Annotated in this window: 108 protein-coding genes, 1 tRNA gene and 3 pseudogenes (2 of these 112 cut by a window edge); 64 read left to right on the top strand and 48 right to left on the bottom strand. The window is 58.8% G+C overall.

Features of this window, described 5'->3' with window-relative positions; translation table 11 throughout:
* Window positions 1-444, top strand: the 3' portion of a protein-coding gene (locus BVL55_RS01470) for an SDR family NAD(P)-dependent oxidoreductase (RefSeq protein WP_075995416.1). 225 nt of this gene lie to the left of the window's left edge; 444 of the gene's 669 nt are visible here — the last part of the coding sequence; the start codon falls outside the window, past its left edge; its stop codon occupies window positions 442-444.
* On the opposite strand, the gene BVL55_RS01465 is transcribed toward BVL55_RS01470, so the two are convergent.
* Together BVL55_RS01465 and BVL55_RS01460 are read right to left on the bottom strand one after the other, a co-directional pair.
* Complete coding sequence (locus BVL55_RS01465) at window positions 445-1293, bottom strand: prephenate dehydratase (protein ID WP_075995415.1); 849 nt, start codon at window positions 1291-1293, stop codon at window positions 445-447.
* 106 nt (window positions 1294-1399) lie between these two features.
* Window positions 1400-2128, bottom strand: a complete 729-nt coding sequence (locus BVL55_RS01460; protein WP_075995414.1) for a 3-deoxy-manno-octulosonate cytidylyltransferase — start codon at window positions 2126-2128, stop codon at window positions 1400-1402.
* Window positions 2129-2317: 189 nt separating this feature from the next.
* Here BVL55_RS01460 and BVL55_RS01455 point away from each other — a divergent pair, with 189 nt between their 5' ends.
* From BVL55_RS01455 to BVL55_RS01425, 7 genes are all read left to right on the top strand, one after another.
* Complete coding sequence (locus BVL55_RS01455) at window positions 2318-2866, top strand: c-type cytochrome (protein ID WP_075997809.1); 549 nt, start codon at window positions 2318-2320, stop codon at window positions 2864-2866.
* Between the two features lie 167 nt (window positions 2867-3033).
* Window positions 3034-4911: an extracellular solute-binding protein gene (locus tag BVL55_RS01450; protein ID WP_075995413.1), complete on the top strand. Its 1878-nt coding sequence runs from the start codon at window positions 3034-3036 to the stop codon at window positions 4909-4911.
* A complete protein-coding gene (locus BVL55_RS01445; RefSeq protein ID WP_075995412.1) occupies window positions 4908-6806 on the top strand; it encodes an extracellular solute-binding protein in 1899 nt (632 codons plus the stop codon). Before BVL55_RS01450 ends, BVL55_RS01445 begins: the two co-directional genes overlap by 4 nt.
* 72 nt (window positions 6807-6878) lie before the next feature.
* On the top strand, window positions 6879-7982 hold the full coding sequence (locus BVL55_RS01440; RefSeq protein ID WP_075995411.1) for a microcin C ABC transporter permease YejB: 1104 nt from the start codon (window positions 6879-6881) through the stop codon (window positions 7980-7982).
* The gene (locus BVL55_RS01435) at window positions 7979-9130 is read left to right on the top strand and encodes an ABC transporter permease (protein WP_075995410.1); all 1152 of its coding nucleotides are present in this window, start codon (window positions 7979-7981) and stop codon (window positions 9128-9130) included. The genes BVL55_RS01440 and BVL55_RS01435 overlap by 4 nt, the downstream gene beginning before the upstream one ends.
* The gene (locus tag BVL55_RS01430) at window positions 9130-10761 is read left to right on the top strand and encodes an ABC transporter ATP-binding protein (protein WP_075995409.1); all 1632 of its coding nucleotides are present in this window, start codon (window positions 9130-9132) and stop codon (window positions 10759-10761) included. The genes BVL55_RS01435 and BVL55_RS01430 overlap by 1 nt, the downstream gene beginning before the upstream one ends.
* Before the next feature lie 23 nt (window positions 10762-10784).
* Entirely contained in the window at window positions 10785-11738 is a 954-nt protein-coding gene (locus BVL55_RS01425; RefSeq protein ID WP_075995408.1) for a 2-hydroxyacid dehydrogenase, read from the top strand.
* A gap of 12 nt (window positions 11739-11750) precedes the next feature.
* Here the strand turns inward: BVL55_RS01425 and BVL55_RS01420 are convergent, their stop codons facing one another.
* From BVL55_RS01420 to BVL55_RS01410, 3 genes are all read right to left on the bottom strand, one after another.
* Window positions 11751-12644: a C40 family peptidase gene (locus BVL55_RS01420; protein WP_075995407.1), complete on the bottom strand. Its 894-nt coding sequence runs from the start codon at window positions 12642-12644 to the stop codon at window positions 11751-11753.
* The gene (locus BVL55_RS01415; RefSeq protein WP_075995406.1) at window positions 12644-12985 is read right to left on the bottom strand and encodes a MarR family transcriptional regulator; all 342 of its coding nucleotides are present in this window, start codon (window positions 12983-12985) and stop codon (window positions 12644-12646) included. The genes BVL55_RS01420 and BVL55_RS01415 overlap by 1 nt, the downstream gene beginning before the upstream one ends.
* Before the next feature lie 75 nt (window positions 12986-13060).
* Window positions 13061-14452, bottom strand: coding sequence for a leucyl aminopeptidase family protein (locus BVL55_RS01410; protein ID WP_075995405.1), 1392 nt, complete (start codon window positions 14450-14452; stop codon window positions 13061-13063).
* A 128-nt stretch (window positions 14453-14580) separates the two neighbouring features.
* Here BVL55_RS01410 and BVL55_RS01405 point away from each other — a divergent pair, with 128 nt between their 5' ends.
* A complete protein-coding gene (locus BVL55_RS01405) occupies window positions 14581-15372 on the top strand; it encodes a tetratricopeptide repeat protein (protein WP_075995404.1) in 792 nt (263 codons plus the stop codon).
* A 299-nt stretch (window positions 15373-15671) separates the two neighbouring features.
* Window positions 15672-16304 (top strand): hypothetical protein, encoded by a 633-nt coding sequence (locus BVL55_RS01400; RefSeq protein WP_075995403.1) that lies wholly within the window; start codon window positions 15672-15674, stop codon window positions 16302-16304.
* Window positions 16305-16713: 409 nt separating this feature from the next.
* On the opposite strand, the gene BVL55_RS01395 is transcribed toward BVL55_RS01400, so the two are convergent.
* From BVL55_RS01395 to BVL55_RS01355, 9 genes are all read right to left on the bottom strand, one after another.
* A complete protein-coding gene (locus BVL55_RS01395) occupies window positions 16714-17694 on the bottom strand; it encodes a type II secretion system F family protein (protein ID WP_075995402.1) in 981 nt (326 codons plus the stop codon).
* A gap of 14 nt (window positions 17695-17708) precedes the next feature.
* Window positions 17709-18710, bottom strand: coding sequence for a type II secretion system F family protein (locus BVL55_RS01390; protein WP_075997808.1), 1002 nt, complete (start codon window positions 18708-18710; stop codon window positions 17709-17711).
* Between the two features lie 4 nt (window positions 18711-18714).
* Window positions 18715-20214, bottom strand: a complete 1500-nt coding sequence (locus BVL55_RS01385; RefSeq protein ID WP_075995401.1) for a TadA family conjugal transfer-associated ATPase — start codon at window positions 20212-20214, stop codon at window positions 18715-18717.
* Between the two features lie 39 nt (window positions 20215-20253).
* A complete protein-coding gene (locus BVL55_RS01380; RefSeq protein WP_075995400.1) occupies window positions 20254-21546 on the bottom strand; it encodes a CpaE/TadZ family protein in 1293 nt (430 codons plus the stop codon).
* 46 nt (window positions 21547-21592) lie between these two features.
* Window positions 21593-22336 carry a CpaD family pilus assembly protein gene (locus BVL55_RS01375; protein WP_075997807.1) on the bottom strand — a complete coding sequence of 248 codons (744 nt, stop codon included), beginning with the start codon at window positions 22334-22336 and terminating at the stop codon, window positions 21593-21595.
* 26 nt (window positions 22337-22362) lie between these two features.
* Complete coding sequence (locus tag BVL55_RS01370; RefSeq protein WP_075995399.1) at window positions 22363-23892, bottom strand: type II and III secretion system protein family protein; 1530 nt, start codon at window positions 23890-23892, stop codon at window positions 22363-22365.
* 51 nt (window positions 23893-23943) lie between these two features.
* Window positions 23944-24762, bottom strand: a complete 819-nt coding sequence (gene cpaB, locus BVL55_RS01365) for a Flp pilus assembly protein CpaB (RefSeq protein ID WP_075995398.1) — start codon at window positions 24760-24762, stop codon at window positions 23944-23946.
* A gap of 205 nt (window positions 24763-24967) precedes the next feature.
* Complete coding sequence (locus tag BVL55_RS01360; protein ID WP_075995397.1) at window positions 24968-25489, bottom strand: A24 family peptidase; 522 nt, start codon at window positions 25487-25489, stop codon at window positions 24968-24970.
* Window positions 25490-25674: 185 nt separating this feature from the next.
* Window positions 25675-25833 carry a Flp family type IVb pilin gene (locus BVL55_RS01355; protein ID WP_075995396.1) on the bottom strand — a complete coding sequence of 53 codons (159 nt, stop codon included), beginning with the start codon at window positions 25831-25833 and terminating at the stop codon, window positions 25675-25677.
* Window positions 25834-26421: 588 nt separating this feature from the next.
* Here BVL55_RS01355 and BVL55_RS01350 point away from each other — a divergent pair.
* The 4 genes from BVL55_RS01350 (at window position 26422) to BVL55_RS01335 (ending at window position 28316) form a co-directional block, all read left to right on the top strand.
* Window positions 26422-26895: a pilus assembly protein N-terminal domain-containing protein gene (locus BVL55_RS01350; protein ID WP_075997806.1), complete on the top strand. Its 474-nt coding sequence runs from the start codon at window positions 26422-26424 to the stop codon at window positions 26893-26895.
* Window positions 26896-27081: 186 nt separating this feature from the next.
* On the top strand, window positions 27082-27660 hold the full coding sequence (locus tag BVL55_RS01345) for a TadE/TadG family type IV pilus assembly protein (protein ID WP_075995395.1): 579 nt from the start codon (window positions 27082-27084) through the stop codon (window positions 27658-27660).
* Between the two features lie 45 nt (window positions 27661-27705).
* On the top strand, window positions 27706-28152 hold the full coding sequence (locus BVL55_RS01340; protein ID WP_075995394.1) for a TadE/TadG family type IV pilus assembly protein: 447 nt from the start codon (window positions 27706-27708) through the stop codon (window positions 28150-28152).
* Complete coding sequence (locus BVL55_RS01335) at window positions 28083-28316, top strand: hypothetical protein (protein ID WP_075995393.1); 234 nt, start codon at window positions 28083-28085, stop codon at window positions 28314-28316. Before BVL55_RS01340 ends, BVL55_RS01335 begins: the two co-directional genes overlap by 70 nt.
* A 67-nt stretch (window positions 28317-28383) precedes the next feature.
* On the opposite strand, the gene BVL55_RS01330 is transcribed toward BVL55_RS01335, so the two are convergent.
* On the bottom strand, window positions 28384-29412 hold the full coding sequence (locus tag BVL55_RS01330; RefSeq protein WP_162841424.1) for a PhnD/SsuA/transferrin family substrate-binding protein: 1029 nt from the start codon (window positions 29410-29412) through the stop codon (window positions 28384-28386).
* 180 nt (window positions 29413-29592) lie between these two features.
* On the opposite strand from BVL55_RS01330, the gene BVL55_RS01325 reads away from it, so the two are divergent.
* From BVL55_RS01325 to BVL55_RS01305, 5 genes are all read left to right on the top strand, one after another.
* Complete coding sequence (locus BVL55_RS01325; protein ID WP_075995391.1) at window positions 29593-30858, top strand: phosphopentomutase; 1266 nt, start codon at window positions 29593-29595, stop codon at window positions 30856-30858.
* A 19-nt stretch (window positions 30859-30877) separates the two neighbouring features.
* The gene (locus tag BVL55_RS01320) at window positions 30878-31855 is read left to right on the top strand and encodes an adenosine deaminase (RefSeq protein ID WP_075997805.1); all 978 of its coding nucleotides are present in this window, start codon (window positions 30878-30880) and stop codon (window positions 31853-31855) included.
* Window positions 31856-31899: 44 nt separating this feature from the next.
* Window positions 31900-32529: a uracil phosphoribosyltransferase gene (gene upp / locus BVL55_RS01315; RefSeq protein ID WP_075995390.1), complete on the top strand. Its 630-nt coding sequence runs from the start codon at window positions 31900-31902 to the stop codon at window positions 32527-32529.
* Window positions 32530-32664: 135 nt separating this feature from the next.
* Entirely contained in the window at window positions 32665-33210 is a 546-nt protein-coding gene (locus tag BVL55_RS01310; protein WP_075995389.1) for a retropepsin-like aspartic protease family protein, read from the top strand.
* A 72-nt stretch (window positions 33211-33282) separates the two neighbouring features.
* Window positions 33283-34797, top strand: a complete 1515-nt coding sequence (locus BVL55_RS01305; RefSeq protein ID WP_075995388.1) for a phosphomannomutase/phosphoglucomutase — start codon at window positions 33283-33285, stop codon at window positions 34795-34797.
* Between the two features lie 15 nt (window positions 34798-34812).
* Here BVL55_RS01305 and BVL55_RS01300 read toward each other — a convergent pair whose 3' ends face one another.
* Window positions 34813-35193: a hypothetical protein gene (locus tag BVL55_RS01300; RefSeq protein ID WP_075995387.1), complete on the bottom strand. Its 381-nt coding sequence runs from the start codon at window positions 35191-35193 to the stop codon at window positions 34813-34815.
* A 93-nt stretch (window positions 35194-35286) separates the two neighbouring features.
* Here BVL55_RS01300 and BVL55_RS01295 point away from each other — a divergent pair, with 93 nt between their 5' ends.
* Window positions 35287-35916, top strand: a complete 630-nt coding sequence (locus tag BVL55_RS01295) for a TetR/AcrR family transcriptional regulator (protein WP_075995386.1) — start codon at window positions 35287-35289, stop codon at window positions 35914-35916.
* Window positions 35917-35939: 23 nt separating this feature from the next.
* Here the strand turns inward: BVL55_RS01295 and deoA are convergent, their stop codons facing one another.
* The 8 genes and pseudogenes from deoA to BVL55_RS01255 form a co-directional block, all read right to left on the bottom strand.
* Window positions 35940-37250, bottom strand: coding sequence for a thymidine phosphorylase (deoA, locus tag BVL55_RS01290; protein ID WP_075995385.1), 1311 nt, complete (start codon window positions 37248-37250; stop codon window positions 35940-35942).
* A 2-nt stretch (window positions 37251-37252) separates the two neighbouring features.
* Window positions 37253-38040: pseudogene (gene deoC, locus BVL55_RS01285) on the bottom strand (deoxyribose-phosphate aldolase).
* On the bottom strand, window positions 38037-38792 hold the full coding sequence (locus BVL55_RS01280) for a purine-nucleoside phosphorylase (RefSeq protein WP_244530665.1): 756 nt from the start codon (window positions 38790-38792) through the stop codon (window positions 38037-38039). The pseudogene deoC and the gene BVL55_RS01280 overlap by 4 nt, the downstream one beginning before the upstream one ends.
* Window positions 38793-38833: 41 nt before the next feature.
* Window positions 38834-39226 (bottom strand): cytidine deaminase, encoded by a 393-nt coding sequence (gene cdd, locus BVL55_RS01275; protein ID WP_075995383.1) that lies wholly within the window; start codon window positions 39224-39226, stop codon window positions 38834-38836.
* Window positions 39226-40194 carry an ABC transporter permease gene (locus BVL55_RS01270; RefSeq protein WP_075995382.1) on the bottom strand — a complete coding sequence of 323 codons (969 nt, stop codon included), beginning with the start codon at window positions 40192-40194 and terminating at the stop codon, window positions 39226-39228. The genes cdd and BVL55_RS01270 overlap by 1 nt, the downstream gene beginning before the upstream one ends.
* Complete coding sequence (locus tag BVL55_RS01265) at window positions 40194-41327, bottom strand: ABC transporter permease (RefSeq protein WP_075995381.1); 1134 nt, start codon at window positions 41325-41327, stop codon at window positions 40194-40196. The genes BVL55_RS01270 and BVL55_RS01265 overlap by 1 nt, the downstream gene beginning before the upstream one ends.
* Window positions 41327-41785, bottom strand: coding sequence for a VOC family protein (locus BVL55_RS01260; protein ID WP_075995380.1), 459 nt, complete (start codon window positions 41783-41785; stop codon window positions 41327-41329). Before BVL55_RS01260 ends, BVL55_RS01265 begins: the two co-directional genes overlap by 1 nt.
* Complete coding sequence (locus tag BVL55_RS01255) at window positions 41782-43317, bottom strand: ABC transporter ATP-binding protein (protein WP_075995379.1); 1536 nt, start codon at window positions 43315-43317, stop codon at window positions 41782-41784. Before BVL55_RS01255 ends, BVL55_RS01260 begins: the two co-directional genes overlap by 4 nt.
* Before the next feature lie 236 nt (window positions 43318-43553).
* Here BVL55_RS01255 and BVL55_RS01250 point away from each other — a divergent pair, with 236 nt between their 5' ends.
* On the top strand, window positions 43554-43988 hold the full coding sequence (locus BVL55_RS01250) for an acyl-CoA thioesterase (protein ID WP_075995378.1): 435 nt from the start codon (window positions 43554-43556) through the stop codon (window positions 43986-43988).
* 39 nt (window positions 43989-44027) lie between these two features.
* On the opposite strand, the gene BVL55_RS01245 is transcribed toward BVL55_RS01250, so the two are convergent.
* Window positions 44028-45155: a glycoside hydrolase family 25 protein gene (locus BVL55_RS01245; RefSeq protein ID WP_075995377.1), complete on the bottom strand. Its 1128-nt coding sequence runs from the start codon at window positions 45153-45155 to the stop codon at window positions 44028-44030.
* Between the two features lie 214 nt (window positions 45156-45369).
* On the opposite strand from BVL55_RS01245, the gene BVL55_RS01240 reads away from it, so the two are divergent.
* Both BVL55_RS01240 and BVL55_RS01235 read left to right on the top strand, forming a co-directional pair.
* Window positions 45370-45594: a SlyX family protein gene (locus BVL55_RS01240; protein WP_075995376.1), complete on the top strand. Its 225-nt coding sequence runs from the start codon at window positions 45370-45372 to the stop codon at window positions 45592-45594.
* A gap of 25 nt (window positions 45595-45619) precedes the next feature.
* Window positions 45620-46108 carry an MOSC domain-containing protein gene (locus BVL55_RS01235; protein ID WP_075997804.1) on the top strand — a complete coding sequence of 163 codons (489 nt, stop codon included), beginning with the start codon at window positions 45620-45622 and terminating at the stop codon, window positions 46106-46108.
* Window positions 46109-46170: 62 nt separating this feature from the next.
* Here BVL55_RS01235 and BVL55_RS01230 read toward each other — a convergent pair whose 3' ends face one another.
* Window positions 46171-47163, bottom strand: a complete 993-nt coding sequence (locus BVL55_RS01230) for a BMP family lipoprotein (protein ID WP_075995375.1) — start codon at window positions 47161-47163, stop codon at window positions 46171-46173.
* A gap of 499 nt (window positions 47164-47662) precedes the next feature.
* Between BVL55_RS01230 and BVL55_RS01225 the strand changes: the two genes are divergently transcribed.
* The 5 genes from BVL55_RS01225 to BVL55_RS01205 all read left to right on the top strand — a co-directional run bounded on the left by BVL55_RS01225 (window position 47663) and on the right by BVL55_RS01205 (window position 52042).
* Window positions 47663-49591, top strand: a complete 1929-nt coding sequence (locus BVL55_RS01225; protein ID WP_244530557.1) for an ABC transporter ATP-binding protein — start codon at window positions 47663-47665, stop codon at window positions 49589-49591.
* Window positions 49588-50394 carry a 4-hydroxy-tetrahydrodipicolinate reductase gene (dapB, locus tag BVL55_RS01220; protein WP_075995373.1) on the top strand — a complete coding sequence of 269 codons (807 nt, stop codon included), beginning with the start codon at window positions 49588-49590 and terminating at the stop codon, window positions 50392-50394. Before BVL55_RS01225 ends, dapB begins: the two co-directional genes overlap by 4 nt.
* A gap of 30 nt (window positions 50395-50424) precedes the next feature.
* On the top strand, window positions 50425-51066 hold the full coding sequence (locus BVL55_RS01215; protein WP_075995372.1) for a 2,3-bisphosphoglycerate-dependent phosphoglycerate mutase: 642 nt from the start codon (window positions 50425-50427) through the stop codon (window positions 51064-51066).
* A 140-nt stretch (window positions 51067-51206) separates the two neighbouring features.
* Window positions 51207-51662, top strand: coding sequence for a PaaI family thioesterase (locus tag BVL55_RS01210; RefSeq protein ID WP_075995371.1), 456 nt, complete (start codon window positions 51207-51209; stop codon window positions 51660-51662).
* The gene (locus BVL55_RS01205) at window positions 51659-52042 is read left to right on the top strand and encodes a PaaI family thioesterase (protein WP_075995370.1); all 384 of its coding nucleotides are present in this window, start codon (window positions 51659-51661) and stop codon (window positions 52040-52042) included. The genes BVL55_RS01210 and BVL55_RS01205 overlap by 4 nt, the downstream gene beginning before the upstream one ends.
* Before the next feature lie 12 nt (window positions 52043-52054).
* Here the strand turns inward: BVL55_RS01205 and BVL55_RS01200 are convergent, their stop codons facing one another.
* Together BVL55_RS01200 and BVL55_RS01195 are read right to left on the bottom strand one after the other, a co-directional pair.
* Complete coding sequence (locus tag BVL55_RS01200) at window positions 52055-52927, bottom strand: methylated-DNA--[protein]-cysteine S-methyltransferase (RefSeq protein WP_075995369.1); 873 nt, start codon at window positions 52925-52927, stop codon at window positions 52055-52057.
* A gap of 103 nt (window positions 52928-53030) precedes the next feature.
* Entirely contained in the window at window positions 53031-53540 is a 510-nt protein-coding gene (locus BVL55_RS01195) for a DUF2244 domain-containing protein (RefSeq protein ID WP_075995368.1), read from the bottom strand.
* Between the two features lie 102 nt (window positions 53541-53642).
* Between BVL55_RS01195 and nth the strand changes: the two genes are divergently transcribed.
* Window positions 53643-54434, top strand: a complete 792-nt coding sequence (gene nth, locus BVL55_RS01190; protein WP_083649599.1) for an endonuclease III — start codon at window positions 53643-53645, stop codon at window positions 54432-54434.
* Here the strand turns inward: nth and BVL55_RS01185 are convergent.
* Window positions 54431-55144, bottom strand: coding sequence for a sulfate transporter family protein (locus tag BVL55_RS01185; RefSeq protein WP_075995367.1), 714 nt, complete (start codon window positions 55142-55144; stop codon window positions 54431-54433). The genes nth and BVL55_RS01185 overlap by 4 nt on opposite strands.
* A 171-nt stretch (window positions 55145-55315) precedes the next feature.
* Between BVL55_RS01185 and BVL55_RS01180 the strand changes: the two are divergent.
* A pseudogene (locus tag BVL55_RS01180) lies at window positions 55316-56307 on the top strand (adenosine kinase).
* A 21-nt stretch (window positions 56308-56328) separates the two neighbouring features.
* Here BVL55_RS01180 and mutS read toward each other — a convergent pair.
* The 9 genes from mutS to rsmI form a co-directional block, all read right to left on the bottom strand.
* Entirely contained in the window at window positions 56329-59103 is a 2775-nt protein-coding gene (gene mutS, locus BVL55_RS01175) for a DNA mismatch repair protein MutS (RefSeq protein WP_428977267.1), read from the bottom strand.
* 132 nt (window positions 59104-59235) lie between these two features.
* Complete coding sequence (gene olsB / locus BVL55_RS01170; protein ID WP_075995366.1) at window positions 59236-60099, bottom strand: l-ornithine N(alpha)-acyltransferase; 864 nt, start codon at window positions 60097-60099, stop codon at window positions 59236-59238.
* Window positions 60100-60216: 117 nt separating this feature from the next.
* Window positions 60217-62580, bottom strand: coding sequence for a PAS domain-containing hybrid sensor histidine kinase/response regulator (locus BVL55_RS01165; RefSeq protein WP_075995365.1), 2364 nt, complete (start codon window positions 62578-62580; stop codon window positions 60217-60219).
* A 186-nt stretch (window positions 62581-62766) separates the two neighbouring features.
* A complete protein-coding gene (locus BVL55_RS01160) occupies window positions 62767-64353 on the bottom strand; it encodes a YifB family Mg chelatase-like AAA ATPase (protein WP_075995364.1) in 1587 nt (528 codons plus the stop codon).
* Between the two features lie 242 nt (window positions 64354-64595).
* The gene (locus BVL55_RS01155) at window positions 64596-64976 is read right to left on the bottom strand and encodes a hypothetical protein (protein WP_075995363.1); all 381 of its coding nucleotides are present in this window, start codon (window positions 64974-64976) and stop codon (window positions 64596-64598) included.
* A 127-nt stretch (window positions 64977-65103) separates the two neighbouring features.
* The gene (locus BVL55_RS01150) at window positions 65104-65484 is read right to left on the bottom strand and encodes a hypothetical protein (protein WP_075995362.1); all 381 of its coding nucleotides are present in this window, start codon (window positions 65482-65484) and stop codon (window positions 65104-65106) included.
* A complete protein-coding gene (gene gshB / locus BVL55_RS01145) occupies window positions 65481-66419 on the bottom strand; it encodes a glutathione synthase (RefSeq protein ID WP_075995361.1) in 939 nt (312 codons plus the stop codon). Before gshB ends, BVL55_RS01150 begins: the two co-directional genes overlap by 4 nt.
* 159 nt (window positions 66420-66578) lie before the next feature.
* Entirely contained in the window at window positions 66579-66971 is a 393-nt protein-coding gene (locus tag BVL55_RS01140) for a YraN family protein (protein WP_075995360.1), read from the bottom strand.
* Window positions 66961-67839 carry a 16S rRNA (cytidine(1402)-2'-O)-methyltransferase gene (rsmI, locus tag BVL55_RS01135; protein WP_075995359.1) on the bottom strand — a complete coding sequence of 293 codons (879 nt, stop codon included), beginning with the start codon at window positions 67837-67839 and terminating at the stop codon, window positions 66961-66963. The genes BVL55_RS01140 and rsmI overlap by 11 nt, the downstream gene beginning before the upstream one ends.
* 223 nt (window positions 67840-68062) lie before the next feature.
* Here rsmI and BVL55_RS01130 point away from each other — a divergent pair, with 223 nt between their 5' ends.
* Both BVL55_RS01130 and BVL55_RS01125 read left to right on the top strand, forming a co-directional pair.
* Entirely contained in the window at window positions 68063-68866 is an 804-nt protein-coding gene (locus BVL55_RS01130) for an ABC transporter substrate-binding protein (RefSeq protein WP_083649296.1), read from the top strand.
* A gap of 32 nt (window positions 68867-68898) precedes the next feature.
* Window positions 68899-69276 (top strand): type 1 periplasmic-binding domain-containing protein, encoded by a 378-nt coding sequence (locus BVL55_RS01125; protein ID WP_075995357.1) that lies wholly within the window; start codon window positions 68899-68901, stop codon window positions 69274-69276.
* Window positions 69277-69283: 7 nt separating this feature from the next.
* On the opposite strand, the gene hemW is transcribed toward BVL55_RS01125, so the two are convergent.
* Genes hemW through rph form a run of 4 tightly spaced genes read right to left on the bottom strand, consistent with a single transcriptional unit; the run spans window position 69284 to window position 72272 of the window.
* Window positions 69284-70450, bottom strand: coding sequence for a radical SAM family heme chaperone HemW (gene hemW, locus BVL55_RS01120; RefSeq protein WP_075995356.1), 1167 nt, complete (start codon window positions 70448-70450; stop codon window positions 69284-69286).
* Entirely contained in the window at window positions 70447-71157 is a 711-nt protein-coding gene (gene rdgB / locus BVL55_RS01115) for an RdgB/HAM1 family non-canonical purine NTP pyrophosphatase (RefSeq protein WP_083649295.1), read from the bottom strand. The genes hemW and rdgB overlap by 4 nt, the downstream gene beginning before the upstream one ends.
* Window positions 71154-71558 carry a VOC family protein gene (locus BVL55_RS01110; protein ID WP_075995355.1) on the bottom strand — a complete coding sequence of 135 codons (405 nt, stop codon included), beginning with the start codon at window positions 71556-71558 and terminating at the stop codon, window positions 71154-71156. Before BVL55_RS01110 ends, rdgB begins: the two co-directional genes overlap by 4 nt.
* A 9-nt stretch (window positions 71559-71567) precedes the next feature.
* The gene (gene rph / locus BVL55_RS01105) at window positions 71568-72272 is read right to left on the bottom strand and encodes a ribonuclease PH (RefSeq protein ID WP_075997801.1); all 705 of its coding nucleotides are present in this window, start codon (window positions 72270-72272) and stop codon (window positions 71568-71570) included.
* 149 nt (window positions 72273-72421) lie between these two features.
* Between rph and hrcA the strand changes: the two genes are divergently transcribed.
* The 29 genes from hrcA (at window position 72422) to BVL55_RS00960 (ending at window position 106198) form a co-directional block, all read left to right on the top strand.
* Window positions 72422-73522, top strand: a complete 1101-nt coding sequence (hrcA, locus tag BVL55_RS01100) for a heat-inducible transcriptional repressor HrcA (protein WP_075997800.1) — start codon at window positions 72422-72424, stop codon at window positions 73520-73522.
* Between the two features lie 169 nt (window positions 73523-73691).
* Window positions 73692-74429, top strand: a complete 738-nt coding sequence (gene grpE / locus BVL55_RS01095) for a nucleotide exchange factor GrpE (protein ID WP_083649294.1) — start codon at window positions 73692-73694, stop codon at window positions 74427-74429.
* Between the two features lie 78 nt (window positions 74430-74507).
* A complete protein-coding gene (locus BVL55_RS01090; RefSeq protein WP_075995354.1) occupies window positions 74508-77309 on the top strand; it encodes a [protein-PII] uridylyltransferase in 2802 nt (933 codons plus the stop codon).
* A gap of 14 nt (window positions 77310-77323) precedes the next feature.
* Window positions 77324-78886, top strand: coding sequence for a murein biosynthesis integral membrane protein MurJ (gene murJ, locus BVL55_RS01085; RefSeq protein ID WP_075995353.1), 1563 nt, complete (start codon window positions 77324-77326; stop codon window positions 78884-78886).
* Between the two features lie 110 nt (window positions 78887-78996).
* The gene (trpS, locus tag BVL55_RS01080) at window positions 78997-80043 is read left to right on the top strand and encodes a tryptophan--tRNA ligase (RefSeq protein WP_075997798.1); all 1047 of its coding nucleotides are present in this window, start codon (window positions 78997-78999) and stop codon (window positions 80041-80043) included.
* Between the two features lie 144 nt (window positions 80044-80187).
* Window positions 80188-80760: a NifU family protein gene (locus BVL55_RS01075; RefSeq protein WP_075995352.1), complete on the top strand. Its 573-nt coding sequence runs from the start codon at window positions 80188-80190 to the stop codon at window positions 80758-80760.
* Window positions 80761-80850: 90 nt separating this feature from the next.
* Entirely contained in the window at window positions 80851-81540 is a 690-nt protein-coding gene (gene tsaB, locus BVL55_RS01070; RefSeq protein ID WP_162841423.1) for a tRNA (adenosine(37)-N6)-threonylcarbamoyltransferase complex dimerization subunit type 1 TsaB, read from the top strand.
* A 103-nt stretch (window positions 81541-81643) separates the two neighbouring features.
* A complete protein-coding gene (locus BVL55_RS01065) occupies window positions 81644-82144 on the top strand; it encodes a GNAT family N-acetyltransferase (protein ID WP_075995350.1) in 501 nt (166 codons plus the stop codon).
* Between the two features lie 27 nt (window positions 82145-82171).
* Window positions 82172-82969: a lyso-ornithine lipid O-acyltransferase gene (gene olsA / locus BVL55_RS01060; RefSeq protein WP_075997797.1), complete on the top strand. Its 798-nt coding sequence runs from the start codon at window positions 82172-82174 to the stop codon at window positions 82967-82969.
* A 114-nt stretch (window positions 82970-83083) separates the two neighbouring features.
* Window positions 83084-84502 carry a tRNA (N6-isopentenyl adenosine(37)-C2)-methylthiotransferase MiaB gene (miaB, locus tag BVL55_RS01055; RefSeq protein WP_428977291.1) on the top strand — a complete coding sequence of 473 codons (1419 nt, stop codon included), beginning with the start codon at window positions 83084-83086 and terminating at the stop codon, window positions 84500-84502.
* A 72-nt stretch (window positions 84503-84574) separates the two neighbouring features.
* Window positions 84575-85687, top strand: a complete 1113-nt coding sequence (locus BVL55_RS01050) for a PhoH family protein (RefSeq protein WP_083649292.1) — start codon at window positions 84575-84577, stop codon at window positions 85685-85687.
* A complete protein-coding gene (ybeY, locus tag BVL55_RS01045; protein WP_244530556.1) occupies window positions 85662-86156 on the top strand; it encodes an rRNA maturation RNase YbeY in 495 nt (164 codons plus the stop codon). Before BVL55_RS01050 ends, ybeY begins: the two co-directional genes overlap by 26 nt.
* Before the next feature lie 218 nt (window positions 86157-86374).
* Entirely contained in the window at window positions 86375-87283 is a 909-nt protein-coding gene (locus BVL55_RS01040) for a hemolysin family protein (protein ID WP_075995348.1), read from the top strand.
* Window positions 87284-87394: 111 nt separating this feature from the next.
* Window positions 87395-89020, top strand: coding sequence for an apolipoprotein N-acyltransferase (lnt, locus tag BVL55_RS01035; protein WP_083649291.1), 1626 nt, complete (start codon window positions 87395-87397; stop codon window positions 89018-89020).
* 283 nt (window positions 89021-89303) lie between these two features.
* On the top strand, window positions 89304-89717 hold the full coding sequence (locus BVL55_RS01030; RefSeq protein ID WP_075997794.1) for a helix-turn-helix domain-containing protein: 414 nt from the start codon (window positions 89304-89306) through the stop codon (window positions 89715-89717).
* Window positions 89718-89877: 160 nt separating this feature from the next.
* Window positions 89878-91122, top strand: a complete 1245-nt coding sequence (gene metK / locus BVL55_RS01025; RefSeq protein ID WP_075995347.1) for a methionine adenosyltransferase — start codon at window positions 89878-89880, stop codon at window positions 91120-91122.
* A gap of 7 nt (window positions 91123-91129) precedes the next feature.
* A complete protein-coding gene (trmB, locus tag BVL55_RS01020) occupies window positions 91130-91864 on the top strand; it encodes a tRNA (guanosine(46)-N7)-methyltransferase TrmB (RefSeq protein ID WP_075995346.1) in 735 nt (244 codons plus the stop codon).
* 119 nt (window positions 91865-91983) lie between these two features.
* Window positions 91984-93399 (top strand): MATE family efflux transporter, encoded by a 1416-nt coding sequence (locus BVL55_RS01015; protein WP_075995345.1) that lies wholly within the window; start codon window positions 91984-91986, stop codon window positions 93397-93399.
* Window positions 93400-93554: 155 nt separating this feature from the next.
* A complete protein-coding gene (gene rimP, locus BVL55_RS01010) occupies window positions 93555-94142 on the top strand; it encodes a ribosome maturation factor RimP (protein ID WP_075995344.1) in 588 nt (195 codons plus the stop codon).
* A gap of 62 nt (window positions 94143-94204) precedes the next feature.
* Window positions 94205-95875, top strand: coding sequence for a transcription termination factor NusA (nusA, locus tag BVL55_RS01005; RefSeq protein WP_075995343.1), 1671 nt, complete (start codon window positions 94205-94207; stop codon window positions 95873-95875).
* A gap of 41 nt (window positions 95876-95916) precedes the next feature.
* Complete coding sequence (locus tag BVL55_RS01000; RefSeq protein WP_075995342.1) at window positions 95917-96516, top strand: RNA-binding protein; 600 nt, start codon at window positions 95917-95919, stop codon at window positions 96514-96516.
* Between the two features lie 143 nt (window positions 96517-96659).
* Window positions 96660-99167: a translation initiation factor IF-2 gene (gene infB, locus BVL55_RS00995; protein ID WP_075995341.1), complete on the top strand. Its 2508-nt coding sequence runs from the start codon at window positions 96660-96662 to the stop codon at window positions 99165-99167.
* A gap of 245 nt (window positions 99168-99412) precedes the next feature.
* Window positions 99413-99811, top strand: a complete 399-nt coding sequence (gene rbfA / locus BVL55_RS00990; protein WP_075995340.1) for a 30S ribosome-binding factor RbfA — start codon at window positions 99413-99415, stop codon at window positions 99809-99811.
* Window positions 99808-100734 (top strand): tRNA pseudouridine(55) synthase TruB, encoded by a 927-nt coding sequence (truB, locus tag BVL55_RS00985; RefSeq protein WP_075995339.1) that lies wholly within the window; start codon window positions 99808-99810, stop codon window positions 100732-100734. Before rbfA ends, truB begins: the two co-directional genes overlap by 4 nt.
* A gap of 393 nt (window positions 100735-101127) precedes the next feature.
* Window positions 101128-101469, top strand: a complete 342-nt coding sequence (locus tag BVL55_RS00980; protein ID WP_075995338.1) for an SPOR domain-containing protein — start codon at window positions 101128-101130, stop codon at window positions 101467-101469.
* Between the two features lie 213 nt (window positions 101470-101682).
* On the top strand, window positions 101683-101952 hold the full coding sequence (rpsO, locus tag BVL55_RS00975; RefSeq protein WP_075997793.1) for a 30S ribosomal protein S15: 270 nt from the start codon (window positions 101683-101685) through the stop codon (window positions 101950-101952).
* A 226-nt stretch (window positions 101953-102178) separates the two neighbouring features.
* Window positions 102179-104323: a polyribonucleotide nucleotidyltransferase gene (gene pnp / locus BVL55_RS00970; protein WP_075995337.1), complete on the top strand. Its 2145-nt coding sequence runs from the start codon at window positions 102179-102181 to the stop codon at window positions 104321-104323.
* A gap of 137 nt (window positions 104324-104460) precedes the next feature.
* On the top strand, window positions 104461-105078 hold the full coding sequence (locus tag BVL55_RS00965; RefSeq protein WP_075995336.1) for a DUF2799 domain-containing protein: 618 nt from the start codon (window positions 104461-104463) through the stop codon (window positions 105076-105078).
* Window positions 105079-105166: 88 nt separating this feature from the next.
* The gene (locus BVL55_RS00960) at window positions 105167-106198 is read left to right on the top strand and encodes a class I SAM-dependent methyltransferase (protein WP_083649290.1); all 1032 of its coding nucleotides are present in this window, start codon (window positions 105167-105169) and stop codon (window positions 106196-106198) included.
* A gap of 22 nt (window positions 106199-106220) precedes the next feature.
* Here BVL55_RS00960 and BVL55_RS17300 read toward each other — a convergent pair whose 3' ends face one another.
* The 4 genes from BVL55_RS17300 to fabA form a co-directional block, all read right to left on the bottom strand.
* The gene (locus BVL55_RS17300) at window positions 106221-106448 is read right to left on the bottom strand and encodes a DUF6455 family protein (RefSeq protein ID WP_428977290.1); all 228 of its coding nucleotides are present in this window, start codon (window positions 106446-106448) and stop codon (window positions 106221-106223) included.
* Window positions 106449-106615: 167 nt separating this feature from the next.
* Window positions 106616-107434, bottom strand: a complete 819-nt coding sequence (gene fabI, locus BVL55_RS00950; protein WP_075995334.1) for an enoyl-ACP reductase FabI — start codon at window positions 107432-107434, stop codon at window positions 106616-106618.
* 10 nt (window positions 107435-107444) lie between these two features.
* Complete coding sequence (fabB, locus tag BVL55_RS00945; RefSeq protein ID WP_075995333.1) at window positions 107445-108662, bottom strand: beta-ketoacyl-ACP synthase I; 1218 nt, start codon at window positions 108660-108662, stop codon at window positions 107445-107447.
* 95 nt (window positions 108663-108757) lie between these two features.
* On the bottom strand, window positions 108758-109273 hold the full coding sequence (fabA, locus tag BVL55_RS00940; RefSeq protein WP_075995332.1) for a 3-hydroxyacyl-[acyl-carrier-protein] dehydratase FabA: 516 nt from the start codon (window positions 109271-109273) through the stop codon (window positions 108758-108760).
* Between the two features lie 440 nt (window positions 109274-109713).
* Here fabA and irrA point away from each other — a divergent pair, with 440 nt between their 5' ends.
* Window positions 109714-110097, top strand: coding sequence for an iron response transcriptional regulator IrrA (gene irrA / locus BVL55_RS00935; protein ID WP_075997791.1), 384 nt, complete (start codon window positions 109714-109716; stop codon window positions 110095-110097).
* A gap of 24 nt (window positions 110098-110121) precedes the next feature.
* On the opposite strand, the pseudogene msrA reads toward irrA, so the two are convergent.
* Both msrA and BVL55_RS00925 read right to left on the bottom strand, forming a co-directional pair.
* Window positions 110122-110780, bottom strand: a pseudogene (gene msrA, locus BVL55_RS00930) (peptide-methionine (S)-S-oxide reductase MsrA).
* A gap of 291 nt (window positions 110781-111071) precedes the next feature.
* Entirely contained in the window at window positions 111072-111395 is a 324-nt protein-coding gene (locus tag BVL55_RS00925; RefSeq protein WP_075995331.1) for a hypothetical protein, read from the bottom strand.
* Between the two features lie 473 nt (window positions 111396-111868).
* Here BVL55_RS00925 and BVL55_RS00915 point away from each other — a divergent pair.
* Both BVL55_RS00915 and BVL55_RS00910 read left to right on the top strand, forming a co-directional pair.
* A tRNA-Ser gene (locus BVL55_RS00915) sits at window positions 111869-111958 on the top strand.
* Window positions 111959-112243: 285 nt separating this feature from the next.
* Window positions 112244-112269 carry the 5' end (the start) of a PRC-barrel domain-containing protein gene (locus BVL55_RS00910; protein ID WP_075995329.1) on the top strand. Its footprint extends 418 nt past the window's final position, so only the first 26 of its 444 coding nucleotides appear in the window; the start codon lies at window positions 112244-112246; the stop codon falls past the right edge of the window.

Genomic DNA, 112269 nt, shown 5'->3' with positions numbered 1-112269 from the left:
ATTCTGGTCAACAATGCCGGTGTACTGTTCAACCGGCCGATGATCGACCATCCAGAAGACTGGGCAACATCACTGGCGGTGATACTGGAAGCACCCTATCAGTTGTGCCGGCTGTGCGCACCGCACATGCGCAAGGCAGGCTGGGGAAGGATCGTCAATCTCTCCTCTGACTGGGGCGCCTTTAGTCAGGGGCTCGGCGGGCCCGGCGCCTATGGGGTGCACAAGGCCGCACTCAATGCGCTGACGCTGGCGCTTTCCCGTGAACTGCCTGAAACCATCAAGATCAACGCCATGTGCCCGGGTTGGGTGCATACGCGCATGGGCGGGAGCGCTGCGCCGCGTACGCCGCAAGAGGGCGCGGACACAGCGATCTGGCTGGCAACGCTCGGCAAAGACGGGCCAACGGGCGGGTTCTTTCGCGACCGCAAACTGCTTGCGTGGTGATCAGCGCTCGCCATCCTTGGGATAAATCCCGAGAATGCGGAATTTGTCGCAGAAGAACTGCAGTTCCTCCAGGGCGTTTTTTACCGGCACTTCATCGGGATGACCCTCAATATCGGCGTAAAACTGGGTCGCGGTAAAGGCGCCGCCGAGCTGATAGCTTTCCAGTTTGGTCATGTTGACACCGTTGGTGGCAAATCCGCCCATCGCCTTGTAAAGGGCAGCGGGAATATTGCGCACCTGAAACAGGAAAGTGGTGATCACCGGCTTCCGGCCTGACGGCGCCAGTTCCTTCTTCTTGGAAAGAATGAGAAACCGCGTTGTGTTGTGCGCCTCGTCCTCAACATCAGCTGCCAGTGTATCAAGGCCATAAATATCGGCCGCGAGCGCCGGAGCAAGGGCGGCAATGGTACGGTCGCCGCGTTCGGCAACGAGCTTTGCGGAGCCTGCCGTGTCCCCGCCCACTTCCGCCTTCCAGCGGTGCTTGCGTATGATCTTGCGGCATTGGCCCAATGCGTGGACGTGGCTGTAGACTGTCTTGATGTCGCGGATTTCCACGCCCGGCAGCGCCATCAAATTGAAGCGGATGGGCAGGAAGTGCTCGCCGATGATCCATGTTTCGTGCTGGGGCATCAAATGGTGGATGTCGGCCACCCTGCCGGCGAGCGAGTTTTCGATCGGGATCATGGCGAGGTTTATCTTGCCGGCGTCCAGCGCATTGAAAACGTCCTCGAACGTGTCGAAGGGCAACGGCTCCATCTTCGGAAATACCTGCCGGCTGGCGATTTCCGAATTGGCGCCCTGGGCGCCCTGAAAGCCGATCTTGCCGGTGCGCGTTTTGTCCGTTTTCATCGTTTCAGTCCGACATGTGTTTTTCCTGCCGACCGCATAGAGACAAACAGGCCGCGAGGCAATCTCCACGGAGCCAATGCAAGGTGAACCGGCTGCAAAACTTCAATCAGCCCAGGGCCAGCCTGGCCTTTTCAAGGTCTTCAGGCGTGTCAACGCCAAGCGGCGCTGTTGCGACAATCGCAATGTCGATGCGCATGCCGTTTTCCAAAGCCCGCAATTGCTCCAGCCGCTCACGGCGCTCCAGCGGCGAAGGCGACAAGGCAACGAATTTTTCAAGCGCCGCACGGCGGTAAGCGTACAGCCCGATATGGTGATAGAGCGGCCCGCCGCCCGATGGCGCCGTTGCCCGTGTGAAATAAAGTGCCCGCAACCGGTTTTCGCCGATTGGTGTTCCGACTGCCTTGACGACGTTCGGATTGGTTTTCTCGGCCTCATCGGCAATTTCGGTAGCCAGGGTTGCGATGTCGGCCTGCCCCTCCTTCAGCGGCGCCACGCTTTCACGGATCAGCGCCGGGTCGATGGTGGGCAAATCCCCCTGTACATTGATGACGAAACGCACCTTGCCGCCAGGATCAAGGGCTTTCAGAGCTTCATGGATACGGTCGGAGCCAGAGGGATGGTCGCTGCGGGTCATCACGGCCTCGCCGCCATCACCGGTCACTTCCGCGGCGATTTCCGCGCTGTCGGTGCAGATCACCGGGCGCCCTATGCCAGCCTCCCGCGCCCGGTCGAGAACGTGAAGGATCATTGCCCTGCCATTGATGTCGGCAAGTGGTTTTCCGGGCAGGCGGGTCGATGCCATGCGGGCGGGGATCAGAACGAGTGTGTCATCCATCGCGATGCGGCCTGACCGGCGGTATATTGCGGAAAACCCGCATTTCGGTGGCAAAAAGTCTCATTGGATGATCCAATACAGGCGTTGCAAGTCGTGCGCAAACCGATTAGTGGTTTGCGCGATTTATGTGCGTCGGCACCTTGATGCCGTAAACGGTGTGGTTTGCCGGAATAAATGAGGTTCATGAAGATGGATTCGTTTCGTTTCAACCAGGTGGCAATGGTCTTTCTCGGCACGGTTTTCGTGCTGTTTTCCCTGTCCATTCTCAGCGAAAGCCTGTTTCATGCGGAAGTGCCGGAACAGGCCGGTTATGAGATCGCGGCTGCGGAAGGGGAAACCGGCGGTGGCGAAACGGCTGATGCCGGACCTGCCTACGATCCCATCGAGCCGCTTCTGGCAAGTGCCGACCTGGGGGCTGGCGAAGCGGTTTTCAAAAAATGCGCCTCCTGCCACACATATGAGAGTGGCGGTGCCAACAAGGTCGGCCCCAACCTCTACAACACCGTCGGAGGGCCGATCGCCGCAAAGGATTTCAAATACTCTGCTGCGCTGAAAGAGTACGGTGCCGGAAAAACGTGGACCTACGAAGAGCTCAACGGTTTCCTATTCAAGCCCAAGTCGCATGTCAAAGGCACTGCGATGGGCTTTGCAGGTCTGAAGAAGACGGAAGACCGCGCCAATCTTGTTGGCTGGCTGCGCACCCATGCCGACAGCCCTGAGCCGCTGCCCGGTTCCTGACCGGCCCAATATCGATGCACTTAAAAGCCGGGTTTTTGCCCGGCTTTTTTGTTGACCGAAGGCACCGTCACCGGAAATTGACTCCTCCCTTTGTTGCCTCATGTCATCAACAAACCTAGAGTCATGCAAGGGTACCGCGCTGCATGAACGGAGGAATAAGAACACCTATGAAAAGAGCCGCAAGACTGCTCACCGTTAGTTTCGCCGCCCTTGTTGCGGTAGCCTTGGCAATGGCCTGCACAGCCCTTGCGCAGGACACAAGCGAAGAATCTGCATGGAAGCACGGTGATACGCTGTTTGGTGATCTGAAATATCCGGCCGGCTTTCCCCATTACGACCATGTGAACCCGAAGGCTGCAAAAGGCGGCCGGTTCAATCAGGCTTCCACCGGCGGCTTTGACTCTTTCAATCCGTTCGTCGTGCGGGGCCGCGCCGCACCCGGTCTCAGCTATACCGGCGGCATCCTTTGGGATTCGCTTTTCGAGCAATCGGTAGACCAGCCGAGCGCCTCCTACGGGCTGGTTGCCGAAGCCTTCCGGTTTCCGCCGGATTACTCCTCGGCTACCTACCGGCTCAACCCGAAAGCGCGATGGCATGACGGAGAGCCGATCACGCCGGAAGACGTCATCTGGTCGCTGGAGAAACTGAAAGCGGTCCAGCCGCTTTATGCGAACTATTACCGCAATGTGATTTCGGCGGAGAAAACCGGCGACCGGGAAGTGACCTTCCGCTTCGACATCAAAGGCAACCGCGAGCTCCCCCATATCATGGGCGATCTGCCGGTATTGCCCAAACACTGGTGGACGGCGAACGGGCCGGACGGCAAACCGCGCGACATCAGCCAGCCGCTTGATGAAATCCCTCTCGGCTCCGGCCCGTATCGCGTCAAGGAGATGAAGGTCGGTGAGTCGATCACCTGGGAACGGGTGAAGGATTACTGGGCGGCCGATCTTGGCGTACGCAAGGGGCGGTTTAACTTCGATGAAATCCGCTATGTCAATTTCAGCGACCAGACCGCAGCCTGGGAAGCCTTCAAGAAGGGCGGCATCGAAGACCTGTGGGCAGAAAACCGTTCCCAGCGCTGGGCGGAAGAATACATCTTCCCGGCCTTCAAGAAGGGCGATGTGTTGCGCAAGGCGTTTCCCACCGAAGGACCTGAAGCCCATCAGGCACTCTACTTCAACACACGGCGCGACCAATTCGCCGACAAGCGTGTGCGTGAAGCGCTGACGCTTCTCTACGATTTCGAGACCATGAACCGGACGCTGTTTTTCGATCTGTACACGAGAACCGACAGCTATTTCGAAGGCGGCGAATTGCAGTCGGAAGGCTTGCCTGAGGGCCGTGAATTGCAGATTCTTGAAGAATACCGCGGCCGCATCGAGGCGCGGATATTTGTCGAGCCGTTTACGCTTCCGGTGATCAAATCGCCTTCCGATACCCGCAAAATGCAGCGCGCGGCGCTGAAACTGTTCAGGCAAGCCGGCTACAATATTTCCGGAGGAACACTGGTCGACGGAAACGGCAATCCTTTCACCATCGAATTCCTCGGACGAAGTCCGGTGGATGAACGCATCGTTCTGCCCTATATCGAAAAGCTTCGCCCGCTGGGCATCACGGCTTCCCTCAGGATCGTTGATGCAGCACAGTACAAGAACCGGGTCGACAACTACGATTTCGACATGGTGACAAATGTTACCCTGCAATCGCTGTCACCCGGCAATGAGCAGCGCGAATACTGGACCAGCGGCATTGTCGACAAGCCCGGCGGGCGCAACCTTGCGGGCATTTCGGACCCGGTCATCGATGAATTGGTGGAACGCATTATCGTTGCCGAAAACCGTGAGGAACTGGTTGCCCTGACAAAGGCGCTCGACCGCCTGCTGAAATTCGGCTTTTACTCCATTCCGCAATGGCATAATCCGGACCAGTGGTATGCCTGGTGGCGCAAGCTGCAAATTCCCGAAAACCAGCCGCTTTATTCCGGTCTCGACATCTGGTCGGTGTGGATCGACACCGCCATAGAACGGGAACTCGAACAATGAAGGCAGGTGTGCCAATTGGCCATCTGCCGTTCACTCGCCGGAAGTTTCTCAAGACGGCGGCGGGCGGCGCGGCACTGTTTGCGGCGTCAAGTCTTCCCGGCATTTCCCTTGCGGGCAATCCAACCGGGGTAAAGCTGCACGGGCTTTCCTCTTTCGGAGAGCTGAAATATCCGCCGGACTATTCGCACTTCAGCTTCGCCGCGCCCGATGCGCCCAAGGGCGGGCGCTTCGCCTTTCAGCCCTCCTACTGGTACTACAACCAGAACACCCAGACCTTCAACACGCTAAACAGTTTCGTGCTCAGGGGCGAGGCCCCGCCGCGCATGGAATACTGTTTTGATTCCCTTATGGCCTGGGCCTGGGACGAGCCGGACGCAATCTATTGCGCTTTGGCCGGATCGGTGGAGATTTCGCCCGACCGCAATGCCTACCGTTTTGAACTAAGGCCTGAAGCGCGCTTTCACGATGGCAGCCGGGTGACGGCGCAGGATGTGGCTTTTTCCTACCGGACCATCAAGGAAAAGGGGCATCCGCAACTGTCCATCGATCTTGCGGACCTGAAGGATGCCGTTGCCCTGGATGAGGCCACTGTGGAACTGCGCTTTAACGGCGAACAATCCGACCGGGCCATTCTATCCGTCGCGCAGTCCGTCCCGGTCCTTTCCAAAGCCTTCTGCGAGAAAGTTCCGCTTGAAGACCAGGTAATGGAAATCCCCCTGGGATCTGGACCCTGGAAGGTGAGCCGCTTTTCAACGGGGCTGTTCATCGAATACGAGCGGGTGGCAAATTACTGGGCGAAGGACCTTCCCTTTGCCAAAGGTATCGATCATTTCGATACGCTGCGGATCGATTTTTTTCGTGAGCGGCAGCCTGCCTTCGAAGCATTCAAAAAGGGCGTCGTGCGCTGGCGGCAGGAGTTCACCTCGAAAACCTGGGCAACGGAGTATGATTTTCCGGCAGCGAGGGAAAAGAAAGTCGTCCGCATTGAACTGCCTGGCGAAAACCGGCCCAGCCTGCAAGGCTGGGCGATCAATGCGCGGCGCGGGAAATTTGCCGATCCCCGCACCCGGGAAGCCATTGCTGCTGCCTTTGATTTCGAATGGACCAACCGCAACCTGTTTTACGGTGCCTATGAGCGTTCCCACTCGATGTTCGAGCGATCGGAATTCGCCGCACGCGGTCTCCCCTCCGAAGCGGAGCTTGAACTGCTCAAGCCGTTTGACGGCAAGGTGCCGGAAAGCGTGTTCGGCAAGGCAGTACGGCAGGTGGAGACCGACGGCAGCGGCAACAACCGCGCTTCACTCCGAACCGCAACACGCCTGCTCCGGGAAGCCGGCTGGCAAAAGCAGAACGGAAGGCTGGTGGATGAGAGCGGAAACCCGCTGACCATCGAATTCCTGATCCGCGCGCAGGTCTTCGAAAGGGTGCTGGCGCCTTATGTTGAGAACCTGCGCACCATCGGGATTGCTGCTGAAATCCGCCTTGTCGATCCCTCGCAGTTTCAGGCCAGGCTGGAGCGTTTCGATTTCGACATTGTCGGCGTTGCAGCCTCCTTCGGGGCAACGCCAAGCGCCGAGGGGCTAAAACAGTTCTTTCACTCCGATAGTGCCGGCCGCCCGGGGGCACGCAATTATCCTGGAATACGCGACGGCGCCGTGGACCGGCTGATTGATGTCATCGAGCAGGCCGGCAGCCGGCAAGCCCTGATAACGGCCGTAAAAGCCCTGGACAGGGTCTTGCGTGCCCAGCATTTCTGGATTCCAAATTGGTATTCACCGAATCACCGCATCGCCATGTGGGATGAATTCGGCTGGAAGGAACCCAAGCCCGATTATTTCTTTCCGGTGGAAAGGCTGTGGTGGCTTGATCGCGAGAAGGCCGAGGCACTGCGCTGACCGAACGCAGTGCAGGCTCAAAATGCGGGGACAAGGGTTTCCCGGCAATGAAGACGGGGTATACCACCAGGCATGGGAGCCTATATCCTCAGGCGTTTGCTGTTGATGATCCCGACCATTATCGGGATTTTGACCATTACCTTTGCCGTGGTGCAGTTTGCGCCCGGCGGGCCGGTGGAGCAGGTGATTGCCCAGCTTTCCGGCCAGGGCGGGTCTGCTACCGACCGGTTGTCGGGCGGCGGCACTGACTTTTCCCAGGACCAGCAGTTCGAACAGGGTGGCGGCGGATCATCAAAATACCGCGGCGCGGCGGGGCTTGATCCCGAATTCATCGACAAGCTGGAAAAGCAGTTCGGTTTCGACAAGCCGCCGCTCGAACGCTATTTCCTGATGTTGTGGAACTATGCGCGGTTCGATTTCGGTGAAAGTTATTTCCGCAAGATTTCCGTTATCGAACTCATCAAGGAAAAGATGCCCGTGTCGATCTCGCTGGGGCTGTGGATCACGCTGGTTGCCTACGGGATTTCCATTCCGCTCGGCATTCGCAAGGCGATAAGCGACGGCAGCCGGTTCGATATCTGGACCAGCGGCGTCATTATCGTTGCCTATGCCATTCCGGGCTTTCTGGTGGGCGTGCTGCTGATCGTGTTGTTTGCCGGCGGATCCTATCTCGACTGGTTTCCGCTGCGCGGACTGACGTCCGAAAATTTCGATGAATTATCGCTGGCCGGCAAGATTGCCGACTATTTCTGGCATCTGACATTGCCGCTCATTTCCCTGGTGCTGGCGGCCTTTGCAACGACCACGCTCTTGACCAAGAACTCGTTTTTGGACGAGATCCGCAAGCAGTATGTTCAGACGGCGCGGGCCAAGGGACTTACCGAACGCCAGGTGCTATACGGGCATGTCTTCCGCAATGCGATGCTGATTGTCATCGCCGGATTTCCCGGTGCCTTTATCGCTGCATTCTTCTCCGGCTCGCTGCTGATCGAGACCATCTTCTCGCTGGATGGCCTCGGCCTGCTGGGCTACCGCTCGATCATCGAGCGCGACTATCCGGTGGTGTTTGCGACCTTGTTCATCTTCTCGCTGCTGGGGCTTTTCGTCAGCCTGATGTCGGACCTGCTGTATACCTGGATCGATCCACGCATCGACTTTGAATCGAGGAGCGTATGACGGCGGCGGCGCGTATCGATGCGGCACCGGTCCGGCGCCCGTGGATTGCCCTGTCGCCGCTCAATCAGCGGCGGTGGCAGAACTTCAAGGCGAACAAGCGGGGCTACTGGTCGCTGTGGATTTTTCTTGTTCTTTTCGTACTGTCGCTGTTTGCCGAATTTCTAGCCAATGACCGGCCGATTCTGGTCTGGTTCAAGGGCGGCATTTATTCGCCGGTCCTGACGGATTACCCCGAGGAGCACTGGCTGGGAGAAGACGGTTTTCTTGCCCAGACCGATTACAAGATCATCGAGATCGAGGAAGCGATCGCGGAAAACGGCTGGGCCATCTGGCCGCCGGTACGCTATTCCTACCGTACGGTGCACAACCAGGTTCCCGAACCGGCACCTTCCGCGCCTTCATGGCTTTATGACCAGGAGGCCCGCTGTCAGGCCTATGCACTGGGTGCGGAGGATCCGGCCTGCCATCTGGGCAACTGGAACTGGCTGGGCACGGATGATCAGGCCCGTGATGTGCTGGCGCGGGTCATTTACGGTTTTCGCATATCGGTTCTGTTCGGCCTCATCCTGACTGCCCTTTCTGCCGTGGTGGGTGTGACAGCCGGCGCAATCCAGGGCTATTTCGGCGGGTGGACCGATCTGCTGTTCCAGCGCTTTATCGAAATCTGGTCGTCGCTGCCGGTGCTTTACATCCTGCTGATCATCGCTGCGATCCTGCCGCCCGGCTTCTGGATTTTGCTCGGCATCATGCTTCTGTTTTCCTGGGTAGGTTTTGTCGGTGTGGTGCGGGCGGAATTCCTGCGGGCACGCAATTTTGAATATGTCAACGCGGCCCGGGCGCTTGGCGTGGGCAACCGCACGATCATCTTCAAACACCTGCTGCCCAATGCCATGGTGGCAACCCTGACATTTCTGCCCTTCATCCTCAACGGGTCGATCACCACGCTGACCTCACTCGATTTCCTCGGGCTTGGCCTGCCACCGGGCTCGGCTTCCCTGGGTGAACTGCTTGCCCAGGGCAAGAACAATCTGCAGGCACCATGGCTCGGTGTGACCGTCTTCGTCGTGGTCTCGCTGATGCTGTCGCTGCTGATCTTTGTCGGCGAAGCGGTCCGCGATGCCTTCGACCCGAGAAAGACGTTCGGCTGATGGCAGAAAACCCCCTCCTTTCCGTTCGGGACCTTTCCGTCGCCTTTACCCAGGGCGGCAAAACCAATCTGGCCGTCGACCGGATTGGCTTCGATATCCTGCCCGGCGAAACGGTTGCGCTGGTGGGCGAATCGGGATCGGGCAAATCCGTTTCCGCGCTTTCGATCCTGAAGCTGCTGCCCTACCCCGCCGCATCGCACCCGTCCGGCGAAGTCTGGTTTGATGGCGAAAACCTGCTCGACCATGATGAGCGCGACCTCAGGCGTGTCCGCGGCAACGACATCACCATGATCTTCCAGGAGCCGATGACCTCGCTCAATCCGCTCCATACGATCGAGCAGCAGGTCGCCGAGGTGTTGCTGCTGCACAAGGGCATGGATGGTGAAGCGGCCCGAAAACGAACGCTGGAACTGCTCAACCTTGTGGGTATCCGCGAACCGGAAAAGCGGCTTGGTGCCTATCCGCATCAGCTTTCAGGTGGCCAGAGGCAGCGTGTCATGATTGCCATGGCGCTTGCCAACGAGCCCAAACTGCTGATCGCCGACGAGCCGACCACAGCGCTCGACGTGACGGTGCAGGCGCAAATCCTGAAACTGCTGGGTGAACTGCAAAAGGCACAGGGATTGTCGATGCTGTTCATCACCCATGACCTCGGCATTGTCCGCAAGATCGCCCATCGCACCTGTGTCATGCAGGGCGGCAAGATCGTCGAAACGGGCGATACGGCCAAGCTGTTCGAGAAACCGCAGCATGCCTATACGAAGCACCTTCTTTCCGCAGAACCCCGGGGCGCACCTCCGGCAAGCAACCTGAAGGCGCCACTTGTCATGGAGGGAAAGGGCCTCAAGGTCTGGTTTCCGATCAAGCGCGGCTTCTTCCGAAAGACGGTTGATCACGTCAAAGCCGTGGACGGCATCGATGTCACCCTGCGCGAGGGACAGACGCTTGGGATTGTCGGCGAATCGGGCTCCGGCAAAACGACGCTCGGCATGGCGCTGGTGCGGCTAATCTCCAGCGAGGGGCGGATTGTCTTTCTGGGCGATGCCATCCACGAAAAGTCGTTCCGGGAAATGCGGCCCTACCGCAACCGCATGCAGGTTGTCTTTCAGGATCCTTACGGTTCGCTCAGCCCGCGCATGAGCATTGCCGAGATCGTTGCCGAAGGACTGAAAATTCACGCCCCGGACCTCACGGCAGGCGAGCGCGATGAACGCGTCTGCAAGGCGCTTTCCGAAACCGGGCTCGATCCGGAAACCCGGCACCGTTATCCGCATGAGTTTTCAGGCGGCCAGCGCCAACGTATCGCCATTGCCCGCGCCATTGTTCTGGAACCGAAATTCGTGCTGCTGGACGAACCCACCTCGGCGCTTGACATGAGCGTTCAGGCTCAGGTGGTCGAGCTGTTGCGCGAGTTGCAGAAAAAGCACGGGCTGACATACATGTTCATCAGCCACGACCTGAAGGTCGTGCGGGCGCTTGCCAATGAGGTAATCGTGATGCGCAACGGCAAGGTGGTGGAACAGGGCGAGGCAAAGCAGATTTTCGAAAAGCCGAAAACCGATTACACCAAGGCGCTGATGGCGGCGGCTTTTGATATTGAGGCGGCGCCTGAAGGCATTGTCGATCAATAGCGTTCCATTTTCCGCAGGATATCATGCCCTCACCGCTTCTCATCGACATCCAGTTTGAAAGCACCCGCAAGTTTGACCGCCTGCAGGCAGCTCTTGGCGGGCGTAATGTGGTCGACATCAACGATGGCAGCGCCCACCCGGAAACCTTTCCCGGTGTGCGCTATGCGCTGGTCTGGAAGCCGGATGGGAAACTGTTCAACCGCCTGCCCGATCTTGAAGTGCTGTTTTCCGTTGGCGCCGGCGTGGATCATATTTTCCAGGCGGATTTCCTGCCGGATGTGCCGATCGTGCGGTTTGTCGATCATACGCTGACGACCCGCATGAGCGAATGGGTGTGCCTGCAATGCCTGATGCATTTGCGCCAGCAGCGCGCCTATGACCGCCAACAGCGCGAAAGGCTGTGGCAGGAATTGCCGCAACCACAGGCAAGCGAAGTCACCGTTGGGATCATGGGGATGGGCCAGCTGGGACAGGATTCAGCACGCAAACTGAAGGCCCTCGGCTTTGACGTTGTTGGCTGGAGCAGGTCGGGAGGACCGGTGGAAGGCATCGACGTGTATGATGCAGCAGGACTTGATGCCTTTTTGGCCCTTACGCATGTGCTCGTCGGCCTGTTGCCGCTGACCCGTGAGACGCGGGGCATTTTCAATCGCGGCATTTTTTCAAGACTTCAGCGCCATGAAGAGATCGCAAGCCCGGTTTTCATCAATGGCGGGCGGGGCGGCAGCCAGGTCGAAGCGGATATTGCCGCCTGCCTTGAGGATGGAACCCTGGGCGGAGTCTCACTCGATGTGTTCGAGGAAGAACCGCTTTCTGCCGAAAGCCCCCTTTGGGGTTTTGAGCAGGCAATCCTTACACCTCATGCGGCCGCTGTTTCCGACATCGAAGCACTGGGCCGATATGTATCAAACCAGATCACCCGCTTTGAAGCCGGCCAGGAACTTGAAAACGTGGTCGACCGTTCACTTGGTTACTAGATCATGTCCTGTTTAGCTGGAAGCAACTTTGCCCAGACTGGCAGGGCGGCGCACGCCGATCGGTGTTTCGTACAAATGGGCAATGCGCCTGACGGCTTCGTCAGCCGGTTCGCTTGTAACATCCATGGTGTGGCCGTTTGCATGAAGCAGGTGCTGGAGGCCGCCAATCTCTCCTTGGGCAATCGCCACGTGGCCGCGCCAGAAAACAAGATCGCCGCGCCAGAGATTGCTCCAATCGGGATCAATGGCGACCGGCTCACCGATGGTGGCCGCCTGCATGTCGGAATCGCGCAGCACATCGATCCCTGCCATTTGCATGGCAAGCGAAACAAGGCCCGAGCAGTCTATGCCGAAGGCGGTGCTGCCGCCCCAAAGATAGGGCGTTCTCAGCAGGGTTTCGGCAACGCTGACGTAATCTTCGGCATGATTGCCGACGGCAACAAGGTGGTCTTCGATGATTGCTTCGCCACTGTCCAGAATGGCGTAGCGCGTGCCACGGGTTTCCGCCTTACCCACCACCACGGCGCCGGAGCCAAGGGAGCGGTAACCGCTGCGGGGAAGTTTCATGTCCGGCCCGGGATAAAGAAACGTGCGGGGGACGCTGACATGGTGGCTTGGGCTACGTTCGCCTTCGCCCAGCACATCTTCCAGAATCCAGCCAACGTAACCATTGCGCCGCGCCTGGATTTTCGCCCAGCCATTGCCGGTTTCAACTTTCAGCACGTTTTCGCCGTGCAGGAGTTGCGTGTCGAGACCGGCGTCCGCCTGCGGCTGACGTTTCACATCGGCGAAAAAGCCTGAAATCCAGGCAGGTTCCGCTGCCTGCTTTTCCGATTGGGACAAATACAGCCGGGGATCGTCGTCCCTTATTTCCGGCCAATTGAACTGAGGCTGATGCCGGTTCATCACAGCTCTTCCCCGGCGGCGAGGGTGATGGTGTCTGACAGTTTTTCCAAAAACAGGCTGCCTTCCACGGTTCGGCGAACCAGAACGTTGCGGCGGTCGCGTTCATCGCGGCGGCGCTCCACCAGGCCCATGGCGCCCATGGCATTAAGCGCCCGCGTGACAACCGGCTTGGTGACATTGAGACGGGCTGCCAGGCCACGCACCGTGTGGGGTGGCGGATCAAGATAGATGACCAGCAACAGCGTCAACTGGCGCAAGGTCAGATCCGGCCTGTCATCCAGCACCTGTTCAAGACACACCCGCTTCCACCAGCGCAAGGCCTGATCTGCCCGGATTTCCATTCGATTTCTGCCGTCAATCGTTTCGTAACCGTAACAGGTTACTGCGCGACCTCGGTCATCGCAAGAGGCAACCATTCAGGCCGTCGAAAAGCGTTCGGTAACCAGTTGATACAGGGCGCGGATACCCTGGGCTTCACCACCGACCGGGCACCAGGGTTTTGCAGCGGGTACCCAGCCGAAGATATCGAGATGAACCCATCGCGTTGCCGGCTCGACGAATTTCTGCAGAAACAGCGCCGCGGTCACCGAACCGGCAAACCCGCCGGATGTGATGTGATTGGTGTCGGCGACTTTGGAAGAAAGCATGGTGTTGTACGGCTTCCACAAAGGCATGCGCCAAAGTGGATCATGAAGGGCCGTGCTGGCAGCTGCAAGCGTGCCGGCCAGCTGCTCGTCATCGGTGTAGAAGGGGGGCATGTCCGGACCGAGGGCAACTCTGGCAGCGCCGGTAAGCGTTGCCATGTCGATCATCAGTTGCGGCTTTTCCTCATCGCCCAAGGTGAGCGCATCACCGAGCACCAGGCGGCCTTCGGCATCGGTATTGCCGATCTCGACGGTAATGCCCTTGCGGCTTGGCAGAACATCCCCGGGGCGGAAGGCATTGCCGGAAATCGAATTCTCAACCGCCGGGATCAGAACGCGGAGGCGGACCGGCAGTTTCGCCGCCATGATCATCATGGCAAGGCCCAGCACATTCGCCGCACCGCCCATGTCCTTTTTCATCAGCGCCATGGAGCCGCCCGGCTTGATGTTGAGGCCGCCGGTATCAAAACAAACCCCTTTGCCGACAAGCGTGACTTTGGGGTCCTTGGCCCTGCCCCATTTCATGTCGAGCAGCCGTGGCGCTGACGCGCTGGCTCTCCCGACGGCATGGATCATGGGAAAGTTCCTTTTCAGAAGATCATCCCCCTTGATCACACGCATCGTTGCCTTGAACCGGGTGGCCAATCCGCGCATCGCCGATTGAAGCTCATCCGGCCCCATGTCGCCAGCAGGCGTGTTGATCAGATCGCGAGCAAGATAGGCTGCCTCGGCTTCGCGGAAGAGCCGTTGTTTGTCGACGCCCTCCGGCAGGACAAATTCGACCTTGGAGCGTTTGTGTTCCTTGTAGCGGGTGAAGCGATACGCCCCCAGGGCAATGCCGAGTGCAGCGCCGTGCAGATCGCCCTGCATCTGGAGCCGGTAGCAGCCGTCAGGCAGTTTTGCGGCCAACGCCCCGGTATTGAGCGGCGTTGCAGCGTCATCAGTGCCAAACAGCACTGCCGATATCGCACCCTTCTCGTCCGGAACGACCAGGATTTTTCCCGAATCAGCGGTGTAGCCATTGGCCTTGATCCACTTCTTCTGGGGCGCAGGGAAGCTGCCAATTGCCTTTGACAGCGAAGCCTTGCTCACTGCAATGATTGGCGTTGCCTTTTTTGATCGGGCATTCGTAGCGCCGACAAACGGCAAACTGACAGGGTTCATTCTCATATTCCATTGCAGGCGGCAGACCGGCACTGGGCCGGGATCAGCCAAATTAACTTTCCATTAGGGTTAACAGATTATTGCTCGATGTATCAGCCCCTGGGCCATGGTGATTCGGGAATTGCGGTATGTTGTTCGAGATCAATCGAAAATCCTCCATTGTCATGATGCTGGCCGCCACGCTTGCGCTTTCGGCCTGTGCTACCGACAAAACCCGGACCGGCAGCATCAAGCGCAGCAGCGCCTCCATGTCGGAGCTATCCGTGCCGGAACTCAACCGGGCCATCGAAAGCTATGGCAAGCAATATGAGCGGCGGCCCAAAAGCAAACAGGCCGGGCTCAATTATGCCGATGCATTGCGGACGGCGGGCCGTACCGATCAGGCGCTTGCTGTCATGCAGCAAATGGTGATCCACCATCCCGACGACAACGATGTTCTGGCTGCCTATGGCAAGGCACTTGCTTCCAACGGCGAATTGAAAAAAGCGCTTGAAGTCATCGGCCGGGCCCAGCATGACGACCGGCCGGACTGGCGGCTGCTTTCTGCGCAGGGCGCCGTGCTCGATCAGCTTGACCGGCCCCAGGAAGCCCGCGTCTACTATCAAAAGGCACTGCAGATTGTACCGGACGAACCTTCGGTTCTTTCCAACCTGGGCATGTCCTACCTGCTGACCAATGAGCTGCCGAAAGCCGAACAATACCTGAAGATGGCTGTGGGTACCCGGAAAGCGGACAGCCGCGTGCGGCAGAACCTTGCCCTTGTAGTCGGTCTGCAGGGCCGGTTTGAAGAGGCCGAGCGCATCGCTGCAGCCGAAATGAGCCCAACGGACGCAAAGGCGAATGTGGATTATCTGCGCCAGATGCTCTCCCAGCAGAATGCCTGGAACATCCTGAAAGAGGATGACAAGGGTACAAATTAGGGCCAGTACCCAAAACCTCCCACACGCCACCGAATTCGTCTTTGTATCTGCGCCGCGATGCCTTGCAGCCGCAGTCTCCTCCCATGACAGTGCTGAAAAAGCAGCCGATGCTTGCTCCCGCAACGGGTGAAGCAGAACACTGACCATACCTCGACGGAACCATCCCGGTATCCGAACGTTCATCGAGTATCATTAACCGCATACTCGGGAGGTATCTTCATCATGCACGGCATTATCTATCTTATCGGCCTCGTGGTCGTTGTCCTGTTCATTCTATCTGCACTCGGGTTGCGGTAATCATGGCAGCCAAACAAACCACAAGAACTGCGGCAACCGCGGCCGTTACAAGAGCTGCGCCAACCGCCAACACCTCGTATTTGGAATGGGGCCCGGTATGGGCCGGCGCGCTGATGGCTGTCGCCATTTCCGTAATCCTGATTGAGTTCGGCAGCGCTGTTGGCCTTGCCATGGGTGAGCCTGTACGGGCCGACAACACCATTTCCTACAACTTCGTGGCTGCTGCTCTGTGGCTTCTGCTGGTCTCTGTGGGCAGCTCGGCTGCTGCCGGATACATTTCCGGCCGGATGCGGATGCCGATGGGCGATGCCGGTGAAGATGAGGTGGATTTCCGCGACGGCGTTCACGGTTTGACGGCGTGGGCGTTGGCGACTGTCTCGATGGCATTGGCTGGCGCCCTTGCAGGCATTGCGGGGTCGCTGGTTGCAACTTCACCGGCAGTTGATGCCCCTCAATTGTCTGAAAATCTGCAAGTCTGGGTGGCCAATCAGTCGGTCATTGTGGCTTTCGCCACGGCGGCAGGTGCTGCCCTGGGTGCGGCGGCAGCATGGGCTGCATCCGTTGCCGGCGGCAATCATCGCGACAATGGCATTGCCCTACATGTAGTCGTGCCGGCAGCTTTCAGAAAGAAGTAAGTATTTGAAGCGAAAACCAATTGCGCCGCCTCATTGGATGAGGCGGCGCAGATTTTGTGTGTGCAGCGCAATTACCAAACCCTGATGGCGTTCAGGGTTTTATAGCGTGTCCGGCTTAAATGGAATCGTTTGAACGCCGGGAGTTTGGTCTTCGGCAAGGAGGAAAAATGCGGCGCAGTGCAGGCACTGTCAGTATTTTCCGGCGCTGCCCGAAGGGCAAGGAACCAGGTTCAAACGATTGCAGAAAACCCGATACATTCATGATGTTAAGTGCCCGGCTGTGGTGTCTTTTGCGTTCTGGCTTCGTCGAAATCCTCGCGAGGTGGCAAGGCACCGCGCTGCGGTGTTCTGCTTGCCGGAGGCGAAAAATCCATCCATGCAAACTGCTTCCATTTAAACCGGACACGCTCTAGAAGATGTCTTTTTCGGTCAACCGGATAATCGCAGGACCGAGGATCACGGCAAAGAGAACCGGCAGGAAGAACACGATCATCGGCACGGTAAGCTTCGGCGGGAGGGAGGCCGCTTTCTTTTCCGCATCCGCCATGCGCTGATCACGGTTTTCCTGTGCCAGAACGCGCAGCGCATTGCCCAGTGGCGTGCCATAGCGCTCAGCCTGAATGAGGGCCATGGTAACCGATTTGACGCCCTCCAGCCCGGTGCGGGCGGCAAGGTTTTCATAGGCCTGGCGGCGCTCCTGAAGATAGGAAAGCTCGGCATTGGTCAGCACGAGTTCTTCAGCCAGCGGCGGCGAATTGGTGCCGATTTCAACCGCAACCTTGCGCAGGGCGGCTTCCATGGTCATGCCCGATTCTACGCAGATCAGCATCAGATCGAGCGAATCGGGCCAGGCACGGCGGATCGAAAGCTGCCGTTTGGAGACCTGGTTTCTGACGAAGACGATCGGTGCATAAAAGCCGGCATAGGCGATGCCCAGAACGATGGCCAGCTTCATCATGAATGTGTATTGCAGATCGGCGATGGCAAAGACGTAAATGCTTGCCACTGCCAGCATGATGGCAGGCAGGACGAGCCTGAAAAACAAAAACACATAAACATGTGATTGCTTGCGGTATCCCGCCATCTTCAGCGAGCTGAATGTGGATTCGTCCGCCAGTGCCTTTTTCAGATTAAAGCGGTCGACGAAATCCTTCATGAAGCCCGCGTCGGTCTGCTTCAGCGATCCCCTTTTTTTCTCTTCGGCCAGGCGCTCGCGCTCACGCTGGCGGATCTTGTCGCGCTCAACCACAACCGTGTTCATGCGGTCCGACAGTTCATCGCGCTGCAATACCGGCATGGCGATGGTCAAAATCGTGGCGAAGACCGCCAGCGATGCGAGAATCGCCAGAAGGTTCTGCGGCTCTAATACGATTGAAAGGAGATTGCCCAAACCCGTCGCTCCGGTCAGAAATCGAAGTTGATCATGTTTTTCATCACCAGAATGCCCATCGACATCCAGACCGCAGAGGCGGCAAGGATCATGTGCCCGGTCGAGTGTGTGAACAGCAATGTGATGTAATCCGGTGTCGTGATGTAGATCAGGATCGAAACGCACATGGGCAGCGAACCGATAATGCCCGCTGAAGCCTTGGCCTCCGATGAGACCGCCTTGATCTTGTTGTGCAGTTTTTTACGGTCGCGCAGCACGTTGGAGAGGTTGGAAAGCGCTTCGGAAAGATTGCCCCCTGCCGCTTCCTGGATCGAAACGACGATACCGAAGAAGTTGGCTTCGGCAACTGGCATGTTTTCGTAGAGCTTTCCAATGGCATCGCCGACCGTCAGGCCCATCTTCTGCGATTCCACGACGCGGTTGAATTCCGAGCGTACCGGCTCCTTTGCTTCGCGTGCGATGATGGCCAGGCAGTCATTGAGCGGCAGCCCGGCCTTTACCCCGCGCACAATGACGTCGATGGCATTGGGAAACTCATCCAGAAATGCCTTGAAGCGGCGCTTGCGCGTGAAGGAAACGAACCAGCGCGGAACGCCGAGTGCGCCGACAAAGACGGCGCCAATGACGACAATAAAGTTGAAGCCGGAAAACAGGGTTATAAAGCCGCAGAGAATTCCGAATACCAGGCTGAGAACATAGAATTGCTGCACGGTGATCGGCAGACCGGACTGCTCGATCATCTTTTTCAGGGTCACCTTGGTGCCGTGCTTTTCCTTCTGCTTTTCCTCAAGTTCTTTCAGGGAGTCCTGAACCGTCTTGCGCCGCTTGGCTGCATCCTGAATGCGTGCGGAGGCCTTTGATGCCTTGAACTGGTCACGATCCTTGATGCTGTTGAACCGGCGCGCCTGGTTGGCTTCCGAGGAAATGCGGTTGAACATGACGGCAAAGATGATGCCGCCGAACGCGAACGCGGCCAGCCCCATGATGGCAATAATGGTGAGGTCCAGTCCAAACATGAACTCAGATTCCCTGCTGGTTCTCGGTTTCAGCCGCATCCAGCGCGGCAGCCAGGCGGGATTCCTCATTGTAGTAGCGCGCGCGATCCCAGAAATGAGGCCGTCCGATGCCGGTCGACACGTGCTTGCCGATGATGTTGCCGTTGGCGTCTTCGCCGTCCATTTTGTAAATGAAGAGATCCTGCGTGGTGATGACCTCGCCTTCCAGACCGATCACCTCGGTGATGTGGGTAATCCGGCGCGAGCCGTCTCTCAGGCGCGAAGCCTGAATTATGATGTCGACAGAACCGACAATGATTTCGCGAACCGTTTTGGCCGGCAGGGAAAAGCCGCCCATGGCAATCATCGATTCCATGCGGTTCAGGCACTCGCGCGGCGAGTTGGCGTGGATCGTTCCCATGGAACCGTCATGGCCGGTGTTCATCGCCTGCAGAAGGTCAAAGACCTCGGGGCCGCGGACCTCACCGACGATGATGCGCTCCGGGCGCATGCGCAGGCAGTTCTTTACCAGATCCGTCATGGTGATCTGACCTTCGCCCTCCAGGTTTGGCGGGCGCGTCTCCAGGCGAACCACATGGGGCTGCTGGAGCTGCAATTCAGCCGAGTCCTCGCAGGTGATGATGCGCTCGTCCTGATCGATATAGCCAGTCAGGCAGTTGAGCAGCGTCGTTTTGCCCGAGCCGGTGCCGCCGGAGATGATGATATTGCAGCGCACCCTTCCGATGATCTGGAGGATTTGAGCCCCTTCGGGCGTGATCGACCCGAACTTGACCAACTGGTCGAGCGTGAGCTTGTCTTTCTTGAACTTACGAATTGTCAGTGCCGGGCCATCGATCGAAAGCGGCGGCGCGATAACGTTGACGCGGGAGCCATCGGGCAGGCGGGCGTCACATATCGGGCTCGATTCATCGACCCGGCGCCCGACCTGGCTGACGATGCGCTGACAGATGTTCATCAACTGGGAATTGTCGCGAAAGCGGATACCTGCCTGCAAGACCTTTCCGTCGACTTCGATGAAGGTCTGCTTTGCCCCGTTGATCATGATGTCGGCAATGTCATCCCTTGCGAGCAACGGCTCGAGCGGGCCATAGCCCAGAACGTCATTACAGATGTCCTCGAGCAGCTCCTCCTGTTCGGAGATGGACATCGCCAGATTTTTGATGGAAATGATATCGTTGACGATATCGCGAATTTCCTCGCGCGCAGCATCGGCTTCCATGCGCGAAAGCTGGCCGAGATCAATGGTGTCGATCAGTGCGGTAAAGACACTTGATTTGGTATCGTAATATTCTTCGGTCTTTTCCCGGATCACCGGTTTTGGGGGAGCCGGTTTTGCAATTGCCTTCTCAACGCGCTCAACAGCAGCAGCCGATGCCGTGGCCGTGTCCTTTTCAGGCACTGCCGGGGCTTCAGCCGGTACATCCTTTTTCTCCAGCTCGGGAGCTGTGGGCGGGGCTTTCAATTCGCCCGGATTGCCCTGATTTACGCCGCGTTTGCCGAACATTTCCTACCTCTGACTAACTCCTGACAAAGACCGTCAGTGTCACTTGTTCTTTCCGAGTTTGAGCTTCGACAAGATGCCGAGTGATCCCTTCTTCTCCACCTTCATTTCAGCTTTTCCGGTGACCAGCTGGGTCAGGTATTCTATGCTGCCGACAATAGCGCTCTTGGGATCGGCTTCCGAGATCATCTGACCGTTGTTGGAAGCCATGCCGAACAGGGCAGGCTCGAATGGAATAACCGCTGCCGGCTGTACATCGAGCGGCCGGATAAAATCGGCAACACTGATTTCAGGCCGCTTGGGAACGCCGACCTGGTTCATGACCAGTTTGGGCAACGTATCGTTGGGGCGCAATTCACCCAGCTTGTCGAGCAGGTTCTTGGTGTTGCGAAGATTGGCGAGTTCCGGGGAAGCGGTAATCACCACTTCATCGGCAATCGAGAGAATGTGTTTGGTCCACGCGCTCCACTGATGCGGCAGATCAAGTACGACCATTGGCGATGACCGCTGGGCGACCTCAAGCACACCATTGAAGGCATCCTGGGTAAAATCATAGGTGCGGTCGAGCGTGGAAGGCGCCGCCAGAAGATTGAGGTGATCGGCGCATTTGGCCAGCAACCGGTCGAGCAGGATATCGTCCATTCGATCAGGCGAGTAGACCGCCTCGGCAATCCCCTGCGGCGGGTCCTGATCAAGGTTGATGTTGGCGGTTCCGAAAGCCAGGTCGAGATCGGTCAGGATGACTTCACTGCTGTAACGGCTGGAAATGGTCCAGGCAACGTTGTGGCAGATGGTGGAAGACCCCACGCCACCCTTGGCGCCGAGGAAGGCTAGAACCTTGCCAAGCGGCCCGGCTTCGGGGTCGACAAAAATGTCCGAGATTGCCGACATCAGATCAGCCATTGAAAGCGGTGCAACCAGATAGTCGGAGACACCGTTGGCAATCAGTTCACGATAAACGCTGATGTCGTTGCGGTGACCGACGACAATGACCTTGGTGTCCATGTCGCACACCTCGGCAAGGCGGCTCAATCCCGTCATCAGCTCCACGCCGTCCAGCCTGGTTTCGATGATGATCAGATTGGGCGTCGGGGCGCTTTGGAAATACTCCACTGCCGAGGCGAGGCCGCCGTTGAGTACTTTTACCGTGGCCCGGGACATGCGCCTGTCACGCGCAGCCATGTCTATGGTTTGAGACACGATCTCCGTCTCGCAGAATGCCTGAACGGTGATGCGAGGCACCAACTGGATCTTGTTGAGATCGCCGGCCGCCGGGCTTTCAGAGCCCACTGCCGCTTCCTGCATTGTCAGATCTTCTTGCAACTGATTGGACATTTTATGTTCCCGGATAAACTTACTCTCGAACCCATCGCCTCAGGCGTTACTCACTAAGATCGGTCACCAGCTTGGTCGTGCCATCGCGCCAATCCTCGATCACCCTTGTGCGCTTGGTGGAATCAACCTCAGACATTGCCCTTGGCCCCAGAAGGTCTGCCGGGTTGGCCACCATCTGCGCCAAGTTGTTCTGTGTCGCGCAACCGAAGTTGTGGTAATTCTCGTTCTGGCCGGTGGCGATGATGTCTTCGGTCCACTGGCCACACTGGCTGGCAACACCGGCTGCAAGATCGGAATAGACGATCCGCAGGGTTGCCGATTCGCCATGCTGAGCGGCACTGTAGTGGCTGATTGCAATCTGGTGCGAACCGATGCCCAGTTCCTGCAACTCCTTGACGGCCTGGCTTGCTGCGCGGCGCGCTGCGTGCTCGTTCGACGAACCGGACGGGATGAGGATCATTATTGATCTGGCACCTGAGCGCCGGAAATCGCTGCCAATGCCCTTGACGATGTCACGGTCGCGCAAGGACAGCTGTTTGAGGTTGCGGGGAATGACAATGTCCCTTGCCGTTTCATTTTCCGATACAATGATCGGATGGCGCAGGCGGTAATCACTCGGCACCGAGCCCACCGTCGTCTGGTCCTGGTTGAAGCTCGCACAACCGGTCATGGTGACGGCACCGGCCGCCAGCAACCCGGCGAGCAGCAAGTTTCTGCTACTGGTTCGTTTGCTGCCGGTTTCAGGTTTGCGGCCGCCGGCATTTCTGCCCTGATGGTCTAACTTTTTCATCATCTCAACTCCGTACAAACCTTCCATCACTTGAAAATAAATCCCGGATTGCCGCGATAGCGCCCTGCCGGCATCTGGCCGTCAGTGGTTCCGTAGATGCGATTTACGCGGCCAAGGAACAATCCGTGGGTGTCCACCGCGGCCTGAAAATTGTCGTCCGGGCGGGCCAGGTTCTGGCGGGCAACCGGCCGCACCAGATAAGGCGTGACAATAATGACGAGTTCGGTTTCGTAGCGCTGGTAATCGCGGCTTCTGAACAAGGTTCCCAGGATTGGAATTCGGCTCAATCCGGGGAAACCGGAAATAACCTGACGCACGTCGTCCTTGATAAGGCCGGCAATCACCATTGAGCCACCGGAGGGGAGTTCGACCGTGGTTTCCGCTTCGCGCCGCCGGATACCGGGATAGGTCACCGATTCGACGCTTCCGCGCGGTGTTACAAAGCTGCCCTCGCTGGTCGGCTCCGAGACCTGGGTCTGGATATGCAGGCTGATCCGTCCTGGTGACAGTACAACCGGCCTGAAGCCGAGCGAGATGCCGTATTCCACGGTCTCGGAATTGTAGACAACTCCGTCATCAGTGTCGTCCTTGCCGGTAGGAATGCGATATTCCCCGCCGACATTGAAGGTGGCCGCCTCGCCGGAGATCGCCGTCAGCGTGGGCTCTGCCAGGGTACGCATGACCCCGGCCTGATCGAGCGCACGAAGCGTGGCTTCAAAGGAGCCGTCGTCATGGGAATAGGATGAAATCAGCCTGCTGGTGGATTTCACCTTTCCAAGGCCAAGCGGATTGTCGCCGATGATCCGCGTCGCCAGCCCGCCAACCGAAAGGCTCGACAACAAGTCGATGCCCAACTGCTTGACGATGTTGCGCTGGATTTCGGCAACGGTAACCTTCAGCGCGACCTGATCTTCACCATCGATCGTCATAAGGTTGACGATCGCCGATTCGCGGGTTTCCTCTTCACCGAAGCTGACGACCGTGCCGCCGCCTGCCGCGCCGGTGGAACCGCCCGCTGATGGCGTGGTCGCTTCACCGCCCTTGACGAATATCTGGGCGAGTTGGACAGCCTTCACCGATGCCTGGGGTGTTGGAACCGTTCCGGTCAGCACGATGTTGTCGTTGATGATCTCGACTTTCACATCAGCGCCGCGAACGTATTTTTCGATGTATTCTTCCAGACCGGCAACGTCGCGCTCGATGGCCAGATCAAGCGAAAGCAGCTGGTTGCCGGCATGGTCGAAGATAAAGATATTGGTCTCGCCGACCTGCTTGGCAAAAATATAGATGCGCCGTGATGTGCGGGTCACGGCATCGGCAACCTCGGGATTGGCGACCAGAATATCATGCGCATCGTCCGGCAGGTCGATAACCATCGACTTGTTGAGGCCGACCTTTACCGTGCGCGTTTGTCCGATCGCGTTCCGGGAAATTTTGATGTAGTTCTTGGTTGCCGCCTCCGCAGGAGCCGGCAATCCGCCTGTGATGAAGAAGGGCGCACACAACGCCGCCGACAACATCATGGTGCGGAAAATTTTTCCCCTGGTGTTACGCATTTTGTTACCCTCAGTCATCTTTCGATCCGTTTCATCGGCGTGTTGCGGGGATTAATCCTCACGGGATTTTCTCGGCGGTGCGTTTGCTTCCTTGATGGAGCCGTAGCGGATGATCCGCACGGTTCCCGATCCACCGCTGAGCAGGTGATCGCCGGTCTTTTTGACCTCTTCATTGGCGTCGGCAATCGAGCGCAGTGCCAGGGAAAGGCGATCAGCCGTCTGCTGGGCAACGGTAAGAATTTCCACTTCCTTCGGACTCAACTGAAGTGTCGCAGTTTCACCAACCACCACCTGCTCGCCGTCCTGTTCGCGGATGGACTGATCGATTGCCAGTACGCGTATGTTTTCAAGGATAACCTCGGTTGCAAATCCCTCTTCGCCCTCACCGGTGCGGCGGCGCGTCATCAGTACATCGACACGGTCGTTGGGAAGAATGAACCCGCCGGCCGAGGTCGCGGTTGAAATACTGGTCGCAACTGCCCGCTGGCCCTTCGGCAAAATGGCTGACATGAAGCCCTGGTCGGACTGGACCAGCTTGGAGTCGCGAAGCGGCTCACCGGCATAGATTGTTGCACGGGCAATCGAGCCGGTCATTTCGCTTGCAGCGTCCGGACGCCCGCTCATCGTAATGAAGCCATCGGCGACGCCGTTCTGCGGCCATTCACGCCACTCCAGCATGTCGGCCGATACCTTCGTTCCCATGGGAATGTCGGATGCTGCGATCAGCACCTCTTCCATCTGGATGGATGGTGCCTGCTGCTGAACCTGCTGCGGCTCGGGCTCGCGCTGCATGAGGTTCATCGCAAGGTACCCTGCGCCTCCTGCAGCCAGCACTGCTCCTGCCAAGACCACCAATTGTGCTTTTCTCATACCCGTACCCTCAAAACTGCTCCAAGCGCTGGAAACCCTCAAAGTCAGTTTTGTCAGGCAAAGGTGTAATTATGGTTAACGGATACCTAGCGATGATGGTTAACAGACTCGATACTTTGCGGAGCGAACCGGCTCTGGACCGCCCGAAACAAAAAACCCGGCCAAGCCGGGTTGTCTCAAGATGCAGGGATTTGCAGGATGACGGCTACATGCCGGGCAAAGCCAGATTGAAGACAGGTTCCATCCAGCGCGTTTGCGGATAGATTACAATGGCCGCCGCGCCAAGGGCGATGCCATAGGGGATTCCGGAATCTGCCCTGTAGAGCCTGGCAATCCATTCAACCTTCTCGACGCTACCGGGGATGATGTTTCCCCGCAGCCGCATCATGACAAGCGTGAGTGCCGCACCAATCAGTGACGCGATGAACAGGTAGGACAGCGCATGGTCCCAGCCGAGCCAGAGGACGGTGGCAGCGGCCAGCTTGGCGTCGCCGCCGCCGATATGGCCGAACGCAAACAGGGCAATGGAGGCAACCAGCACAGCGGCAAACAGAGCCCAATGCCAGACGAAGGTTTCCAGATCCATGCCTGTCCACCAGGCAAACAGAACAAATCCTGCGATCAGGGCAAGAGACACCTTGTTCGGGATCGTCATCGATACAAGATCGGAAAACGCCGAATAGATCATCAAGAACGGGAAGAAGGAAACAAGTGCTGCCTGAAGCATGGATGCCACCTGATAAGGTTACGTTCAAGCCGGATAGCCGGGTGCCGCAAGCCTATGGGTTTATGGTGAACAAGCGGTTAAGGGGCCGGCGCGCCGCTGCGGTTACAAAAAACAACAGGGCCGCCCAATGGGACGGCCCTGTGTCAAACCTTTACGCCAGGTCTTTGTGACCTGGTCTGGAAACCTTACAGGTTGCCAGCGATCGTGTTGAAGGTAGTGGAAACACCGCCACCAGTGGCGCTTACGCCGCCGATGATAGCAACAGAGATAAGAGCGGCGATCAGGCCGTACTCAATTGCAGTTGCACCGGACTCATCTTTCAGAAAACGAGATACGAATTTCATGGTTATGCTCCTTTTGATCCACGTGTTTTAGAACACTTGTGTCGACCGGGTTTTTCCCCGATCTGACGCCAATCTACGCCCGACAAATTGAGAACCCGTTAATTTCGGTCGTTAACAAAACCTTGCTCAGCCAGAAAGGAAAGCATGGTTAAACCACGCTGACGGCCATCAATAAAATTGCCTCAATCGGCAATGACCCGCAGACCCGATTGTAAGCATTCGGTATTCAAACAGGCCGCGCGGAAAGCAGCTCATATTTTGCCCGGGCTGCATGTCTGCAGAACCTGGTTTCCCGTCACTCATTATAATGTAAGGAAGTTGACCCTTTCGAGAGGCCAGGCTGTATCGACATTCAGGTTTCGCACGCGGCGCGAGACGGATTTCGTCTCTGGCAAGGCGAAAAATCCGCCGTGGTGTGGCCTCACCACAAGGGGTTTTCAACGATGCCAGGGGCAAAATCCGCCGCGTTCTGCTGAAATAGCGGCACGGAACCGGATCCAAGCGGTTGTGCTGATCGCGGCTCCGTTAGGGCTTCCTTTACCAAAAAAGCCGAATATGGCGAAAACCGTAACGCGTTCGGAGCCCACCATGTTCAAGCCTTCAAAGTCATGCCTGACTGCCGCTATCGCCGGTTGCCTGTTTGCGTTCGCCGCATTGCCCGGCCAGGCCGAGCCTGCTGTCGCAGAACCGGTGGTCGTAACCGTGGACCGGGCCAAGGTGTTCAGGATTTCCCGTCCCGCTGCCACGGTTATCATCGGCAATCCTGCGATTGCAGATGCAACGGTTGAGGATGACGTCACCCTTGTGCTGACCGGACGCTCTTTCGGCGTAACCAACCTGATTGTGCTCGACCATGATGGCGAGCCAGTTGTTGATGAAACGGTCGTGGTGCGCGGTCATGAAGCCAACACCGTGCGCATCTATCGGCGGGAAGAACGCGTGACGCTTGCCTGTGCACCGGTCTGCGAACCGACGCTTACCATTGGCGATTCTGCAGACCGTTTCGAATTTGCACAACAGCAGATAACGGCGCGCAACAGCCTGTCTGAAGGGGCGAAGTAAGCCTGCTGCCAGCGCAGAAAACCGATGAGCCGGGCCACAACCCGGCTTTTTCATTTTCCGTGATGGATGGCCGGATGGTTAACAGATCCTTTCGTCAATAGCCGAAATTTTCGAAATCCGGTGAAACACTATTTCAACGGATCGTTGATAGAGTGCAGCAACCTTGCGGAACCTACGGTGGTACAAATGCCAAAAACTGTAACAACCGATCACACTGAAAACAGGCCCAAGAGCTGCGGGTTTTTCAGTGCGCCCAAAATCGTTCGCCGGTTCTCGAAAGACCAGGATGGCGTTACGGCGATTGAATTCGCCATGCTTGCGATGCCGTTCTTTGCGCTCTTGATGGCTATTGTCGAAACTTCGCTGCTGTTCTTTGCCGGCCAGGTGCTGGAAAGCTCGGTCGACGATGTCGGCAGGAAGATCAGAACCGGCCAGCTCGATCAGACAATGACGGAAGATCAGCTTCGCAACGAAATCTGCGACAGTGCTGCTGTGCTGTTCGACTGCGACGGGCTTCTCATCGACATGCAGGTCGTGGCTACCTATGACGAATTGGGCGATTCACCCAAGCCGGAAGACGGTGAGCTTGATTCTTCCGATTTCAAGTTCGAGGCGGCCGGTCCCAAGCAGATCGTCATGCTGACCGTAGTGGCCGAATGGCCGGTCTTTACCAACTATCTGCAGCAATATCTGTCCGATCTGACCAATGGCAATGCGGTGCTGACCGGAATCGCTGCATTCAAAACCGAACCTTATTCCTCCTGACCCCGGTTCTTTGACCACGCCAGGCATGAATACGAGGACAAAACAATGAAAACTGCGACCGTGAAAGACAAAATGCATGCCAGACTTGAAGGCTTTCGCCTGGCAGCAGCGGCATTTCGCGACGACATCAAGGGCGTTGCCGCGATTGAGTTCGCTTTCATCGCACCGCTGATGCTGTTGCTTTATGTGGGCACAATCGAGATTTCCGGCGCGCTTTCGGCCAACCGGAAACTGTCCCGTGTCTCCAGCACGCTGGGCGATCTTCTTACCCAGGCGGAATGCTTCACCGATCCGGTGCTCAACGACATCATCAAGATCGCCGACGACATCATGTATCCCTACTCGAATTCTTTGAAAATTCGGCTGACGGGCATACTGATCGACAATGGAACCCGAAGGTACAATGGGGGCGCGGCTACGGCATGTCGCCTGCTGCAAAGGGATCGGTCTACAACGTACCCAACAAGATCAAGATCGATGGCAACTTTCTGATTGCTGCGGATATCCGGACCACCTACACACCTGCCGTTGGCTGGCTTGCCACCCACAAGGTTGGTGATCTGAGCAAGGATACCACCGCCATTCAGATGGAGGAGGAAATGTTCCTTCGCCCGCGTATCGGCAATAACATCGAGGTAAAGGGCAGTTGCTCCTAAACCGAGCCGGTTTCATGACGGTACAAAAACGGTCTCTTTCGAGGCCGTTTTTTATTGCTTTTTCCGATTACGATTCGTTGGCGTCTTCGGTTACCGTTGCCGAATTTTGCCGTCCGGTCCTGTTTTCACCGGCAAGGCCGTCATCTTCTGCGTCCGGTTCCCTTGGCACGGAGTTTTTTTCCTGCTCATCGAGGAACTCGATCAGATAGGAAAACTGCCCCTGCCGGGCAGGAAAAAACCCGCCCGAATAATCCGGCTCCAACTGGTCATAGGTAATCGGATCATTCTCATTGAGGCCGGTAAGCAATTCGCGCAGGAGACGTTTTGCCTCACCATCCAGGTTTTTTCGCACAGCGTGAACCCGGTTGGGAATTGGATCAGACTGCCACAGGATTAAATACGGCTGACCGTCGGAGGCCAGCTTCTTCAGACGGGCGAGTGTGCCGCGGGTTGCGACATCCGCATCCTGACCGGCTGGCGCCCAACCGGCCAGAACATCGCCCTCACCGGCAGCAAACCGGTGCAATGTTTCTTCTGCAGTGGCGGAGAACTGCCAGTTGATGCCCGCTGCCGCCCTGGCTGCCCTCCTGCGCGGGATCTCAAACCCCACCAATGAATGTTCCGACAGTCCAAATGCCGTCTTTCCGCCAAGTTGGGCGAGCGTTTTGATGGCGCTTCCCCGCCGAACGATCAGAACCGACCGCACCGCTTCCTCGCCGTCAGCCGTTCTTGCGATTACCAGTGGCTCGATACATTCACAACGCAGCCAGATGGCAGCATAGGCAGACGCCGGCAGAACGACATACTCAGCCGGCCTGTCCGACTGGTTGATGATCAACCGGCCGAGCTGACGATCCGTGCGCAATTCGGCCGGAAGGCCAAGCTTTTCCTGTACCGCCAGCCGGAAGGGTTCCAGGGCCGCGCGGCTGCCGGCTTCATCCTCACCGGAAATCAGTGCAATGCGGAAGACGCCAAGCTCTTCACGCCAATCGGCAGAAGCTGCTGTTGCAGCATAAAAAAGAAGGATGGCAAGCACAGATGCTGACAGCCAGACTGCCCTGGAAGAGAACCGTCGGAACGCAAGGGAAATGACCATGATGCTGCCGGATATCCTGTAGCTTGCGAAGCAGAACTGATATCCGTTACTACGGGATTGCGCCTGAATTGGGAATCCCCCGAACCACAGGTGATCCTCCCTGCCCGGCAAAGGGTGGAGAAGGGTCATCTCTCCGGCAGTGATCCATCGAAAAGACAAGTATGGGGAAAGAAGCAAATCATGAGCCGCGCCTTTTTGCTTGTATTGGATTCGGTCGGCATTGGTGGCGCACCGGATGCCGCGCAATTCGGGGATGAAGGCGCCAATACACTCGGGCACATCGCCGAGGCCTGTTTTTCCGGCAGAGGGGACCGGGAAGGATTGCGCTCCGGCCCCCTGAAGCTGCCGGTGATGGAGACCCTCGGCCTGGGACTTGCCGCCCGCAATGCCTGCGGAAAACTGCCTGCAGGCATGGACGCCAACCCCGGTTTGAAAGGTTGCTGGGCCAGCGCCATCGAGGTTTCAAAGGGCAAGGATACGCCCTCTGGCCATTGGGAGATTGCCGGTGTGCCGGTGATGGCCGAATGGGGTTATTTCCCAAAGACGGTTCCGGCCTTTCCCCCAGAGCTCACAGAACAGATCATCCTGGAAAATGACCTGCCGGGCATTCTCGGTAACCGGCATGCCTCCGGCACACAAATCATTGCGGAGCTTGGTGAAGAGCATCTGAGGACCGGCAAGCCGATTTGCTACACATCCTCGGACTCGGTTTTCCAGATTGCAGCCCATGAAACCCGTTTCGGGCTGGAAAAGCTCTATGCGCTTTGCGAATCGGTCTTTGGCCTGACAGCACCGATGAACATCGGCCGTGTCATTGCTCGTCCCTTTACCGGAGAGGATGCCGCTTCGTTTGTTCGCACCGGTAATCGGCGCGACTTTTCCATCAGGCCGCCAAAACCAACCTTGCTGGAGCGGGCAGAGGCCGCCGGGCGTGACGTCTTTGCGATTGGCAAGATTGCCGATATCTATGCCCATCAGGGGCCAACCCGCGTCTTCAAGGCAACCGGCAATGAAGCGCTTGGCGAGGCGACACTCACCGCCATGGACAACCTGCCCGATGGCGGAATGGTGATGACCAATTTTGTTGATTTCGACATGCTGTTCGGCCATCGGCGCGACGTTGCAGGCTATGCCGACGCTCTGGAACGTTTCGACCGCTGGCTTCCCTCCTGCCTGGGGAAACTGAAGCAGGACGATCTTCTGGTGATTACCGCCGACCACGGCTGTGACCCGACCTGGCAGGGCACCGACCATACCCGCGAACAGGTTCCGGTGCTGTTGTTCGGCAAGGGCTATGAGGCTGCAAGCGCTGGCACCCGCAAAACCTTCGCCGATATCGGCGAAACCGTCGCCCGTCATCTTGGTCTTGATCCAGGTGATGCAGGCGAACCGGTCCTGCCGGGGGAGTCAGCGGACTCTGGAGCACCAAGGGCGGCCGGGGGATAATCGACACGTGATCCGTCACATTCCCAAGGCTGAACTGCATTGCCATATCGAGGGGGCAGCGGCGCCCGATCTGGCATTGTCTCAGGCTGCTGCCTACAAGGTGGACGTTTCTGCCCATATCGACCGGGAAAAGGGCTATCTGTGGAAGGATTTTTCCTCCTTTCTGGAAACCTACGATCTTGTGGCAAGTCTTTTCAGAACGCCGGAAGACTATGCGTTGCTGGCTGAGACCCATTATCTCGGCCTTGCCCGACAGAACTGCCTTTATGCCGAGATTTTCGTTTCTCCCGGCCATGCGGGGCGCATAGGCTGTTCCTACCGGACGCTTATTGCCGCCATTGCCGAGGGCATGGACAATGCCCTCGCAAAGACAGGAATCGAAGGGCGCATGATCGTAACCGGCATCCGTCATGAAGGCGCCGAAGCGGTTGAAGACGCTGCAAGGCTGGCGGCAAAGCATCCGCACCGGCTGGTCACCGGCTTCGGAATGGCGGGTGACGAACGGGTGGGCCATGTATCCCAGTTCGCACGGGCTTTCGACATTGCGCGTGAAGGCGGGCTCCAAACCACCTGTCATGCCGGAGAGTTCGGTGGAGCCGGCAGCGTTGAAGCCACCCTTGAGCACATCGGGCCAAGCCGCATCGGCCACGGGGTGCGGGCCATCGAAAACCCGGCTGCGGTCGAGCGGCTGGCCGAAACCGGCACCGTTCTGGAAGTTTGTCCCGTTTCCAATCTTGTGCTCGGGGTCTTTCCATCAGCCAGGGCCCATCCGCTGCGCCAGCTTCAGGAGGCTGGCTGTCAGGTGACGCTCAATTCCGATGATCCGCCGCACTTCCACACCACACTGGAAAACGAATATCGGGTCGCTGCCGAAAGCTTCGGTTATGACGAAGATGCCCTCTTGGATTTGACCTGCACGGCCATTAATGCGGCATTTGTAGATGGGGATACACGAAAGCGGCTGCTTGAGAAGTGCGTGCCCGGCGCGATAGAGTAGAATTCCTGTTCGTCCCCGCACTCCGTTTTCCACAAAGGGTTGATATGAAAAACCTGACCGTCGTCGACCATCCGCTTGTCCAGCACAAGCTGACCCTCATGCGCCACAAGGAAACCTCCACCGGCAGTTTCCGGCGGCTGCTGCGGGAGATCTCCCTGCTGCTTTGCTATGAGGTGACCCGTGACCTGAAGCTGACGACGAAGGAAATCGAGACCCCGCTTTGCACCATGCAGGCCCCGGTCATTGCCGGCAAGAAACTGGTATTTGCCTCGATCCTGCGGGCCGGCAACGGTTTGCTGGAAGGCATGCTGGACCTGGTGCCATCTGCCCGGGTAGCCCATGTGGGCCTTTACCGTGACCATGAAACCCTTGAGGCAATCGAATACTATTTCAAGGCACCCGACGATCTGGACGACCGGCTTGTCATCGTGGTGGACCCGATGCTGGCGACTGCCAATTCCGCCACGGCAGCAATCGAAAAGCTGAAGGAACGCGGTGCGACAAATATCCGGTTTCTGTGTCTGCTGGCGGCCCCTGAAGGCATTGAGGCGTTTCAGAAAGCTCAGCCGGATGTGCCGATTTTTACCGCCGCGCTTGATAGCCATCTGAACGAAAAGGGCTACATCGTGCCCGGTCTGGGCGATGCCGGTGACCGCATGTACGGCACCAAATAGGCTGCCTCGTTAACCCCCGGTTTACCCTGCCTTCAAATGCAGGCCTACAATTGCACTGCAAGTCCGTCTCTTAAGGCCGGATTAGCGCCGATTACCTATATTTCCTGCCAAAACAACCTTTGCCGGGAAATTCCGATGGAAAAATACCTCGCCCTAGCAGGTCTCATGCTGGCCAGCGCCATAGCGGTACCGAAAATCCTCGATTCGCGGCTGGAAGAGGACCCGCAGGCCCAACGCCCGGCCGTACAGCAGCAACAGACCGCTCGAGCCGAGACGCCGAAGAATAAAGGCAGCTTTAATCCGCTGGATGGCCGGAAGGCGCGGATTGCCATGGATTCACGGGGCCACTTTCTAACCCAGGCCAAGATGAACGGGCGCAGCGAAGAAGTGCTGGTCGATACCGGCGCAACCTATGTGGCGATCAACCAATCCCTGGCCCGCAGGCTTGGCATCCGGTTGAAGGACAGCGATTTCAAATACAAGGTTCGCACCGCAAACGGCATTACCTATGCAGCAGCAGCCGTGATCGACGAAATCCGGATCGGCCGGGTTCGCGTACAAAACGTTCAGGCTTCGGTCTCCCGCGATGAATCGCTGAACACCGTGCTTTTGGGCATGTCCTTCTTGAAAAAACTCAAGAAGTTTGAAATCAGCGGTGATGAACTGATACTCATCCAGTAACCGGCAGCGCTCAGAAAGCCTACGCCGACCATCATACCCCCATCCGGCGAAGCCGGATGCGACGGAGTTTTCATGTCCTTTCCCAAGCCCGCCGCACAGCTGAGCCCCAACAGCCAGGCCTTTGAGATCACCCCGCTCGTGAAGCCGACGGGCTTCAGGGAATATGACGCACGCTGGTGGTTTGGTCATCCTTCGACCGATCGTGAACCCGAACTCAACCTGATGGGCGTCCAGGCGCTCGGCATGGGACTTGGAACGCTGATACGGGAACTGGGTGCCGGGCCGAGGATTGTCACCGGGCATGACTACCGGTCCTATTCGCTGTCGATCAAGCAGGCCCTTGTTACCGGCCTGATGGCCGCAGGGGCCGAGGTGATGGACGTCGGCCTGGCGCTTTCACCGGTGGCCTATTTTGCGCAGTTTGACCTTGATGCACCCTCGGTTGCCATGGTCACCGCTTCCCACAACGACAATGGCTGGACAGGGGTGAAGATGGGCGCGGCGCGGCCCCTGACCTTTGGCCCCGACGAAATGGGACGGCTGAAGGAGATCGTGCTCAATGGCGGGTGGAAGCTTGCCGGCGGAGGCAGCTACGAATTCGTTGAAGGGTTTGCCGAGCGCTACATCAGCGATCTGACGAACCGCAAACCTTTCAGCCGCGCCATTCGTGCGGTTGCCGCCTGCGGCAACGGAACGGCGGCCGCATTCGCCCCGGAAGTTCTCAAGCGCCTGGGCATCGATGTCGTCGAGATGGACTGCGAACTTGATCATTCCTTTCCCAATTACAATCCCAACCCCGAATCCATGAAAATGCTGCATGCCATGGCCGACCGGGTACGGGAAAGCGGTGCTGATCTGGCACTCGGTTTCGACGGCGACGGCGACCGCTGCGGCGTGGTGGACAATGAGGGGGAAGAGATATTTGCCGACAAGATCGGTGTCATGCTTGCCCGGGATATCTCTGCCATGCACGACAACCGGCAATTCGTGGTGGATGTAAAATCAACCGGGCTTTTCCTGACCGATCCGGTATTGAAGCAGCAGGGCGCTGAAACCGATTATTTCAAGACCGGCCACTCCTACATCAAGCGGCGGGTCAATGAGCTTGGTGCCATTGCCGGGTTTGAAAAATCCGGCCACTTCTTCTTCAACCAGCCGATTGGACGCGGCTATGACGACGGCATCGTGACGGCGCTTGCCATCTGCGACATGCTCGACCGCAACCCGGACAAGTCCATGGCCGATCTGCGCCGCACCCTGCCGGTTACCTACGATGCGCCGACCTATTCGCCCCACTGCGCTGATGAGACGAAATATGGCGTGGTTGATGCGATTATCGCTGGGTTTGAAGCCATGCGAAGCGATGGCAAGGCGTTCGCCGGAACACCGATCCGCGATCTTGTCACCGTCAACGGGGTGCGCGTGGTGGCCGACGATGGCACCTGGGGTCTGATCCGGGCCTCCTCCAACGAACCCAAACTGGTCGTGGTAGTGGAAAGCCCGGTCTCGGCAGAACGGCGCGATGCCATGCTGAGGGCCCTTGAGGGCGTACTCGCCCAACATGAGGAAGTCGGGCCGCTGAAATAGCGGCCACAACGCCTTTCACACCCGGCCTCGCTTTTCGCGGACTGCCCAAAACAGGCTGATACCCACCATTACAATGGCGAACTGCGCCAGGATCACGGCCGGCCAGATTTGGACAAAGGCGGCATCGAACCATTTGTGCGGTCCGAAGCTGATCAGCGCCGTGATACAGGCTGCAAGCGCAAGCCATCGGCCCGGCGCCATCAGGGCTGCAACGGTAAGCGCAACCGACGCCGACAAAAACGGCGCCAGGGCAAAAAACGGAATTGCAAGCGGTGGATGGGGCTGCGTTCTGGAATAGAGTGCCGCCAGCATCAGCACTTGCAAAATGGCGAGAATGACAAGCCCCTGCCTGCCCAGGGCGGCTGACTTCTCGATGCGTTCGTTCCCGGTGTTCATGTTCAAGTTCCCTAAATCCGTATACTATTATACGTTTGACAAAACCGTATGCATGTTTACGGTTGAAATGGCAAGGGCAAATTGGGACGGCATATGAAAAACAGGACCGATCGGGAGCGCAGGATATTCGAGGCTGCCTACAAGGTGCTCTCAAGAAAGGGCTTTAAAAGCGCTTCCATGCTCGCAATTGCCAAGGCTGCCGGCGCATCGAACGAGACGATGTACAACTGGTACGGCAACAAGCAGGGATTGCTTGCGGCCATGATCAAGGACAATGCAGACCAGGTGGCCGCCGACCTGGAGGACTTCGCCGCAAAAGTCCCGGACAAGGACACCGACTCCATTGCCAGGCTGGAGAAGTTCGGCTGCAAATTACTGGATCTTCTGACCGGCGAACGGTCCGTTCTGCTAAACCGGGCAGCGGCGGCCGATGTCGCCGATGGCGGACTGTTGGGCAGGCTGCTTTCCGAGCATGGCAGATCGCGCATGGTGGCGCTCATTTCCGGGACGGTTGAAGCGGCCCAGGCAGCAGGAAAACTGCGTGTTCACGACCGGCAGGAAATTACCGAAATCTATCTTGCCCTGTTGCTGGGCGATATTCAGATACGCCGGGTTATCGGCGTTACCCGCGCTCCACCACCGGAGGCAATTGCCGTTCATTCACAACGGGTGATCGAATTGTTGCTGGATCTGTTCGGCGCGGAAAAAGCTGCTGCAAACTAGAACGCGTCTAGAGCGTGTCTTGATTAGCTGGCGATTCGTTCGATAACGCTGTCCTTTTGTGCGCCGGATTCTTTCACAGCATCCAGAATGCGTTTTTCCGCGCGATCTGCCGCTGCTTCATCGCGCGCCCATATCTCGCACAAGGGGCTTTCCCCATCCCAGTCCCGGCGGGCAATCGCGCTCAACCCAACCGCATGATCCACCGGGTCCTGTGGACGGGTGCGCCCGCCGCCAAGTTCGACCACTGCCAGGCCAATCTGGCGGGTGTCAAAGCCAAGCTTACCGGCGAGCTTTGCATGACCCGGCGCGGCCATGACCGGGCGGTGTACCGGCGGTTTTTCAAGATAGATTTCCATGCGCTCAACAAAATCGGCCGGCCCGCCCAGGGCAGCGACCATGCGGGCGAAACGTTCAACCGCCGCGCCGCTATCGAGTGCTTCCTCCATGCGCTTTGCGCCTTCAGAGCCATTCGTGGCGATGCCGGTTGAAACCAGCATTTCGGCGCCAAGCGCGACGGTGACCTCGTAAAGGGCCAGATCCCTTGCCCTGCCGGTGAGAAAATCCACTGCATTTCGCATCTCCACCGCATTGCCGGCACAGGACGCCAGCGGGTGATCCATTGCGGTCAGCAATGCCGTGGTTTTCAGTCCCGCACCATTGGCTACCTGCACCAGGGAGGTTGCCAGTTCCCTGGCCTTTTCTAGATCATCCATGAATGCGCCGGAGCCGACCTTTACATCCAGCACCAGCCCATCAAGCCCGGCCGCCAGTTTCTTGGAGAGGATGGAGGCGGTAATCAGCGGCACACTCTCCACCGTCGCGGTGACATCGCGAATACCGTAAATCACCTTGTCTGCAGGGGCGAGATTGCCGGTCTGGCCGATTATCGCGCACCCCACTTCGCGCACCACCCTGCGAAACAGTGTGTTATCGGGCTGGGTCGTGTATCCGGGGATCGATTCAAATTTGTCGAGGGTTCCCCCCGTATGGCCAAGGCCCCGGCCGGAAATCATCGGGTCAAAGGCGCCACAGGCGGCAATGGCCGGCGCCAGCATCAGCGAGACGTTGTCTCCGACCCCGCCGGTCGAATGCTTGTCGACCACGGGGCCGGGAAGATCACTCCAGTCGAGCACTTCCCCGGAATCGCGCATGGCAAGCGTCAGTGCCACGGCTTCCTCCCGGCTCATGCCGTTCAAAAAGACGGCCATGGCGAGGGCGGCAATCTGGCCTTCGGAAACCTTGCCATCGCCAATTCCGGCAATGAACTTTGCTATCGCATCGGCTGGAAGCGCCTTTCCGTCGCGCTTGGTGCGGATGATTTCCTGGGGAAGCATGATCAGTAGCCTTCGCCTGCCGGTGCGCTTTGATCGCCATCGATGGTCGCCAGCAGGTCGGCCAGAACCCCGGAAGCGCCAAAGCGCATGGTGCGCGGCGTCGCCCAGCCCTTGCCCATGATTTTCCGGGCAAGATCGAGATAGAGGCCAGCATCCTGAGTGGTCTTGATGCCGCCAGCCGGCTTCAAGCCGACTTTTCCACCGTTCTTGCGCCCGTGTCTGCGAATTTCCTTCAACATGATGGCGGCGGCATCGGGCGTGGCGTTGACGGCCACTTTGCCGGTCGACGTCTTGATGAAATCAGCGCCTGCCTCCATGGCCAGCCGGCTTGCCTTGCGAATCAGTTTTTCGTCCTTCAACTCACCGGTTTCCAGGATTACCTTGAGTTTTGCCTTCCTGCCACACGTCTTTCGAACCGCCTTGACCATATGGGCGGCAACACCGTCGGCACCTGCCATGAGCGCCCGGTAGGGCAGAACCAGATCGATCTCGTCTGTGCCACTGACGATTGCCTGGCGTGTCTCGGCTACCACCGTATCCACATCCGTGCCGCCCCGGGGAAAATTCACCACGGTGGCAATGCGGATGCCGCTGCCCTTGAGCAGGGCTTTTGCCTGGGGAACATGTTCCTTCCAGATACAAATGGCGGCCACCTTGCCATGGGGGTGACGGCACGCCTGCAGAGATCTTCAATATCGCGCGCGGTGCAGCCCTCGTTGAGATTGGTCAGATCGAGCAGGCCAATCGCCTTTTTGGCAATTTTGCGAAGGCGTCTTTCCTCACGAGTCATGGATGTTGCTCCTGCAGCATGGCCGCAATCAGTCTGCCGAGGCGCTCCCCGCCTTTCGGCGCCATTTCCTTGGTTTCGTCATGGGAAAGCTCATTGCCGGTCATACCGGCGCCGAAATTGGTGATGACGGAAAAGGCTGCAACATCAAGCCCGGCAAAGCGGGCAAGGATGACTTCCGGTACGGTGGACATGCCCACCGCATCGCCGCCCAACTTGCGTGCCATGCGGATTTCCGCCGGTGTTTCAAAACTCGGCCCTGAAAACCACATGTATGCGCCTTCATGGAGTGCGATGCCTTCGGCCTTCGCCACCCTGCGCGCGCTTTTCATCATACCGGCATGATAGGCATTGGTCATGCCGACAAAGCGGCGGTCGCTTGATTCGCCAATCAGCGGGTTCATGCCGGACCAGTTGATGTGATCGGTTATCAGCATGACCGAGCCCGGCGGCATATCCTCGCGCAGGGAGCCTGCCGAATTGGTCAATATCAGCTGCCTGATGCCGATATCGGCAAGACACTCGATGGGCAATCGCATGGCGGCAGCATCGCCATGCTCGTAATAGTGCACCCTGCCCGACAGAAGAACGATCTGCGTTTGACCGATATGGCCCGCCACCACTTCACCGGCATGGCCGGAAACGCCGCCGGCGGGAAACCCTTCCAGTTCGCCATAGGGGATCCGTACAGCATCTTTTACCTGCTCTGCCAGCGCACCCAGCCCCGAGCCCAGCACAAGCGCGGTTTGGGGCATCCGCCCGTCAAGGCGCTCGATCAGTGTTTTTGTTGCCCCTCTCACGGCGTTTTTCCCATGTCAAAGCCCTTTGGCAGCAGTTCGCCCAGGGTGACGGTTTCCACCAGCCCTTCCCGGTTGCACAAATGCACCCTTGTGCCGGCCGTGCCGAATTCGGCAAGACGCTGGCGGCACCCCCCGCAAGGTGTACACAAATCGGCCTTGAGGCCGAGCACCGCAACTTCGGCAATCTTGCCGCCGCCATCCATGACCATATGCGCAATGGCACTGGTTTCAGCACACCATCCCTCCGGATAGGCGGCATTTTCAACATTGCATCCGGCAAAGGTCCTGCCGTCGGTGGTGCGAATCGCAGCACCAACGGGAAAATCCGAATAGGGGGCATGGGCTTTTTCTGCTGCCTTCAGCGCCAGCTTGTGCAGGTCTTCTGTCATCAGCGCTCCTTGGTGTAGGGCACGCCGCCAGCCTTTGGCGGCACCGCCTTGCCGATGAAGCCCGCCAGCAGCACCACTGTAAGAATGTAGGGCAGTGCCTGAATGAACTGAACCGGCACAATGCCGACTACCGGCAGTGGCACGCCCTGAAGACGGATTGCGACGGCATCGAGAAAGCCGAACAGGAGACAGGCCCACATGGCGTTGAGCGGGCGCCATTTGGCGAAGATCAGTGCGGCAAGGGCGATAAAGCCCTTGCCGGCTGTCATGTTTTGCACGAAACCCGCCGACAGGCCGATGGAAAGATAGGCACCGGCAAAGCCGCACAAAAGACCGCAGATCATCACCGCGCGATATCTTGCCCAAACCACGCTGATACCGGCGGTATCCACAGCAGCCGGATTTTCACCAACGGCCCGCAGCCGAAGGCCAAATCTGGTTCTGAAGATCACCCACCAGGTGAGCGGCACCATCAAGAACGCGAAATAGACAATGAGGTTGTGGCCTGAAACCAGGTCCCGATAGAAAGGTCCCAATACCGGGATACCGGACAGTGCTTCGGCGGCGGGCAGTTCCACCGGGTTGAAACGTGCGTCCTGACCGATCTGCGGTGTCCTTCCGCCCTGCCCGAACCAGCTCTGGCCCAAAAGCGCAGTCAGCCCTGCGGCAATGAAATTGATCGCCACGCCGGACACGATCTGGTTTCCCTTCACCGTGATGGAGGCAAAGGCATGGATAAGGGCAAGGCCCAGCGAGGCAAGCAGGGCAAACAACAGGGCAATCCACGGATTGCCGAAGACGACGGCGGCAGCAGCAGCAGCAAATGCACCGCCCAGCATTTTTCCCTCAAGGCCGATGTCAAATACGCCGGAACGCTCTGAATAAAGGCCCGCAAGGGCTGCCAGCAGAAGCGGTGTCGACAGGCGGATGGTGGAATCGAGTATCTGGAGCAGGCTGAGGAAATCCATCACCCAACCTTCCCCGAACCCAGGGCGGCAGCTTTTGCCGACTGCTGCTGACGGCGGCTGAAATAGCCCGACAGCGACGGGCGGTACATGTGCTCAAGTGCGCCGGCAAACAGGATCACCAGGCCTTGAATGACCACGATCATGTCACGGGAGATTTTCGGCATGTCGAAGGCAAGCTCCGCCCCGCCCTGCCACAACATGCCGAACAGGATTGCCGCAAAGATAATGCCGACTGGGTGGTTGCGGCCCATCAGCGAAACAGCGATGCCGACAAAGCCTGCACCGGCGGGGAAACTTTCCTGGAGGCGGTACTGGTCGCCCATGATCGGATTGAGGCCCATCATCCCGGCCAGAGCACCGGAGATCAGCATGGCAATGACGATGGTACGCAGCTGGGGAATGCCGGCGTAAACGGCGGCGGTGGGATTGATGCCGGTGGTGCGGATTTCATAGCCAAGCCGGGTGCGCCAGATCAGCAGCCAGACTGCCCAGCATGCAAACAGCGCCAGCAAAAAGGAGATGTTGAACGGCGCGCCGCCAAGCGATGTGCCAAAAAGTTCAAACACCCAATCAAGTTTCGGCAATTGTCCGCCATCCTGGAAGGTGCGGGTTTCCGGTGCCATGGAACCGGCGGGTTTGAAGACTTCCACCAGCAGGTAGATCATCAGCGCGGAGGCGATGAAATTGAACATGATGGTGGTGATCACCACATGGCTGCCGCGCTTTGCCTGCAGCCAGGCAGGAATGAAGGCCCAGGCGGCACCGAAAGCCGCCGCACCCGCAATGGCAAAAGGAAAGGTCACATACCAGGGAACGTAGTGATCAAGCGCAAGACAGGCGGCGGCAACGCCGATCCCGCCAACATATGCCTGTCCCTCGGAACCGATGTTGAAAAGACCGCAATGAATGGCCACTGCCACCGACAATCCGGTGAAGATGAAATTGGTGGCATAAAACAGGGTGTAGCCGATGCCGCCCCCGTAGCCGAAGGCGCCGCGCACCAGCAGATAGGCTGCTTCGAGCGGGCTTTCGCCGACAATGAGCACGACGAGCCCGGCCACCAGGAAAGCGGTAATCAGGTTGAGCAGCGGTATGAGACCGTAATCCACCCATTTGGGAAGCTGGTGCTTCATCAGCCACTATCCCCGCCGTCAGCCGGTTCTATCTGCATGTGTCCGTCTGCATCAAGCGGCGCGAAGGGATTGAAGGCCACTTCCCACAGATGGCCGTCGGGATCGGCGAAATAGCCTGAGTAACCGCCCCAGAACACTTTTTCCGGCGGTTTTTGAGGCGTTGCTCCGCAAGCAACGGCATGGGCGAATGCTTCATCCACTTCCTGTTCGCTGCGGCAGTTATAGGCAAGCGACACACCGCGAAAATCAGGCGGCGGAGCTGTGCTGACTGCAGCATCCTTTGCAAGGTCATCATGGCCGAAAAGACCAAGCACAATGCCCCGGCCCTGAAAGAAGGTTACGTTGTCGTTGGAAGGGGCAGCCACCTCCCAGCCAAGCGCCTCATAAAAGGCGCGGGCGCGAGCCATGTCGCTCACGCCGAGGGTTACCAGGGATATGCGCGGTTCCAGCCTGGTCATGCCGCCTTCTCTCCTCCATCTTGTATGCCCGCCATCAGCAGACCCAATTCGCCTTCGCTTGCTTCCGGCGTTCGCTCCCCGACAATCCTGCCGGCGAACATCACCAGGATACGATCGGCCAGAGACCGGATCTCATCAAGTTCCACCGAGACAAGCAGGATCGCCTTGCCCTGATCGCGCATTTCGATGATGCGCTTGTGGATGAACTCGATCGCGCCCACATCGACGCCACGGGTCGGCTGGCCAACCAGCAGGACGGCAGGATCACGTTCCATCTCGCGGGCCAGCACGATCTTCTGCTGGTTGCCTCCCGAGAAATTTGCCGTCTTGAGCCGGCAATCGGGGGGACGGATATCGTATTGTTCGATCTTCTTGCGGGCATCGTCGCGAATGGCGTCGATATCAAGCAGCGGACCCTTGAGATAGGTCTCGCGATCCTGATATCCGAGGATGGAGTTCTCGTTTTCCTCGAAAGGCAGGACAAGGCCCATCCGGTGCCGGTCTTCGGGAACATGCGCCAAACCCCGGTTGCGCAGGGTGGCAGCGCCGGCATCGCCGGAAATATCCACGGGCGAGCCATCGAGAATAACGGTGCCGGATTTTGCCTTGCGTATGCCGGCAATCGCCTGAAGCAGTTCGGATTGGCCGTTTCCGGCAACGCCTGCAATGCCGACGATTTCACCGGCATGCACATCAAACCCCACATCCTCAACCCTGGTTATGCCGCGGCCGTCGGTGACCGTAAGCCCCGTGACAGAAAGCTTCACCTTGCCCAGTTTGGCCATGCCTTTTTTAACGCGCAGCAGAACCCGCCTTCCAACCATCAGTTCGGCAAGCTCCTCGACGCTGGTATCGGCGGTTTTTCTGGTTGCCACCATCTCGCCACGCCGCATGACGGACACCGTGTCGGTTATCGCCATGATCTCGCGCAGTTTGTGGGTGATCAGAATGATGGTCTTGCCCTGCTCCTTGAGCTGCACAAGGATGCGGAAAAGATGATCGGCTTCGGCAGGGGTGAGGACGCCGGTCGGCTCGTCGAGAATCAGGATATCGGCGCCGCGATACAATGCCTTCAAAATCTCGACCCGCTGTTGCAGGCCAACCGGAAGATCGGCGATCACCGCATCCGGATTGACTTCCAGCGCATATTCACGTTCCAGCCGTTCCAGTTCACTGCGTGCCTTGGCAAGCGCACGGTTGAGAATGCTGCCATCTTCGGCACCCAGGATGACATTTTCGAGTACGGTGAAATTTTCCACCAGCATGAAGTGCTGGTGGACCATGCCAATTCCCCTGTCGATGGCCGCCTGGCTGTCGGGAATTTTCACCTGCTTGCCATCGATCAGGATATCGCCGCGATCTGCCTGGTAAAAGCCATAGAGCACGGACATCAGCGTTGATTTGCCGGCACCGTTCTCGCCGACAATGCCGTGAATGGTCCCTTTGGCGACCGCAAGATCGATATCCTTGTTGGCCTGAACCGGACCAAAGGCCTTGGAGATGCCCCTCAATTCTATCGCCGGCGGCTCCATTGCGCGAGGCTCTGGCACCTTGCCGGATTTCGTTGTGTTGCTGCTTGCCAAGGAACCTCACTGAATACTGTCCGTCTGCTGCCAACAGCAGGCGCGATTTGGCGGCAGGCAGGATTTGGCGGCAGGCAGGCAGGCAAGTCAAGACCGGCGATTGTCCCTTGACCTGAAATGCGGTGGCGCTAACAGTCCACCAATGATCCATTTCCACCTGCACATACCCAAAGGCTGAAAACGGGATGGCACGCCCTTCGCCTCTGAGCCGGGACGAGTTTGCGCTGTTTCGCAGCTTGCAGACCCGATGGTCGGACAACGACATATACGGCCACATGAACAATGTGGTGCATTACGCGCTGTTCGATACGGCCATCAATGGCTGGCTGGTTGAGCAGGGGTTTCTCGACCCGGTGAAGAGCGAGATCGTCGGCCTGGTGGTTGAAACCGGTTGCAGCTATTTTTCGGAAATGGGTTTTCCGGACCGGGTTACCGCAGGGATCCGCATCGGCCACATCGGCAGCTCTTCGGTGCGTTATGAAATTGCCCTGTTCTGCAACGATGAAGAAACCGCAGCAGCCCAGGGCCACTTTGTTCATGTTTATGTGGTGAAGGAAACGCGGCAACCCTCGCCGATTCCCAAGCCCATGCGGGCGGCGCTGGAAGACTTCCTTCGATAGGCACAGTCGGTATTTGGAGGCTGCGGTCGGAGAGGCGTTTCAGCAGGGCGCGGCGAGGTCGTCTGATTCCAGCGCATCCTCTTTCTTTTCACAATTGTCTGCAGTGCTGTCCTTGTTCCCGGCGGAGGACGTGGTGAGTTTGTCGGTTTTTTCCGAGTCACTGACCTGATCATCCCGTGGTGAAGGGATTGCAACAGTCCCCGGTGGAAGTTTTCCGGGGTTGTAATCGGGGTCGGCAACAAAATCGGAATGCTTCTTTCCGTCCGGACTGTCTGCTGCACCTGCAGCCAGAAGTGATTTCTCGTCTTGTGTCGGCGGTTTTTCATCGTGCAGGCCGTCAAACGGCCAGGCTTTTTTCAATGCACCAACGCTTACCGGGGCTACGTTCACGTCAATGTTGTGCGGCGCGCCTTCCACGCGATAGGGGCAGGACTTGCTGTTGCAGTTCCCGCCATAGGCAAACTGCCACAGCGTGTAGCCGTCCCAGTTGCCCATGGGAAAGACATCGCCGATATCCTCCTTGTAGCGGGCATACCAGAGCCTGAGCCGGGACAGCAGGGGATACTGCTCCCGGTTTTCCGCAATATGGCGGGCGGTTCGGTGATTGGTGTAAAGCAGGGGATAGCGGTCCAGATGCCCATAAAGGGCTGTTACAAACCGTTCGGCCTCCTCCAGGCTCATGAATTCAGCATCATCATAGTCCTCAATGTCCAGGACGATGACCTCATCGGATTGCGGCCTGGCGTATTGAACATAGTGCAATGCCTGCAGTTCGGGATCGCCCGCACGGCCCAAATGGTAGCTGCCCCATTTTAATCCGAGAACTTTGGCCAGCGCACGCCGGGTATGATAGAGCTCCCGGCTGACCGAGTATTTTCGCCACTGTGCACCACATAGCGATGTGCGATCGGCGCAATACTGCTGGGGAAGCCCGTCGCTTGCCTTGCCGATGAAGCCGGCAATGCGCCTGTCGGAAACAATGCGCTGCCAGTCCAGCGGATTGAGTTCATAGGCATCCAGGACAAGGGCATAATCCGGCTTTTTCCAGGGCTGATGTGTCTCGGCAGCGGCGGTTACTGAAGCCAACGCCGCAAACAGCGCCAACAGCGCCAGCAGCCATTTGCCAGCAGACGGCAGGACAGATAGGTAGACAAGGGCGTATCGCATCAATTGCCGGTATCCATGGCCTGTAGATTGATCCGCCCTTAAAACAATTCAGGTCTTGGCGGATTCGGGAAACCTGATTGGGTAGTCACAATAAACGGATCAAACCATTGTCCCGTTTCCGATGAAACGAGAAACGGTCCATGACAGCGCCACCCGGCTAACGGTGCAATGGCGGTACACTGGCGGTGATCGTGGACAAAATCTGGGTGAAAAGATGACAGCAGAGAGTTTTGCCGACAAGGAACAGCGTATTGTCAGGCTGGAGGAACAGCTTGCCTATCAAGCCGAAACCATCGAGGAGCTGTCCGCGGCAATGGCCCGTCAATGGGAAGAACTCGACAAGGCAAAGCGCAAACTCGATGCCCTGGCGGAACGCTTTCTGGCACTTGAGGAGACCACCCTTCCAGGCGCCGAAGCGACGAAACCACCTCATTATTGAAATGTCGCGGCTCAAGGTTGGTGACATGGCAGTATTCAAGGAATTGCTAACGGCTTTTCCCCGCACCGGAACGCTTGAATGGATCGGCTGCCGGCCGGCGCGGCGCGCGCCCGTTGTCACGCACCGGTCCATGAAGGTGCTGGAACGCGGTCTTGAGGAAGATCGCGTGCTTCGTGCGGGCAAGCGCTCGGTTACGCTGATCCAGGCCGAACATCTGCCCGTCATGGCCGCGCTTCTACAGACAGATGACGTTGCGCCAGAGATATTGCGCCGCAATTTGGTGGTCAGCGGCATCAATCTGCTCGCCATGAAGAATGCCGTCTTTTCCATTGGCGGTGCCGTGCTGCAGGGGACTGGCAGCTGCGCGCCGTGTTCGCGCATGGAGGAGGCGCTGGGGCCAGGCGCCTACAATGCGATGCGCGGCCATGGCGGCATTACCGCATCGGTTCTTGAGCCTGGAAACATTGCCATCGGCGATGCGGTGACATTTCTGCGCTTGCCGGAAGAAGCGTAAAAAACAGGGAGCCAGAATGTATCTGGCCCCCTGCTTTTTTTCTTTCGGTCTCCGCCCGGCGATCAATAGGGGCAGGAATTGTCCGACATGTAGTCGTGTACCGTAACGCTGCCATCAATAATGCCTGACTTGGCACTTTCCACCGCTGCCATCATGTCACCTCCAACCAGCGGCTTGTTGTGCTCATCCATGGCGATATCGACACCGCCCTCCTTCAGGCCAAGCACTTCAAAACCCGCAGACCAGGTACCGTTGTTGACGTCGGAAAAGGCATCGTAAACCGCAACATCGACCCGTTTGAGCATGGAGGTCAGAATGTTGCCGGGATGAAGATGATTCTGGTTTGAATCAACGCCAATGCCAAGTTTACCGGCATCGGCCACCGCCTGCAGTACGCCGAAACCGGTGCCGCCGGCAGCATGGTAGATGACATCAGCACCCTGATCCATTTGCGCCCTTGCAAGTTCGCCACCCTTGGTGGGATCGTTCCAGGCAGCGCCTGTCGTGCCGGTCATGTTCTGAATGACTTCCGCGTCGGCATTGACGGATTTGACGCCACCCACATAGCCGCAGGCAAATTTGCGGATGAGCGGAATGTCCATGCCGCCGACAAAGCCGACCTTGCCGGTTTTCGACGCCTTGGCGGCCATCACGCCAACCAGAAAGGACCCTTCATGTTCCTTGAACACGATGGAACGCACATTGGGCAGTTCAACCACCATATCGACAATGGCGAAGTTGATGTCGGGATATTCCTTGGCGACTTTCTCCAGCGCTGCTGCCTGGGAAAACCCAATGACCACAATCGGGTTGTTGCCATCGCGGGCGAACCGGCGCATGGCCTGCTCACGCTGCGCGTCGTCCGTTACTTCGAACTCGCGGTATTCAATGCCGGTCTCTGTCTTGAACCTTTCCGCGCCGTCATAGGCCGCCTGATTGAAGGAGCCATCGAACTTGCCGCCCTTGTCGTAGACGACTGCCGGCTTCGCATCCATCGCCATCGCTGACACGGTCATCAGCAGGCTGGCAGCAATCCCAAAAATCAGTTTTCTCATGTCTCTTCCCTGTTTCGATACTTGTGTTTTGAGCTTTCGGCGGATGAGGTATTTGCACCCGGCTGTTCGGGGCCGTACCGCCATTGCAGGAGTCCTGAGACCAATTCCTCCAGTCAAATCCGCTCCTGCGGGCGCCGGATCACAGGCCCGCCAAGCGTTATTCTTGCATGGTTGCCGGTGGATGCCTACATAATTTTGCCGGACTGCAGATGGCTGTGGGTAGCGGCAAGGATCCCGGCAGAACGTACGGTTCGGCCAAGCCAGCACCCCTTCATGGCGCCGGGCAGGGGCCGCCGGGCGCCTGCTTGCAACAATTCTGCCGGAGCTCATGTGAGCGCTATGCAAACGGGCCCCGCTTCTGTATGAAACGCCGCAGCGAGAGAACCGCCCGGCCGGTTGCGGCCAACGGTTTTCGTTATCATCTCCGAGCAAAAGCCCCGACCACCAAATTCGATCCAGTCCGTTGCCGCAAAAAAACGACAAAAAAGCCGAAAGCGCGATGCCGAATGAGGCGCAGCCTGCAGCGGAAAAACCGCTGACGGCGGCACCGATGTATGAGGACGAAAGCGCCTTCCGTGTCGTGCAGCGGATTTTCTCCGAAAACTTCGCCATCTACCGAAACAGCTATGTGCTGGCGATTATCTGCATGGTGGTCGTGGCCGGGACAACGGCGTTCAGCGCCTACATCATCAAGGATGTGGTCAACGAGGTTTTCGACGACAAGAAACTGTCGGCCGCCTACTCCATTGCCGGCATCATTCTGCTGGTGTTCTTTCTCAAGGGCATGGCCAGCTTTGGCCAGGAAGTGCTCTTGAAGCGCATCGCCAACAACATGGTGGCCCGGTACCAAAAACGCGCCTTCGACCACCTGCTGAAGCTTGGCGTCGGATTTTTCTCCGATACGCGGTCCGGATTTCTTGTCGGCCAGATCAATCGCAACATCAGCGGTGTTCAGAACATGCTGAACACCATTATCACGACCTTTGCGCGGGATCTTTTAACCCTCATCGCGCTGATTTTTGTCATGGTCTGGCAGGATCCGCTGATGAGCGTGGGATCGCTGGTGGTGATGCCGATCGCCGCCTATGTCATCTCGCGATACGTCAAGAAGGTAAAACAGCTTTCCCGCAAGGAAGTGAACGTCAATGCCCAGGTTGTCTCCAACATGATCGAGACGGCGCAAGGCATCTCCGTCGTCAAGGCCTTCACGATGGAAGAGCAGCTTAAGGACAATCTCAGCAAGCTGATCGAGAAGGCCGAAAAACAGGCCAACACGATTGCCCTGGTCAATGCCCGCACCAAGCCGCTGACGGAAACCCTGGGCGGATTTGCCATTGCCGGCGCCGTGGCATTTGGCGGCTGGCGCGTTATCGCACTCGACGGCAATCCGGGCGCCCTGCTCTCGTTTCTCGCCGCCGCAATGCTGGCCTACGACCCGGCCAGGCGCATTGCTTCCTTCAGGGTGCAGTTCGAAAAATCCCTGGTCAATGCGCGCATGCTGTATGAGCTGCTCGACACGCCCCCGCGCCAGTCCGACAAACCGGGCGCCAAGGCGATAGACATTAGTGGCGGAGAGATCGAATTTGATCATGTCACCTTCTCCTATGACGGCATCGACACGGTACTGCACGATGTCTCCTTTACCGCCAAGGCCGGTGAGGTTACGGCGCTGGTCGGCCCTTCAGGGGGCGGCAAGTCGACCATCATCAACACCATTCTGCGGTTTCACGATCTTGAAAAAGGACGCATTCTCGTCGATGGCCAGAACATTGCCGATGTAAAGGTGCACGGGTTGCGGCTCAAGACATCCTTCGTGTCGCAAAGTCCGGTATTGTTTGAAGGCACGATTGCCGACAACATTCAGTATGGCCGGCCCGGCGCCAGCCTGGACGAGATTGTCGAAGCAGCAAAAAAGGCGCAGGCCCACGATTTCATTTCCGATATGCCGGAGGGCTATGACACGCCGGTGGGAGAGATGGGGTCCAATCTCTCGGGAGGCCAGAAACAACGCCTGTCCATTGCCCGCGCAATTTTGCGGGATGCTCCCATTCTGCTGCTCGATGAAGCGACCTCCGCCCTCGACAATGAATCGGAAAAAGCCGTCCAGTCGGCGCTGGAAGGGCTGATGAAAGGCCGCACCACAATCGTCATCGCGCACCGTCTTTCCACCATTCGAAATGCCGACAAGATCATTGTCATCGACAAGGGAGTAATCCGCGAGGAAGGCAAACACCGCACGCTGGTCAGAAAGCCCAAGGGTATCTATGCAAGGCTGTACCGCATGGGCGCGCTGGATATTGACGCCGATGACGATACAGACAGCGAGGTGCGCACAGAAGCGCCCGCAAGGCGGAAGAAAGCTGCCGCAAAGACAAAAGCCGGCGCGTCCGGAAAAGGGGCGGCGGCAAAAGACGGGAAACGCACATGAAACTGGTGGTAACCGGCGCGTCCGGACGCATGGGGCAGACACTCATCAGGGCAATCAGCCAGAACGCGGATTGCCAACTGCATGCGGCGCTTGAACACAAGGACAGCCCGATGATCGGCCGCGATGCCGGTGAGATCTCGGGCCTTGGTCCGATGGGAGTGGCAATTACCGCCGACCCGCTTCCGGCCATTGCCAAGGCGGACGGCATCATCGACTTTTCCGCACCTGCCGCAACGGTGGAATTTGCCGGTTATGCGGCTCAGGCGCGCATCGCGCACATTATCGGGACAACCGGCTGCAGCGCCGGGGACGAGGGCGCCATCAAGGCGGCCGCACAGCACGCTACCATCGTCAAGTCCGGCAATATGAGCCTGGGGGTGAATATGCTCGCGGTTCTGGTGGAGCAGGCGGCAAAGGCGCTGGATGGCGACATGTTCGACATCGAAGTGGTGGAAATGCACCACAAACACAAGGTCGATGCCCCATCGGGCACTGCCCTGCTGCTGGGTCAGGCAGCCGCTGACGGGCGCTGCATCGAACTTGAGGAAAACAGCGTAAGGGTGCGCGACGGGCACACCGGCCCGCGGCCTGCAGGGCCGATCGGGTTTGCAACCCTGCGCGGTGGTTCGGTGGTCGGCGAACACAAGGTCATTTTCGCCGGCGAAGGCGAGCGGATCGAACTTGCCCATATCGCACAGGACCGCATGAACTTCGCCATGGGGGCGGTAAGGGCTGCGCTCTGGGCAAAAGGCAAGGCACCCGGACTGTACTCAATGCGTAACGTGCTTGGCCTTGGCAACTGACTTTAACCCAGCAAAAGAGCGACAAAGACAATGAGCGGAACGATGGTGCTGGTCCGGCATGGCCAGAGCGAGTGGAACCTGAAAAACCTGTTTACCGGATGGCGGGATCCGGACCTGACCGAGCAGGGCTTTGCCGAGGCCCACGAGGCCGGCAAGGTGCTGCGGCAGGAAGGCCTTCATTTCGACATCGCCTTTACCAGCGTGCTGCGGCGGGCCGAAAAAACCTGCCAGATCATCCTGGACGAGTTGGATCAAAGCACCCTTGAGACCATTCACGACCAGGCACTGAACGAGCGTAATTACGGCGATCTCGCCGGTCTGAACAAGGACGACGCACGGAAAAAATGGGGCGAGGAGCAGGTTCACATCTGGCGCCGCTCCTATGATGTGCCGCCGCCCGGAGAAGAAGGCGAATCGCTGCGCGATACCGGTGCACGGGTTTGGCCCTATTACATGCAGGAGATTCTTCCCCGTGTGCTTTCAGGCCAGACGGTACTGGTTGCCGCGCACGGCAATTCCCTGCGCTCGCTTGTGATGATCCTGGACCGTCTTTCAAAGGAGGAAGTGACCGGGCTGAACCTGGCCACCGGCGTTCCAATGGTCTACCGCCTCAATGCCGATTCCACCGTTGCGGACAAGAAAGTTCTGGGGGACATGTCCAAGGCCCACTAACCGCAAAAGGGTTGGCGCGGGTAGCGATGGGGTATTGACGTTTACGAAAAGGTCAATCAATTTGGGCACCGGTTGGCAGCCTTGCCAGGCATGCCGTTCTCGGCCAGTTATTTGTTCACACAGGAAAAAAGCGCGGCAGCATGACGGACTTGCATCCGATTCAGGTTTTCTTTTCAAGCCATCATCCGCTTGCAAGCAAGGTACAGGCCGATTTCACCGGCTCGGCGGGCAATACGGTTCGGGTTTGCATCGAAGCGCCGCAGGACCTGGTGCACGACCCTGAAATGAGCAGTCTGCATACCGGCTTTGCCACCATCGTCCTTGATTCGATCATGGGCGGAGCGGTCATGGGCAGCCTTGAGAAGCTGGTGCCGATCGCAACTGTTGGACTCTCCGTTAATCATCTGCGCCGGCCGTCCGCCGGAGAGACGATCAAGGGCAAGGCGGTGTGTGTTTCCGTCCATAACAGCCTTGCCTATGTGACGGGCGAACTGCTCGACAAGAATGAAGAACCGGTCGCCATTGCCACGGGCACCTTCATGATCGGCACGCGCGCCACATCGATCCGTGACCGGTCTGAGGAAAGCCGGATATGAACACCACCCCCGCCGAAACCTGGTTCGCTTTTGCTCCCGTGGAAGAGAACAGCTGCTGGAAGGTTGCGTTTCAGGAGCATCATCTCGGCAATCCGCTGATCCGCTCCATTCACGGCGGCGTGGTCGGTTCGCTGATTGAGCACACCGCCGAAAAGACGCTCGACCATGAGCTTGCCCACAAGGGCAGGCGCGCAAAGCTTGAACTGACCACGTCGTCGATCGACTATCTGCGTGTCACAAAGGATTCCGACCTTTACGCCCGCGGCAGCGTGATGCGGATTGCCCGGCGTGTTGCCTTCATGGATGTGGTGTGCTGGCAGGACAGCGAGGACCTGCCGGTCGCCCGCGGCGCCTGCACCCTGCGCATTCTGGAAGAATAAGCAAAATCTTCTTCAGGCGGCGTTTTCACTAACACTGCCCGCCATGCCCGATTCCCAGCCGAGAATGGCACGTTTGCGCGTAAGTCCCCAGTGATAGCCTGTCAGGGCGCCTGATTTGCCGAGCACCCTGTGGCAGGGCACCACAAAGGAAATCGGATTGCGGCCAACCGCACGGCCCACGGCACGCGGGGCCGGCTTGCCGATCCGTTCACCCAGCGCCGAGTAGGTTTCGGCATTGCCGAGCGGAATGGACAGCAAACCCTCCCACACACGAATTTCAAAATCGGTGCCGATCATCACCACGCGCAGCGGATCGTCCGGCTTCCAGCGCTGCGGATCAAAACTGCGCACAGCATAGGGCGCGGTTTTTGCCGGGTCGCTGGTATAGCGCGCCCGGGGCCAGCGGCTCTTCATGTCCTCAAGTGCTTCCTTTTCCCCGCCGGGATCACAGAAGGCAAGGCCTGTCATTCCCATCTCGGTTGCCATGATCAAAGCGGTTCCAAAGGGGCTGGGGTGAAAGCCATAGGCTATGTCCAGCCCCTCGCCCCTTGCCTTGTAGGCACCGGGCGACATGGCAACATGGGTGACGAAAAGATCATGCAGTCGGCCCGGCCCGGACAAGCCCAGCTCGTAGCTTGCATCAAGCAGGGGCAGGTCACCGCCGAGCAGCCGCTTGGCATGATCGAGGGTAACCGCCTGCAGGAAGGCTTTTGGGGAAAGCCCGGCCCAGCGGGTGAACAGTTTCTGCAATTGCGTCGGCGACTTGCCGACCGCATTTGCCAGGGAATTGAGATCCGGCTGCTCCTGCCAGTTCTCCGAAATCAGTTCGACCACCCGGCGTACGGTCTGATAATCACCGTCAATGTTCTGGTAGAGATAAGTCACCTGTCAGGCTCCGCTTGAGCGATTGCATCTGGCGCAAAACCTAGCTTTCGCGCCGTCGCACCGCCACCCGATTCTTGCTGCCGGCAGTTATACCGGCCGGTTGCTATAGCCGGGCCCTGGCAAGCGCTGCATCGAACGCCACGGCAAAACTGGCGCGGTCCGGCGGGTTGAGAAAAGAGCCGATGTCAAATTCCCGGCCTTTTTCGCGCAAGGCCATGCGCATGATACCGAATTCCTCATGGCGCTCGACGACAAAGCGTGTCCAGAACGGGTTGAAACGATGGGTCTGTGCGCGGCCCGCCGGTGAAACTTGGCGGAACTCTATTCCGTCATGCCATACGGCAATCTCTTCAAAGGCGCGCGCGGACCGGTAGTTGAGCTTGAATGCGCCCCAAATCAGCAAGGCATCAAGGCCGAAAAAGGCGAATACCGGCCATGCTCCCATGGACAGGAACAGGATGCCCGAGGCAAAGCAGGTCACACCGACAAACAGCATCAGCAGGATGAACCCCGTCTTGCTCAGGGAGCGGTGGGGGATCAGGCGGGCCGCAAAAATGGGGTTTTCGCGCGCCGGCGACAGACCTCCGTCCGGTTCTTCAACAGCGTTTTGCATGCTTTGCCTCTGCGGGGCTTTTCATTTTCCTGCACTCCCGCCATGTTCATCAGGTTTGCATCCCAAGCCTACAGGCACCACCAACCGGTTGAAAAGCTCGTCATGAAAAAAACTGACCAAGGCAAAAACGCAGAAAAGCCTGCCACCGGTTCTGAAATAGTAAAACCCAAGCAACGCAAGCCGGCAAAGCGCCTGCCGCGTTCACGCTACAGCCGGGAAGAGATCACGGAGATTTTCAGCCGATTCAAAGAACTCAGGCCCGAACCGAAAGGCGAACTCTACCACACCAACCCGTACACGCTGGTGGTGGCGGTCGCGCTTTCAGCCCAGGCAACCGATGAAGGGGTAAACCGGGCGACAAAGCATCTGTTTGCCGTTGCCGATACCCCGCAGAAAATGCTGGCGCTGGGGGAGGAGAAGGTTCGCGAGCATATCAAGACCATCGGGCTTTACCGCAACAAGGCAAAGAACGTGATCGCGTTGTCGCGCAAGCTGATTGACGAATTCGGGGGTGAAGTGCCGCAAACGCGCGAGCAGCTGGTTACACTGCCGGGCGTTGGCCGCAAAACCGCCAATGTGGTGATGTCGATGGCCTTCGGCATCCCGACCATGGCCGTCGATACGCACATCTTCAGGATCGGCAACCGGCTGGGCCTTGCGCCCGGCAAGAACCCCGACGAGGTGGAAGAAATCCTGATGCGGATCATTCCAGAAGAGTTTTTGTATCATGCCCATCACTGGCTGATTCTGCACGGGCGCTATACCTGCAAGGCGCGCAGACCGGATTGCGAACATTGCATCATCGCCGATCTCTGCAAGTCGAAGGAAAAGACCTGTGACGTACCGGCTTCCATCGTGCCAATTCCCCAGCAGACCCTGCCGGGGATGAATTAGACCACGTTTTCCAAGGGTGTAGGCCGGGCCGGATCGGGATACCGGCGGTCCAGTGCCTTGTGCAGGTGCACCATCAATCCGGCCGCAAATACCGGCGTTGCCAGATTGAGCAGCGGCACAGCCATGACGCCCGAGATGATCAGGCCGGCAAAGAAGATCGCGCTTGAATTTGCCTTGCGCAGGGCGTTGGCGTCTTCCTCGCTGCGAAACCGCATGGCGGCGAACATGAAATATTCGCGGCCGAGCAAATAGCCGTTGACCAGGAAGAAGATCGCCACATTGATGCCGGGCAGCAGCACCAGCATCAGGGCGACAAGGTTGGCGGCAATTACCACAAAGGTAAAGCGCAGGGCAAACCAGATCGAAGGGCCCAGCGCCATGGCTGTGCCCTGCCCGTCTGCTGCATAATGTGCCCGTTCGACATGTTCAGCCACGTCATCGAGAAACAGGCCCGCAACCAGGGCGGTGACCGGCGCCAGCAGAAAACCCGCACCGACAATCAGCCCGGCGCTCATAAGCCACAAAATCGCGGTGGAAACCCAGGGCCAGGGACCGAGAATGGGTGCCAGAAAGGCTGAAAACAGCATTTCCATGCCGATCCAGGCACCAATGAACAGCAGGATCGTCAGGCCGACAGATTTTAAAAGAACCGAGCGGAACTTCGGCTTCAAAAGCCCTGCCGCCGCCTTGCGCGCGGATTCGATAACCATGATCTGTTTTCCTCATGCGCGTGGTGCGCAGACACCTGCGAGATAGGAAACCGGCGGCGGCTTCACAAGGGGGCCGGTCTGTGTCTGCTTGCATTCGACGCGCCGATATGGGAAAGCGCCCGGCAACCTGCCGGACCCTTCGCAATTTCCCAAAATATCCTGGAGACTTTCATGACCGGACCCTTCGATGTGCTCACCATCGGCAACGCCATCGTCGACATTATCGCCTATGCCGAAGATGATTTTCTTGTCTCCGAAAACATCATCAAGGGTGCCATGAACCTGATCGATGTCGATCGGGCCGAGCATCTCTACGCGGCGATGGGTCCTGCCACGGAACAATCGGGCGGAAGCGCAGGAAACACTGCGGCCGGCATTGCAGGCCTGGGCGGCAAGGCCGCGTATTTCGGCAAGGTCAGCGATGATCAGCTTGGAACGATCTTTACCCATGACATGCGGGCGATCGGCGTTCATTTCGATACGCAGCCGCTGGCTGGCGACCCCCAACGGCCCGCTCGATGATCTTCGTCACCCCGGACGGCGAACGCTCAATGAACACCTATCTCGGCGCTTGCGTTGAACTTGGCCCTGAAGACATTGATGAAGCCGTGGTGGCGGCATCCGCCATAACCTATTTCGAAGGCTACCTTTGGGATCCGCCCCGCGCCAAACAGGCCATCCGCAAGGCTGCGGAGATCGCCCATGCCAACGGGCGAAGCATGTCGATGACGCTGTCCGACCCGTTCTGCGTCGACCGATACCGCGACGAGTTCCTCGATCTTGTCCGCTCGAAGACCGTAGATGTGGTCTTTGCCAATGAGCATGAACTCAAATCGCTTTATCAAACCGCTTCCTTCGAGGAAGCGCTATCGGCGATCCGGGGCGAATGCCGGCTTGCGGCGGTAACCCGCAGCGAGAAGGGTTCGGTGGTGGTAACCCGCGAGGAAACCCATGCGGTCGATGCCCACCCAATCGAAAAACTGGTCGATACCACGGGCGCCGGAGATCTGTATGCGGCAGGCTTTCTTTTCGGACTCACCCATGAGCGCAGCCTTGAAGACTGTGCCCGCATCGGCGGCCTGGCCGCAGCAGAAGTCATTCAGCAGATCGGTCCAAGACCACGGGCGAATCTGGCCAACCTGCTGGCGCAGGAAGGGCTGTAGGCCACCCTTGCCCGTGTGAGGTTATTCTTCCCTGCGCAAAAGGGCTTTCAGCGCATAGAGCCGTTCCATTGCCTCGCGGGGCGTCATGTCGTCGGGCACTGTATCGGCGAGCAGATTACGGATCTGATCGTCCTGCTGTACGGCGCGTTCAGCCTGTTTTGCCTTGACGGAGAACAACGGCAGTTCATCCACCAGCGCAGAGACCGACTGGCCGCTGGAAGAATCCTCCAGCTGGTGCAGCACATCGCGGGCCCGCTCGACCACCGCCTGCGGCAGGCCGGCAAGGCGTGCGACCTGAATTCCATAGGAACGGTCGGCGGTGCCGCGCACCACCTCATGCAGAAACACGACATCTCCCTGCCATTCCTTGACCTTCAGCGTGACGTTTTCCAGCCGCGGCAGCTTTGCCGACAGGGCCGTCAATTCGTGAAAATGGGTGGCAAAAAGCGTGCGGCAGCGGTTTATCTCATGCAGGTGCTCGATTGCCGCCCAGGCAATGGACAGCCCGTCGAAGGTCGCGGTTCCACGGCCGATCTCATCGAGAATGACCAGCGATCTTGGACCTGCCTGGTTCAGGATTGCCGCCGTTTCAACCATTTCCACCATGAAGGTCGAGCGCCCGCGCGCCAGATCGTCCGCCGCGCCGACACGCGAGAACAGGCGGTCGACAATGCCAAGGCGGGCGGACTTTGCGGGAACGTAGGAACCCATCTGGGCCAGGATCGCGATCAGCGCATTCTGACGCAGAAAGGTGGATTTGCCGCCCATGTTGGGGCCGGTGAGAAGCCAGATTTTTCCTGCCTGCGTCTCCTCGCCCTGTACCGGCTCAGCATCTGCGGTAATGTTGCAATCGTTGGCGATGAATGCCTGACCCGATTGCTTTTTCAACACCTGCTCAACCACCGGATGGCGGCCGCCTTCAACCTCAAACACGGTAGAGGTATCGGTCACCGGACGGCAGTAATCGTCTTCCAGCGACAGGCGCGCCAGCGCAACCGCCACATCGAGGCGGCTGACGGCGCGGGCAACTTGCTGAAGGGTGGCAGCTTCAGCGACGGTGGCCGCAGCCATCTCCTCGAACAGGTGCAGCTCAAGCTCAAGGATACGGCCGGCTGCATTGGCAATGCGGGTTTCAAGCCCGGCCAGTTCCGTTGTGGTAAACCGCATGGCGTTGGCCATGGTCTGGCGATGGATGAACTCGCCCTGGCGGGACGGCGCCTGCAGGGCGGGAGCGTTCTGGGCGGTTACCTCGATGTAATAGCCCAGCACGTTGTTGTGGCGGATTTTCAGGGATTTGACGCCGGTATCTTCACTGTAACGCAATTGCAGTTCGGCGATGACGCGGCGCGAATCATCCCGCAGTTTTCGAAGTTCGTCGATTTCCCCGTTTGCACCGGGGCGGATGAAACCGCCATCGCGCTTGAGTAGCGGCAATTCATCGTCAAGCATGCTGTCCAGCAGGTTCTTCAGTTCTTCCGGCTGCGCCGACAAGGTTTTGGAAACCGCCGCCAGCTCCTCTGGAAGCTGGCCTTGCTGTGTGGCCATGGCACCGGCAAGACCCTGAGCTGCGGCAAGCCCTGACCGCACGGCTTCAAGATCGCGCGGGCCACCACGATTGAGCGCCAAACGGGACAAGGCCCTTGGAAGGTCCGGATAGGCTTTCAATATTGCCGAAAGCTCTTCGGCCAGGCCCTGCTGGGTGCGCATGAACTCGACGGCATCAAGCCGCCTTGTGATGCGCCGGGGATCAACCAGCGGGTTCATCATGCGCTCAAACAACAGCCGCGCACCGCCACCGGTCAGGGTGCGGTCGATTGCAGAAAGAAGGCTGCCCTTCTTTTCTCCCGAAAGCGTTCTGGCAAGTTCCAGATTGGTGCGCGTTGCCGCATCGATGAACATCGTGCCGGAAGCGCTCTCGCGCAACGGCGGAGAAAGTGCGGGCTTCTCACCGATCTGGGTACGCTCCACATAGGCGAGAGCCGCGCCACAGGCCGATCTCTCCGCACGGGTAAACTCGCCAAAACCATCGATGGACTTGACGTTGAAGACCTCCTCAATGCGCTTTCCCGCTGACTGGCTGTCAAAAAGCTGAACCGGCTGGGGCGCAAGGGCGACGCCGCTTTCGACAAGTACCTGCATGACTGCCGCTTCTTCCCCGATGGTCTCGGGGTAGATGATTTCCCGGGCGGAAATGCGGGCGAGATCGGCTCCAAGACGGGCAGCCGCCGTTTCACATACGCGGAATTCGCCGGTTGAAATGTCGATCCAGGCCAGCGCCCAGTCCTCCTGCTCCTCGGAATGACGGGCGCGCCCCAGCGCTGCAAGATAGCTGGCGGCGGAGGGTTCCAGCAGTTTTTCCTCGGTTATCGTTCCCGGTGTGACCAGACGGACCACATCTCGGCGAACCACCGCCTTGGAGCCGCGCTTTTTCGCCTGTGCCGGATCCTCGGTCTGCTCGCAGACAGCAACACGGTGGCCGAGCGCGATAAGCCTCTGCAGATATTCCTCGGCAGCATGAACGGGCACGCCGCACATGGGAATGTCCTCGCCCAGATGCTTGCCGCGCTTGGTCAGTGTTATGCCCAGCGCCCGGGAGGCAATCTCCGCATCATGGAAGAACAGTTCGTAGAAATCGCCCATGCGGTAAAACAGCAGTGAACCGGGATTGGCCGCCTTGATCTCGATATACTGCTCCATCATCGGCGTGGCTTTGCCACCGCCTGCAGCCGCCGGTGCTGCGGGGCCTTGCGGTTCGTCCTCCTTGAGGGCCGGAGTATTGTTGTGCCGTTCAAGCATGTGCAGGTCTTTCTGGTTCGCAGATGCCCGGGCAGGATTGACCGGTGCACGCCGCATTGCAAGCATGGCAGGCGTTTGGCGAACCGGCAGGCACAGTGTTCCACAGCAATCGATGCAGGCAAGACCGGTTTGTCAGTCTGCCTTGTGGCGGCCTGCATCCGCACCATAGTAGCGCACATAGCGCGGGTTAAGGCGGGCGACCGGCAGAAGAACCAAAACATCGACCGTGCCAAAGGCATGATCGATTACCGCCTCCCGGGCAAAGATGGCGCCAAGGCGAAGATAACCCTTGAGGATCGGCGGCAGGCTGCGCAAGGCACGCCGGGCCTGATAGGCCTCCGGCGCCAGAATGGGCAGCGACACCGACGGCGCCACGGCGCTTACCTGCCATTCGTCCTCCGCCAGGGCCTGTTCGCCCAGCAGGGAAAGCGCTTCGGCATGGACGGCAGGATCGGTTCCCTCAAAGGAAGCGCAACCGAACATGACATCATGGCCATGGCGGCGCACATAGGCCCAACTGCCATGCCAGAGCAGTTCGACCGTGCGCTTGTCGCGGTAGCCTGGCGCAACACAAGAGCGGCCAAACTCCAGAAAGCTGAGGTCTTTGTGACGCTTGAGCAATGATGCGATGTCGTATTCGGCGGCGGAATAAAAGCGGCCAGCACGTTCGGCCATCTTGCGGTTCATCAACCGGTAGGTGGCGATCACCGGTCGCGATTTGCTTTCAGTGCCTGCCTTTTCATCGACCACGATCAGGTGATCGCAGTGGGCATCGAACGCGTCTTCATCCAACTCGGCATTTGCACCGGCGGCACCGGTTTTTCCGCGTTCCTCGTGAAACACGGCATAGCGCAGACGTTTGGCCGCCTCGATTTCCGCAGGTGTTTCCGCCAGCTTGACGGTCAATCCGCCAAGCCTGCCAAGGACGGGTTCGTCACAGTGTGGCCGTGCCGCTTCGGGCTGGCGTTTCGGATTATCGGTGAACTGGTCGAGCATGATGCCATCCGGTGCGGTGGTAACAGCAGCTAGAGCGTAACTGAAACTAGCACAGATGGCTGGCCATTGCAGGAAAAGAGCGGATAAGCAAGCCTGAATGCCAGATGGTGCTGCTTGTTACGCCGTACCTGCCATGTCGCTCCTGTCTGAAGCGGTGGTGCGGTCGACCCTTTTCAGCAATTCTGACGGATCGACCGGTTTTGACAGAAATCCGTCAGCACCGGCATCGAGCGCCGCCTGCCGGTTTTCAGAAACGCCATCGGCCGACAGGATGAGGATCGGGATGTAACGGGATACCTCATGCTGCCGGATTTCCCTAATGGCATGAATTCCGTCCATTACCGGCATGTGCATGTCCATCAACACAAGATCATACGCCGTCTCGCCGGCGCCCTGCCCTGTGCATTGCGCCACTGCCTCTGCACCGTTGCCAACGCGTATGACCTCATGGCCTGCTTTCGCAAGCGCTGCAGTTACCAAGAGCGCATTGATGTCGTTGTCTTCGGCCAGCAAAATACGGCGTTTCTGTCCGGCGGCGGGCAGATATTCCGGTTTGTGGTCATCTGCGCAAACTTGTGATTGCGACCCGCTTTTTTTGGCCGGTTCACGCGCTTTGCGGCTGTTGAGCACCGCTTCCAGGCTTGACTGGCGCACCGGTCGGGTCAGCCAGGCATCGGCGCCGCTTTCACGCAAACGCGGCCAAAGGGCTTTCTGTCCTGCGGTCAGCGATACGCAGACGCGCGGCCTGTCTTCATGGTCAAACGCTTGAACGGTTTTCAGCACCTGCCCTGCTGTTTCCCCGTCCACCAGAACCGTATCGCATCCGCTAAGCTTCGTTTCGGACACCGGCACGCTGGCACCCATGTCCTGCAAGGTGCGGGAAAGGCAATCCCTTTCGACTGGATTTTCCATCACAAGGGCAATCCGGCGGCCTTCAAGGGATGCCCGGTGAGCCGTGTCACTGCTCTGTTCAAGCGGAAGGGTGAAGGCAAAAACCGACCCCTGACCCCCGGTTTCCTGCAATTCCAGTGTGCCGCCGAACTGTTCGGCCAGGGCCCGGGAGATGGCAAGGCCCAGCCCCGCCCCTCCGGCAGAGCGGGCATTGTTATCTTCCACCTGCTCAAACTCGCGGAAGATGCGGGCACGGTTCTGCTCCGACAGGCCGGGGCCGGTGTCACGGATGCGCAGGACCAGGGTTTTCCGCCCACCGGCAACGCCAATCCCGCATTCAACGGCCACGCCGCCGCTTTGCGTGAACTTGATGGCATTGCCGACAAGATTGATCAGCACCTGGCGCAACCGCTCACCATCAGCTTCGATCTCTTCGGGCACATCGGGTGCCACATACAGGCCGAGGCCGAGGTCTTTTTCCGCCGCCTGGTAATGGAGCAGTTCAAGCGTATCCTCCAGCATGGCGCGCAGGGCGAAGCGCTGCGGCTTGAGGGCAAAGCGGCCCGCCTCGATGGTCGTAAGATCCAGCATGCCTTCGATGAGAGTGAGCAGCGACTGGCCCGAACGCCTGAGCGCCTCGGTATAGTTGTGCTGCTCCGGCGTCAGAGGGGTTGTGCCGAGCAGTTTCGACATGCCGATAATACCGTTCAGGGGCGTGCGCATTTCGTGGCTTGCCATGGCAAGAAAACGCGACTTGGCACGGTTTGCCTGTTCGGCCTGCTTTCGCGCCTCGGCATCAAGTTCGGTGGAGCGCTTGAAGGAGGTGATGTCGCGGGCGACGGAAAGAATGGCACTTTTACCGCCATTGCCGCCGCGTACCGGCAGGTCCAGCCAGTGATACCATTTGCGGCCATCGGGCGTGTCGATGACCAGTTCGGTCCGCTCGCCCTGGCGGACAAGCCGGGCGGGAAATCCAGTTGCTTCTTCCTGCGCGGGCCCGCTTTCATCCATTGCGGGCAATCGGTTGCCGGCAATAATTTCTTCCGGAGTAGTCCCCAGACTTGCAGCATAAGCAGCGTTGCAGGACAGGATCCTGTTGCCGTGATCGCGTATGGCGACAAGATCGCCGAAGGCATCGGTGATCGTGCGGTAGCGTTCCTCGCTTTCAGAAAGCTCCCAGGCCTTATCTTCCAGTTCCTCGAAGCGCGAACGCATGGCAGCGATGTCCGCGCCTTCTGCGCGCTGGCGGCTTTGAACCAGGCAAGCCAAAACACCGGCAAATCCCATGACAGCGATGGCAGCAGGTGATCCGAACGGGGCCAGGAAGGCAAAAAGACCCGCAGAGCAGATGATGAAAAGCGGGAGCGCATGGTTTGCGACAAAGGCTACAGGTCGACGGGAAAGGCCTGCGGTCAGCGCCGGCCTTTGGCGTCTGCCCCGCCGGAAGCGGGCCTTGGAAGCTTGCGGCCGATTTTCAGCATGCGCAAATTCCATGCCGTCAGGCGAAGCGCCTGCGGCCGAGCCCCGGCGGTCTTCGGCGTGCTTTTTCTGCGGTGCCGCCGCGTCCTTTTGGCGTTCGTTCGCGCCCATCCGGCGTTCCCTTGTTCCCGGCATGCAATTCCTGCCCTGATCCTGTCACAACAGGCTGAAGATTTGCTTGAAAGACATGGTAAACGCCCACCGGGAGGCCATACGCGAAAGAGCGGCTCCGGCGTCAGGAAAACAGCCTGGCTGCCCGGCCCCTCGGCTATCGGGGCAAAAGCGGGTTTCAGCAGGTTACGCAGCGAGCGCCGGACGCTCGTTCAAGGTTCGATAGGCAATTGCCTCGGCCAGATGAATGCGGCCGACGGTTTCAGCTCCGTCGAGGTCCGCAATGGTGCGGGCCACCTTGAGAATGCGATGATAACCGCGGGCGGAGAACCGCATGGTTTCGGCGGCATCTCGCAGCAATTTTGCGCCGGCTTCATCGGGCGCTGCAATCAGTTCCGTTACCGCCGAACCGAGCGCGGCATTGGTCTTCTGGGCCGGGATGCCCCGGTGCAGGTTCAATTTGCGGGCAAGGTCACTGTCGCCGGCAGAGCGTTTGAGCAAGGCATCAAGGCGCTCGGCCTGGCATTTGCGGGCTGTCTCGATGCGCCGTGCGACCATGGCGCTTTCCTCGCCCCCGCCGGTCGTCATCATGTCGGCAGCGGAGATCGCCGGCACTTCGATGCGCAGATCAATCCGGTCCATGAACGGGCCGGAGACCCGTGCCTGATAGTCGGTGGCGCAGCGTTCGCCGCGGCGGCAGGTGTGGCCAGGCTCACCCGCCATGCCGCAGCGGCAGGGATTCATGGCCGCGATGAGCTGAAAACGCGAGGGATAGGTAACCCGGTAATTGGCGCGCACAATGGCAGCCTCGCCCGCTTCCAGCGGCTGGCGCAGGGAATCGAGAACCTGCGGCGTAAACTCCGGCAGTTCATCAAGAAACAGCACACCGTTATGGGCCAAGGACACTTCGCCGGGGCGGGCGCGCAGGCCACCGCCCACCATGGCTGCCATGGACGCGGAATGGTGCGGTGCGCGGAAGGGGCGGCGGTCGGAGAGCCGGCCTTCCGCCAACTCGCCGGCAATTGACCGGATCATCGAGATTTCCAGCAGTTCCCTGGGCGCAAGTCTTGGCAGGATGCCGGGAAGTCTTTCTGCAAGCATGGACTTGCCCGCGCCTGGCGGTCCGACCATCAACAGGTTGTGGCCGCCGGCAGCGGCGATCTCCAGTGCCCGCTTGGCGGTTTCCTGGCCCCGAATTTCAGCAAGATCGGGCAGGCTTGCAGCCGGTTCGCGAATGCCCGGTTTGGGCCGGGAAAGCACCTGTGTTCCACGAAAGTGATTGGCAAGCCCGATCAGGCTGCGGGGAGCAAGAACCTCCATGTCAGGATCGGCCCAGGCTGCTTCCTGCCCGCTGGCGGCCGGACAGATCAGCCCCTTGCCGAGGGCGTTGGCGCCGATGGCCGCAGGCAGAGCGCCGGCAACGGGCATCAGCGTGCCATCAAGGGAAAGTTCCCCCATCACCACATACCGGTCCAGCACATCGGAGGGAATGGCGCCGAGCGCTGCCATTAATCCCAGCGCGATCGGCAGATCGAAATGGCTGCCCTCTTTCGGCAGGTCCGCCGGCGCCAGATTGACCGTCACCCGCTTGGGCGGCATGGCGAGGCCGGAAGCATGCAGTGCCGACTTCACCCGTTCGCGGCTCTCCGCAACCGCCTTGTCGGGCAGGCCCACAATGGGCATCTGCAACTGGCCAGGGGCAACCATGACCTGAACGTCGACCGGCACCGCCTCAATACCGTGAAAGGCAACCGTCTGAACCCGTGAGACCATCTCCCGCCTCCAGCAAAGCAGTGCCGCCTTGCCCGTTGGCAATACAGGGCAGCACGCATGATATCCGATTGCGGGCGGTGGGTTATCCGGGACAGCAGTTTGGCTGCTAATGCAGGCTTCAACCCGGACGATTGCAATCCTATGCCTGCAACCTTAGGCAGGATTCTCGCCGGGAGTCAAGTCTTTGTTCTTTTTTTGTTCTTTCCTTTGCCGCTGCAGGCGATCCTGACAGCAGGGCGCCTTTACCGCTTGTAGTAGAGCAGACAGAAAAACTTGGTACTGCGAAGCGGAATAACCGTGCGCGAAATACGCTTCCAGTTTCCTATGTCGTTTGGCTTGAATTCCAATTGGCCTTTATAGACATTGAGATACCACTCGATATTGCGGTTATTGTCTTTCCATTCGATTTTTATCTGGGGATTTAGATAACGTTTTGAACGGTCCACTGTGCACTGCAAATTTGTTGGAATTTTTCCCTTCTTTTGCATCTGCCTGGCGACCCGCATCACCTTGTCCTGAGACATATAGGGATTGGCTGCCTGCGCTTGCCCCCCAACATCGGCAAGCAAAGCCGTCAGAACTGTAGCAATCAGAAACCCGGGAAGAATTGAAAACCGTTTCACAGAGAATTTCCCCACTATACTCATGATTCAGATTTGGAAATTTAGTTTCAGGTTGAAGATGTAACCAGGTTGCCGCACGGCATCCTTGTTTTTGGTGCGCAAAAAACGACGACAATGCAAGTTCTTTCTACCGCTTGTAGTAGAGCAGGCAGTAAAACCGGTCCGATCCTGTGGGAAGCACCAGGCGCACCACTTTTTTCCAGTCGGCGCCGGCGCTTGGGGGAACTTCAAGCTGCCCCTTGTAGACATGCAATTCCCATTCAACGTTGGCGGTGTTTTCCTGCCAGTCAATTCTGACAATCGGCGCAAACGGGCCTTCGGGCTGGCCGGCCCGGCAGGACAGGGAAACGGGGTATTTCCCCTGACGGCGCATCAGCTCCGCCTGCCGCATGATGCGATCAGGATCGCTGCGGTCAAAAAAGGCGAAAGCCTTGCCGCTGAAGGCGGGGGTGATGATGCCGGCGCAGGCCAGCAGGATACAAAACACGACTGTGGACAGTTTTTTCATTTTCTCTTTTCAATTGCATCCCAGATCAGTGCTGCAACATCGGTACCGGAAAACCGCTTCACCTCGCGAATACCGGTTGGCGACGTGACATTGATCTCCGTCATCCAGTCTCCGATCACATCAATGCCGACGAAGATGAAGCCTTCCTCCTTCAGGCGGGGGCCAATGCGGGCACAGATTTCCTTCTCCCGCGCTGTCAGCTCCGCATGTTCGGCAATGCCGCCAACATGCATGTTGGAGCGGGCGTCGCCTTCTGCCGGCACCCGGTTGAGGGCGCCCACCGGCTCGCCATCGACGAGGATGATGCGCTTGTCGCCCTTGCGCACATCCTTCAGATAGCGCTGGGCAATGAAGGGTTCACGGTAAAGACCGTCGAACATTTCCAGCAGGGAGGAGAGATTCTGGTCCCCTTCGGCCAGCCGGAAAACCCCCGCACCGCCATTGCCGTAAAGCGGCTTGATGATGATGTCGCCGAATTCATCACGAAAGCGCCGGATCGCGGCAAAGTCCCTGGTGATAAGTGTTTCCGGCATCAGATCGGCAAATTCCATGACCAGGATTTTCTCCGGCGCGTTGCGCACGGCACGCGGATCGTTGACCACCAGCGTTTTTGGATGCACGCGTTCCAGCAGATGCGTGTTGGTGATATAGCTCATGTCGAATGGCGGGTCCTGGCGCAGCAAAACGACGTCGAGCGATGACAGGTCGGTCAGTGCCTGCTGGCCCAGGGTGAAATGATCTTCCTTGACGTCACGTACATCGAGCGCCTCGATTTCCGCTGACAGGCTGCCGCCGCGCAGTTGCAGCCGGTCCGGGGTGAAGTGAAACAGTTCATGCCCGCGCGCCTTGGCCTCCAGACACAGAGCGAAGGTCGAATCGCCTTCGATGGAAATCGTTGAAATGTGGTCCATCTGGACCCCGACTTTGAGCGCCATTGCCTTCACCCGATCATTGTCTGTGAACTCCACTTAAAGGAATTCACAATGCGACGGAATTGTTGAAGCGGGAATCAGTAAACAAATCCTCTCCGTGCTGGCGTTTCATTTCTTCTAGGTTAACGCAGCTTCGGAAAAAACCGTTGCCTGTACCGATTTTCAGAATGCGTTTTTCAGATGAACCGGCCAGCGCCAGGGCCGAATGGCGATGATGTCAAAACGCAGGGAAAGCCGGTGGGCATCGCGGCGGGTTGCAAGCCAGTGATGGGCAGCGCGCCCGATCCGCTGGCGGGCCTGGTATCCTACCGCATCGGCGGCGCCTGCCACGCTGTCACGCGCCTTTACCTCGACAATCGCCACGAGATCCCCCTTGCGGGCAATGATGTCGATTTCACCCAGCTTGGTGCGATAGTTGCGCTCCAGGATCCGGTATCCCTTAAGGCGCAACGCAACTGCAGCCAAATGTTCGGCGGCAAGCCCGTAGCGCCGCGCGCGCCGGCGGTTGCGGCGGTGATGCTGAGCCGGCGCATCGGGGGCTTGATCACTTCCCACGCTTTGCTCCTGAAACATGCAAGGCAAGCTGATAGAGTTCACGCTTGGGCCGGCCAGTCAGGCGCGCTGCTTCGGCAGCTGCCCGGCTGACATTCATCGTTTCCAGCAATTCGCGCAGCACGGTTTCGCCATCGACCTGGGCGGAAGTTACAAGCGGTTTCACGAGGATGACAATCTCCCCTTTCGGCGGATGCTCGCGGTAATGGGCGGCAAGCTGAGCCAGCGGAGCAGAGCGGAATTCCTCGTGCAGCTTTGTCAGTTCCCTTGCGACACAGGCGCCATGATCCTCACCAAAAACCGCCGCCATATCCTTGAGCGTCGCAGCAAGTCTTGAGGGCCCCTCGAAGAATATCAATGTGCCGTGGGTTTGTGTAAACTCCGACAGCGTCGCCTGCCGGGCGCCCTGTTTGGGCGGCAGAAAGCCGGCGAACGTAAACCGTCCGGCAAAAAGACCAGAGCCAGAAAGCGCGGTCAGCGGTGCGGACGCTCCGGGAATAGCAATAACCGGCATCCCCTCCTGAAGCGCTGCGGCCACCAGCCGCTGGCCCGGATCGGAAATCAGCGGCGTTCCGGCATCGCTGACCAGGGCGACCGATTGCCCCTCACGCAGCAAAGCGATCAGCTTCAGGCCTTCCTTGTCTGCATTGTGCTCGTGATAGGGGCGCCGGCGGGTGGTAATGGCATAGCGGGAAAGAAGCTTGCCTGTCACACGGGTATCTTCGCATGCAATCACATCGCAGGCGGCGAGCGTTTGAAGCGCTCGAATGGTGATGTCGCCCAGATTGCCAATTGGTGTTGCAACCACATAAAGGCCGCTTTCCAGCGCTGGCGCCTCGAAGTCCTTGCCGTGGATGATAAATGTGGTCATGAAAATCCTGCGGTGTCAGCCGATCTGCGCACCAACCGCCGGAACGGCTCCGGCAAAGCCTGTCACAGGGCGGGCGGGCCGTCCAGCCGGTTTGCGGCGTGCACAAACCGGATTGCAGTTTTGACGGCAGCAGACTTAACGTTGCGTCGGTTTTGGGTTAAAGGAGCGGAGGGAACGGTTCGAAGCTCCGGTATGCGCCAGGGTATCGACAAAAGGATGCGGAATGGTGACTGAAACGACTAGAACAAGCGCAGCCCGTGCGCTGGCAGCGCGCCTTTGTGCCGGACTGTTGCTGGCTCTTGCCCTCATCTCGTGCCAGTCGGCCAATCTGGGCAGCGCCACGGAAGGCCTGGGCAGCGAACAGGCCAACATTCCACTTGCGCCCAATCCCCAAGGCGAGGTTTTCGGCCAGGGCCCCGTGCGCATCAGCCTGCTGATCCCCAAGACTGCGCCGGGCAATGCGGCCACTGTCGCCAACGATCTTAGGAACGGCGCATTGCTGGCGATGCAGGATTTCGGCCAGAACACCATCCAACTGGTAATCAAGGACACCAAGGGTACGGCGGCCGATGCCCAGAACATGGCCACCGAAGCGATCAATGAGGGATCTACAGCCATTCTGGGGCCGCTGTTTTCGGGATCGGTAAGCTCTGCTTCCGCCGTTACGCTACCTGCCGGCAAGACCATGATCGCCTTTTCCAACGATCCGAGCGTCGCACGGCGCGGTGCCTATCTGCTTTCCTATACCCAGTCTGCCGATACCAGACGGCTGGTTTCCTATGCGTTGTCGCTCGGCAGGCGCAACATTCATGCATTCCTTCCAACCGGTGCCGTGGGTGTTCTGCAGGAAGCCACCCTGCGCCAGGTGGCAGGCCGCGCGGGGGCCAATGTTCAGATCAGCAAATACGAGCGTTCAGGAGAGGGCATTGAAGCGGCGGTACGCGAAGCTGTGGTCTCGGTGGAGGCTGCCGATGCGCTCTACATCCCCGAAGGGGGCAAATTCCGGAAGTCATCCTGTCCAGCCTGAAACGCGCCGGCGCGTCGCTTGAGGGCAAACAGGTGCTGGGATCGGGACAGTGGGAATCCGTCAAATTCGGCCGTCCCGAGCTTGAAGGCGCGCTATACACTGGCCGGGACATCACCAATTTCAGCGGTTTTTCCACCCGCTATCAGTCCACCTACAATCAGCCGCCCGGCCTGTTTGCGGGTCTTGCCTATGATGCGGTGACGCTTGCCATCAATCTGGTAAAAACCAAGGGCCCCAAGCAGGCATTCACGCCTGCTTCGATCGAAGACCGCCGCGGGTTTGCCGGGATCAACGGCGTTTTCCGCATGAAACCGGACGGCACCAGCGAGCGCGGCCTTGCCATCTACAAGGTGGTGAACGGGCAGGGAAAGCTGGAAAGCCCGGCGCCAACCCGCTTCACCGGAAGTTAGAAACGTCTCAACTCGCCAGATCGGCCACCACCGCATCGAGCAGCAACGCCCCCTGCGGCGTGGCGCGCAGGCGGCCCGCCTTGCTGGTCTCCAGCAGGCCCTGGGACGCCAGCATCCGTATGCGATCCGGGTTGAGCGGCCTTTCCGCCATGGCCTCGAACCGGGCCGGATCGATGCCTTCGCGCAGGCGCAACCCCATCAGCAGAAATTCATCGGCAGCCTCGGTCTCCAGCAGGTGTTCCGATTCCCGCAAGCCATTGCCTTCGACCATGACCTGCTGCCACCAGATTTCGGGATTTCTTTCGCAGGCCGTGGCAAGCTTGCGGCCATCTACGGTCAGCCTGCCATGGGCACCTGGACCGATGCCGGCATAATCGTGATAGCGCCAATAGGTCAGATTGTGCTGCGATTCTGCACCGGGGCGGGCATGGTTTGAAATTTCATATGCCGGCAGGCCGTGTTGATGCGTCACACCGGCAGTCAGTTCATAAAGATCGGCGGCAAGGTCCTGATCGGGCACGTTAAGCCTGCCCTTTCGGTGCAGATCGAAAAACGGCGTCCCCGCCTCGATGGTCAGTTGGTAAAGCGACAGGTGATCGGCGGCAAGCGCGATCGCATTTTCCAGTTCGCTGCGCCATGCTTGCGGGGTTTGTCCGGGCCGGGCATAGATCATGTCGAAGGAAAGGCGAGGGAAAATCTCCCGTGCCAGTTCGATTGCCGCTCTTGCCTCATCGGCGGTATGCAGCCGGCCCAGGAATTTCAACTGCGCATCGTTGAGCGACTGCACCCCGAGTGACAGGCGGTTGACGCCGCGCTGGCGGTATCCCTTGAAGCGGCGTGCCTCGACGCTGGAAGGATTGGCTTCAAGCGTTATTTCGGCATCGGCAGATACCGGCCAATGACTGGCGATCGCCTCCATGATGATGCCCACCGTGTCGGGCTCCATGAGCGAGGGCGTGCCGCCGCCGAAAAAAATCGAGGTAACCTCGCGCTCAGGTGCCAGCGCGGCCATATGGGCAATTTCCAGCCTGTAGGCTTCAGCGAATGTTGCCTGATCGACCGGCTTGTGGCGGACATGGGAATTAAAGTCGCAATAGGGGCATTTGGCGGCACAGAACGGCCAATGCACATAGACCCCGAAAGGATCGCCCGGATTGTGGTGATGTGCGCTCAAGCAGCCTCGCCGCCGGAAACCGGACCAGGGTCTGCATCCGGTACAACACCGTGGCCCGATGGAATGAGGCACTCCTGCGCGAATTTGGCAAAGGCCCGGGCGCGATGGGAAAGGCCAAGGTCGCCCCGGCCTGCTTCCCAGCCATGCTTCTGGCTTGCCGGCATTTCGCCGAAGGTCTGGTCGAAACCGTCCGGCCGGAAAACCGGATCATAGCCAAAACCCTTGTCGCCGCGCGGGGGCCACACAAGGGTTCCTTCCACTTCTCCGCGGAAATACTCGGCATGGCCGTCAGGCCAGCAAAGGCACAGAACGGCGACGAAACGGGCTGTGCGCTGGCGGGGATCTGTTGCCCCTTTCTTCTGCAAGACCTGTTCGACCTTCTCCATCGCCATGAAAAAATCACGCCCCGAACCATCGGGCTTTTCAGCCCAGTTGGCAGTGTAGACGCCCGGCGCGCCGTCAAGTGCGTCGACGCAAAGGCCCGAATCATCGGAAAGTGCCGGCAAGCCGGTGGCAGAGGCTGCTGCATTTGCCTTGGTGTAGGCATTTTCCTCGAATGTCGTGCCCGTCTCCTCCGGCTCATCAAGACCGTGATCTGCTGCCGATCTTGCAGCAAGTCCGAACGGACGCAGCAGATCGTTGATTTCCGCCACCTTGCCCGCATTGTGTGTGGCCACAACGATTTCGGTTTCTTCCAGATGTCTCATTCCAGATCCCACAGTTTAGGTTCGCCGAATTCCAGGCTGTTTCCCGCCACATCGCGAAAATAGAAGGAACGGGCACCATTGGGCCATGTCAATTCCCGTTCGATTTCAATGCCCGCCTCGCGAACCTTGTTCAACCAGTGTCCGTAGCCAAGCGGCGCAGTAGAAAAGCAGGCATGGCCGTTCCCTGTTGCACCGTGTTCTGGAACAGCAAACCTGCCCGTCGAAGGCTTTACGGTCGCTGCGGGATCGAAGATCAGCAGGACCGAATTCGCAAGCTGGAAGAATACATGCCGGCCCGGCACCTCGGCAACAACCTCCAGCTCCAGCTTGTGCGTATAGAATTGCCGGGCCGCCTCCAGGTCGTCGCAGTAAAGCGCGGTTTCAAGGATGGCTGGCGGCATGGGTTCATCTTATCCGTTCTGCAGTTTTACCAGATCGCCAATTCCGGCCCTTGCGAGCGCAAGCAGGTTCATGAATTCCTCCTCGCTGAAGGGCTTTCCCTCCGCCGTTCCCTGAACCTCGACAATACCACCTGAGCCCGTCATGACGAAATTGGCATCGGTTTCGGCCGCCGAATCCTCGACATAGTCCAGATCGAGTACCGGCGTTCCCTCATAGATGCCGCATGAAATGGCGGCAACGTTGTCGGTCAGCACATGATCCTGAACCATTCCGCGATGTTTCATCCAGGCAAGGCATTCCTTCAGTGCGATGAAACCGCCGGTGATCGATGCCGTCCGCGTGCCGCCATCGGCCTGAATGACGTCACAGTCAACCGTGATCTGGCGTTCGCCCAGCGCTTCAAGATCGACCACGGCGCGCAGCGAGCGGCCGATCAGGCGCGAAATCTCCTGCGTGCGGCCCGATTGCTTGCCTGCCGTAGCCTCGCGCCGCATGCGCTCATGGGTGGAACGCGGCAGCATGCCGTATTCGGCGGTAACCCAGCCGCGCCCGGCACCGCGCAGCCATGGCGGCACACGCTCTTCCAGGCTTGCCGTACACAGCACATGGGTGTTGCCGCACTTGATCAGGCACGATCCCTCGGCATGCAGCGAATAACCCTTCTCGATGGTTACGCTACGCATTTCGTCGGGTTTTCTGCTCGAAAGACGCATTCTGTCTCCTGTCCGGTTGTAATTGGGGGCAAACCGGCGCTGCTTGTAGAGGGAACGGCGGCAAAAATAAAGCACGGGTCCTGCAATCGAACACATCATCGGCAGGGCGCGCGGATTGCACGGCAGAAAGGATGCGCTATATTTTGACCATGACCAGCCCACTGCCCAAAAATCCTGACGGCAATCGCGAAAACCACGCCCTGATGGACCATCTGGACGCCCGTTCGCGTGATGTTTTCCGCCATATTGTCGAGAACTACCTTGAGACGGGTGAGCCGCTGGGATCGCGCAATCTTTCCAGGGTATTCAGCGAAGGTCTTTCAGCGGCAACCATCCGCAATGTGATGAGCGATCTTGAGCATCTGGGGCTTGTCTTTGCACCGCACACCAGCGCCGGGCGGCTTCCAACGGAAATGGGATTGCGCTTTTTCGTCGACAGTTTCATGGAGATCGGCGATCTGAGCCGCGATGACCGCCGCTCGATTGATTCCCAGGTTCGCGCCAGCGGCGATGGCCGCAGCATGGATGCCATCCTTACCGATGCAAGCCAGTTGCTTTCAGGACTGACGCAGAGCGCAGGGCTGGTCACCAGTGCAAAACAGGACTTGCGGCTGAAACATATCGAATTCGTGCGGTTGGAGCCGGAACGGGCGCTGGTGGTCATCGTCGGCGAAAACGGCCAGGTGGAGAACCGGATCATCGGCCTGCCCGCGGGCATCACCGCTTCCTCGCTGGTGGAAGCGGCAAACTACATGAACGCCAAGATCGCCGGGCTGACCCTGGGCGAGGCCCGCACCCAGCTTGAGCGCCTTCACAACGAAACCCGCGCAGAGCTTGATTCGCTGGTTACCCGCATGGTCGATGAGGGGGTGGCGGTATGGGCAGGCGCCCAGGACCGCGACCCCGGCAGAATCATCGTTTCGGGCCATGCGAACCTGCTCAACGACCTCAACGCGGCGGAAGACCTTTCCCGGGTACAGCAGCTGTTCGATGATCTGGAGGCAAAGGACAGTCTGATCCGCCTGCTCAACCTTGCCGAGGAAGGCGAAGGGGTGCGCATCTTCATCGGCGCCGAAAGCCGGCTGTTTTCCCAGTCGGGTTCCTCGCTCGTGGTTGCGCCTTACCGCGATGACAATCAGCGGGTGATTGGAGCGCTTGGCATCATCGGCCCGACCCGGCTCAACTATGCGCGAATTGTGCCGATGATCGACTATACGGCCGAAGTCGTCGGCAAGATGCTGCGCCGGTAACGGACAATCGCGGTTATTCCGCCATCCAGGGGTTGATTTTTCGTATCGGGAACCTGATATCGAGGCAAAATCGCACATAACCCAGGTCATGGACCTGTAAACAAAATCAACGGAATTAATCGCTGTCCCGTTTCTGATGAAACGCGAAACGATCCAGGGAAGAACAACGATGACGGACAACACCGAGCATCAGGCCAAAGACGCCGTGAACGAAGCCGAAGAGGAAGCCGTTGAAGGCGCTGCTGCGGAAAGCTCCGAATCGGAGAACGAGGCTGAAAGCGGCGAAAAGACGGGCGAAGAGGCCGAGATGGAAATTGCCGAACAGGCGGCAAAGAGCGGGTTTTCAAGCCCGGCTGCGTTTCTGGCCGCGGAAATCGAACGCGTCGAACAGGAAAAAAGTGATTTGAACGACCAGTTTCTACGCGCCCATGCGGAAATGGAAAATCTGCGCCGGCGCACCCAGAAGGATGTTGCCGATGCACGGGAATATTCCATAGCCGGTTTTGCCCGCGAAATGCTGCAGGTTGCAGACAATCTTCGGCGCGCCATAGATGCGGTGCCGGAAGACGCGCGCAATGGCGACGATGACGGGCTGAAGGCGCTTCTGGAAGGCGTTGAAATGACCGAGCGGTCGATGATGCAGGGGCTGGAAAAACACGGGGTGAAGAAAATCAACCCGCTCAACGAGCGCTTTGATCCCAATTTTCACCAGGCAATGTTCGAGATTCCCAATACCGACGTTCCAAACAACACCGTGTTGAACGTGGTCCAGGAAGGTTTCGTTATCGGCAACCGTTGCCTTCGGCCCGCCATGGTGGGTGTCTCGAAGGGCGGGCCCAAACAAGCGGCTCCCAAGTCCGAGAAGGCAGAAGAAACCGCCGATGGTGGCAGCGGCAGCAGCCAATAGCAGCCCTCCGCATATCGGTGAATGTCCGGGCGCTGGACAATTGCAAATTGTCGTGCAGGGGCATAATGGTGCGCCATCATGGCGAAGCAGACCCTTTCCAAGCCTCTGATCAACCCGACCCGTTTTCTGGACGATATCGAGGAACTGGCTGCAAACAGCAGCCATGCGCCTGCTTCCACCGCCCTGCGCGCGGAATTGCTGAAGCATTTCAAGGCGGTCTACCGGGAAGCCCGCACAAAAGCTGAAACCCTGTTGCTGGAGGATGGCGACGGGACACTTTGCGCCAAGCGGCTTTCCCACCTTCAGGACACGCTGATCCAGGCAATTTACCAGTTTGCCGCCCTGCACGTTTATCACAACGACAACCCCTCCAGCGGCGAGCGGCTGACGATTGCAGCCGTCGGTGGCTACGGACGGGGCACGCTGGCGCCCGGCTCGGACATCGACCTTCTGTTCATTTTGCCGTTCAAACAGACCCCATGGTGCGAACAGATCGTCGAATATGTGCTCTATTTTCTTTGGGACATGGGCTACAAGGTGGGCCATGCCACCCGCAACATAGACGAGTGCATCCGCCAGGCGAAGGCGGACATGACAATCCGCACCTCCATCCTTGAAGCGCGTTTCATTACCGGCGACAAGAAACTGTTCGGCGAGCTTGAAAAGCGTTTCCAGATGGAAGTGGTACGCAAGACGGCCAAGGAGTTCATTGACGCAAAGCTGGCTGAGCGGGATTTGCGACACAAGAAGTCGGGCGAATCGCGCTACCTTGTCGAACCCAACATCAAGGACGGCAAGGGCGGCCTGCGCGACCTGCACACCCTGTTCTGGATCGGCAAATACTACTACCGCGTTTCACGGCCCAGGGAACTTGTCTCAGCGGGCCTGTTCACCGCCGATGAATTCCGCCGCTTCAAGCGCGCCGAGCGCTTTTTGTGGACGGTACGATGCCACATGCATTTTCTTGCCGGGCGCGCCGAGGAACGGCTTTCCTTCGAAATTCAGCGGGAGATGGCGACGCGGTTGAAATATCTCTCTCATGGCGGGCTACTCGACGTTGAACGGTTCATGAAACACTATTTCCTGATCGCCAAGGAAGTGGGCGACCTGACCCTGATCGTCTGCGCCGAGCTGGAGGAGGAGCAGGCAAAATCGGTAACCGGCATCAACGGGCTTATCCGCTCGATCCGCTTTCCGGTGCGCAAGATCGCAGGATCAACCGATTTCGTCGACGATCACGGCAGAATCAATGTTGCCGATGAAGCCGTTTTCAAACGCGACCCGGTGAACCTGCTGCGCATCTTCAAGCTGGCAGACGACAACAATCTGGATATCCATCCCGACGCCAGATACCTGCTCGCCAATTCGCTGAAGCTGGTCGACAAGAAACTGCGCGCCAATGAAGAAGCCAACCGGCTGTTTCTGGCCATTGCGACCTCCCGCAACGGGCCGGAAACCCTGTTGCGCAAGATGAACGAAACCGGCGTGCTGGGACGTTTCATTCCCCCTTTCGGCAAGATCGTCGCCATGATGCAGTTCAACATGTATCACCACTACACCGTCGATGAGCACCTCATCCGGGCGGTGGGCGTGTTGTCGGCCATCGAGCGCAACCTGATCGGCCAGGACCATCCGCTTTCGGTTCGCCTTCTTCCGGAGATCGAGGACCGGGAAGTGTTGTATGTCGCAGTACTGATCCACGACATTGCAAAGGGGCGGCGTGAAGACCACTCCATTGCCGGCGCCAAGGTGGCCAGGAGCCTGTGTCCGAGGTTCGGATTTTCCAAACAGCGCACGGAACTGGTCGAATGGCTGGTGCGCGAACACCTGACCATGAGCATGACGGCGCAATCGCGTGACCTTTCGGATCGAAAGACGATCGAGACCTTTGCCGCCACGGTGCAGTCGGCCGAGCGGCTCAAATATCTGCTCATTCTTACCGTGTGCGACATCCGCGCCGTCGGCCCGGGTGTGTGGAATGGCTGGAAAGGACAATTGCTGCGCACGCTTTATCACGCCGCAGTGCCGCTGCTGACCGGCGGATTTACCGAGATCGACCAGAAGGGCGCGGTTGCCCAGGCACGCGGCAGCCTGGCCGACGCATTGCAGGATTGGGACGCAGAAGAGCTCAATTCAATTCTGGACCTTCACTACGATCCCTATTTCCTTTCAACGCCCCTGGAGAACCAGATCCGCCATATGGAGTTTCTGCGCCTTGCAAAAGCGCGTAACGAACAGCTCTCCACCATGGTACACACGAAGGATTTCGAGGCGATCACCGAAATCAACGTGCTGTCGCCCGATCATCCAAAACTGCTTTCCATCCTGGCGGGTGTGTGCGCGGTTGCAGGTGCAAACATTGTTGACGCGAAGATCCACACCACGCGCGATGGAAGAGCGCTGGATACGATCTTCATCAATCGTGAGTTCGAAAGCGACCATGAGGAGATCGAACGGGCAGAACGGCTTTGCAAGACGATCCGCGATGCGCTGACGGGCAAGGTCCGTCTTTCCGACCTGCGGGCAAAACAGCCAAGGCAGCGGCGCGCCACCAGGGCCTTTTCTGTGCCGCCGGAAGTTTCCATCAACAACAATCTGTCGAACGACTTTACCGTAATCGAGGTCAAGTGCCTGGACAGGCCGGGGGTTCTTTCCGACATCACCTTCGCGATTTCGGAACTCAATCTCAACATCGCATCGGCCCAGATCGCCACATTTGGCGAGAAGGCCATCGACAGCTTCTACGTCACCGATCTTGTTGGCGACAAAATTCGGCTGGAAGGCCGCCAGCGCAAGATTATCGACACGCTGACGCAGGCAATCAAATCAGGTACGGCTCAAATAAGGAACACCACGCCGCAAAGGGCGGTTCCGGCATAGGGTGAGGTAGCGGCTTGGGACTTGTTTCCAAATTTCTTTCCGTGGGTGCTGCCACGATGGCAAGCCGTGTGCTCGGCTTTGTCCGGGAGGCACTGATCGCTGCCCTGCTGGGAGCCGGGCCGGTTGCAGATGCATTCTACGCCGCCTTCCGGTTTCCCAACCTGTTCCGCCGCCTGTTTGCCGAAGGGGCTTTCAATTCGGCTTTCGTGCCGCTGTTTGCAAGCGAACTTGAAACCGGCGGACGGGAAGCTGCAAAAAAATTCGCCGAGGAAATTCTCTCCTCCCTGTTGCTGATCCTGCTTGTGATGTCGGGACTTGCCATCGCCTTCATGCCGTTTCTCGTCGGCACAATCATTGCACCCGGATTTAAGGACAATCCAGGGCAATTCGATCTGACGGCCCAGCTCGGGCGGATCATGTTTCCCTATCTTACCGCCATGTCTCTGGTGGCAATGTTCTCTGGCGTGCTCAATTCGTTCCGGCGCTATTTTCTTGCTGCCCTGGCGCCGGTACTGCTCAATGTGGTGCTGATCGCGGTATTGTGGGGCGGGTTTTCCACCAGCCTTGAGGAGGCCGCGCTGGGTAGGGCCATGGCCTGGGGCGTCAGCCTGTCAGGCGTGCTTCAGGTTCTGCTGCTGATCTACGGCATTCACCGCGAAGGCTTTCCCGTTGCGTTGAAATGGCCGCGCTTTTCCCCGCCTGTGCGTCGGCTGCTGGTGCTGGCGGTACCGACCGCGATTGCCGCGGGGATTGCCCAGATCAACCTGCTGGTCGGCCAGATCATCGCCTCGGTCCAGGACGGGGCAATTTCCATTCTCAACTATGCCGACCGGCTGATGCAATTGCCGCTCGGCATCATTGCGGTCTCCATCGGCGTGGTGCTGCTGCCGGAACTGACCCGCGCCCTGGCCGGAGACGATGCCGCCGAAGCGCGCAAACTGCAGGACCGCAGCATCGAGTTCGGCCTTGGGCTGATGGTGCCTGCGGCGGTTGGCCTGTTTCTCATTCCAGAGGCGCTGATTGCCCTCATCTATGAGCGCGGCGCCTTTACCCGCGACGTCACCCTTGTCACTGCGCAGGTGCTGGCCATCTTTGCCCTTGGCCTTCCGGCCGTGGTGCTGACCAAGATATTTCAGCCCTCCTACTACTCCCGCCAGGATACCCGCACGCCCATGTGGTTTGCCGGCGTGAATGCGGCAAGCAACATCCTGCTTGCCATTGTGCTGTTTCCGCGCCTTGGCATTACCGGTCTTGCCTGGGCGTTTTCCATCGCAAGCTGGGTCAATGCGCTGTTGCTGGGCGGAACGCTGTATCTGAAAGGCCATTACCGGCCGGGGAAAAGCACCCTGCGCAATACGCTGCTGATTTTGCTGGCCAGCTTTTGCATGGGCGCCGTCATCGTGCTGCTGCGCAATCAACTTGGCGCCAGCCTCATCGATGCGGCGCTGTTGCCGCGGGTGGCGCTGGTCCTCTGCGTTATCGCTGCGGCGGCGGTGGTCTACTTCGCCATTGTCATTGCCACCGGCGCCCTGCCTCGTGAACCCCTGATGCGGATGATACGCCGGCGGCACGGATAACACCTCCCCGCCCCTTGCCATTGGAGCCACGCTCCGCCATAACCCGCGCGTTTTCCAAACCATTGCACAGCCTGCCTCCGCTCCTTCAGGCCGGCGCACAGGAATTTGACATGGCACAGCCTTCCAACCGCGTGTTTTCCGGCATTCAGCCGACCGGCAACCTCCATCTCGGCAACTATCTGGGGGCGATCAAGAAATTCGTTGCCATGCAGCACAGCCATGAATGCATTTACTGCGTGGTTGATCTGCACGCGATCACCCAGCCGTTTTCGGTCTGGGGCGGGCCGGAGAAACTCGCAGACCACACACGCGAAGTGACCGCCGCCTATCTTGCCTCCGGCATCGATCCGGAAAAGAACATCATCTTCAACCAGAGCCAGGTGGTCGAACATGCCGAACTTGCCTGGCTGTTCAATTGCGTTGCGCGCATGGGATGGCTCAGCCGCATGACCCAGTTCAAGGAAAAGGCGGGAAAGGACCGGGAAAAGGCCTCGGTCGGCCTGTTTGCCTATCCCACGCTGATGGCGGCGGACATTTTGTTGTACCGGGCAACCCATGTTCCCGTTGGCGACGATCAGAAACAGCACCTGGAACTGACCCGCGACGTTGCAGCAAAATTCAACAACGACTTTGCCGAGGCCATCGCCCAGAAGGGCCATGGCGAAGCCTATTTTCCAATGACCGAACCGATCATTGAAGGGCCGGCAACCCGTGTGATGTCGCTTCGTGACGGTTCGAAGAAAATGTCGAAATCCGATCCTTCCGATCTGTCGAGAATTTCCCTGACCGACGATGCCGATGCAATTGCCAAGAAAATCCGCAAGGCCAAGACCGATCCTGCTCCCCTGCCTGAAACCCTTGACGGACTGAAGGAGCGTCCGGAAGCTGACAATCTGGTCGGCATTTATGCAGCGCTTGCCGAATGCTCGAAGGAAGACGTTATTGCAGACTATGGCGGCAAGGAATTTTCCGAGTTCAAACCCGCCTTGGCTGAACTTGCCGTCGAGAAGCTATCGGCAATCAGCGACGAGATGCGGCGGCTGTCCGATGACCCTGCAAGTGTCGATGCGGTCCTGCACAAAGGGGCAGAACGCGCCCGCGCCATCGCGTCGCAGACCATGTCGGAAGTCAAGGATATCATCGGGTTCCTGCGCTGAAACCCTCATGGGCTGGACGCTTCAGCGCAGCCTTTTGCCCCGCCGCATTGAATTGTACCGGTAGAACGCTTATCCTGTATTTAGAATGGTTCTAAACGGCTTGCTGCTGCAAATAGCAAAGAAGCCCGAAACCGAGGAAACGTCATGTTTATCCAGACCGAAGCGACCCCCAATCCAGCAACGTTGAAATTCCTGCCGGGACGCACCGTGCTGGAAAGCGGGCCGGCAGACTTCCGCTCACCCGAAGATGCGGAGCTCTCTCCCCTGGCACAGCGTCTGTTTGCCATTCCCGGCGTCAGCGGTGTGTTTTTCGGCTACGACTTCATCACCATCACCAAGGAAGGCGATGACGAAGACGGCTTTGACTGGGCCCATCTCAAGCCCGCCATTCTGGGCGCGATCATGGAGCATTTCATGTCCGGCCAGCCGGTCATGGCCGCCGGTGGGGAACTGCCGGAAGATGGCGAAGAGTTCTTCGAGGAAGATGACAGCGAGATCGTCAACACCATCAAGGAACTGCTTGAAACGCGTGTGCGGCCTGCCGTGGCCCAGGATGGCGGCGACATCACCTTCCGGGGATTTCGCGAAGGCATTGTCTATCTGCACATGAAGGGCGCCTGTGCAGGTTGCCCGTCTTCAACCGCGACGCTGAAACACGGCATCCAGAACCTGCTTCGCCATTTCATTCCGGAAGTACAGGAAGTCGAAGCGGTCTGAGCCGCATCCGCGTTTTTCCGGCAATGCTACCTAAGTTCCGGTTGTTTCCGGCCAGCGCGGGTCCATATTTGTATTATGATCTGCCTTGCCATGGACACCGCCGGACCCGATTGTGCTGCCTGCATCTATGACGGCACGAAGGATGCTGTTGTTGCCGAAAAGACAGAGCACATCGGAAAGGGGCATGCCGAACGACTGATGGGCATCGTGTCCGAGACGATGGCTGAAGCAGGCATTGCCTATCAGGATCTTGAGCGCATCATCACGACGACCGGCCCGGGCAGTTTCACCGGCATTCGCGTTTCCATCGCAACGGCAAAGGGATTTGGTCTCGGGCTCGCCATACCGGTTGTCGGCATCGGCAATCTGCACGGACTGCTGGAGCAGTTGCGCCGCTGGACCGAAAGCAGCGGCCAAGCAAGCATCGGCGCGATCAAGGACGCACGGCGGGGCGAACTCTATGCCATGCTGGATTTCGATACCCCGTTTGCCCCTGCAAATGCACCCTTTATGGCCGAAACCACCGAATTTGCCGCCATGCTGGCCGACACGCATTCTGCCCGCCATGGCGTAGTGCTGGGGTATCAGAACGCCTGCCCGCCCGGCCTTGGGGAGAATAACACCACCGTCAAACTGATGGCGGTCGATTCAGTCCCGATCGCGGTTTATGCCCGTCTCGGCGCTGAGTGTAACCGGGATGCATTTCCGCCAGAGCCGGTTTATCTGCGGCGGCCTGATGCCACCCCACAACGGGGGTTTGCCGTCGAACGCACGGGGTAGCGCTCTAAATCACTTGTCGCCCACTTGCCGTCAGCTGGAACGGCTGGCACAACGGCGCGAAACGGTTTCAGGCGGATTTGGATTCTTGCAGCTATTTGGATGGATGGGCCGGCAACGCCCCGGTTTCAACGTGGAAGAACCGACTTCGCAGGACCTTGCGGCCTGCGGCGATATTCACCGGGAGTCCTTCAGCCGCGCCTGGGAGGATGGCACGCTTGCCAACATGCTCAAAGCGCCGGGAACTGTGGCGCTGGTCGCCCGTGCCCATAAACCGGCCAGCCATCCGGTCCGTGCTTTCCTGATGTATCGCGTGGCGGGCGGCGAGGCAGAAGTGCTGACCGTTGCCACCGCGCGCAAGGCACGCCGCCACGGCGCCGCCAGGGTCCTGATGGAAGAAATGATCCGCCGCTGCCTGGCCGACCGGCTTGAAGAGATTTTCCTGGAGGTCGATGCAGGCAATCAGGCCGCCATCGGCCTGTACCGGAAACTGGGATTTACCCAGGTCGGCGAGCGGGCCGGCTATTACCGGCAGGGGCAGGATGAAACAGCAGAAAACAGCAAGCCCGGCAACGCGCTGATCATGCGGCTCGACCTTAGGGATTGACGGGCCGGAACTCGGGAGGACGTGGTTTTGGCGGCTGTCATCCGCTTGATACTCATCGTGACGATCGTATTGGCGGCAACCCTGGTGCTTGCTCCCGTGCAGATCGTTCTGATGCATGCAGCACCCAATCTTTCGCGGAAGATACCCCTGTTCTGGCATCGCATGGTGCTGGGTCTGCTTGGCGTTCGCGTGCATGTTCACGGCACGATGGAAAAGCGCCGCCCCTTGATGATCGCCGCCAATCATATCTCATGGTCGGACATCATGGTGCTCGGCAGCATTGGCGAACTTTGTTTCATCGCCAAGGACGAGGTAAAGGCCTGGCCGGGCATCAACTGGCTCGCACGCATGCAGCGCACGGTATTTGTCAACCGGCAAAGGCGGCGGGATGCCGGCGTTCAGGCCGATACCATTGCTTCAAGGTTGCTGCAGGGGGACGCCATGGTGCTGTTTGCCGAAGGAACGACCGGCAACGGTAACCGGTTGCTGCCGTTCAAGAGCGCCTTGTTTGCCGCCCCCCAGATTGCGCTGGAACAGTCAGGCATCGATCACGTTGCCGTTCAGCCGGTGGCCATTGCCTACAACACCCTGCACGGCATGCCGCTTGGCCGCTATCATCAGGCAATCGCGGCATGGCCTGGCGACATCGCACTGACGCCGCATCTCAAGCGTTTCGTGCTGGAAGGCGCGTTCGATGTCGATGTTGCCTTTGGCGAGTGCATTGACATCACACCGCAAACCAAGCGCAAGGAACTGGCCACGGCCTGTCAAAATGAGGTCCGCAAGCATTTCAGTACGCTGCGGCGGCTTTATCATCGCGAATGAGGCATGCTTGCAACGGCGGCAAGCGGACGATAGAACCCGCGAACGTGCCGCCTGCAGGTGAATGCAGAGCATTTGTCGCGAATTTCCGGCGAGACAATGGAACGAGACGAAACCATCACGACTGCAACTGCCATGGCAACAAAGCCCGGCCAGGATGAAGCCCTGGACCGGGATATCCATGCCTATGCGCGCGCCAATTCCCGCAAGGTTTTCGTCAAGACCTATGGCTGCCAGATGAATGTCTATGATTCTGAGCGCATGGAGGATGCGCTCACCCAGGGCGGCTATGTACGCACACAGAACATGGAGGACGCCGATCTCGTTCTGCTCAACACGTGCCATATCCGGGAAAAGGCGGCAGAAAAGGTTTATTCCGAGATTGGCCGCATCCGAAAGCTGAAGGAAGCGCGGAAGAATACCGGCAAACGCCTTACGCTCGGCGTTACGGGCTGTGTTGCCCAGGCGGAGGGTGAGGAGATTTTCCGCCGTGCACCGGCGGTTGATCTCATTGCCGGCCCGCAGACCTATCATGATATTGCCGCCATGGTGGCGCGGGCCGAAAACGGCGAGAAGGTCATCGAGACCGAATTCGAGATCGAGGAAAAGTTCGCCAAACTGCCAGCCCCGACCCGCCAGCAGACCATTGCCCGCGGGGTGGCCGGGTTCGTGACCGTCCAGGAAGGCTGCGACAAGTTCTGCACTTTCTGCGTGGTACCCTATACGCGCGGGGCAGAGGTTTCTCGGCCTTTTTCCCAGATCGCTGACGAGGCGCTTCGCATGGTCGATGCCGGGGTCAGGGAGATTACCCTGCTGGGCCAGAACGTGAATGCATGGCATGGCAGCGATGGCGGCAAGGCCATGCGGCTTGGGGATCTGCTATACCAGCTTGCGGAGATTTCCGGCCTTGAGCGGCTGCGCTATACGACCAGCCATCCCATCGACATGGATGACGGGCTGATCGACGCCCATCGCGATATCGGCAAGCTGATGCCTTATTTGCATTTACCGGTACAGGCCGGATCAGACCGCATCCTGAAGGCGATGAACCGCCACCACACGGCCGCCGAGTATCTCGACATTATCGAGCGGGTACGCAAGGCAAGGCCCGACATTGCCATTTCCGGTGACTTCATTACCGGATTTCCCGGCGAAAGCGATGAGGACTTCGAGGCGACGATGGATATCGTGCGGCGTGTAAACTACGCCTCGGCCTTCTCCTTCAAATACAGTGCAAGGCCCGGAACGCCCGGCGCCGACATGGAAGACCAGGTGCCCGAACCGGTGAAAAGCAAGCGCCTTTCCCGCCTGCAGGTTCTGCTTGGCGAACAGCAACAGGCATTCAATCAGGCCTGCATCGGCAAGACCATCGATATCCTTGTCGAAAAGAAAGGCCGCCATGAGGGCCAGTTGATTGGCCGCTCGCCATGGCTGCAATCGGTGGTGGTAGAGGGCGGGTTGTCAGAGATCGGTCACATGTTGACCGTACAGGTCACTTCCAGCGGTCCTGTGTCGCTGATGGCGGAACGGGTCTGACCCTTGCCTGCCATACTGGACAAAACCTGAAAACCGGAGCAAACATGAAATTTCAAACGCCCGGAGCGCTTTTTGAACGAGATTAAGAAGATCAAGCCTGCCCGCTCAGCCGACAACGCCAAAGAACGTGCCAGCGACCAGCTTGTTCTCTCCTTCGACAACAACAAATACGCCACACTGCTTTTCGGCCAGTTCGACGAGCATCTCGCCATGATTGAAAGCATGCTTGGCGTGGAAGCGGTGGCGCGCGGCAACGAGGTTTCGATGTCGGGCGAGGAATCGGCCGTGCACCGGGCACGCATGGCACTTGAACATCTCTACAATCGTCTTGAAGCCGGCGAGATGATCGAAAAGGGCGACGTGACGGGCGCGGTGCGCATGGCGATTGCCGAAGATCAGCTCTCCCTGCCGAGCATGGGCGAGAAAACGGGCCGGCTGTCCATGGCGCAGATCGGCACGCGCAAAAAGGTGATCCAGGCACGCACCCGAACCCAGGACCGCTACATCCGGGCAATGGATGCCAATGAGCTTGTTTTCGGTGTGGGGCCGGCGGGAACCGGAAAGACTTATCTGGCGGTAGCCTATGGAGCATCGCTGCTGGAGCGCGGCGCGGTTGAAAGAATTGTTCTCTCGCGCCCCGCCGTTGAAGCTGGCGAGCGGCTCGGCTTTCTGCCGGGTGACATGAAGGAAAAGGTCGATCCCTATCTGCGTCCGCTTTACGATGCACTCTACGACATGATGTCGGGCGAAAAGGTGGAACGGGCGCTCGCCTCAGGTGTCATCGAGATCGCTCCCCTCGCCTTCATGCGCGGGCGAACCCTGGCCAATGCGGCTGTCATTCTGGACGAGGCGCAGAACACCACCTCCATGCAGATGAAAATGTTCCTGACCCGTTTGGGCGAGAATTCAAAGATGATCGTTACTGGAGATCCAAGCCAGGTGGACCTTCCCAACGGCCAGACTTCCGGCCTTGTTGAAGCGCTCAACTTACTGCCGGATATCGAGGGGGTTGAGAAAATCGTCTTCAAGGCATCGGATGTGGTTCGGCACCGGCTGGTGACGGAAATCGTCAATGCCTATGACAGGGCAGGCAGCAGGAAAGCCGCGCAAAAGGCAGGTCGCGGGCGGCCAACTGCAAACTCCCGACAACAGGTGGATGATGCGGGTGAAAATTCCGCAGATTGACATCACCATTGAGCACGAGGGCTGGCCGGCGGAAAAAACCCTGCATGCACTCATTTCGGCAGCGGTGGACGCGGCGGCGGACACATTACACCTTGACTGGGAAGACGGCGCCGAATTGAGCATGCTGTTCACCGGCGATGAGCACATGGCACAGATCAACGGGCAATGGCGCGGCAAGGCGAAACCGACCAATGTGCTGTCCTTTCCCGCAGAGGAACGAACGATCGGGCAGGCAGCAGGTCTGATGATCGGCGATCTTGTTTTTGCACTGGAGACGATCAGGCGCGAGGCCGCCGAGCAGGAAAAACCGTTCGAACACCATCTATCCCATCTGGCCGTTCATGGTTTTCTTCATCTTTTCGGCTATGATCATGAGGAAACAAATGACGCAGAAGTTATGGAAGATGCCGAAATCAGGGTACTTGCAAAGCTTGGAATCGGCGATCCCTATGCTTATCTTGAGCAGTGAACATTCGATGATTCAACCAGCCTGGCAGTTGAATGCCGGGGAACGATGATGACACAAAGTGAAAACAGCCGGGTTCCGGCATCTTCAGGCGGCGAGCCTGATGCCATGGCCGGCGAAGACGACGAAGACTCCTCTAGAACGCCGGGCGTCCTTTCCGGCCCCGGCGCACTCCGACAGAACCAGCAAGTGATGAGAACGGCGCCCTTCGCGGCGGGCTGTTGTCACGTCTTGTTGCATCGCTCAAGCGCTCGAACCGGGGAAGCATCCGCGAGGACCTCAGCGATGCGCTCGCCCAGCACGACGCCCACAACAGCGATCTGACGCCTGAAGAGCGCGTCATGCTGAACAACATCCTGCGGCTGCAGGATGTACGGGCAGAAGACCTGATGGTACCGCGGGCGGAAATCGTGGCCGCCGACCTTCGAACGACGCTGGGGGAACTGCTGGTACAGTTCGAAGCTTCCGGGCACTCGCGCATGCCGGTTTACGACGACACGCTGGACGACCCGCGCGGCATGATCCATATCCGCGATCTGCTGGGCTACATCACCAAGGCGGCGGCGGGCAAACGGCGCAACGGCAAGGTGAATTCGGCCAAGCTCGATCTGACGCGGGTCGACCTGCAAAAGGAACTCGGCAAGGCCAATCTGGTGCGCACCGTCCTGTTCGTTCCTCCCTCCATGCTGGCGGCCGACCTGATGGCGCGCATGCAGGCAAACCGGATACAGATTGCGCTGGTAATTGACGAATACGGTGGAACGGAAGGGTTGGTATCGCTGGAAGACATCGTGGAGATTATCGTCGGCGACATTGAAGACGAGCACGATGACGAGGATGAACTTATCCGGGCGAGCGAGAGCGGCGCTATGATTCTTGATGCCCGCGCGGAAATCGAGGACATCCGCGAGGTGCTCGGCGGCAAGCTCGACGTTGGCGATCATGACGAAGATGCCGAAACGATTGGCGGTGTGATCTTTTCACTGCTGGGACGCGTGCCGGTCAAGGGCGAACTGATCGATGCATTCGGCTACGAGTTCCGCATTCGCGATGCCGACCCCCGGCGTATCCGGTCCATCGAAATGGTGCCCTCCAAGAAAACGGCTGCAAGAAAACCCAAAGTCAGCTGACCGGAAAGCGCCTGCTCCCCTTTCGTTGCGGCATCGAAGGGGAAATCTTGCCGGCCGGCGGAAGTCGCTTTATCCACTTGCGGGAAACCTCAATCCGATTCGGAGAGCGGCGTGGAGAAAATCGCGAAGCTGGCAGCCTGGTTTGTGCTCCTGCAAGGCTGGCAGAGGCTGCTGACCGCATTCGCACTGGGGCTCGCATCGGCGCTTGCCATGCCGCCGGTATATTTTTTTCCTGTTCTGTTTTTTACCTTTGCCAGCTTCGCCTGGATAATGGACGGCGCCTATAGCGATGCCAGAACAGGATTTTTCGGCCTGTTGCGATCGGCGTTTGCGCCAGGGTGGTGGTTCGGCTTCGGCTACTTTCTCGCCGGGCTCTGGTGGATCGGGAACGCTTTTCTGATTGAAGCGGAGGACTTCGCCTGGGCGTTGCCGTTCGCCGTTGTTCTGCTGCCTGCCCTGCTGGCTGTATTCTGGGGAATTGCTGCCGTCATCGCGCGGTTGCTGTGGAGCGATCATTGGGGGCGGGCGTTTGCGCTTGCAGCCGGCTTCGGCGCTGCAGAATATTTGCGTGGCACGCTCTTCACCGGATTTCCCTGGAATGCGATCGGCTATGCCATCATGCCTCACCCCGTACTGATGCAGGGTGCCTCGGTGCTCGGCCTGTATGGCATGACGGTGATCGCCGTGCTCGTCCTTGCCCTGCCGATGATTGCCCTTTCCGCCGGCAGCGGCGGCAAGGCCTGGCCCAGGCTCCCCTTGATGCTAGCGGTTGTCCTCGCCGCCGCCCAGTCGGGTTACGGGGCATACCGGCTGGCGACCGCAGCTGAAGCCGCCGACGGGCCGGCCATCCGCATCATGCAGCCCGCCATCGAGCAGCGCGACAAGCTGGCACCGGGGAACGAACTGTCGATCATCGAAACCTATCTGGATGTTTCGGTTTCCTCGCCTGAAGGCGATAAGGATGGCCTTGAGGGGATCGATTACCTGATATGGCCCGAGTCGGCCTTTCCCTTCCTGCTGACCGAACAGCCCGAGGTGATCGCTGCCATCGCCAACATGCTGCCGGAAGGCACCACCCTTGTCACCGGTGCTTTGCGGTGGGAGCCGGGCGGAGCGGGAAACCCGCAGGGTCACGTTTACAATTCCATTTATGTCATCGATTCCAACGGCGAAATTCTGGAAGCTGCAGACAAGACGCATCTGGTCCCCTTCGGCGAATACCTTCCGTTTCAAACCTTGCTGGAGACCTATGGTTTCGAACAGCTGACAAGGCAGGCAGGCGGCTTTGCCGCAGGTGCCCAGCGCAATGTGCTGCTGGGCAGCGGGGACCATCCCATGCTGCCGTTGATATGCTATGAGGCGATCTTTTCGGGCGCCTTGAGAAACGGGTTATCTGACGCTGCGGCAAAACCTGCGTGGATCGTCAACCTCACCAACGATGCGTGGTTCGGCAGAACCCCCGGCCCGTATCAGCATTTTCAACAGGCGCTGCTGCGCGGTGTTGAGGAAGGCATACCGGTAGTGCGCGTTGCCAATACCGGTATTTCCGCCGTCAGCAATGCCCACGGTCAAATTCTCGAATCGATCCCGCTGGGAGCACAAGGCACCGCCGACGCCGTGCTTCCGCAAGCGCTGGGCGATACCCTCTTCACCCGTTTTGGCCATGGCCCGTTTGGTGCGCTCCTGATTGCATGCTGCATCATTGCCCTGACGAGCCGAAGGCTCGGTATTGGTTGAAGAAAAGCACGGTAACAGTATTTTCGCCCCGAGAAATAAATTAGCCTGAACTCCCGCGGCGTAAGTTTGACTCAAAGATCAAAAACAAGCCATATTCCTCCATCTTGACGCTCTACCCACACTCCTGTGCGTCAAGTTCGGCCTGTTCGGGAAGACAGCCGACATCAAGAACCCACAGTGAACGCGCCCGCACGATACACCCGTTCGGCTGCGTTCTGCACCACACGCAATATTCATCTGCCGACAGGGGGTGGGGATGGATGCGTGCAAAGAAGAGACAAACATGGCGTCAGAGCAGCGCAAACCAAATCCAATTGACATTCATGTTGGCAGCCGGATCCGGCTACGCCGTACCATGCTCGGCTTGAGCCAGGAAAAACTGGGCGATGCACTGGGTATTACCTTTCAGCAGATTCAGAAATACGAAAAAGGCGCCAATCGCGTCGGCGCCAGCCGCCTTCAGGAGATTTCGCGTGTTCTGAAGACACCGGTCGCGTTTTTCTTTGAGGGCGCTCCGGGGCAGGACACAAGCGATGCCGGCTTCAAGGAAACCAGTTCGGCCAACTACGTGGTCGACTTCCTGTCTTCCAACGAAGGCCTGCAACTCAACCGCGCCTTCGTCAAAATCGAAGACCCCAAGGTACGTAAAAAGCTGGTGGAACTGGCAAAGGCGCTGGCAAACATTTCCGAAGAATGAATGCTGATCCGGTGAGGTAGACCGGGCGGCCCTCCGTCCGGCCACCGGGAACGTGCGAGGCAATTTGTCGTTCGCCGCGCTGCGCTCTCCTATTGATTTTGCCAAGCCAGTGGCTACAAAGCGCGAGATTTTCGCAAACCACGCATTTCAGGGGATTCCCATGGCAAGGCAAAATTATCTGTTCACCAGCGAATCGGTATCCGAAGGGCATCCGGACAAGGTTTGCGACCGGATTTCCGATGAGATCGTCGATCTGGTGTACAAGGAAGCGCGCAAGACCGGCATCGATCCGTGGAGCGTGCGCGTTGCCGCGGAGACGCTGACAACGACCAATCGCGTGGTGATCGCCGGCGAAGTGCGGGTGCCGCCAACCCTGATCAAGAAAGACAAGCACGGCAAGGACGTGATCAATCCGACGCGGTTCCGCTCGGCGGCACGCCGCGCCATCCGGGACATCGGTTATGAGCAGGACGGCTTTCACTGGAAAACGGCGAAGGTCGACGTACTGCTTCACTTCCAGTCCGCCCACATTGCCCAGGGCGTCGACAATGCTGCCGACCGGCAGGGGGAAGAAGGTGCCGGCGATCAGGGCATCATGTTCGGCTATGCCTGCAACGAGACGCCGGATCTCATGCCCGCGCCAATCTATTACTCCCATAAAATTCTGGAACTGCTCGCGGCAGCCCGCAAGAAGGGCGAAGGCGAGGCTGCAAGGCTGGGGCCTGATGCGAAAAGCCAGATCACCGTGCGTTATGAGGACGGCAAGCCGGCGGAGGTGACCTCTGTTGTGCTTTCAACCCAGCATCTTGATGAAACCTGGGATTCCAAAAAGGTGCGCTCGGTGGTCGAACCCTATATCCGGGAAGCGCTCGGCAGCCTTCCGATTGCGGCTGATTGCGCCTGGCACATCAATCCGACAGGCGCTTTCGTCATCGGCGGGCCCGATGGCGATGCCGGCCTGACCGGCCGCAAGATCGTGGTCGATACCTATGGCGGCGCGGCACCCCATGGCGGCGGAGCGTTTTCGGGCAAGGATACCACCAAGGTCGACCGCTCGGCGGCCTATGCGGCGCGTTATCTTGCCAAGAACATCGTGGCAGCAAAGCTTGCCGAGCGCTGCACCATCCAGCTTTCCTATGCCATCGGGGTCGCGCAGCCCCTTTCGGTCTATGTGGATACCCACGGCACAGGCAAAGTGGCCGACGCAACGCTGGAGAAAGCGATACGGAAAGCCATGGACCTTTCGCCTTCCGGCATCCGCAAGCATCTCGATCTCAACAAGCCGATTTACGCCCAGACAGCGGCCTATGGGCACTTCGGGCGCAAGCCGGGGCGCGGCGGTTCTTTCTCCTGGGAAAAAACGGACCTGACCAAGGCGCTCAAGGAAGCCGTCAAGAACGCCTGAGCCTGCGGTGAAACGGCAAACCAAGCACACGGGCAGCAGCGCCGGTCAATCGAAGCGGAAAGCTGGCAACTTTTTCGGGCGGCGCAAGGCAAAACCGCTTAAAGGGGCGCAGGAAGAAGCGCTTCGCACGCATTTGCCGAAACTGGCAATCAATCTTGCCGAGCCCTGCCCTGCGCAAGCCGAGGCGTTGTTTTCCGCCAATGAGTCCACGCCGCAGGCCATTGTACTGGAAATCGGCTTTGGCGGCGGCGAACATCTGGTTCACCGCGCCCGGCTGCATCCTGAATTGGCGTTCATCGGCTGCGAACCGTTCATCAACGGAATGGCGAAAGCAGTACGGGCGATCGCGGACAACGGCCTTGCCAACGTCCGCCTCTACGGTGAAGACGCTACCGGGCTGCTGGACTGGCTGCCGGATGGATCCCTGTCGCGCATTGACCTCCTCTATCCAGACCCCTGGCCCAAGAAACGGCACTGGAAGCGCCGCTTCGTCAACCCCGGCAATCTTCACCGTTTTCACCGGCTGTTGAAGCCGGGTGGCGAATTCCGTTTTGCCAGCGACATTGAAAGCTATGTGAACTGGACACTAAGGCACGTCTTCAACCACGGTGGCTTCGAGTGGACCGCCCTGCACCCGGACGACTGGCACAAGCCGTGGGACGAGTGGGTTTCCACCCGCTACGAACAAAAGGCAATCCGCGAAGGCAGGACGCCGGCCTATTTCATCTTCCGGCGCCGGTGATCGGGCAGATCAGGCAGGTTCAATAGCCGGTGTGCAGCGTTCCGGGCTTCGATAACAATTCGCCATCGATCCGTATTGCTGAATCTGCTACAGCCGGTTTTTTGGATTCGTGAACTGCCATGGAAGACAACACTGCCGGACGGCATCCGGGCAGCAGGCCGACTTTGACTGCCGCCATCAAATCTCTGCTCGTTCTGGGTCTTCCGCTGATCGGTGCCCAGCTTGCCCAAATGCTCATCAACGTCGTCGATACGGTGATGATGGGCTGGCTCGGCACGCGCGAGCTTGCGGCGGGAACGCTTGCCTTCCAGTTCTTTTTCATTTTGTGGATTTTCGGCAGTGGGTTTGCCTTCGCCATCGTGCCGATGGCGGCAACGGCTGTGGGCCGCGGCGACGAGGTCAGCGTGCGCCGGCATGTGCGCATGGGCATGTGGGTTCAGTGTGCCTATTTTGCCTTGATTTTTCTGCCGATGGGCTACATACGCGAAATCCTGATCGCTTTCGGGCAGGAGCCGGTTCTGGCCGGTCTTGCCCAGGACTACATGGACATCGCCAAATGGGCGATCCTGCCCAGCCTTCTGCTGATGGTTTTGCGTTCGTTTGCAACGGCGCTGGAACATGCGCGGATCATCCTCGTTATCACGCTGTTTTCCGCCCTACTCAACGGAGTGCTCAACTATGCCTTCATCTTCGGCAATTTCGGCGCGCCCCGGCTTGAAATACCCGGCGCCGCGCTTGCAACCCTGCTGACGAACCTTGCCGCATTTGCTTTCGGTGCGTTGTGGGTTGGGCTGCGGCCGGAATTTGCCGGCTATGAGGTCTTCAAACGGCTGTGGCGTTCCGATCTTCCCGCTTTCTTCGAAATCGTCCGCCTTGGCCTGCCCGTCAGCATCGGGATCATCGCCGAAGTCGGGCTTTTCGCCTTTACCGCCATCATGATGGGCTGGCTGGGCGAGATCGCGCTTGCCGCCCATGGCATTGCCTTGCAGATCGCAGCGCTTGCCTTCATGGTTCCCCTCGGCCTGTCGAATGCCGCCACGGCCCGGGCGGGGATTGCCGTGGGCAGACAAGACCGTTCCGGCCTTGTGCGCACCGGACAGGCTGCGGTGATCATTACCACCGCTTTCGCACTTTTGGCCGCGCTGCCGATGTTGCTTATCCCTCAAACCCTGATCAGTGGATGGCTCGCCGAAGGCGACCCCAACGCTGCTGCGGTGGTGGCGATTGCCGTACCGCTATTGGCCGTTGCGGCGTGTTTCCAACTCGTTGACGGGCTGCAGGTCATTGGCGTCGGTCTGCTGCGTGGTCTTAAAGACATGCGCATTCCCATGCTGATCGCTGTCTTCAGCTACTGGGCTGCCGGTGTACCAATCGCGCTGGCGCTGGGATTTGGCGCGGGGCTTGAAGGTGTTGGCATATGGAGCGGGCTGGCCGCGGGACTGACCCTTGCCGCCGTGCTGTTGATCCGGCGCTTCTTCCGCGAGGCTCAAAACCCCGCAGTCTTTGCCGTGTCCGGCAAGAAATCGCCCGAATGAAGGGATTTTTCTTGAAAACTGTCACCGTATTCACTATCTTGCCGTTAAATTCTCCGAGCATTCGAGAGAGTGGGAGCCTCCCGGCCCCGCTCTTTTTTGTTGCCGGTTAAACCGAAGCGGCACACCAAATACGGCAAGGCCGCAGGAAAACACCGATGGACGTTTCCAGCGACGACCGCATGATCACCGAGCAGGGACTTGAAGCCCGCATCGCCGGCATTCTGCGCCCCGAAATCGAGGCGCTCGGATACCGGCTCGTTCGCGTGCGGCTTTCGCAGATGAACGGCCAGACGCTGCAGGTGATGGCCGAGCGCCCCGACGGGACGATGAGCGTTGAAGACTGCGAAACGGTTTCCAACGCGATTTCGCCGATTCTCGACATTGAGGATCCGATCTCGGCCGCCTACCACCTGGAGGTATCCTCACCGGGGATCGACCGGCCGCTGGTTCGTGAAAGCGACTTTGAGACCTGGGCAGGCCATGTGGCGAAGCTGGAAACCGCACGCCTCGTTCACGGCCGCAAACGGTTCAAGGGCCGCATCATCAAGGTTGACGGCGGCAAGGTCCTGTTTCGCCGCGATGATGCCGGCAAGGATGAGGATGCAGAGTTTGAATTGGCACTCACGGATATCGCAGAGGCAAAACTGATGCTTTCCGACGATCTGATCCGTGATGCGCTGCGCCGCGACAAGGCGCTCAGAAAAGCAAATGGAATTGAAGAAAACGCCGAACCCGGCAATTGAACAAACCAAAAGCAGTTTTGCCGCCGGGAAGACCGAGGGCGGCATAAAAGGAGACTTGAACCATGGCTGTCAGTGCTAACCGACTGGAATTGTTGCAGATTGCAGATGCGGTCGCGCGGGAAAAATCCATCGACCGGATGATCGTCATCCAGGCGATGGCCGACGCCATCCAGAAGGCCGCGCGGTCGCGTTACGGCCAGGAGACCAACATCAAGGCCGACATCGATCCGAAAACCGGTGACATCAAGCTGCAGCGGCTTTTGGAAGTGGTGGAGAACGTCGAAGACTACACCACCCAAATCCCGCTTGACCTGGCCCGTGACAAGAACCCCGATGCGCAGATCGGCGACCATATCGCCGAACCCCTGCCGCCGATGGATTTCGGCCGCATCGCCGCCCAGTCGGCCAAGCAGGTGATTGTGCAGAAAGTGCGCGAAGCTGAACGCGACCAGCAGTTTGAAGAATACAAGGACCGGGTTGGCGAGATCGTCAACGGCACCGTCAAGCGGGTTGAATACGGCAATGTGATCGTCGACCTCGGCAAGGGGGAAGCGATTATCCGCCGGGATGAAACCATCCCGCGCGAGAATTTCAAATATGGCGACCGCGTACGCGCCTATATTTACGATGTACGGCGCGAACAGCGCGGACCGCAGATCTTCCTGTCACGCACCCATCCGCAATTCATGGCGAAGCTGTTCACCATGGAAGTGCCGGAAATCTACGACGGCGTCATCGAACTCAGATCGGTTGCCCGTGACCCGGGCTCGCGCGCGAAAATCGCCGTGATTTCGAACGATTCGTCGATCGACCCCGTCGGTGCCTGTGTGGGCATGCGCGGCAGCCGCGTTCAGGCGGTTGTCGGTGAATTGCAGGGCGAGAAGATCGACATCATCCCGTGGTCGCCCGATGCAGCCTCCTTCATCGTCAACGCACTGCAGCCGGCGGAAGTCTCCAAGGTGGTGCTTGACGAGGAAGCCGAGCGTATTGACGTTGTGGTGCCCGATGACCAGCTTTCGCTGGCAATCGGCCGCCGCGGCCAGAACGTTCGCCTTGCTTCCCAGCTTACCGGCTGGGAAATCGACATCATGACCGAGCAGGAAGAAAGCGAGCGCCGCCAGCAGGAATTCACCGAGAACACCGCACGGTTCATGGAAGCGCTCAATGTCGACGAAATGGTCGCACAGCTGCTGGCCTCCGAAGGCTTCGGCTCGATCGAGGAAGTCGCCTATGTGGATTCAGAGGAAATCTCTTCCATCGAAGGCTTTGACGCCGAGACCGCCGAGGAACTGCAGGCCCGCGCCCGCGAATTCCTGGAAAAGCAGGAGCAGGAACTCGACGAAGAACGCAAATCGCTCGGAGTCGAGGACGCGCTGAAGGAGATCGACGGGCTTACCACGGCCATGCTGGTCACCCTCGGCAAAAACGAGATCAAGACGCTGGAAGACTTTGCCGGTTGCGCGGTGGACGATCTTTGCGGCTGGATCGAGCGCAAGGACGGTGAGGTTCAGCGCTTCGAAGGGGCCCTGGACGAATACAAGGTTTCACGCACCGATGCCGAGGCGATGATCATGCAGGCCCGTATCAAGGCCGGCTGGGTTACCGAGGAAGAATTGCTCGCCGCCCAGCAGGCAGAAGAAGCCGAAGGCGATGAAGAAGGCGGCGAAGCGGAAGAAACTGCCACGGCAGACCAGGAACCCGCTGCTGCTGCTGCTGAAGCGCCGCAGGCCTGATACGATGGCACGGGCGCTGCAGGTAGCCGGAAAGGTTGAAGATGGCCAACAGCCGCAGTTGCATCGTTTCGCGCCAGCCGATGGACAAGGAAGCGCTGCTTCGTTTCGTTGCCGGGCCTGACGGCAGCATCTATCCTGACCTGAAGGAATCCCTTCCGGGCCGGGGTGTTTGGGTGGAGGCCCGGCGCGAAAGCGTTGAGCAGGCGGTGGCGAAAAACCTTTTTGCCCGCAGCCTGAAGACGCAGGTGAGTGCCGACAGCAATCTGGCCGATACGGTCGGGCAATTGCTCGGCGAACGGGCGATAAAGGCGCTGGCGCTGGCCCGCAAGGCAGGCACGCTCGTAACCGGTTTTACCAAGGCCGATACGGCGATCCGGTCGAACCAGGCAAGGATGCTGTTTCACGGCAGTGACGCAACCGCCGATGGGCGCCGCAAACTGGCGCAGGCAATTACGTTCGCCCGCGAGATGGGCGGTGAGGAAGTCGAGGTTTTCGACTGCTGGACTTCTGCCGAAATGGGCGCGGCGCTCGGACTTGAGGCTGCAACCCACGCTGTGGCGCTGGAAGGCGGGGCGACAACGGCACTGAAACGCAGTGTGGAGAGATGGCTTGCCTATGAGGGTAAGCTGACAGGTAGTTGACAGTAAAAAGGGCACGAAGCCGCCGCAAACAAGCGCGGCTGAGGCCATCAAATTTGAAATTGGACTGGATTTTTGCGGGTTAAAGGTCCAAAAAGCGCGCAATATCCAGTCCGGTAACGGACCAACAGGACACAGACTGTTTTATGAGTGAAGAAAACAACGACGAAAAGCTCAGCGTAAAGCCGAAAAAGACGTTGAGCCTGCGTGGTGGCGGTGTCTCCCAGGGGACCGTCAACCAGAGCTTTTCGCGTGGCCGCACGAAAGCGGTTGTAGTTGAAACCCGCAAGCGGCGCATCAACAAGCCGGGCGACACGCCGAAGCCGGCCGACAAGGCGCCTGCGGCACCTGCTGCTGCGCCAGCCCAGGCGGACGAGGCTGCCAGCAATCTGTCGCAAAGCGAGCTGGAAGCGCGCCGCCGGGCGCTTGAAGAAGCCAAGGCACGCCAGAGCGAGGAAGAGATCAAGGCTGCTGAAGAAGCCGCCAAGCGGGCAGAACTCGATGCACGGCGCAAGGCCGACCGCGAAGAACAGAAGCGGCGTGAGGAAGAAGCTGCAAAACGCGAAGCCGAACAGCGTACCAGCCAGGAGATGGATGCCGCCGCTGCCGCATCCGCAGCCCAGGCTGCAGCCGACCCCGATGCCGTGCGCAAACCGGTTCGCGAAGAGCCCAAGCCAAAAGAACTCAAGCCGTTCGAGCGCAAGCGCTCCACCGAGGACGACCGCACGCCTTCGCGCCCCAAAGGGGGCGATGACCGGCGCCGTACCAAGCTGACGCTGACCAATGCGCTCGACAGCGACCGCGGCGGCAAAGGACCGTCGCTCGCCGCACTGCGCCGCCGCCAGGAAAAAGCAAAACGCGCCGCGCTTGGCCAGACCGGTCCGCGCGAAAAGATTTCCCGTGAGGTCAAGTTGCCAGAAACCATTACCATTCAGGACCTTGCCTCACGCATGTCGGAGCGCTCGGTCGATGTCATCAAATACCTGATGAAGCAGGGCCAGATGATGAAACCCGGCGATGTTATCGATGCCGATACCGCCGAACTGATCGCCAGCGAATTCGGTCATACGGTCAAGCGGGTGTCGGAATCCGATGTCGAGGAGGGCCTGTTCGACACGTCGGACAATCCGGAGAACATGGTTTCCCGCCCGCCGGTGGTTACCATCATGGGCCATGTCGATCACGGAAAGACGTCACTGCTGGATGCCATTCGCAACGCCAATGTGGTGAAAGGCGAAGCGGGCGGCATTACCCAGCATATCGGCGCCTATCAGGTTGACCGGGATGGCCAGAGGATTACCTTCATCGATACGCCCGGCCACGAGGCTTTCACCGCCATGCGGGCACGCGGTGCCATGGCGACCGATATCGCCATTCTGGTGGTTGCCGCCGATGACGGCGTGATGCCTCAGACGATCGAATCGATCAACCACGCCAAGGCGGCTGAAGTGCCGATCATCGTGGCGATCAACAAGATCGACAAGGAATCTGCCGATCCCAACAAGGTCAAGACCGAACTTCTGCAGCATGAAGTGTTTGTGGAAAGCATGGGCGGCGAAACGCAGGAAGTGGAAGTGTCCGCGCTCAAGGGTACCAATCTCGACAGCCTGCTGGACGCCATCCTGCTGCAGTCCGAAGTTCTTGAACTGAAAGCCGATCCTGATCGTCCCGCCGAAGGGACCATCATCGAATCGCAACTCGACAAGGGCCGTGGCCCCGTCGCCACCGTGCTGGTCAAGCGCGGCACGCTGAGAACCGGAGACATCGTGATCGCCGGAAACGAGTGGGGCAAGGTGCGCGCACTGGTCAACGACCATGGTGAACAGGTTGACGAGGCAACTCCTTCCACACCGGTGGAAATTCTCGGTCTCTCCGGGGCCCCCTCTGCAGGCGAACGGTTTACCGTTGTCGAGAACGAGGCGCGGGCCCGCGAGATTTCCGACTACCGCCAGCGGCTTGCCCGCGACAAGGCGGTAGCCCAGATGGCCGGCTCACGCGGTTCCCTGGAACAGATGATCAGCCAGTTGCAGACTTCCGAGCTGAAAGAAGCGGCAATTGTGGTCAAGGGCGATGTGCAGGGTTCGGTCGAGGCGATCGAGCAGGCGCTTGCAAAGATGAATACGGAAGAAGTTGCCGCCAGGGTCGTGCATGGCGCGGTCGGCGGCATTACCGAATCCGATGTGTCGCTGGCAGCCGCCTCCAATGCACCGATCCTGGCCTTCAACGTTCGCGCCAACAAGCAGGCCAAGGAGGCTGCCGAGCGCGAAGGCATCGAAATCCGCTACTATTCAATCATCTACGATCTCGTTGATGACATGAAACAGGTCATGAGCGGGATGCTGGCACCCGAGCGCCGCGAGACGTTCCTGGGCTATGCGGAAATCCTCGAAGTCTTCAACGTCTCCAAGGTTGGCAAGGTCGCCGGCTGCCGGGTCAGCGAAGGCAAGGTGGAGCGTGGCTCGGGCGTTCGCCTGCTGCGCGACAATGTGGTGATCCACGAAGGCAAGCTGTCGACGCTCAAACGCTTCAAGGACGAGGTATCCGAAGTGCCTGCCGGGCAGGAATGCGGCATGGCCTTCGAGAACTATCAGGACATCCGCCAGGGCGACCAGATCGAATGCTTCCGCGTGGAGCATATCGAGCGCAGCCTGTAGTTTTTCCCGCAGGAGTTTCCGGCACGGTCCCATCCCGTCCGGAAAGGTGATCGCATGCAAACCCGCCCTGTCTGCCGCGCTTTCCATGACGCAGGTGTTTGCGAGGATGTCAGCGATGTCGGTCCACAATCAGACTGGCTGGCATCCACCCCTGCGATACCGAAATCCGCTCAGCCCGCGCCGGAAAGAAACGGCGCGCCGCGGATGTTAGTTTCGAACCATGTGGAAAACAGGACACCACTCACATGACGAAGTCCAAGCCCCCTTCCCAGCGCCAGTTGCGGGTCGGCGAACTGGTGCGCCACGCGCTGACGCAGCTGTTGCAGCGCGGCGAAGTGCCCGATCCGGTGATCGAAAAGACGGTGATCTCGATTACCGAGGTTTCCATGTCGCCGGACCTGAAGATCGCCACAGTGTTCATCTCGCCGCTTGGCGGTGAAGACCCCCAGCCGGTGATCAAGGCGCTGGCGGCCAACCAGAAATTCATCCGCGGGCGGCTTTCACCAGCACTCAGCCAGATGAAATACATGCCGGAATTCCGCTTCCGTGCCGATACCAGTTTCGAAAACTATGCCAAGATCGACGCCCTGCTGCACGAGCCGGAGGTTGCCCGAGATCTTGAAGCAGGCAAGGACGAGGAATGAGCCGGCAGCGCCAGAAGAAAGGCCGGCCGGTTTCCGGCTGGGTAATCCTCGACAAGCCGCTCGGCATGGGCTCGACCCAGGCAGTAGCCAAAGTCAAATGGCTCTACAAGGCGGCGAAGGCCGGACATGCCGGCACGCTCGATCCGCTGGCAACCGGGATGCTGCCGGTGGCGCTTGGTGAGGCAACCAGAACCGTACCCTATGTGATGGACGGGGCGAAAACCTACCGGTTTGCCGTGACCTGGGGCATGGAAACCAATACGGACGATCTGGAAGGTACGGCCGTTGAAACGTCGGACCTGCGCCCGGATGAGGTCACCGTCCGCCGTGCGATGGGAAACTACACTGGCACGATTTTACAAGTCCCGCCCGCCTATTCGGCGATCAAGATTGGCGGGGAGCGCGCCTATAAACTGGCCCGCGACGGCGAAGCGGTGGAGATTGAACCGCGCGAGGTGGAAATCCACCGCTTTGAACTGATGGAAGTCCGCGACTGCGACACCGCCGTCTTCGAGGTGGATTGCGGCAAGGGAACCTATGTTCGTGCGCTGGCGCGCGACATGGGCCGCGATCTTGGCTGTTACGGCCATGTCAGCGAATTGCGCCGAACTGCGGTGGAACCGTTCAACGAGGAAGATCTTGTTCCGCTCGATCAGCTTGCCGAACTGGAAGGTGATCTGGATGCGCTGGACAGCGAAATACTGGCAACCGGCATTGCGCTGGAAAACCTGCCGGAGGTCGCGATCTCGAAGGATCAGGCAACAAGGCTGCGTTCGGGCAATCCGGTCATCCTGCGCGGGCGCGACGCCATTGCCTTTGCCGAGGAAGTGGTCGCCGTCAGCGGTTCCGACCTCGTCGCCATCGGCCAGGTCGAGAAGGGATCCTTTCTGCCGAAGCGTGTGTTCAAGGTTTCGGCCGCCTAGAGCGTGTCCTGTTTGGCTGGAAGCAGTTTGAATGGATGGATTTTTCGCCTCTGGCAAGGAGAAGACCACAGCAGGATGTTTATCCATCCTGCGAGGATTTCGACGAAGCCAGAACGCAAAAGACACCACAGCTAATGCAATACCATGTGGAATAGCTTTTGTTTTCTGCAGTCGTCTGAACCTGGTTCCCGGGTCTTTGGGCTGCGTTGCAAAACGCTGACAGTTAGCCCCACCACAAGGGGTTTTCAACGATGCCAGGGGCAAAATCCGTCTCGCGCCGCGTGCGAAACCTGAATGTCGATACAGCCTTAGGTCAAGACACATTGCGCTGCCGGTAATTGCCTGTCAGAATTCACACAGGACAACAGGGCAGAAGACCGGGGAGGCAACAGCATGAACCATACCATCAAGACCCTTGTGGGCGCGGCGGCCATCGCCATTGCGGCCGGTTATGCAATGCCTGTCCCGCAGGCAAAGGCCCAGAGCCTTTGCGGCCATTATGTCGTTCTGGGCTGTTTTAAAACCCTGACCCAGGCGCAGAATCGCCTTACCCGGTTGGGCGGGCCCGGCGTTGGCGGATGGGCTGGCGCCAGGGTCGTCAACACCAATGAATATCCGAACTTCCGCAATGGCTGGTTCTGTGTCGCCGACGGGCCCTATGCTTCGCGCAATGAAGCGATGAGCATCGCGTGGAAGGAAGCCGTGCCGGATGCCTATGTGAAAAACAGCTGCTGACGGGTATTTCAACTCCCGCTTCAAGCGCACAAAAACCATTGGCATTTCCGCCGCATTTGCAGTATAGGCAATGCTGGAAGCGGGTCCTCCCCATTGTGTTTGGCGGGCCCGCTTTTACTTGAACGGCCCCTGCTGGACGACATCCCGGCTGCGGGCGGCGAACAACACAGGCGCTGCGCACGATGCAGTGCCGCAATCAACAAGGAAAAGACGATGTCGATTACTGCCGAACGCAAGGCGGAACTCATCAAGGAGTACGCCACCAAAGACGGTGACACGGGTTCGCCGGAAGTACAGATCGCGATTCTTACCGAACGCATTACCAACCTGACCGAGCACTTCAAGGGCCACAAGAAGGACAACCATTCCCGCCGTGGCCTGCTGAAACTGGTTTCCCAGCGCCGCCGCCTTCTCGACTATGTAAGGGGCGTCAAAGAGGAACGTTATCAGGACATCATCAAGCGTCTCGGCCTGCGCCGCTGACGTATCCGGGCGGGCCCTGTCGGCCCGCCTGTTTCATGATGGAGGCCTGAAACCGTGCCAGCCGCCATCGTGAACAACCGGCTTCCGTAAATTGGGGCAGGATTACCAGATATCCGGGGATGCCGGGTTTCTCGTTGTCTTGCCGCGGGTGCCAGAACAGCACGGACCGGGACTGATTCCGAAACCTGTTACGGCCGGAATCCATCCCGAATCTAGGACAAGATACATGTTTGACCATCACTCAATCGAAATCGAATGGGGCGGCCGCCCCCTGACGCTGGAAACCGGCAAGATTGCCCGCCAGGCCGATGCCTGTGTCATCGCCACCTATGGCGAAACGACCGTCATGTGCGCCGTCGTGTCGGAAAAAACCGCCAAGCCGGACCTCGACTTCTTTCCGCTCACCGTAAACTACATCGAAAAAGCCTATTCGGCCGGCAAGATACCCGGCGGCTTTTTCAAGCGCGAAGCACGCCCCTCGGAAAACGAAATTCTGGTTTGCCGCCTGATTGACCGGCCCATCCGGCCGCTGTTTGCCGACGGCTACAAGAACGACACCCAGGTGACCTGCATGGTCATTTCCCACGACCTGGAAAACAACCCGGACGTCGTTGCCATGATCGCCACCTCCGCGGCGCTGACCCTTTCCGGCGTTCCCTTCCAGGGCCCGATCGGCGGCGCGCGGGTCGGCTATATCGACGGCGAATACATCCTCAACCCGAATATCGACGAAATGCCCGAATCCGATCTCGATCTCGTCGTTGCCGGCACTTCCGACGCGGTTCTGATGGTTGAATCGGAAGCCAACGAACTTTCCGAAGAGACCATGCTCGGCGCCGTCATGTTCGGTCATGGAGAGTTCCAGCCGGTTATCGAGGCGATTTCAAAGCTGGCTGAAAAGGCTGCCAAGGAACCCCGCGAGCACATTGTGCCGGACCATTCCGACCTGCAGGGAAAACTCATCAAGCTGGTCGGCAAGGATATCGAAAAAGCCTACAAGATTTCCGACAAGCAGGACCGGTATGCCGCGCTTGACGAGGCAAAGGCAAAAGCAAAGGAAGCCTTTCTCGATGAGAATGCAACCTCGGAAGAGGCCAACACGCTTTCTGCCGTTTTCAAAAGCGTTCAGGCCCAGGTCGTGCGCGGTTCGATCATCAAGACCAGCAAGCGTATCGATGGCCGTGACCTTTCGACAGTGCGCCCGATCGAAGCCGAAGTGGGCATCCTTCCGCGTGCGCACGGTTCGGCGCTGTTTACCCGTGGCGAAACCCAGGCTCTGGTGGTTGCAACGCTTGGCACATCGGATGACGAACAGTTCATCGATGCGCTGACCGGCACCTACAAGGAACACTTCCTGCTGCATTACAACTTCCCGCCCTATTCGGTTGGCGAGACCGGCCGTATCGGCTTCACCTCGCGCCGCGAAGTCGGCCATGGCAAGCTTGCCTGGCGGGCGGTTCGCGCCGTGCTGCCCAGCCATGAGGAATTCCCCTATACCCTGCGGGCGGTTTCCGAGATTACCGAGTCCAACGGCTCTTCCTCGATGGCCACGGTTTGCGGCACATCGCTTGCCTTCATGGATGCAGGCGTGCCGCTGAAGGCGCCGGTTGCCGGCATCGCCATGGGTCTGATCAAGGAAGGCGATGATTTTGCCGTACTGTCGGACATTCTGGGCGATGAAGACCATCTCGGCGACATGGACTTCAAGGTTGCCGGCACCGAAGACGGCATCACTTCGCTGCAAATGGACATCAAGATCACCGGCATCACCAAGGAAATCATGGAAGTCGCCCTGGAACAGGCCAAGGGTGGCCGCGTCCATATTCTGGGCGAAATGTCCAAGGCGCTGTCAGCCAGCCGTGCAGAGCTGGGCGAATTTGCACCGCGCATCGAGAGCTTCAAGATTCCTACCGACAAGATCCGCGAAGTGATCGGTTCAGGCGGCAAGGTCATCCGCGAAATCGTCGAGAAGACCGGCGCCAAGGTCTCCATTGAGGACGATGGTACGGTGAAGGTCGCTTCTTCCGCCGCCAAGGAGATCGAAGCTGCGGTCAAATGGATCCGCTCCATCACCGATGATCCGGAAGTCGGCGAAATCTATCAGGGAACCGTGGTGAAGACCGTCGATTTCGGCGCCTTCGTCAATTTCTTCGGCGCCCGCGACGGCCTGGTGCATATCTCTCAACTGACCGAGGGGCGCGTCGCCAAGACCACCGATGTGGTCAATGAAGGCGACAAGGTCTGGGTCAAGCTGATGGGCTTTGATGACCGCGGCAAGGTTCGCCTGTCGATGAAGGTCGTTGATCAGGAAAGCGGCGAGGAAATCACCGCCGGAGAAAAGCCGGCCAACGACGATGAAGACGACGACTGATCGCACAAGCGATTTCGTTCTGAAAGGCCGGGGCAACCCGGCCTTTTTTGTTGGCCAGCTTTTTTGTTGCTTGTGCGCACGCGGGATGGCAGGAAACAGGCGGGGCAGCCTTGATATGTTTGTTCTGGGGGTAATTCATGCGCCTTGCCGTTTCCGCCTTTCTGTTGCTTGCCGTTTCGCTGCTCCTGGCTTCCTGCCAGACGCTGTCGAAGGATGAATGCATCGCCGCCGACTGGCGCGTCATCGGCGAACAGGACGGATCGGAGGGCCGGGACCCGCAAAAGCGGTTTGGCAATCATGCCAAGTCCTGTGAACGGGCAAATGTGGTGCCGGACCAGACCGCCTGGAACGAAGGTTATCAGCGCGGCCTGTTGAAATTCTGCACGCCGCTTCGCGGACTTTCCCATGGCCAGTCCGGCAGCGCCTATCACAATGTCTGCCCGCCCCAGCTGGAGGCCGGCTTCCTGAGCGGCTACCGGCTTGGACTTGAGGAAAGCAGCACGAAGGGCAATATCCGCAATCTGGAAGGCCGCATCCGCTCGGCAGAGTACTCGATTGACGATCTTGAAGAAAAGATCAGCAAGGGCAAGGTCGACCAGGACGACGCCAGACGGGAAATCCGGCGCCACCGCCAGGATATCCGCGACTGGAACCGGGAGATCGGCCGGGCGGAAGCCGATCTTGGCGAAATCCAGCGCCGTATCGAGTACTTTACCAGCGATCCGGCCAATACGGCCGTGCCCTACGCCGGTTGACCCATGCGGGCAGCTCGCCCCTGTCCAAGGCGGATTGAGCCACTCTTGATGTGCTCCATCTTTGTTGCGCCCAACCCTTGGTGAGCCAATGCCGCGTGATTTCCGCCATGCCCTGATTGCCGGTTTCGAACGGGATTTTGCCATCGCCCCGCAATCCGGCGAGCAATGGGCCGTGTTCAACGCCCATACCCTGCCCGCCACCGCGATCGACGAAGCAGGGTTCAACAACAGCCTGTTCCGCGCTGTGATGCATTGCGAACAGGGCTTCAGGCCGCTTTTTCTGGAATTGCAGCAGGCCGGCTACAACGCCGTAGCGCAACTGGAAAAAGGCACCGCGTTCGACCATGCAATGCTCTTTGCCAGCCGGTCGCGGGCGGCAAATGAACAGGGCTTCCGACGGGCCTGGGAAATGGTCAAGCCGGGCGGCCAGATCCTCATTTGCGGGGAAAAGCGGTCTGGTGTCGAGGGATTTGCCAAACAGCTGTCAAAAGCCTTCGGAATCCGGCAACGGTTTTCAAAATATCATGCCCTGTGCGTGCTAATGCAGCGCGGGGAAACCCCTCTGCCAGAGACATTCGGGAAAACCCCGCAGGAAAACAGCCATGCGGGCCTTTTTTCCGCCGCCGGGCCGGATTCCGGCTCGCGATTGCTGGCCGGGCACTTTTCCGGCGAAATATCGGGCAAGGTAGCCGATTTCGGGGCCGGCTGGGGATATCTGTCCCGGCAGGTTGCAAAGGCAGGCGGCGAGATTGCCTCGCTCGATCTGTTTGAAGCCGACTATCTGGCGCTTGATGCTGCCAGGACCCTGCTTTCAGAGTGCTCCAGCCTGGCCGCGAATTTTCACTGGCTGGACCTTACGGCTGAGCCTGTCAGCCAGCGTTTTGACTGGGTTGTCATGAACCCGCCTTTTCATCAGGGCCATGCAGGCAGCCGCCAGGCCCGTACGGACATCGGCCAGGCTTTCATCAAAAAGGCGGCAAACTGTCTCGTCAAAGGCGGCAAACTGCTTATGGTTGCCAACCGCACGCTCCCCTATGAGGAAACGCTGACAAAGTGCTTCAGCCGCGTTGAAAAACTGGCTGAAGAAGAAGGCTACAAGGTTTTCAAGGCTGTACGGTAGTAGCGTTCCAGCGTACTGGAGCTCAAATCCGCTTCAATTGGGCCTGCAGGGCGCTGTTGGGGCAGAATGCCGGCGGCGTGCGGTCATGCAATGCGTCTTCGCTGCCCAGCTCAAGCCACCTTTGACAGGCGGCCACACTGTCGCAAGAAGCGCACCGGTGGACCGCCTGTCTGAGGGAGGAAGCATTGCTGCAGGCAATGTTGGCATTTCCCGACAAAGCCTTGTCCAGTGCCCCCGTTTGACGGAACATTTCCTGCATCAGATCAAGATTTGCGCCGACTCGGCTGAAAAAGGTCATCGTTCATGCCTCCATTGCTCGCAGTGTCAGACTGACACTGCTGGAGGGCAAGCACTTTGATCTGGATCAATCCGGCAGCGAATGGAAGAAGAGCCGGACAAGGGTATGCAAGATAATTCCTATTCCTTGTCCATGGCTGCATCCATCGCCTTCAGATTGGCAATATCGGGCATGGAAATGGTGGAATAGCCTGAATCGACGAAATGAATTTCACCGGTAACGCCGGAAGACAGATCGCTCAGCAGGTAAAGCGCGGAACCGCCGATTTCGTCGATGTCGACAGTGCGGCGCAGGGGCGCGTTCTGCTTTTGGTAGTTGAACATCATGCGGGCGTCGGCAACGCCTGCACCGGCAAGGGTTCGCACCGGGCCAGCGGAGATCGCATTGACACGGATGTTCTTGGGTCCGAAATCGGTTGCCAGATACCGCACGCTTGCCTCCAGCGCCGCCTTGGCAACCCCCATGACGTTGTAGTTGGGCATGACCCGGGTCGACCCGCCATAGGTGAGGGTCAGCATCGCACCGCCCGCCTTCATCAGGCCGGCTGCGCGTTTGGCAAGTTCGGTAAACGAGAAACAGGAAATCACCATGGTGCGCGAAAAATTGGCACGCGTGGTGTCGGCGTAAAGCCCTTTCAACTCACTCTTGTCGGAAAAGCCGATGGCATGGACCACGAAATCAAGACTGTCCCATTCGCTGGCCAGTGTCTCGAACACCTTGTCGACGCTTTCGATATCTTCCACATCACAGGGCAGCAGCAGTTTCGCGCCAACGCTTTCTGCCAGCGGTTTTACCCGGCGGCCGAAAGCCTCGCCCTGATAGGTGAAGGCAAGCTCGGCGCCGTGTTCGGCCAGTTTTTTCGCAATGCCCCAGGCGATCGAATGATCGTTGGCAACCCCCATGATGAGGCCGCGTTTGCCCTTCATCAGTCCGTCCATCACTCAACTCCTAACCGTGATAGCGCTGCATTGCGAGGGTGGCATTGGTGCCGCCGAAGCCGAAGGAATTGGAAATAACGGTATCGAGCGACACATCGTCCATCCGGCTGCGGACGATGTTCATGTCGGAGAACTCCGGATCGAGCTCGCCGATGTGAGCGCTCTCGCAGATGAAACCGTTGTTCATCATCAACATGGAGTAGATGGCCTCCTGAACGCCCGTGGCACCCAGCGAATGTCCGGTCAGCGACTTGGTGGCCGAGATGGGGGGACAATTATCGCCGAACACTTCGCGAACCGCCTCGATCTCCTTCTGATCACCCACCGGGGTCGAAGTGGCATGGGGATTTATATAGTCCACCTTGGCATCCACCGTTTCCAGCGCCATCCGCATGCAGCGCGCAGCCCCCTCGCCGGAGGGCGCCACCATGTCGTGGCCGTCCGACGTTGCACCATAGCCGATGATCTCGCCATATATTTTCGCGCCGCGTGCCTTTGCATGTTCAAGCTCTTCCAGCACCAGCACACCGGCACCCCCGGCGATGACGAAGCCATCGCGGCTGGCGTCATAGGCGCGGGAAGCTGTTTGCGGCGTGTCGTTGAATTTCGAAGACATCGCGCCCATGGCGTCGAACAGGTTGGACATGGTCCAGTCGAGATCCTCCGAGCCACCGGCAAAGACGATGTCCTGCTTGCCCATCTGAATGGTCTCATAGGCATTGCCGATGCAGTGATTGGATGTGGCGCAGGCCGAAGAGATGGAATAGTTGACGCCCTTGATTTCAAACTGGGTCGCCAGCACCGCAGAAGCGGTCGAACTCATGGCCTTGGGCACGGCAGTGGGGCCGATGCGCTTTGGGCCCTTCTCGATGGTCGTCTGGGCCGCTTCGACAATCGTGCGGGTTGATGGACCACCCGAACCCATGATGATGCCGGTGCGCGGGTTGATGATGTCACCTTCTTCCAGCCCGCCATCGGCAATTGCCTGCTGCATGGCGATGTAGTTCCAGGCAGTGCCTTTGGACATGAAGCGCGCCGTGCGCCGGTCGAGCACCTCGAAAGGGTCGAGATCGGGTTCGCCATGCACCTGGCAGCGGAATCCGTACTGGGCATAATCATCGGCCCGCCGGATACCGGACTTCGCCTCACGCAAGGAAGACAGTACTTCCTGGGTATTGTTGCCGATCGAGGAGACGATCCCCATTCCGGTGACAACCACACGTTTCATATGTCGTTTCCCATTCTGCTCGGTTTCACGGCGCCTTGCGGCAGCGCATTTTTAAGCCGGCTTTTCCGGCCAGTTCGCCAGGCGGGCAATCTGCCTCAGGAAGCCTTTTCTTTCGACAGGCCAACCTTGAGATCGGATGCCGTGTAAATCTGCTCGCCATCGGCTTTCAGCCAGCCATCGGCAATACCGAGGTTTAGCCGGCCACTCATGACCCGTTTGAAGTCGACGCCATACTCGACCAGCTTGGTCTTCGGCGTGACCATTCCCTTGAACTTCACCTCGCCGGTCGACAGCGCCATGCCGTAGCCCGGCAGGCCGAGCCAGCCAAGATAAAAACCTGTGAGCTGCCAAAGCGCATCAAGGCCCAAACAGCCCGGCATGATCTCGTTGCCGATGAAATGGCAGGGAAAAAACCACAGGTCGGGTTTGACATCGAGTTCGGCGCGGATACACCCCTTGCCATGGGCACCGCCGGATTCAGAAACTTCCGTAATGCGGTCAAACATCAGCATTGGCGGGGCAGGAAGCTGCGCATTACCTGGCCCGAACAGTTCTCCGCGTCCGCAAGCCAGCAATTCCTCGTAGGTGTAACTCGATTGTTTTTCGGCCATTTCGCCCCGCTACAGGTTTCCTCCACATTTGCGCCGTCTTAACACAGGAAATTTTCAAAAACCAAAGGAAGTTTGGCGAGTTTTTCCCTCCAGTTGATTCCGGGAAATTGCACAATATTGCAACTTGCTGCGTGCTCGAACTGCCGCTCCTGGAATTTGCTCGCTCTGGCAATCGGCCGCAGGCGGCAATCTATTGCGATTAGGGGCGCCGGGAATTATATACTGACGGCAGGGCGTGGCTCTTCGAACTCCCGGCGCCTGCGGGCGGTGGTGGTTAGAGCTGCCGGTCAGGCGTGATATGCCAAGTGTGACATGCAGTGGACGGTTTGGCCACAATGGCTAGCAGGGAACCATACATGAAACGGAATGAAACAATGCCCGGTGACGGTGTTTTCTGCCATGCAGAGCAGGCATGTGCGGGGTGCGACAGCACCTGCAAAATGCTGCGCGAGGCGGGGTTGCGGCCGACACGTCAGCGCATGGCGCTCGCTGACCTTCTGTTTGGGAAAGGCGACCGGCATATCTCGGCGGAAATCCTGTTCGATGAAGCAGGCCAGGCCGGAGTGCCGGTATCGCTTGCCACGATCTACAACACGCTGCACCAATTTACCCGGGCCGGCCTGCTGAAAGCGATCTCCATCGACTCTTCGAAGACCTATTTCGACACCAATACCGGCGATCATCACCACTTCTACCTGGAAGATACCGAAGAAGTGGTGGACATGCCGAAGACCGGGGTTTCGATCGTCAACCTGCCGACCGCACCGGAAGGCATGGAAATCGCCTCCGTCGATGTGGTGGTGCGGGTGCGCCGGGCGCGATAGGCGACCTGTAACTCCGGTAATTCGTCAGTTTTGCGGTGCTGCCGGGCAGCTCACGCCTGTTCCCCCGATACCACAATAGCCCGACGGGTTTTTGGCCAGATATTGCTGGTGGTATTCCTCGGCAAAATAGAACTCCGGTGCTTCGCGGATTTCCGTGGTAATCTTGTCTTTCCTGCCGGCGGCATCAAGGGCCTGCTGATAGCGCTCGCGGCTTGCAAGGGCTGCCCGCAATTGCTGCGGAGACAAGGTGAAGATGGCTGATCGGTATTGCGTGCCATTGTCGTTACCCTGCCGCATGCCCTGGGTGGGGTCGTGGCTTTCCCAGAACAGGGCCAGCAATTCCTCATAGGTGACTTTCTTCGGGTCAAACACCACCAAAACCACTTCGGTATGGCCTGTCATGCCGCTGCAGGTTTCCTGATAGGTCGGATTGGGGGTGAAACCGCCGGCATAACCTGCCGCGGTCACCCAGACGCCGGGCGTTTGCCAGAAAAGCTGCTCTGCGCCCCAGAAACAGCCAAGGCCGAACACCGCTGATTCAAGATGGTCGGGATAAGGCCCTTCAGGGGATTGCCGTTGACGAAGTGGGTTTCGGCGGTGAGCAGGGGTTCACTGCGGCCGGGAAGGGCTTCCTGCGCCGTGGGCAGCTTCATCTTCCTGGTAAGCATGTTGATCAGGAACATGGCGAAACTCCCTCATGCCGCCCATGATCAGACCAGGCTGGATCTAGAGCGTGTCTGGCTTAAATGGAACCGTTTGAGCGCCGGGAGTTTGGTCTTCGGCAAGGAACCAGGTTCAAACGATTGCAGAAAACCCGATACATTCATGATGTTAAGTGCCCGGCTGTGGTGTCTTTTGCGTTCTGGCTTCGTCGAAATCCTCGCGAGGTGGCAAGGCACCGCGCTGCGGTGTTCTCCTTGCCAGAAACGAAAAATCCATCCATGCAAACTGCTTCCATTTAAACCGGACACGCTCTAGTCGCCATAGCGGTCCTGCAGCCGCAATTTGCGCTGACGCCCGGCCAGGGCAAAGAGCAGCCACAATATGCCGAACACCACCCAGCTGGGCGCGAGCAAAATTGTCTGGATCACGGGATCCCAGACATAGGGGTGGACATATCGCTGAATCGTTGCCTGCGCAAGATTGAGCGTCGACGGCGACAGGTTGAACCAGTCGACCCCGAGCGGGGTCATGACGAGGGACGAATCGGCAATAGACCGCGTGATGTCGAGCACCGCGGTTACCAGCGCCAGTGCCAGCGCGAAAAGAGCCAGAACACGAGACAGCGATTTGAGCATCTTGCTTCCTTCTTGCGCTGGAAAATAGGGTGGCGGGCAGGCTTGTGCAATGCACCCCGCATCGGGCGCCGTCAGTTCCTTTACAATTTTCCGTCAAAGCCGGTTTCGTGGGCAATCCCGCGCCGCCGCGTGCAACGCAATGCGAGACTTCATCATCTGCCAAACTCCGCGCTTGAACCGGCTTCGGATATTTGTATAAGTGCCGCCGGTTGCATGGTGTGCATTGCAGGCCTGTAGCCGCAGAGGTGGCCGAGTGGTCGAAGGCGCCCACGGTCCGGCAAGCCGGGCCGATTCAGATAAGGAAAGGCGTGCGCTTTTCTTCGACCCCCGGAGAAAACCGGGTCAAAAAACACAACGGAGAGGTGGCCGAGTGGTCGAAGGCGCCCACGGCCCGGCAAGCCGGGCCGATTCAGATAAGGAAAGGCGTGCGCTTTTCTTCGACCCCCGGAGAAAACCGGGTCAAAAAACACAACGGAGAGGTGGCCGAGTGGTCGAAGGCGCACGCCTGGAACGCGTGTAGGCGGGCAACCGTCTCCAGGGTTCGAATCCCTGTCTCTCCGCCATTTTCTGACTTCGCGCTGTCGCCCTGCGGGCGTCGCTCCAGGCGGGGCCTCGCATACGCTCGGGCGGCTCTTCGCCTTGCGAACCCTCCGGGTTCGAGCTTTCTCCCAAGGTCTCCGCCACTCCCAATTATCCAATTGTTTTAATTCGTTATTTTCTCCCCTGTGCGGAATCGCACAGCCTGCGGCCATCAAAACCGGCATGTTTGTCACATGAAAAGGGAACTTTCCGCACCGCGAGAACGTTTCAAAGAGGCAAACAGGAGAAGGCAAACGCCTTTTAAACCGATGAACAACAAACTTGCAGCAGCCAT

This window comes from Salaquimonas pukyongi (assembly GCF_001953055.1).
GTDB lineage: Bacteria > Pseudomonadota > Alphaproteobacteria > Rhizobiales > Rhizobiaceae > Salaquimonas > Salaquimonas pukyongi.
The sequence above is the reverse complement of the archived record's forward strand: the minus strand, read 5'-3'. Positions and strand labels throughout refer to the sequence as shown.

What these genes read in the sequence shown, in the direction of transcription:
- BVL55_RS01380 (WP_075995400.1), bottom strand. Translation starts at nt 21,546, where the DNA reads ATGTCCAATCAGTTGCAAGAAGATCTGACAATGCAGGAAGCGGCAGTG.
- BVL55_RS01390 (WP_075997808.1), bottom strand. Translation starts at nt 18,710, where the DNA reads ATGTTTGGACTGGACCTCACCATTATTGCCATCATGGGGCTGGCCGCG.
- BVL55_RS01335 (WP_075995393.1), top strand. Translation starts at nt 28,083, where the DNA reads ATGTCGCCTGCTGCAAAGGGATCGGTCTACAACGTACCCAACAAGATC.
- BVL55_RS01260 (WP_075995380.1), bottom strand. Translation starts at nt 41,785, where the DNA reads ATGACCAGGCTGGAACCGCGCATATCCCTGGTAACCCTCGGCGTGAGC.
- rbfA (WP_075995340.1), top strand. Translation starts at nt 99,413, where the DNA reads ATGACGAAGTCCAAGCCCCCTTCCCAGCGCCAGTTGCGGGTCGGCGAA.
- BVL55_RS01280 (WP_244530665.1), bottom strand. Translation starts at nt 38,792, where the DNA reads ATGCCCCAAACCGCGCTTGTGCTGGGCTCGGGGCTGGGTGCGCTGGCA.
- BVL55_RS01370 (WP_075995399.1), bottom strand. Translation starts at nt 23,892, where the DNA reads ATGCGTAACACCAGGGGAAAAATTTTCCGCACCATGATGTTGTCGGCG.
- metK (WP_075995347.1), top strand. Translation starts at nt 89,878, where the DNA reads ATGGCAAGGCAAAATTATCTGTTCACCAGCGAATCGGTATCCGAAGGG.
- fabA (WP_075995332.1), bottom strand. Translation starts at nt 109,273, where the DNA reads ATGGCCGAAAAACAATCGAGTTACACCTACGAGGAATTGCTGGCTTGC.
- BVL55_RS01440 (WP_075995411.1), top strand. Translation starts at nt 6,879, where the DNA reads ATGGGAGCCTATATCCTCAGGCGTTTGCTGTTGATGATCCCGACCATT.
- BVL55_RS01350 (WP_075997806.1), top strand. Translation starts at nt 26,422, where the DNA reads ATGTTCAAGCCTTCAAAGTCATGCCTGACTGCCGCTATCGCCGGTTGC.
- BVL55_RS01405 (WP_075995404.1), top strand. Translation starts at nt 14,581, where the DNA reads ATGTTGTTCGAGATCAATCGAAAATCCTCCATTGTCATGATGCTGGCC.
- BVL55_RS01345 (WP_075995395.1), top strand. Translation starts at nt 27,082, where the DNA reads ATGCCAAAAACTGTAACAACCGATCACACTGAAAACAGGCCCAAGAGC.
- trpS (WP_075997798.1), top strand. Translation starts at nt 78,997, where the DNA reads ATGGCACAGCCTTCCAACCGCGTGTTTTCCGGCATTCAGCCGACCGGC.
- infB (WP_075995341.1), top strand. Translation starts at nt 96,660, where the DNA reads ATGAGTGAAGAAAACAACGACGAAAAGCTCAGCGTAAAGCCGAAAAAG.
- rsmI (WP_075995359.1), bottom strand. Translation starts at nt 67,839, where the DNA reads ATGACCACATTTATCATCCACGGCAAGGACTTCGAGGCGCCAGCGCTG.
- BVL55_RS01075 (WP_075995352.1), top strand. Translation starts at nt 80,188, where the DNA reads ATGTTTATCCAGACCGAAGCGACCCCCAATCCAGCAACGTTGAAATTC.
- BVL55_RS17300 (WP_428977290.1), bottom strand. Translation starts at nt 106,448, where the DNA reads ATGTTCCGTCAAACGGGGGCACTGGACAAGGCTTTGTCGGGAAATGCC.
- irrA (WP_075997791.1), top strand. Translation starts at nt 109,714, where the DNA reads ATGCTGCGCGAGGCGGGGTTGCGGCCGACACGTCAGCGCATGGCGCTC.
- truB (WP_075995339.1), top strand. Translation starts at nt 99,808, where the DNA reads ATGAGCCGGCAGCGCCAGAAGAAAGGCCGGCCGGTTTCCGGCTGGGTA.
- BVL55_RS01015 (WP_075995345.1), top strand. Translation starts at nt 91,984, where the DNA reads ATGGAAGACAACACTGCCGGACGGCATCCGGGCAGCAGGCCGACTTTG.
- BVL55_RS00960 (WP_083649290.1), top strand. Translation starts at nt 105,167, where the DNA reads ATGCCGCGTGATTTCCGCCATGCCCTGATTGCCGGTTTCGAACGGGAT.
- gshB (WP_075995361.1), bottom strand. Translation starts at nt 66,419, where the DNA reads ATGGCGCTCAAAGTCGGGGTCCAGATGGACCACATTTCAACGATTTCC.
- BVL55_RS01110 (WP_075995355.1), bottom strand. Translation starts at nt 71,558, where the DNA reads ATGCCGCCAGCCATCCTTGAAACCGCGCTTTACTGCGACGACCTGGAG.
- BVL55_RS01000 (WP_075995342.1), top strand. Translation starts at nt 95,917, where the DNA reads ATGGCCAACAGCCGCAGTTGCATCGTTTCGCGCCAGCCGATGGACAAG.
- BVL55_RS01130 (WP_083649296.1), top strand. Translation starts at nt 68,063, where the DNA reads ATGGTGACTGAAACGACTAGAACAAGCGCAGCCCGTGCGCTGGCAGCG.
- BVL55_RS01230 (WP_075995375.1), bottom strand. Translation starts at nt 47,163, where the DNA reads ATGAGAAAACTGATTTTTGGGATTGCTGCCAGCCTGCTGATGACCGTG.
- BVL55_RS01235 (WP_075997804.1), top strand. Translation starts at nt 45,620, where the DNA reads ATGGCAGTATTCAAGGAATTGCTAACGGCTTTTCCCCGCACCGGAACG.
- rdgB (WP_083649295.1), bottom strand. Translation starts at nt 71,157, where the DNA reads ATGAGACATCTGGAAGAAACCGAAATCGTTGTGGCCACACACAATGCG.
- BVL55_RS01090 (WP_075995354.1), top strand. Translation starts at nt 74,508, where the DNA reads ATGGCGAAGCAGACCCTTTCCAAGCCTCTGATCAACCCGACCCGTTTT.
- BVL55_RS01425 (WP_075995408.1), top strand. Translation starts at nt 10,785, where the DNA reads ATGCCCTCACCGCTTCTCATCGACATCCAGTTTGAAAGCACCCGCAAG.
- BVL55_RS01150 (WP_075995362.1), bottom strand. Translation starts at nt 65,484, where the DNA reads ATGAAAAAACTGTCCACAGTCGTGTTTTGTATCCTGCTGGCCTGCGCC.
- BVL55_RS01330 (WP_162841424.1), bottom strand. Translation starts at nt 29,412, where the DNA reads ATGGTCATTTCCCTTGCGTTCCGACGGTTCTCTTCCAGGGCAGTCTGG.
- BVL55_RS01240 (WP_075995376.1), top strand. Translation starts at nt 45,370, where the DNA reads ATGACAGCAGAGAGTTTTGCCGACAAGGAACAGCGTATTGTCAGGCTG.
- olsB (WP_075995366.1), bottom strand. Translation starts at nt 60,099, where the DNA reads ATGCTCGACCAGTTCACCGATAATCCGAAACGCCAGCCCGAAGCGGCA.
- nusA (WP_075995343.1), top strand. Translation starts at nt 94,205, where the DNA reads ATGGCTGTCAGTGCTAACCGACTGGAATTGTTGCAGATTGCAGATGCG.
- upp (WP_075995390.1), top strand. Translation starts at nt 31,900, where the DNA reads ATGAAAAACCTGACCGTCGTCGACCATCCGCTTGTCCAGCACAAGCTG.
- cpaB (WP_075995398.1), bottom strand. Translation starts at nt 24,762, where the DNA reads ATGAGAAAAGCACAATTGGTGGTCTTGGCAGGAGCAGTGCTGGCTGCA.
- BVL55_RS01270 (WP_075995382.1), bottom strand. Translation starts at nt 40,194, where the DNA reads ATGGATTTCCTCAGCCTGCTCCAGATACTCGATTCCACCATCCGCCTG.
- BVL55_RS01245 (WP_075995377.1), bottom strand. Translation starts at nt 45,155, where the DNA reads ATGCGATACGCCCTTGTCTACCTATCTGTCCTGCCGTCTGCTGGCAAA.
- fabB (WP_075995333.1), bottom strand. Translation starts at nt 108,662, where the DNA reads ATGAAACGTGTGGTTGTCACCGGAATGGGGATCGTCTCCTCGATCGGC.
- deoA (WP_075995385.1), bottom strand. Translation starts at nt 37,250, where the DNA reads ATGCTTCCCCAGGAAATCATCCGCACCAAGCGCGACGGAAAGGCGCTT.
- BVL55_RS01385 (WP_075995401.1), bottom strand. Translation starts at nt 20,214, where the DNA reads ATGTTCGGCAAACGCGGCGTAAATCAGGGCAATCCGGGCGAATTGAAA.
- BVL55_RS01415 (WP_075995406.1), bottom strand. Translation starts at nt 12,985, where the DNA reads ATGGAAATCCGGGCAGATCAGGCCTTGCGCTGGTGGAAGCGGGTGTGT.
- BVL55_RS01435 (WP_075995410.1), top strand. Translation starts at nt 7,979, where the DNA reads ATGACGGCGGCGGCGCGTATCGATGCGGCACCGGTCCGGCGCCCGTGG.
- grpE (WP_083649294.1), top strand. Translation starts at nt 73,692, where the DNA reads ATGACGGACAACACCGAGCATCAGGCCAAAGACGCCGTGAACGAAGCC.
- BVL55_RS01375 (WP_075997807.1), bottom strand. Translation starts at nt 22,336, where the DNA reads ATGAAAAAGTTAGACCATCAGGGCAGAAATGCCGGCGGCCGCAAACCT.
- BVL55_RS01185 (WP_075995367.1), bottom strand. Translation starts at nt 55,144, where the DNA reads ATGGTTATCGAATCCGCGCGCAAGGCGGCGGCAGGGCTTTTGAAGCCG.
- BVL55_RS01215 (WP_075995372.1), top strand. Translation starts at nt 50,425, where the DNA reads ATGAGCGGAACGATGGTGCTGGTCCGGCATGGCCAGAGCGAGTGGAAC.
- tsaB (WP_162841423.1), top strand. Translation starts at nt 80,851, where the DNA reads ATGGACACCGCCGGACCCGATTGTGCTGCCTGCATCTATGACGGCACG.
- BVL55_RS01465 (WP_075995415.1), bottom strand. Translation starts at nt 1,293, where the DNA reads ATGAAAACGGACAAAACGCGCACCGGCAAGATCGGCTTTCAGGGCGCC.
- BVL55_RS01255 (WP_075995379.1), bottom strand. Translation starts at nt 43,317, where the DNA reads ATGGAGCCGCCGGCGATAGAATTGAGGGGCATCTCCAAGGCCTTTGGT.
- BVL55_RS01445 (WP_075995412.1), top strand. Translation starts at nt 4,908, where the DNA reads ATGAAGGCAGGTGTGCCAATTGGCCATCTGCCGTTCACTCGCCGGAAG.
- dapB (WP_075995373.1), top strand. Translation starts at nt 49,588, where the DNA reads ATGAAACTGGTGGTAACCGGCGCGTCCGGACGCATGGGGCAGACACTC.
- nth (WP_083649599.1), top strand. Translation starts at nt 53,643, where the DNA reads ATGAAAAAAACTGACCAAGGCAAAAACGCAGAAAAGCCTGCCACCGGT.
- BVL55_RS01450 (WP_075995413.1), top strand. Translation starts at nt 3,034, where the DNA reads ATGAAAAGAGCCGCAAGACTGCTCACCGTTAGTTTCGCCGCCCTTGTT.
- BVL55_RS01300 (WP_075995387.1), bottom strand. Translation starts at nt 35,193, where the DNA reads ATGAACACCGGGAACGAACGCATCGAGAAGTCAGCCGCCCTGGGCAGG.
- BVL55_RS01030 (WP_075997794.1), top strand. Translation starts at nt 89,304, where the DNA reads ATGGCGTCAGAGCAGCGCAAACCAAATCCAATTGACATTCATGTTGGC.
- BVL55_RS01295 (WP_075995386.1), top strand. Translation starts at nt 35,287, where the DNA reads ATGAAAAACAGGACCGATCGGGAGCGCAGGATATTCGAGGCTGCCTAC.
- BVL55_RS01225 (WP_244530557.1), top strand. Translation starts at nt 47,663, where the DNA reads ATGCCGAATGAGGCGCAGCCTGCAGCGGAAAAACCGCTGACGGCGGCA.
- rpsO (WP_075997793.1), top strand. Translation starts at nt 101,683, where the DNA reads ATGTCGATTACTGCCGAACGCAAGGCGGAACTCATCAAGGAGTACGCC.
- BVL55_RS01360 (WP_075995397.1), bottom strand. Translation starts at nt 25,489, where the DNA reads ATGCTTCAGGCAGCACTTGTTTCCTTCTTCCCGTTCTTGATGATCTAT.
- rph (WP_075997801.1), bottom strand. Translation starts at nt 72,272, where the DNA reads ATGCGTCTTTCGAGCAGAAAACCCGACGAAATGCGTAGCGTAACCATC.
- BVL55_RS01455 (WP_075997809.1), top strand. Translation starts at nt 2,318, where the DNA reads ATGGATTCGTTTCGTTTCAACCAGGTGGCAATGGTCTTTCTCGGCACG.
- BVL55_RS01410 (WP_075995405.1), bottom strand. Translation starts at nt 14,452, where the DNA reads ATGAACCCTGTCAGTTTGCCGTTTGTCGGCGCTACGAATGCCCGATCA.
- BVL55_RS01325 (WP_075995391.1), top strand. Translation starts at nt 29,593, where the DNA reads ATGAGCCGCGCCTTTTTGCTTGTATTGGATTCGGTCGGCATTGGTGGC.
- pnp (WP_075995337.1), top strand. Translation starts at nt 102,179, where the DNA reads ATGTTTGACCATCACTCAATCGAAATCGAATGGGGCGGCCGCCCCCTG.
- BVL55_RS01340 (WP_075995394.1), top strand. Translation starts at nt 27,706, where the DNA reads ATGAAAACTGCGACCGTGAAAGACAAAATGCATGCCAGACTTGAAGGC.
- BVL55_RS01310 (WP_075995389.1), top strand. Translation starts at nt 32,665, where the DNA reads ATGGAAAAATACCTCGCCCTAGCAGGTCTCATGCTGGCCAGCGCCATA.
- BVL55_RS00965 (WP_075995336.1), top strand. Translation starts at nt 104,461, where the DNA reads ATGCGCCTTGCCGTTTCCGCCTTTCTGTTGCTTGCCGTTTCGCTGCTC.
- cdd (WP_075995383.1), bottom strand. Translation starts at nt 39,226, where the DNA reads ATGACAGAAGACCTGCACAAGCTGGCGCTGAAGGCAGCAGAAAAAGCC.
- BVL55_RS01400 (WP_075995403.1), top strand. Translation starts at nt 15,672, where the DNA reads ATGGCAGCCAAACAAACCACAAGAACTGCGGCAACCGCGGCCGTTACA.
- hrcA (WP_075997800.1), top strand. Translation starts at nt 72,422, where the DNA reads ATGACCAGCCCACTGCCCAAAAATCCTGACGGCAATCGCGAAAACCAC.
- mutS (WP_428977267.1), bottom strand. Translation starts at nt 59,103, where the DNA reads ATGCTTGAACGGCACAACAATACTCCGGCCCTCAAGGAGGACGAACCG.
- BVL55_RS01250 (WP_075995378.1), top strand. Translation starts at nt 43,554, where the DNA reads ATGGCACGCCCTTCGCCTCTGAGCCGGGACGAGTTTGCGCTGTTTCGC.
- BVL55_RS01205 (WP_075995370.1), top strand. Translation starts at nt 51,659, where the DNA reads ATGAACACCACCCCCGCCGAAACCTGGTTCGCTTTTGCTCCCGTGGAA.
- BVL55_RS01195 (WP_075995368.1), bottom strand. Translation starts at nt 53,540, where the DNA reads ATGCAAAACGCTGTTGAAGAACCGGACGGAGGTCTGTCGCCGGCGCGC.
- BVL55_RS01355 (WP_075995396.1), bottom strand. Translation starts at nt 25,833, where the DNA reads ATGAAATTCGTATCTCGTTTTCTGAAAGATGAGTCCGGTGCAACTGCA.
- fabI (WP_075995334.1), bottom strand. Translation starts at nt 107,434, where the DNA reads ATGGACGGACTGATGAAGGGCAAACGCGGCCTCATCATGGGGGTTGCC.
- BVL55_RS01420 (WP_075995407.1), bottom strand. Translation starts at nt 12,644, where the DNA reads ATGAACCGGCATCAGCCTCAGTTCAATTGGCCGGAAATAAGGGACGAC.
- ybeY (WP_244530556.1), top strand. Translation starts at nt 85,662, where the DNA reads ATGCGGGTGAAAATTCCGCAGATTGACATCACCATTGAGCACGAGGGC.
- BVL55_RS00925 (WP_075995331.1), bottom strand. Translation starts at nt 111,395, where the DNA reads ATGCTCAAATCGCTGTCTCGTGTTCTGGCTCTTTTCGCGCTGGCACTG.
- BVL55_RS01430 (WP_075995409.1), top strand. Translation starts at nt 9,130, where the DNA reads ATGGCAGAAAACCCCCTCCTTTCCGTTCGGGACCTTTCCGTCGCCTTT.
- BVL55_RS01160 (WP_075995364.1), bottom strand. Translation starts at nt 64,353, where the DNA reads ATGGTCTCACGGGTTCAGACGGTTGCCTTTCACGGTATTGAGGCGGTG.
- BVL55_RS00980 (WP_075995338.1), top strand. Translation starts at nt 101,128, where the DNA reads ATGAACCATACCATCAAGACCCTTGTGGGCGCGGCGGCCATCGCCATT.
- BVL55_RS01460 (WP_075995414.1), bottom strand. Translation starts at nt 2,128, where the DNA reads ATGGATGACACACTCGTTCTGATCCCCGCCCGCATGGCATCGACCCGC.
- BVL55_RS01265 (WP_075995381.1), bottom strand. Translation starts at nt 41,327, where the DNA reads ATGAAGCACCAGCTTCCCAAATGGGTGGATTACGGTCTCATACCGCTG.
- BVL55_RS01165 (WP_075995365.1), bottom strand. Translation starts at nt 62,580, where the DNA reads ATGGGCGCGAACGAACGCCAAAAGGACGCGGCGGCACCGCAGAAAAAG.
- BVL55_RS01305 (WP_075995388.1), top strand. Translation starts at nt 33,283, where the DNA reads ATGTCCTTTCCCAAGCCCGCCGCACAGCTGAGCCCCAACAGCCAGGCC.
- BVL55_RS01065 (WP_075995350.1), top strand. Translation starts at nt 81,644, where the DNA reads ATGGGCCGGCAACGCCCCGGTTTCAACGTGGAAGAACCGACTTCGCAG.
- BVL55_RS01210 (WP_075995371.1), top strand. Translation starts at nt 51,207, where the DNA reads ATGACGGACTTGCATCCGATTCAGGTTTTCTTTTCAAGCCATCATCCG.
- rimP (WP_075995344.1), top strand. Translation starts at nt 93,555, where the DNA reads ATGGACGTTTCCAGCGACGACCGCATGATCACCGAGCAGGGACTTGAA.